Here is a 115,343-nt window from a genome sequence, read left to right as displayed (position 1 = left end):
GGCCTTACCTAAAGAGTAGTGGCCGCGCTCGGAGACCAGAATCGCTAAATCATCGAAGCCATAGTGGCGCAGCGCCTTGATTAAGCCTTCGCGGGTCACGCCTTTAAAGTCGCCATCGGCCTTGAGTAATTGGTTGCGGGCAATCCACAGGGCGGTGATGTTAGCCACAGTGCCACCGGAGCAAAATGCGCCGAGGGAATGGTTGGCGCTGTGCATCCAATTACGATAAAAATCATCATTTTGGGCGTAAATCAAATGGTGCATCATGCCGAGCACTTGGCGCTCAAGCGGGGTAAACGCCTTGGAGGTTTCGATTTTAACCAAGTTTTGATTCAGCCCCACCATCATTTTCGACAGTGGTAACACGAAATAGGGCAGTGCCGAGGTCATATGGCCGATAAAACTGGGCGCCGCCGTATGTACCGAATGCGCCACCAGATTTTGCATGATTTCGTCAGTGTAGTCGGAGACAAAACGCGGCTGGCTTGGAATTTCAAAGGCTTGAAAATCGGTTTCGATTTCGGAGAGCGGCTTTTCCAGCGCGGCAATGCTGTCACCCAAAAAGCCGGCTAAGTCCTCGGAAAGCTTCTGCTCGATAATGCTTAAGGTGGATTCCGCATCTTCGGGCACAGTGAAAATTCGCATCAAACTGTCTTCGGATGCGATGGCTTGGCGAGGGAGTTTTTGGGTCATGGGGCTTGCCGTCTATTAATTCTTATAGTGAAACCGCAAAGGTGATTAAAAGTATAACCAAATACATGGCGCTTAAACCCATTTACGGATTACCAAAAAGGGAGCTCACTTTACTGCAAGGCCTTTTAGGCATCAAGCACTAAAACACCGCTTAAGTCAGTGCTTGGGTTACAGAATAAACAAAGGCGCTATGAATAGCGCCTTGGGTGTCTGTCGTTAGCTATCACAACACTAAGGTAAAGTTAGCGCTTGCCCAGCATCAAGACCGCGCCAATATTACGGGCGGTATTGGTCAGATTCGTTTTGGCGTTAGCCAGCACATCGTCCAGTGGACTTAAGTGTGGAATGATGGGGAAAATCGCCGCCATACCTTGCTCAAGCACGGCATTGGCATTGTCGCCAAGGCAACCCGCAATCCCGATAGTCGGAATATTTTGCAGCTGCGCTTGCTTTAAGACGCCCATCGGGGTTTTGCCAAATATGGTCTGGCCATCGATTCGGCCTTCGCCCGTGATGACAAGATCCGCGCCGCGAATTTTGTCTGCCAGTCCTACCGTTTGCATCACAATTTCGACACCGGGTTTAAGCTCTGCACCTAAAAAGGCCATTACGCCCAGCCCCATACCGCCCGCCGCGCCCGCGCCAGCTTGGTTGCGGTGATCGGTGACACCACTTTGGGCAATCACATCGGCATAGTGACTCAGTGCTGCGTCTAAGGTGCTGACCATCTCTGGCGTTGCGCCTTTTTGCGGGCCAAATATGGCCGAAGCGCCACGCTCGCCGCACAGCGGATTATCGACATCGCAGGCCACTTCAAAGGTACATTCTTTCAGTAGTGGATGAGCGTGGCTCATATCGATACTGTCAAGCTGAGACAGCGCCGCGCCGCCCGCGCTTAAGGTTTTACCTTGTTTATCCAGCAGTAAAATATCCAGCGCTTGGGCCATACCTGCGCCGCCATCATTGGTCGCACTGCCGCCTAAGCCTAAAATAATGTGCTTTATCCCGCGATTGAGCGCATCACAAATCAGCTCGCCCGTACCATAACTGGTGGTGAGCAGCGGGTTACGCTGATCCCTTGGTACATGGTGTAAACCCGAGGCGGAGGCCATTTCAATCACCGCAATCGTGCCTTTGGCTTGCTGGCCTAAAATGCCGTAATGGGCTTTGACTTTATGGCCGAGTGGCCCCATGACCTCTAAATTGACAATGCTGCCGCCAGTGGCATCGACCATAGATTGCACAGTGCCTTCGCCGCCATCGGCGACGGGGATTTTGACAATCTCACAGTCTGGGATCACTTGTGTTAAGCCTTGTTCGATCGCATTAGCCACATCGAGTGCGCTTAAGCTTTCTTTAAAGGAATCGGGGGCGATAACTATCTTCATTCAAAATCCTACAGCTTTTTGGGCGCACGGATGCGCCCAAGGATGAGAAAAGTGTGGCTTAGAGCAGCACTAAGCTTAGTACATACACGGTCAGCATTGCGGTGACGCCTTGGATAAGGGTCGCCATGGTTTGTGCTTTATAGGCTTGTTTAACGCTCATGCGGCTAAATTGAGTCACCACCCAGAAGAAGCTGTCGTTGGCGTGGGAGACTGTCATGGCGCCAGCACCAATGGCCATTACGGTTAACACACGGCCCATATCGCTACCAAGACCAATATCGCCCAGCATTGGCGCGACTAGAGCCGAGGTGGCCACTAGGGCAACGGTAGATGAACCTTGAGCCGATTTCAGCGCGGCGGCGACGATAAAGGGCATAAAGATACCCACCCCTAGCGCCGACAGTGAACTACCGAGGAAGTCACCGATAGGTGTGGCTTTTAACACGGCGCCGAAGGCACCACCGGCACCAGTGATCAAAATAATCGGTGCTGCGGCGACGAGGCCTTGGCTGATGCGTTCGCTAAACTCGGCAATCTTGTTATCGCTTTTCAGTAACAGCAGTGACAGGAACAGACCGATAAGCAGGGCGTTAACGGGTTGGCCAAGGAAGACTAACAGGCTGAATAGGCCTTCTTTGCCCAGTGGTGCAGACGGGAAGTTGGCGATAGAGCCTAAGCAAATTAATAGGATAGGCACAAAAATCGGTGCAAATGCCTTTAATGGGCTAGGGAGTGTGCCATAGCTTTGTTTTAAGGCTTCAAAATCAGCAGCTTGTGCTTTGAGTTCTTCCGCACCTTCGCCATCGGGTTCAACAATGGCAAAACGGTTCGCCCATAACATCCCCGCAAGCGCGGCAACGGCAGCAACAAATAAGCCGACACCAATCACTAGGCCTAAGTTGGACTCTAGCCCTAAGTTACCTGCCGCGGCGATAGGGCCTGGTGTGGGCGGTACAAAGGTGTGAGTGGCATACAGGCCTGTGGCTAACGCCACGCTCATGGAGACGCTCGAAACCTTCATGCGGTTGGCCATGGATTGTTTAAGCGAGTTTAAAATGACGAAGCCAGAGTCACAAAACACCGGAATCGACACTAAATAACCGATGATGGACATAGTGAGTGTTGGGAAGCGTTTGCCCAAGACTTTGATCACCACGTCCGCCATGGTAATGGCGGCGCCGCTCTTTTCGAGGATGATACCGATAATGGTACCTAACACGATCACCAGACCGATATAGCCGAGGATATTACCAAAGCCTGTGGTGATGGTTTTGGCAATATCGCCACTCGGTAAACCGTAGGCGAAGGCGGCGATAAAGGCGGCCAGAATTAAGGTTAAAAACGGATGGAGCTTAAATTTTGAGGTCGCGATAACAATAAATGCAATCACGCCGATGAGGATGAGCACTAAGTTCATATGTTTTCCCGTTCAGTCTTGGCTGAAGTTCTTAAGTGGTTTTGGCTGTTTTTGTAGGGCGCGGTCTTTATTTGATCCCAAGTCCAAATAAAGGCTGCTTTAAGGTCAGCCTATTATTGAACACTGTCAGTTGAATAGCTTTGGGTAAATCGACGGAATTACGGGCGGAACTGGCCCTTATTTTGTGCATGCGCACAAAATAAGGGCCGTGAATTCGAATGTAATGCTAAGAATATTGTTGAACCAACGTGAGCCGCGCTTATTGACGACGGATAAAGGACTCGACATATGCCGCGGTGCGGGCATTGAGGATGGGGTCGTCCGACGCTGCTATGCCTTTGGGCAGGAGCAGAGGATTAAAGATGCTTCTATCACATTGTTGCACTTGAGGATCGCTATCGCGCTTGCCATCAATCACCACTTGGCCGACGAGAATGCGCGAACGGTTTTCTGGCCAAAGCACTGTCGGGTTATTAATCTCATCGCCTTGTTCCGCAAACTGAATGTACAGATCCCACTTGGCAGGTTGAGACTGAATTCGCTTGAGCAACTCAGGCTTGAGAAAGTCATCACCAAGCTGTGCCAACGATTGCTGGGTGAGGGCTTGCGTGCCCGCGACGGGTTCAAAAATCCATTTACCCGCAATGCTGTTATTTTGCTTGTCGGTAAACAGAAAACTGTTCACCCCAAAGTACTGGCTATTGGCAAAACTCGGGCTCGGCGGCAATTGTTTTAAATAGTCGAAAAAGGCCTTGGCATCGGGCTTATTATCGATAAGCCATTGCTTACCTTCGGCGCCTTGCTTGCTCTTGGTTTGGAACAGATAAAAATCCTCTAGGTTACTGGCAAAAAACATCGGCACATTGGTGGTGACAAAGTTGAGGTTTTCCCGCTCGCCATCGATTTTTAATGACATGAAGCGCCCCGGGGTTTTATCGGACAGCTTAGGATTAGTGCCGCCGAGGGAGAAACGGGCGGTCACTTTAATGGGATTTTGATTAAAAAAGGGAATGTTGAGTGAATCGTGCAATTGGGGATTGGGGGCAAAGTAGCCCGAGGTACAAAACCCTTTTGTATGATTGCGCAGTTTAACTTTTTTACCCGCCTCGCGACTCGCCGCATCTGGCGTGCCGTTCACTGCATCCACTAATTCTGGAATGGTACGCTCCGCCGCGCTGGCAAGTGGGGCGACAAACACTGAGCCGACCATTAGGCACGCAGTGGCGAATGAGCTGAGTTTGGCATGATATGGCTGCATGGATTTCCTTCCTTAACAATTTAACCGTATGGGTGTCTTGTGCATTGATAGGAAAGGACGAGGCGAAATTATCTTTCACTTATTTTGTGAATATCTGGCCAGAGGACGGCAAAACTAAGCCAAGACTGCTGGATTATGCCTGAGCTTGTATGAGTGAAATATCTTGGCTAATTTCAATTCATTCATTGAGTTAACGCTTGCTGATGTTGAGTTTTACGCTAGTGGTGATATGGGGCACTACTCGAGTCGGTAATTTGAGGTATCTATCAACTGCCCAAGATAAAGGCTTAACAATCCGTGGAGGGAATGGATGTCACTCTTGGTGAGTTGCTGAATTTTATCTAACCGATACCTTAGGGTATTTCGGTGAATAAACAGCGCATTAGCGCATTGCTGCGCATCACCAAAGTGAGTGATATAGGCGGCTAGGGTTTTGCGTAACTGACCATTTTTATCGGCCTTGGCTAACTGTTGGTAGGGACTGGCCAGCGCCTGACCACGCCAATCATGCTTGAGCCCAGATAACAGCACTTGCAAGGAGTAGTCTTCAAACAGGTATTTAGTGCCCTCGGGGTTAAGCTGCTTGCCTAAGTTCAAGGTTTCCTGCGCGGTTTGGTAGGAGCGCGCAATACCGCCTTTTTCAGGGAAAAAATGCCCTAGGGCGATTTTAAAATTTAAATCCATTTGCGCCGGTAAGCGCTGCAGTAGTTTATCGATACGTTGGTTTTCAAGCTCGGGATCCCATTGTTTACCATCCAGAAAGGCCGGTTTTAAGATCACCAGTTGCGACATCGAGGTCATGGCTATCAAGTTGCCGCGATCGGGATTTTGCAGTAAATGCAGCACTTGCTTGAGGATTTCGCTGACTCTGGGATTACGCTCGTCTGCGTTTTGCTCGCTCTGGATTAATGAAGAAAACGCAGCGGATTTTTGCTGGGGTGGCGCGGATTGTTTTTCACTGACTTCAATTATGGCGGCCACTCGCGGCAAATTGATATCGATGTCGAGTTGCTTGGCCCAGCGATGCAATTGCTCATCGTCATCGGTTTGCGCCTTAATCAACTGCAAAATAAATTCTTCACGCTGACGATTTTCCCACTGCAGCTGATCCTGCTGATTGGCTTGCTCGACAATCATCTCGGCGGTCATTTTTAGCAGCTCACCGTAGTGGGTTAACTCGGCCGGATCGCCAGTAATACCAATCACCCCAATAATTTGCCCTTGATAATGCAAGGGCAAATTGATGCCGGGTTTGACGCCATGTAAGCCTGAGGCTACTTCTTCACTCAGTTCCACATTGCGGTTTTGGGCGATAGCGAGCAGCGCCCCCTCGTGGGTCGAGCCAATACGTTTGGGATCGCCGGAACCTAAGATCACGCCCTGACCATTCATCACATTGATATTGTGCCCAATGATTTTCATGGTGCGACTCACAATTTGTTTAGCGATGTGTTGATCCAAAACGTACATAACTCACCTTAATTTTCAAAGGATTGATACAAAGCTTCGCCTAAACGGCGACGCCATAAGGGTAAAGGCAAACGACAGAAAAGGGCAGGTGTTTTTTTATCTTCTATACTGAGAATTGAACCCAACTCTTGTTAACCTATTTTTAACAATTGAGTTGGGGAAAGGTTATGGCGGTATTTTGTTCCCTTAAGTGTCATTTGTCCCTTTGTGGACAGGGCGAAGGATATCACGATGAAAGTCTATCTCTTACCTTCTGTACTCAGTATGTGCGTTGCGGCAAGCCTTCAGGCGCAGGCCGCTGAGTTCAACGTTAATCACGGGCAATCCCTCTCGGCAGCGGCAGGGTTGAGCCAAAAACACAGCTTTAAAGAGGTCAAAACGGTAACGCTCAATAAAGGTCAAAGCAAAACGAAAGCGTTGCAGTATTTCGATGGTGTGCTGGTGTATGGCCATCATCTGGTTGTGAGCACGGATGATACAGAACAAAGCGCCATGGGGGATGTGGCACAAATTGCGGATGATTTTTCGGTAGCGGCAGGGATTTCTCAAGGGCAGGCGATTGCGGCGTTGAATCGGTTATATCCAGGTTCGGCGGCAACCGGTAAAAAGGATGTGCAACTGGTGATCTTGATGACCGAGGATACCCCGAGGTTAGTGTATCGGGTGTCTTACTTAAGCGATCAAACCGATGCGTTATCTCGACCAACGGGTTTTGTCGATGCGCAAACCGGCGAGGTGCTTGAGCACTGGAATGAGATCATGACCGCCAAGAATAACGTGGGTAAACCCGGTGGTGGAGGAGGCGGCTCAGGCGGCAGCAGTACTCCCTTGGATGCAACGGGTCCTGGTGGCAATGCCAAAATCGGTGGTTACTACTACGGCAGTGATTACGGTTTTCTTAAGGTGAGTGAGTCTAATGGTACATGCACTATGACCAACGCCAATGTGAAAACCGTGAACATGGCGAACTCGACCCGCCGAGGTTCTGTGTTCACCTTTACTTGTCCGGAGAACACTTATCAGACGGTCAATGGCGCTTATTCGCCATTAAATGATGCCCACTATTTCGGTGGCGTTATTTTTAATATGTATAAGGATTGGTACAACACTGCACCGTTAACCTTTCAGTTAGAAATGCGGGTGCATTATGGCCGTAACTATGAAAATGCCTTCTGGGACGGCTCGGCTATGTCCTTCGGTGATGGTGCGAGTTACTTCTATCCCCTCGTGAGTTTGGACGTTTCCGCCCATGAAGTGAGCCACGGCTTTACCGAGCAGAACTCGGGCTTAAATTACAGCGGCCAGTCCGGCGGTATCAATGAAGCGTTTTCGGATATTGCCGGTGAGGCGGCCGAGTTCTACATGCGTGGCAGTAACGACTGGAAAGTGGGCTACGACATAGTTAAAGGCAGTGGTGCATTGCGTTATATGGATAATCCACCTAAGGATGGCCGCTCAATCGACAATGCTGCCAATTACACTAGTTCCATGGATGTGCATTACTCCTCTGGGGTGTTTAACAAAGCTTTTTACACTCTGGCGACCAAGAGTGGTTGGAATACCCGCAAGGCGTTCGATGTGTTTGTGTTAGCGAACAGGCTGTATTGGACACCAACCTCGACCTTTAACCAAGCGGCCTGTGGTGTGCAGCAGGCGGCGAGTGCCAATGGTTCTGATTATCCTGTGGCGGATGTGGCTGCGGCATTTGCCGTGGTGGGCGTGAGTTGCCAATGATATTGAGAGCCGTGCAGCGTTTTGAGGGCAGTTAAGTTGCTCGACTAAACCTTTCTAAGCTCCAGTTTCTAAGATTTAGTTTCCGAGTTCCTGTCTATAAGCCCCTTAATGGGGCTTTTTATTGGGATTTGATTGGGGTTTATTTAGGAACAGAACTTGCCAGCAGGCCTGCGATACGCGCTTGAAGTGTGGGGAGCTGTTCGCGCTCAAACTCGGGATGCTGTTTTAGCCAAAGATTGTTGCGCGGGCTAGGGTGGGGCATGACCATCAGCCTAGGCCAATATAACGACCATTGCTCAATGGCTTGGGTCACTGTGATCTTCTTGTTCGTTTGTGGGGTAGATACCGCTATCGCTTGAGAGCTTAATGCTACGTCTGTCGTATCTATGGTAGGTGTGCGCGGTAGATGGTAATCAATGGCATATTGACCAAGGACCAGCACTAATTCTATCTGTGGCATCAAGGCCAATAACTTCGCATGCCAAGTTGCGGCGCACTCGGGGCGTGGCGGTTTATCACCTTGCTTTTTTCCATTGCGTTCAATGGTTCCCGGAAAACAAAATCCCATCGGTACTATGGCAAACAATGCGGGGTCATAAAATTGTTCCCGACTGACATTAAGCCAAGCGCGCAGCCGCTCGCCACTGGCATCGTCGAAGGGGATGCCCTTATGATGGGTTTTTACGCCGGGGGCTTGGCCGGCGATTAAGATCCGTGCTTGGCTACTGGCTTGCAAGATGGGCTTCGCTGGTAGGGGTAATTCGGCCTGACACAGTTGGCAAGCGCGGATTTGTTTAAGCAGTACATTGAGCTCGGCTGAGCCGTTTGGCTCGATAGCTGGGTGCGACATGTCTGTCATCATCAAGCCCCAAGTTTGCTCAATAGCTGGTAGAGCCAATAGCCAAAGAGCGCATAGGAGGCGACTAATACAAGGTAACTCAATAACTTGGCTCCCAAGGCTTTAGTGGGAGCTTTGGCATGAGAGGCTAATGCAATATGGCCCAAGATAATCGCAAACAGGGCGCAGGGTGGCAGCAGATAACTGATGCCTAAGATGAATAGGGCACCAAGACTCAGCAGCCAGTTCGCGTGTTGGTTGCTGGGCTGGTTAAGTTGGCGTAACTGCAGCGGTAATAAAATCAGCCCAACGCCGACAATGATCATGCCGAGATTGAGTGCAAAGTCACTCCAAGCACGGTGATCATAAAGGGTTAAGGCAAAGGCGAGCAATGGCACTATCAGTGCGGTCAGCACGTGGCGTTTGGCAAAGAGGGGATTACGATACTGACCCGCAAAAAAGAACAGCCCCTGCATCAATGCGTTGATAAGAGTAAATCCACCCAGTCCGACGATGATAAATAAACTCGCCGTGCCACCGCTGGAATCGAATGCCATGGCTGGGGTAGCGAGCAAACTTAAGCCTATCGAGGCGGGCAGAGGCGATAAACGCCACAAACGCCACAAGCAACAAGTGAAGGACGACATCTAAGATCCAATGATAGTTAACTCTCTGAATTAACATCCGCTAAAGTGCCAGTAAACTCAAGGAATACCTCACCTTCGGCGTAAGTTTTGCCTCAGAGTCTGATCTTATTCAAGATTTTGGTCGCTGGAATAGACTGGACCTGTATCTAAAGCGCGGTGAGTGTTCGTTGGCAATAAAAAAGCCCGCAGTGCGGGCTTTTGATTATCAATAAACGCAGATTAGAGCTTGTAACTCATGCTCAGCATCAGCATTTGTGCAGTGTAGTCATGGCTGTTGTTGCCAAAGCCTACGACGTTCCAAATGCCATCAACGGCGATATCGTTAGCGGCGTCATTGTCCTTATAGTTCTCAATTTTGTAATCGAAGCGTAGCGCGAGTTTCTCGGTCGCTTGATATTGAGCGTATAAGTTAATGTTATGGACTTTGGCAAAATAGTCGCCATAGTCGCCGGTGATACCTTGTCTGACTTGAGTGTTACTGTCGGAGTCTGAGTAAGTGTAATCCAGACCTAGGCGTAACTTGTTCTCCAGCAGATTGTTGTAACTGATGCCAGCGCCAACCACATCCACTTTGTCTTCAATAAAGCCAGTCCAAGTTGGGGTGCTGTAATTGCTGCTACCCGCTTGTTCTGATTCTATGGTTTGGTGGTTGTAGAAGGCCGTTGCCAGTAAGTCAGCGGTGATCATATAGCTGATATTGGCATCGTAACTGGTGTCTTTTGACTCAGTTAAGCCAATCACAGTATCGGTATAATCATCCAGCGCATAACGGGCACCGAAGTCTATGGTCAGGCTTTCGAGTGGCGTGTGAGTGATGCGTGCTTCGATTTGGGTTCTGTCACGGTCAGCCAGATTGTACTTACGTAACAGGCTGTTGGTTTCAGAAGACGTCCATTCAGACGCTTGGTATTGTGAGCCGTCACGGTTGCCGTAACTGCCTTTTACCCACATGTCCCACATGTCGAAGCTATTGACGCGCAAACGGGCCCAAACGGTGTTCTCATCCGTGCTATCACGGTCTTGATACTCACGTTCGTCACGCTTGAAGTCATAACCACCATCGAGCTTAATGCCGTGGGTAATACGATAATCCGCCGCCACTTTGAAGCGCTGTGTGCGGTTATCGTAAGGGGTGTTATAGGCCACCTTACCACTGACATTGTTGATGCTGATCTGAGTCCACTCTTCGATTGGGGTATTGTTGTCACGGTCGTAATAATCGTAACTACCCGTTAAGCGAAGGGAGTTGCTGACCTTGCTCACGACTTTGAGGTTCATGCCTAGTAGGTCGACTTTGGCGTCTACCGCATCCGTTGGCAGTTGATAACCGTAGCCAGAGGTCACCAGTGACTGATCTTGGCTCATTTGTCCGGTTAAAATACGGCCAGACAGTGAGTTACTGCCGTCGTTATACTGACCCATCAGCGACACTGTGTGTGACTGGTTATCGGGATCGAGTGCAATGGCACCAGTCGTTTGCGCACCAAAGGTGGGGTTGAAGGCACTGTCAAAGTTCAGCTGGTTGTATTCATTTTTGAAAATTGAACCATTGTAACTGAGCGCTGTGAACCAACGATCGCCTTTGAGTTTCACGCCCGCTTCTATGGTGTCAGTGGTGTAATCCACGGGTTCTGCCAACATCATAGATTGGTTAAAGAAGCTACCAGCGGTTTGTTTTAAACCGGTTTTTTCTTCACGCATGTAGTTCACATAGGTGCTCCACAGCGACTCACCCTGATATTCGAACCCAAGGCCCGCGCGTTCACGTTTCAGTGATAACTCGAGGCTGTTGAGGCTGTCCATCAACAGTGGCATTTGGCTGCTTGAACCTGCGGTGACCCAGTTATCGGGTAAGGTCAGGTTATTGCCGCCGATACCAGAATAGGGCGAGAGGGCACTATTGCTATCGTAGGTGGCAATTTGGCGGTAGTTCAGATTGATATTGTACTGGCCTTGTTTGCCCGCATTTACATCTAAACGTCCGCCGTCCATTCCCAGTTGATAGGCCTCAACACTGGCGCGGTAACCTTTTTCACCACGGTAGGCAAGGTCTGCATCTAACTTGCCCGCAACTTCGTTTTTAGAACCAAAGGCATTGGCAGAGCGAATGTCCTCTTCGCCATTGTAACCTACGCCGACACCGACAGTGCCAGATACACCCGTTTCAACCACGCAGCCTTTACAGCTCCATGCTGAGAGTTTCACTTTGTCGGTATTGGCATTGGCGAGGCCATAACCATCGGCAGCTACGGCTAAGCCTGTGTTGGCTAATAACGCTAGAGTGATCAAATTGAGTTTGAATTTCATCTTCTCGTCTCCTTAGCGCTGTAATAGCTTGCCAGATGGATGGTTAGAACCATGGACCTGACTATGGCAATTTAAGCAGCTTCTTCCACCCGTAAAGGCATTGTCACCGACATTTGAACCTAAACCAGTGTTACCTAAGTAGGCATTGCTGGCGTGGCCATCGCTGGCGTGACATTGCTGACACAGCTGCGGCGCACGGGTTTTCAGCATGGCATCGTTCACGCTGCCATGGGGATTATGACAAGTGACACAGTTTTCAGTGACGGGTGCATGCTCCCAGAGTTTTGGGCCGCGCTTCTCGGCGTGACAGGAATAACAAGTTTCGTTAATGCTTGGCTTGTTTAGGTCAGAATCTGTCATGCTCCCATGGGGATTGTGACAGTCGCTACAGGTCATTTGTGCCCATTTGAGTGGGTGACTTGAGCGTTTGTTCATATCCGCTTTTTGCTTAGTGTGGCAGCTTGTACAGACGTCCATCTCAGTGTTTTTAGATAACACTGGGTCTTTCGCGACGTGAACTTGGTGGCACGAGGCACAAGCAACATCGGCATTGTCATGGTGACCGCCATTCCAAGACATACGCTTATCGTCTTGGTGACAGCTCATACATACGCTGTTTTGCTTGTCGGCACTTAAGGTCGATTGCTTACCAAAAGTGATCATCGGCTCATTGCCGCCCTTGTTGTGTTGACCCATAGGTCCGTGGCAAGCCTCACATTGTAGGCCAGCCATTGGGCTCTTAGTGGAGTCAATGGCGCCGTGGACACCTTTGAAAAGGTCCATCACTTTTTCGGATTTCTTGTGGCACATCAAGCAAGAGTCTGCACCTTTAGGTGAGTAGTTGCCTTCGGCAAACTTCTTATCTAAGGTCGCTTCGACTTGCTCTGGCGTCATTTTTTCATCCCACTTGGAGGCGTGAGCACTCGGTGCGATGACAAATACCATGACCGCAGACATCATCAATGCCGGCAGTAGGTTTTTCATTTTGTGGCTGTTCTTCATAATAGGCTTCCCAATTTGTCCCAACAAAATTCAAGAAAGGGGGAGCGAACTCCCCCTGCTTGGGCAAATTACATTTTCACTTGAGTGTGATCTGCAACTGTTGGGGTATGGCAGTAGAAACAGGTTTCTGACTGTGCCGCTTGGTTGGCTTGAACATAATCACCGTTCACAATCGCACCCATATTTTCTAAGCCGTGGCCAATAGATTCTGGCGCGTGGCATGAAGTACAAGTTGCTGTGATTGGGGTGGTGTATTTACCGGCAGATGTGGCCAGTGCACCCTTCACTTTGAACGCGTCTAAGTTGAAGTCGTTGTGGCACTGAGTACATTCTTTGATAACGCCTTGCTCACCGTGAACTACGTGCAGTTTCATTTCGAAACCACCTTTGTTTGCACCGCTTGCATAGGTACCATCAGGGGTATGACAGGCCACACAGGCATCCACACCGACAATTGGCTTACCGCTTGCGTCTTTGGCATGTGAAACTTGTTCTGTCATCACAAAGCCTGAGTGGTGACCTTTGTGTAGCTCGAAGGTATCACTGTGACAGTTTTGACAAGTGCTGAAGTTCACTGAGTTCACATGGCGCATGCTAGGTGCATTACCTGATTTAGTACCGAAGACTAAGTCGGCTTTCATGCTGGTGGTTGTGCTATCAGCAGTACAAGCCGTCAGCGTGGTGCCAGTGTTACACATTTCCAGACCGATAAAGGTAAAGGCGGTATCAGTATCGCCAGCACCAAATGGCAGTGCAGGGGTGGTGAATACCAGTTTACCGTCAACTAAGGTCACACCATCTTGCAGTGCACCATCTTTAACGAGGTCTTTGGCTATCTTCGCAGCACCGCTACCTGGGCTCTTGTTGTAGCCCATGATTGGGAAGTTAGGACCGACGTTAGTGATCGTTTCTAAACGTTTGATCTTATCTTGTACGCTTGCTGCATCGATGGCATTACCGTCTTTATCTAAGATAGATACGGTTAATACCGCAGTATTGTCTTCTTGACCAGCGAGTGTTGCAGACATACCTAACTGAGCCATGATAGCTTTCTTCTCAGCGGTTTTGCCTGTGTGTAACTCGGCGGTCCAATTGCTGTTGTGACAAGCGATACAGTTAGAGTTATCTAACTGCTGAGAGTGGCCTTTGCCTGCGGCAAAATCAACGGCAGTATGGCAGCTACCACAGGTTGCGGCGGTTGGAATACGTGACCAGTTGCCCCAATCCGGTGCGGCTTCGGTTTCAACGTGACAGCTTTGGCAGCTTTCTAACGAACCTAAGGTGAGGTCTTTATGTTTAGCGTGGACTAACACGTTAAATTCTTTACCTACACCCACTTTGCCTGAAGTGTGGCAAGTCGCGCAGTAGTTCACATCTGAGTAAGCGCCGCCGTGTTTCACATTGGCTAAGTCTTGGTGACAAGCATTACAGCTTTCTGTGGCGACGACTTTGCGGCTGTAACCCGGTGTTGCACCTGTGTCAGCGGTAAAATCAACATAAGCGTTGCTATTAGGGACTTGTGTGCCATCTGGTAATGGCGTGTTGTAAGCGCGGATCAGAACACGTTGCGCTAACTGATCGTTGTAGGTGATCTTAGCGTTGGCGCTGAGGTTCATCTTGAAGGTGTAGCTGTAGTGGCCGTTCTTCATGTCCACGAAGGTACCGGGACAGGTAGATGCCACATCACAGGTCTCATCACCGAAGTATTGCCACTGAGAGGCATTACCGGCACCTGTTGCACCCTGTGGAATCAACTGAGCTGCAGCAAAGCGCATTTTCTGCAGACCAACAACGGGTAAATCGTCTTCGTTAGTGACGGTGAATTCCACACTTGGGACACCGTTAGTCACTACTGATTTGTTGAATGTAAAATTGAGTTTTTGAATGGCTGGAGCTGGCTCGCCACCAGGTTCACCGGGTTTACCATCGTTACCATCACTTCCACCACAGCCAGTTAAGGCCACAGTGACAGCACTTGCTGCGAGCAGCAGTGCGATTTTTGATTTTTGTGCGTTCATCATTTTTTTCCCTGCATAGGTTTGGCATTACTTAAGCGCTTATCTTCTTCGCCCGACAGATTCTTTGTCTGTGCTTTGGTCTCGAAGGCGACTTAAGTGGATGCTGGAAATAGAATTCCCCAAGGAAAGGCTAACCTAACATGCCCCTAAAATCTTCAAGGCCTTTGCTAATGTGTGACTTGGATCTTTCTATTTCTAAAGAGGTAGTTAAACCACAGGGGAAAAACAAATTTAGATCAAAAAAACGACGGATAGTGAGGAGGAAAATAAAAAAAGAGAGAGGGGTTACCTCTCTCTTTTTGTCCAGTCTCTTTAATCGCTAAAGAGGTGGTTTATTTAGTTACCGTGAGCTTTCATTAATTGAGTAGGAGTATGGCAAGTTGCACAGCCTTCAGACGCACGGGTTTGAACATCCGCAGCATCGACTCCATCTAAGATACCGCCGTTAGCTTCAATGTGAGACTTAGCCGCATCAGAGAGATACTTCTGGTGACAGCTTAAACATGCACCCGCATCTGAAGATACCCAAACACCCGCTTTATCATAGGTTGCTGAGTTTGGATAAATCCATGTACGCTTGGGAGCTCGGCCAAGTTCAATGCCTGTGACGACACCGCTTTTTTCGACGTGGCAAGTTGCACAATCGCTCTTAAGAACAGTGCCTGATTGAACGCCAGCATATTTCAGATAGTGACCTTCTGCTTCATGGGCTTTCCAGGCAAAGCTGGTTGCTTGATCGAACTTACCTGAATTTCGAACCGTCTCTTTAAGTGCTTTGTCTGGGGTATGACAAGTCTGGCAGTTCACGCCGTTATCGTAATGCAGAACTTGCTGATTGTGACAGCCTTGACAATTTGAAGTGTCAACAATAGGACGACGGCTAGCTGGAGACGCTGCGCTATCTACACCATTGTCTTTCCAGACAAAGTGGTATGGGGCTTCTTTCACTGGCACTTTACGTACGGTATCGTCTGCACAGTTAGTTAGAACTACCTCGGCAACACCGTAACCACCATTATTGAAACACACTTCTAATGCTGACCAGAGTTCAAAGGTTTTACCGTTAGCGTCCGCTGGCAGGTTGAACTTAGTGCCAGTTAACGTGTAGGTTTTGGTCGCTTCGTTGTAAGTGCCATCGCTCAGTGCGATACGACGGTTGCTGTAAGAGGCATCAGCATAGCTTGGGTAATCTTTATCAGAATCCCATGCCACAACTACGCGTGAGCCTTGGTTTACAAATGTTTTATCGATAGCGTTGCCATCTTTATCAACCACTTGAACATCAAAGGTAATCTTACCTGTGTCATTCACACCCACATTGCTGAACTTGATGCCCATTGCTTGAGTATCAGAATAGGCTTTCAGTACATCACCATGGCGCTTAGCCGCGCTGCCAGTACCGCCGTAAGGCTCGGTGGCATTGTGGCAAGACATACAATTAGTGCTGCTGTGGTGAGAAGATGGTTTTTCGGTATGACAACCAATACAAGCTTGATTGCTTAAATCGGCTTTGAAGAGGTCAGCATTCGCAGGCGCTCCCGCACCTTCAACGTGACATGCTGAACAGTCCGCGGCAGGTTTTAATGGGAAAGTCACTTTACCGTAGTCGTGTAACGAACCACCGTAACCGACAATCTTATAAGGTGCTGGAACTTCTGCGCCTGTCTCATCGAAGGTATGACGCTCACCACCTTTGTGGATAGCGTGGATCATGTAAGTGAATTCAATGCTATTGCCTGATTCTGGGTCGCCAGAAGTTGCAGTGTGGCAAGAGGCACAGTTTTCAAGATCAATACGACGACCACCATGCAGCTCTAAGCTTTCTGGTTGGTGACAGGTGTAACAGGCTTGAATAGAAACCACATTGCGGGTTTGAATGCCTTCAGTTTTGCCTGTAGACGGTTGCCAATCGAAATGGGCGTTGGCCACAACCTGTGGTAAATCCAGCTCCATTGTGGCGCGTTGAGTCGCATCGGCACTGTAAGTGACTGTGAGTGGCTCAGTTACATTGGCAATGTTGGCCTGATAGGTGTAGCTATAGCTACCGTCACCGTGGTCAACTAAGCAAGTGTCGCATTTATTTGCCGCTTCCACGTTGGCTTGGTATTGGGCCGATGGATTTAGGTTATCGACACCTGATGGAACAGTGCCTGGCTCTTTTTTGGCATTGATATAGGCTTGCCATTGATAGCCGCGATCCGCTGGTTTAGCTGGATCGTCCGTTGCTTCAGTCACATGGGTGAGCTGAGCAATACCGAATCGTAAATCGTGATCTTTCGTTAAGCCGAGTACGGCCACACCATTGGCATTTTCCAATGTAAAATCAACGGTGACTTTGCCAGCATCAACAGTGGCATTTGTGAATTTCGCTTTTAACGTTGAGGTTGCGTCGATATTAACACCAACAACGCCTGGTTTACCGTCTTCACCATCTTTACCATCACTGCCACCGCAACCAGTGAGAAGAAGTGAAAGTAAACCGGCACCCAACATCGCTTTTGTTGCGGTATTGAAATTGAACCGTTTCATCATGATATTTCCCTGCAATAGTTTTAATCATCATTAAGCGCTTAGCAAATAAGAATAAATCTCATTAACCGCATTTAATGTGTGGAATTAGATCCCACCTGTAAGGCTAACTAAGTCATTGGTATTTATCAGTCACTTTAAGCGGGTAATGTGATTGAGATCTGACTATTTCTTTAGGGGTAGATGACTGCATAGTATGAGTTCCTTTTATATTTGCAGTAGCAGGCCTTTTCGGCCTGCATCATAGGGTTATTTAATAGGGTGCACTTTTAAAACGTCGGCGACAGCGCCTTGTCCGTGGCAGAAAGCACAGGTTTCTGTGACTGCGGTGGCGTCGGCTTTTGTTCCCGCAAATACCGCGCCTTGCTGCATCATATGGTTGCGGGTGGTATCACTTGAGTGACAGTTACTGCACACCGCAGCTATTGGGCTGGTAAAGGTACCGTTGTTCAGTGCAAGTGGTTGAACTGCCGCGTTTAAGGGGAGGGCAGCCGTTGAAACTCCCGCAGCATCTTTGATATGGCATTGAGCACAATTACCGATTTTGCCTGGGTAGTTGAGGTCTTCAAAACCTGCAAATTGGCTGGTATGGATCCCATGAATTAACTGCTTAAAGTCAAAGGAGGTAATGGAGGGATTTGCCGCTGTCGCATCGGCCTGCATATTCGGGTTGTGGCATAGCTGGCATTGGCCCGCTAAATCGTTGCGTGCCCCATGAATATTCAGTTGTTGATCGCCGTGGCAGCTAGCACAGTTGGCATTGCTAATGACCTCGCGTCTGCCGGTGGCACTTAAGGCTGACATGTCAAAGTAACTATGGCTTGCCTTGATAACCAGAACTTCGGCAAGTTCAGTGCTGCAATCCACTAATACTTTATCTTTGGCGCAAACTCGACCTTGAATCGCTAAGCCGCCGTGGTCCGATTCAGTTCCTGCCGGAATCGTGAGACCCGAAATGGTATAAGTGTAAGTGCCGTTGCTGCCAGAGACTGGTGTGGACTCGGGTAGACGAATTGAACGCGCGGAGCGAGTACTGTAATCGAAACTGGTTCCCCAGTTAGCATAGACCCTTAGGTCGCTGATAAATTTGAGCTTATCTGCGCTATCACTGTATACAGTACCAGTGGATGGATTGCTCAGCGTCACGGCAACTGTCACTGTGCCATTGGCATCCATGCTTGCGCTACTGATGCTCGGACTAAACTGGGCTAACGCGGCTGTTTGATCTTTATTACCGTGTACGCTGGCGGTCCAATCGGCATTATGGCAGGCAACACAATTGCTGTTATCTGCTTGTGCAGGATGACCTTGGCCCGCAGGGAAGTTAATTTGGGTATGGCAGGCACCACAGGCTTCCATGGTGGGGACTCTATGCCAGTTTTGAGCTTCGGCTAAATCAGGATTATCAACGTGGCAAGTCTGGCAATTACTGATGGATTGAGGGAAACCCGCTAAGTGTTTGCTGTGGATCATTTGCGGGAAAATATCTGCAGGATCACTGACTTTTTTACTGTTATGACAAGTTACGCAAGTTTCAACTTGGTTGTAACGTCCACCATGGAAAGCCAAATTACTGTGACAGCTATTACAGGTTTCAATAGTGATTAAGTTACGAGTGTAAGCGAGGGTATTGCCCGAGGTTTGCCAATCGTAGTGTTGATTGGTAATGGGGAGCGCGGTGCCATCGGCTAATGCATCTCCGCCGAGTTTAATGACGATTCGTTGGGTTGCATCGTTAAGGAAGCTCACACCATTCATGCCGTTAAATGTGGCACTAAAACGATAGCTGTAATGGCCGTTTTTATGGTCGACAAACGTGCCAGGGCAAGAAGCTGCGCACGTTTCAGAGGTAAAATGTTGCCACTCACTGCTATTACCCGCACCTGTCGCGCCCTGAGGCAGTAATTGCGCCGCAATGAAGGTTGCCGAGGGAATACCGACTACGGCTTCATCGTCTTGGTTGCTCACCTGATAATCGACTTGAGCGATGCCGTCGGTCACGGCGACTTTATCGACCATGATGTTTAGGCTAGTGATCGTCATCGCGGGTGGTTTACCTGGCTCACCGGGTGAGCCATCGTTACCGTCACTGCCACCACAGGCGGTAAGTAGGGTGGTTAAGGCCAGCAACAGACTGAATTGTGTGCTAAATCTTGCAAACTTGTTCATATTTCTATCCTTGGAATACGCTGTCAGTGCCTAAGTTACATTTGGTAGCTTAAGGTCAAACCTAAGTAATGAGCATTGTAGTCGTGGCTGATATCGCCAAAACTGAGCACATTGGGGACTGTGTCCCAAGTGGTGTTTTGGTTTTGCCAGTTTGCATCTTGATATTTCTCGAACAACCAATCGAAGCGTAGCGACATACTGTCGGCCAGCTTATATTTGGCGTAGGCGTTAATATTGTGCTTGCGACTGTAATAGTCGCCGTAGGGACTGTTGATACCGTAGGTGACTTCGGTGTCGCTTTGTCCATCGGAGTAGCTGTAATCCAAGCCAAGATCTAAACGATTATCCAACAGGTTTTGATAGGCGATACCCGCGCCAATCAGGGTTGATTTCTCTTCAGAGGTGCTGTACCAATCTGGGGTTGAGAAACGATTGCTTCCGGCCTGATCGGAATCGCGCCAGTCTTGGTTGAGATAGGCGTTAACACTTAAATTATCGCTAATCAAATATTGTGTGGATACGTCATAGCCAAGATAAGAGACTTGGGTGAGCCCGACCAAGGTGTGGTCATAGTCATCGTCGATGCTGTGTAAACTCGCGCCTACAGATAAGCCGATATCACTTTGATAATCTGTGTGTAGGGTGATTTTTTGACGTTTCCTGTCCGCGAGGTAGGATTTACGTAGCCAAGGGTTGCTTGGACTTTGGGTGCTGGTCACTGGATTGTATTCACTGCCATTGCGGTCTAATGCTTCTCCTTTTAACCAAGCTGACCAAGCGGGCGAATAACGGTAGCTGAGTTTGGCAAACAGCCCCGATTCGTCAACGGATTGCCTGTCTAGTTCAGAATAGATGACTTCATCACGACTATATCCCGCCTCAGCATAGGCAGACGGGGTTAAGCGGTATTTTCCTTTAAGGTCGAATTGTTTGCTGCGTTTATCGTAGAGGCGATTTTGTTCTGTGCCTTGATGAAAGCTGTCGGTCACAACCTGCGGGAAATCCAGTTGAGCCGTTTTGTTTTCCCTGTCTTGATAGTTATAACTTGCTTGAACACTCAAATCCTGTGTGATGCGTCCTGAATACTTAAGCACCATATCTAGGATGTCCACTTGGGCATCCAGATTATCAGTTGGCAGTACAGGGGAGGGGCCATTAATGGTCGCGGGAAGAAAAGCCTCATCCTGCGACATTTTGCTGATACCCGCGTGCATAAGGATGTTATGGCCATTTTGGCCACCACTGGCCTCGGCTGCGATCCGATAGGCCTTGTTATCTGGGTCGACGGCATTTTGCCCAAAGTAGGCCGCACCAAATGTGGGTGTATAGGCCGATTGCCATAGCAGTCCCTGATGATCATTCTTGTATTGGCTTATCTGGCTGTTTATGCCCGCTTGCCAGCCTGCGCCGCCAAAATAGACTCTGGCATCGATTTCATCTGTGCTGTCATCGATTGGCTGCGCCAACATCACACTGTTAGTGAGAATATTTGCGCTGGTTTTTTTCGCGCCGCTACGGTTTTCATGTTGGTAGTTTACCGAGGCTTTGTAGCGGCTGCTCGATGAAATATGGCCAGCATAGTAACCGCCGAGGTTGAATCTATCCCGCGTAATGCTTAAGTCCTGCTCGATTAAACTCGATTGCAGTAGCGGCATGGATTGGGTTGTTGCTCCCTCTACCCAATTATCAGGCAAGAGCATCTTATCGTTATCGGTGAGATAAGGGCTCTTTAGCTGATTATATTGGTAATTGGCGAGACCTTTATAACCCAATTGGATTTGATAGTGCCCGGGTTGGCCTGTGGTGAGCTTGGCTGAACCTGTGTCAAATCCCAATTTATCGGCCTCTAGCCGAGTTTGGTAACCACTCTCTGCCTGATATTGCATATCGGCGCCCACGGCACCGACCATGCCATCTTTATCCGTGCCAGTGCGATTACCAAAACGGCTGTCTTCACCGTCATTGTAGGCGAGGGTGGCGCTGACGTTACCTTGGCGCCCTGTTTTGGGCTGGCATTGCTTGCAGCTCCATGCCTCACTTTTTACGCCACTGCGATTTGCTTTTTGGATTTCATATCCCTCAGCATGGGCTGTGTTGAGTACGCCACTAATCGCCCAAGCCAGTAATGTGAGTGAGAAACAAGCTTTAGGAGTCGATATGTTCATTATTTGCATGATCATTCCCTTGTTATCTCTGGAGCAACTTGCCGGATGGATGGTTTGAACCATGCACTTGTCCATGGCAATTCATACAGGAATTACCCGAGGTGAAGGCATTGGTTTGATTACCAAAGTAAGCATTACTGCTGTGGCCATCGGAGGCGTGGCACTGTTGGCATAACTGTGGCGGTTTGCTGATAAGCATGGATTCGTTGACGCTGCCGTGGGGGTTATGACAGTTCGCGCAATTATCGGTGACTGGCGCATGTTCCCACAATTTAGGACCGCGTTTTTCGGCGTGGCAGCTGTAACAGTTTTCGTTGACGCTCATTTGCTTCAGACTGGCATCATTTAAACTGCCATGGGGATTGTGGCAATCGCTACAGACCATTTGTTGCCATTGCAATGGATGGGATGAGCGTTTGTGCATATCCGCTTTTTGCTGGGTATGGCATTGGGTACAAATCGCCACTTCGTTGGCTTTGTCGCTGATAGGGTCTTTTGCTACGTGTACTTGGTGGCAGCTACTGCAGGGAATATCAGCATTGTCATGGTGATTGCCTTTCCACGCGATGCGTTGATCATCGTTATGGCAACTCATGCAGACACTGTTTTGTTTTTGCGCGGGAACGGGGGAATTCTGGCCGAAGGTGATCATCGGCTCTTTGCCCCCCTTGTTATGATTACCGAGCGGGCCGTGGCAAGCCTCACACTGTAAGTCGGCCATAGGGGAATCTTTGACATTAGGATTACCATGTACACCATCAAAAATGGCCATCACAGTGGCACTTTTCTTATGGCACATCAGGCAAGTGTCAGCCCCTTTGGCCGAGTACTTACCTTCGGCAAATTTTTTGTCCAAAGTCGCGACGACCTCCTCGGGCGGCTTGTCATCCCAAGGTGTCGCTAACGTTGAAAGGCTGAGTATCGATAACATCACAACAAGCATAACCTGAGTTATGCTTTTGAACTTAAACCCAATATCCATGTTCATCTATTCCCGAGTGCGTTTTATTTGTTATTTTTCAAGCTTTCGACATCACTAATTTAGCTGATTAATACTAGAACAAATTTGCGACAATCGCGTAACATTTTTGTGGTCATTGACAGTAAAGAAGGATGATTTTGTTAGTGATAAATAACAAAGTGTGATCTTGTTCTCACTTTGGTTTGTGAGGCACTCGTTTACAGCTCATTGACTTTTACTCTAACTTGCGAAGAGTGATGTGCCTTTATGGGGATTTTTATTTTTGGTCAGGCGTTTATTCATTGAGATTTTTGTCACATAATACTCAACACAATTGAAAACTATTATCGTTACCAGTCATAAAGCTTGATCTAGGTAAAGTTATTAGAGCCATCGCTCAGTTACAATGGGCGCAGTTTTTCAAGCTGAAGCTGTTACAAGGTGAAATAGGTAATGAAGTTAAGCGAACTCAGTCCCGGTGACCGTGGCATTATTTCTGAAATCGGGCGTTTAGATCTGCCGCAGACAGTGAAGCGTAAATTATTATCCATGGGCATCACCCCAAATACACGATTTTCGTTGATCCGCAGAGCGCCTATGGGCTCTGGTTTAGAGTTGGATATTCGTGGCAGTAAGCTTTGTATGCGCAGAGACCTGGCAGACATCATAGAGGTGGAAAAGGCGAATGACTAAGCAGTTTCATTGCGTCACTGTTGGTAACCCAAACGCGGGAAAATCAACACTCTTTAACGCGCTAACCGGCGCGAATCAGCAAGTGGGCAACTGGTCCGGTGTGACCGTTGAGAAAAAAACCGGTCATTTTACCCTTAATGGTGCCGACGTTTACTTAACCGACTTACCCGGTATTTACGATTTACTCCCCGCGGGTAATAGTTGTGATTGTTCCCTCGATGAGCAGATTGCTCAGCAATACCTCGCCGAACAACGTGTCGATGGCATTATCAACTTAGTTGATGCGACCAATATCGAGCGCCACCTTTATTTGACGGCACAACTACGTGAGCTGTCGATCCCTATGGTGGTGGTATTGAATAAAATCGATGCGGCTATTAAGCGTGGGATCCGTGTCGATTTAAAGAAAATGAGCCAAGAGTTAGGTTGCCCTGTTATTGGGGTGTGCTCTCGCGATCCTGCCGATGTGGCTAAAGTGCAAGCGCAGGTTTTGGATTTACTCCAAGGCCGCGTATCCGAAGCGCCTCTGCTACTCGATTACGACGAGCAAATTGAAGCGGGCGTGCAACTCCTTTGCAGTAAAGACCCCAACTTAAGCCGTGGCCGCGCTTTAGCGATGCTGGGTAACGGTTCTGGTTGTGGCAGCTGCAAAAATGCCGAGCTACAGGATGAAGTCAGCACTTGCACCGAGCAAATTGCGCAGCAAGGGCATGACATCGAAGTGATGGTCGCTACGACGCGTTTTAACTTTGTTGAACGTGTGTTCCAAGGTTCCGTTAAGACCGATGGTTTCCTCACGCTGAGCGATAAACTCGATAAATTAGTATTGCATCCCGTGCTTGGCATTCCGGTGTTCTTATTTGTCATGTATCTGATGTTTATGTTCAGCATTAACATCGGTAGTGCGTTTATCGATTTCTTCGATGTGTTTGTCGGGGCATTACTGGTCGATCATTTTGGTGCATTCCTTGGCAATATGGGCGCGCCAGCATGGTTGGTGACGATTCTCGCGGGTGGTGTCGGTCAAGGTATTCAAACCGTTTCTACTTTTATTCCGGTTATCGCAGCGCTATTTCTCGGTTTATCTATCCTTGAAAGCTCAGGCTATATGGCCCGTGCGGCCTTCGTGGTGGATGGCTTAATGCGCCGTATTGGTCTACCGGGTAAAGCGTTCGTGCCTATGATTGTTGGCTTTGGTTGTTCGGTGCCAGCGATTATGGCGACACGTACCTTAGGTAGTGAGCGTGAGCGTATCGTGACAGGTATGATGGCGCCCTTTATGTCCTGTGGTGCACGTTTACCTGTGTATGCGTTATTTGCGGCGGCGTTCTTCCCTGACTCTGGTCAAAACTTGGTGTTTTTACTGTATGTGATTGGGATTTTTGCGGCGATTGGTACAGGATTATTATTGCGTAGCACCTTATTACCTGGCACAAGCAGTGCGGTGGTGATGGAGCTGCCAAGTTATGAAATGCCAAAATTGAAGGCTGTGATGGTCCGTACTGGTAAGCGAACTAAGAGCTTTATCTTAGGAGCGGGTAAAACCATCGTGCTTGTGGTAACCCTGCTTAACTTTATCAATGCGATTGGGGTCGACGGTACATTTGGCCATGAAGATAGCCAAGCGTCACTCTTAAGTGTGGCGAGTCAAAAGGTGACACCTATCTTTGCACCTATGGGGATTGAGCAAGATAACTGGCCTGCGACTGTGGGTATTATCACGGGTATTTTCGCTAAAGAAGCGGTAGTGGGTACACTGAATAGCTTGTATGCCAATGTTGCCCATGAAGATGCAGAATTAACGCCATTAGCGGATAGTTTCAGCGAAGCGCTGGCGACGATTCCAGCTAACCTGTTTGGCTTGGATTTAGAAGACCCGCTTAAGTTATCAGTGGGTGATATTTCTAATACTAACGTGGCAGCAGAGTCGCAAGGTGTGGAAACCTCTACCTTTAGCGCCTTACAGTCAGGCTTTACCACTAAAGTGGCCGCATTCTCTTACTTGCTGTTTATCTTACTCTATACTCCCTGTGTCGCCGCGATGGGCGCCTTAGTGAATGAGTTTGGTACTCGCTGGGCAACCTTTGCTGCCACTTGGACATTCTCACTGGCCTACGGCAGTGCAACCATTGCTTACCAAGCGGCAACCTTTGGTGCACATCCACTGCAATCGAGTTTGTGGATTGGTTTCTTCCTCGGAGCGCTCGTGGTGTTCTACCTGTGGCTCAAACGTAAGGGCCGCAGAACCCAACAGATCATTCCTGGCGTTAGGATCATTACCGAGTAACCGCTGAGTAATAAATGTCAGCTTATTAATGACAAAGATAAAAGCAGCTTTCATGGCTGCTTTTATTGTTTTACTATCCATGCCATAAACCATAGTTTTTTATACTGGGCATTGTAACTGGCCGAGATCTGTAGGATCATGCGGGTTTTGTTAAAATTGCCATTGTTCGCAAAGAGGAATTCCATGAGTCATGTGGACACTGAAGTACGTCCGAGTAACTTTATCCGTAATATCATTGATGAGGATCTGAAAAGCGGTAAGCACACCAGTGTGCAGACGCGTTTTCCTCCCGAGCCAAATGGTTATTTGCATATAGGTCATGCTAAGTCTATCTGTTTGAACTTCGGCATCGCGCGCGATTACCAAGGCCTTTGTAATTTACGTTTTGATGATACAAATCCTGAAAAAGAAGACATCGATTATGTGAATTCTATTCAGGCGGATGTGCGTTGGTTGGGATTCCAGTGGGATGGTGAAGTTCGTTATTCCTCTAACTATTTCGACCAATTACACCAATATGCCGTTGAGTTGATCAACAAAGGCTTGGCCTATGTGTGTTTCCTCAATGCCGATGAAACCCGTGAATACCGTGGCACCTTAAAAGAGCCGGGTAAAAACAGCCCGTACCGTGACACTTCCGTTGAAGAAAACCTGCAATTATTCGAAAAAATGCGTAAGGGTGAATTCAAAGAAGGTGAGTGTGCACTGCGTGCTAAAATCGACATGGCATCACCTTTTATGTGTATGCGCGATCCGGTTATTTACCGTATTCGTTTCGCTCACCATCATCAAACGGGTGACAAGTGGTGCATTTACCCAATGTACGACTTCACTCACTGTATTTCGGATGCGCTGGAGCACATTACTCACTCGTTATGTACGCTTGAGTTCCAAGACAACCGTCGTCTTTACGATTGGGTTCTCGACAATTTAGATGATTTCCAAGCGCCGAACCGTACTCGTCAGTACGAGTTTTCTCGCTTAAATCTTGAATATACGCTGATGTCTAAGCGTAAATTAAATGACTTAGTGACACGTAAGTTAGTTTCTGGATGGGATGACCCACGTATGCCAACGATTGCTGGCCTGCGTCGTCGTGGTTATACCCCAGCAACTATCCGCGAGTTTTGCCAACGTATTGGTATCACTAAGCAAGAAAATATGATTGAAGCCGCGATGCTCGATGCCTGCATCCGTGAAGAACTCAACGAACATGCGCCACGTGCGATGGCCGTACTGCGCCCATTAAAAGTCGTGATTGAGAACTACCCAGAAGGTCAAATCGAGACGATTCAAGCGGCTTCTCACCCAAGCGATGAAAGCATGGGCACACGTGAACTTGCCTTTGGCCGTGAACTGTATATCGATGTGGCGGACTTCAGAGAAGAAGCCAATAAGCAATACAAGCGTCTGGTGATGGGTAAAGAAGTGCGTCTGCGTAACGCGTATGTGATTAAGGCTGAGCGTTGTGACAAAGACAGCGACGGCAATATCACCACGGTTTACTGTAGCTACGATGCAGATACCTTGGGTAAAAACCCCGCCGATGGTCGCAAGGTGAAAGGCGTAATCCATTGGGTGGAAGCGACTACGGCTAAACCTGCTGAATTCCGTTTATATCAACGTTTGTTCACTGATCCAAATCCAGCTGCAGCAGAGACAGTGGATGAAGTGCTTAATCCTAACTCACTTGAAGTGGTTAATGGTTTAGTTGAAGCCAGTCTTGTGAATGCGCCAGCGGAAAAAGCATATCAGTTTGAGCGTGAAGGTTATTTCTGTGCTGACAATAAAGACTCATCAGCCGAACATTTAGTCTTTAACCTAACGGTTGCACTGCGTGACTCGTTTGAATAGCAGGTCGCTAGCCGCGATAATCTCTGTCGCGACTAACAGTCAACTGCAGTAAAGCATAAAAAGGCCCTTAGTGTTTTCAAGCTAAGGGCCTTTTCTGTTTTACAACTTTTCGTTTTCAACACGTCAATTTGCCACTATCAATTTGTCACTATCTGTATTTCAAGTCGTTTGCGCCTGAGTGCGGATTAATACCTTATTGGTACATTGGACCAAAGCCAATGCTCCAGAGAATAACGCTGGTGGCCATTAAACCGACCAAGAGTACTAAACCGGCAGTGACCATAGAGCTGGCGTAAATAAAGCCTTTCTCTTCAGGGATATTCATAATAATGGGCACGCCTGCGTATAGCAGATAAACCGAGTAGGCCAATCCTACCAACCCAACAATCATAATAAACCAGAGCACAGGGTAGAGCGCCGCCAGACCAACCATAAACAGAGGCGTTGCGGTGTAGGACGCGAGTTCTAACGCTTGGGTGAAAGTAGGCTGGGCATCGAAGGTTTTTGCCATCCAGTAGGCTAAATAGGCGAGGGCGAACACACCTGCAATCAGACCGAAGTACATGCCGACGGACATAAACATGGCGCTTTGTGGTGTAAGATAAATTGGATCACCCGAACCCGGATTCCAACCAATATATGCGGTGGCGATAAAGCTACAGACAGCCGGAATGAGTGCGATGAGAATAACGTGACTTAAACTACTTTTGAGTGCCTCGTGATTCTTCTCAATCGCGTGCCACTCTTGTTTGGGATGAGTGTATAACCCCATTAAGTGATTCAGTATCATTATAATTATCCTTGTTTAGCATTGATGATGGCTCGCCAAACGTCAGACGAGCTGACAACAGCTCTACAATCAGGGTTAAACGCTCTCCTATCCCTTAACGCCCGACTGCGTACACTCCGAATTGAGACGCGGTGTGATCAGGATCTCAGTTCTTAAGGTGTAGATTATTTATTGAACAAAAAGTTCATCTCGTCAAGTTTACTGCGGTGTAAAGCTATAGCTTGTCGATAATTACGCGTAAAATATGGCGATATTTTTTTAATGATTTTGAGTGATCCCATGCAGCAATTATTGGCACCTGTTCATGCGTTTCTTCGTTGTGAGACGCCGCAAACTTGGATTGATATGGCAAGAGCCTCTGCCTCTTTAGATGAACTCTTAATCGACCATTGTAATTGTGAGCTAAAAGCGGCGCAGACTGCGATGTTCTTATTGAGGCGATACGCATTAGATAAAGACAGCGGGCAATCGCTATTGGCGTGGGCAAAACCCTATGAGGAATTTGTTTATCACAAGGATCGCGATATCGAGCAGTTTTTGGCTCGCGACGTTAAAAAGAACGAGCTGGTTGCCAATCTACAGCCGAATCAGCATTTTGCCTTTGCTCAGGATCTTATTCCGCCACTCATTCGTTTGATAAAAGAAGAATTCCATCATTTTGAGCAAGTGCTGGAGTTGATGCACGCACGGCACATTCCGTATCGCAATATTCGTGCCGGGCGTTACGCAAAGGGCATGATGAGCCACGTGACCACCCATGAGAAGGATATTCTGCGGGATAAGTTGATTGTGGGTGCGTACATTGAGGCGCGCTCCTGTGAACGCTTTGCTAAATTAGCGCCTTACTTGGATGCGGAGTTAAGTAAGTTTTATGTGTCCTTACTGCGCTCTGAGGCGCGTCATTTTGAGGATTATCTTAAGCTGGCGCAGCTCGTTTCAACGGAAGATATTACTGAGCGGGTGGCTTATTTGGGCGAGAGGGAAGCTGAATTAATTATCGCGCCCGATGACGAGTTTCATTTCCACAGTGGTCAACCCTTAGTTGCCTAGTGGCAATAACCCTCAGTTGCCTAGTGGCAATACAAGTAGCGGCCTCAACCATATTCAGGTATGAGGCCTAAGCGGTTCGATGTATTAATGGTGAGGGCGCTATAGGTGCTTAGCTGGCGTCGAAGGGCAGGCTTTTTAAATCTACGCCGTCGGCGCTGACCACCAACACACTGCCTTGCTCGTACCAATCACCGACCACAATACGTTTGCAGCCATTATTTAACTCGTGAATGGCGGGTCTGTGGGTATGACCGTGGATCATCTGTTTGCAGTGAGTCTCGGCAAATAACGCATCCACCGCACTGGGTTCCACATCCATGATGACGTAGCTTTTTTGTTGATTGCTGCTCTGACTATTGCTGCGGATCTTATTGGCAATCGCCTGACGTTTTCTCTTCGGCAAACAGCTATAAAGCCAACGGGCGAAGGCAAAACTGCGTAGTTTGCGAAAGCGTTGGTAGGCTTTATCTAAGGTACACAGGCTATCGCCGTGTAAGATAACCGTGTTAACACCATAGAGATCTAAGCAAGTGACTTCGGGCAACATTTGCATACCCGCAGCATCGGCAAATTGCTTGCCTAACATAAAGTCACGATTACCATGAATAAAGTAGATGGGCAATTTTTGGGAGATTTGCTTGAGCTTGCGCGCTAATTCGAGGGCAAAAGGCGCGGCTAAATCGTCGCCGACCCATACTTCAAATAAATCCCCCAGAATATAGAGGGCATCGGCATCATCAAGTTCAGTATCGAGGAAACGATTAAAGGCTTGGGTGATATCGAGGCGATCGGCACTTAAGTGCAGATCGCCAATAAATAAGGTCCGCATCCTAGGGAATTAGGCCGCACTTACTTTTTCAATCACAACCGCTTCTAATGGCACATCTTGGTGCATGCCACGGTTACCAGTGCTGACAGCTTTGATTTTTTCAACGATGTCCATGCCTTCAACCACTTTACCAAATACGCAGTAACCCCAGCCTTGCATGCTTTCAGATTTGAAATCGAGGAAGGTGTTATCGTTTACGTTGATGAAGAACTGAGCCGTCGCTGAGTGTGGATCAGAAGTACGCGCCATCGCGATAGTACCGGTACGGTTTGATAAACCGTTGTTGGCTTCGTTTTTCACTGGCTCATGGCAACGTTTTTGGCTCATTTCAGTGGTGAAGCCACCACCTTGGATCATAAAGCCGTCAATTACACGGTGGAAAATGGTGCCGTCGAAGAAACCTTCGTCAACATATTTCATAAAGTTTGCCACGGTCAGCGGTGCTTTTTCGGCGTTCAGTTGCAGTTTAATGTCGCCAAAATTAGTGTGTAATGTGATCATGTTTTCATACTCTCAGTAAATAGTGGCGCGATTCTAACTTATCTCGGATTGCACGCAAAGTGCAGTATTCAAAACCCTCGTCAGCGTGGTAGACTGACCCCTTGATTTTACACTCGAATCTATCATTGAAGAGAATGCCGATGTTGAAGATTTACAACAGTATTACCCGCCAAAAACAGGAATTTAAGCCAATTACTCCCGGAAAAGTTGGGATGTATGTATGCGGAGTGACCGTATACGATCTGTGTCATATTGGCCATGGGCGTACTTTTGTTTCCTTCGATATGATCGTTCGCTACCTGCGTTACGCGGGTTATGAAGTGAATTTTCAACGTAACATCACCGATATTGATGACAAAATCATCAAACGCGCCAACGAAAATCAAGAAGATTGCAATACATTAACCGATCGCTTGATTGGTGAAATGCACAAGGATTTCGATGCGCTGAATATGATCCGTCCCGATTTCGAGCCTCGTGCAACTCTGCACATTGCCGAAATCATCGATATGGTTGAGCGCTTACTGGCCCGTGGTCATGCCTATGTGGCAGCCGATGGCGATGTGCTGTTCAGTGTGGCCTCATTCCCTGAGTACGGCCGTCTGTCCGGTCAGAACCTAGAGCAATTACAGGCGGGCGCACGGGTTGAGGTTGACGATAACAAGCAAAATCCAATGGATTTCGTGTTGTGGAAAATGTCTAAACCGGGCGAGCCAACATGGGAGTCGCCATGGGGACCGGGTCGTCCAGGCTGGCATATCGAATGTTCGGCAATGAACAGCAAGCACTTAGGTTTGCATTTCGATATTCACGGTGGCGGTTCAGATTTACAATTCCCTCACCATGAGAACGAAATTGCTCAGTCTTGCTGCGCCCATGATACGCCGTACGTGAATTACTGGATGCATACAGGCATGGTGATGGTTGACCGCGAGAAGATGTCAAAGTCTTTAGGTAACTTCTTCACTATTCGTGATGTATTAGGCCATTACGATCCTGAAACCGTGCGTTACTTCCTGCTTTCGGGTCACTATCGTAGCCAGATTAACTACTCAGAAGAAAACCTCAAGCAGGCACGTGCCGCCTTAGAGCGTTTATACACTGCGATTAAAGATGTTGACCTGACGGTAGCACCAGCACCAGCTGAAGAGTTTGTTGCTAAGTTTAAAGCGGCAATGGATGATGACTTTAATACGCCAGAAGCTTACTCAGTGCTGTTTGATATGGTACGTGAGATCAACCGCTTGAAAGCCACTGATATGGCGCAGGCTTCAGCTATGGCCGTTGCCATGAAGCAACTTGCCGATGTATTGGGATTATTGCATCAAGCGCCCGATGCCTTCTTTAAAGGCGAGGGGAGCGATGATGAAGTGGCAGAGATTGAAGCGCTGATCGTTGAGCGGAATCGTGCCCGCGCCGAAAAAGATTGGCCTGCGGCTGATGTTGCGCGTAATCGTTTAAATGAGCTTGGTGTAGTCTTAGAAGATGGTCCAAGCGGTACTACTTGGCGTAAGAAATAGGTTGGCGTAATAAATAATCCCATCGCTTAAGTTTGATTCGTATCGATAATAAAAAACCTGCCAATGGCAGGTTTTTTATGGTCTCACGTATTTGATTAAGCTCATGTTATTGCGTTACCGGCTACTGAGCTTAGATGGCTAAATCGCAGGTTTAAATGTTGCGATTTGCGCCATAACTTACGCCATGGCGAAGCATATTAGTCGTGATATTGCTCTGCCGCATACAGGGTATTTTCAAGTAAGCTGGCAATCGTCATAGGGCCGACACCACCAGGGACTGGGGTGATAAAGCTGGCGTTTTGCGCAGCGACATCATATTGCACGTCGCCCACTAAGGTGCCGTTTTCTAAGCGGTTAATACCCACATCGATAACAATGGCGCCCGGTTTAATCCATTCACCTGGGATAAAGCCAGGTTTACCCACGGCTACCACGACTAAATCGGCCTGACGGATTTTTTGTTCGAGATTTTTCGTAAAGCGATGACATGTGGTTGTGGTGCAGCCCGCAAGCAATAGCTCAAGTGTCATTGGGCGGCCGACAATGTTTGATGCGCCTACCACAACGGCATCTAATCCATAGGTATCGACACCCGTTGATTTGATTAAGGTCATGATCCCCATGGGGGTGCATGAACGTAATACGGGAATGCGCTGGGCTAAACGGCCAACGTTATAGGGGTGGAAACCGTCGACATCTTTATCGGGGCGAATACGCTCAATGACTTTAGAGTCTTCGATATGCGCAGGTAGAGGGAGCTGCACTAAGATACCGTCGATCGTCGGATCATCATTGAGTTCGTCGATAAGGGCTAATAATGCTTCTTCGGTATAACTGGTATCGAGATCGTAAGAGCGAGAAATAAATCCCACTTCTTCACAGGCTTTACGTTTACTACCAACATAAACCTGAGAAGCGGGGTCGGCTCCCACGAGAATGACGGCTAAACCTGGTACGCGTTGTCCTGCCTCTTTGCGGGCGGTTACTTTTTCGCGAAGTTGTGTGCGGATGGATTGAGCAATCGCCTTGCCGTCGATTATTTGGGCTGTCATGGGTGTAGGATATCCTTTATATGGGCGATGGTGAAAACTGTCGTTAACACAGAGAGTGGCAATCGCGGCTATTTTAACAGGGCGTTGCGGGTGTGTCATGGTGAAAGCCGCGGCAAAATGGATAAAAACAGGCGTATTCGCCTGATAATTCAGCATCTAGTTTGAATGCTTAAAAAAATCGTTGACGGGTGCAAAGTGAGGGGCTAAGATGCGCTCCGTTCTCAAGCAGATGTGCTCATTTGCTCTGAAAACAATGATTCTCGGTGATTAGCGCAGTCCGGTAGCGCATCTGGTTTGGGACCAGAGGGTCAGAGGTTCGAATCCTCTATCACCGACCACTTTAATATTATTGGCTCATGATTATTCAGTTAATTTGAGCGGGTAATAGCGGATAACCTAAGTCAGTTATCCCACGTAGGTTAGGATACAGCAGAGTCTGTAAACCATGCGCCCGTAGCTCAGTTGGATAGAGCATCCGCCTTCTAAGCGGATGGTCGCAGGTTCGAATCCTGCCGGGCGTGCCAGTTTCAGTGGTGATTGTAGCTCAGTTGGTAGAGTCCCGGATTGTGATTCCGGTTGTCGTGGGTTCGAGCCCCATCAGTCACCCCATTTTTAAGTACTTTGAGTACAAAATAAAAAAAGCGACCTCTGGTCGCTTTTTTTATACCCTAGATTCGGCCGTAGAGGCTCGACTCTGCACAAAACGGTGGCTATAATGTCGCGTCTTGATAGATATCAACTAACAGCGACCTGTGCCGAAAGCCAATAGTGGTGGGCATTGTAGTCAAATTTAATGATCAAGAAACGAATACCTGAATAGTTGATGACTCGACTATTACAAAGGACGTTAGACAAATTTCGAGGTAAAACAATGCAAGTTTCTGTTGAAGCAACCCAAGGCCTAGAGCGTCGCCTGACCATTTCTGTTCCTGCTGAACAAATTGAAAAACTGGTTAAAGACAGTTTACAACGTGAAGCTAAGCGTGCTCGTATCCCAGGTTTCCGTCCTGGCAAAGTGCCTGTTACTGTAATCAACAAACGTTATGGCGCCGCTATTCGTCAAGACATCACTGGTGAAGTGATGCAACGTAACTTTATCGAAGCGATCATCGCTGAGAAATTAAACCCAGCTGGCGCACCCACTTTCGTACCTGGTGCGACTGACGGTGAAAAATTCGAATTCGTAGCGACTTTCGAAATCTACCCAGAAGTTGAGCTGAAAGGTTTAGATGCAATCGAAGTAGAACAACCAAAAGCGTCTGTAACCGATGCTGACGTAGACAGCATGATCGAAACCTTACGTAAGCAACACGCGACTTTCGCCGCTGTTGAGCGTGAAGCGGCTGACGGCGACAAAGTGAAAATGAACTTTGTTGGTTCAGTTGACGGTGTTGAATTCGAAGGCGGTAAAGCTGATGATTTCGAACTGCAATTAGGCAGCGGCCGTATGATCCCAGGTTTCGAAGCGGGTATCTTAGGTCACAAAGCGGGTGAAGAATTCGTTATCGACGTGACTTTCCCAGAAGAATATCACGCTGAAAACTTAAAAGGTAAAGCAGCTAAGTTTGCTATCACTTTAACTGAAGTGTTAGCTGCTAACTTACCAGAAGTAAACGATGAGTTTGCAGCATTATTCGGAATCAGCGAAGGCGGCTTAGAAGCTCTGAAAACTGAAATCCGTAAAAACATGAACCGTGAACTTGAGCAAGCGTTAAAAGCAAACGTGAAAGAGCAAGTGATCACTGGTTTATTAGCCAACAACGACATCGAACTGCCAAAAGCACTGATCGATGGCGAAGTTAACGTACTGCGTCAACAAGCGATGCAACGTTTCGGCGGTCAAACGGCTAACATGCCAGAACTGCCAGCTGAATTATTCACAGAGCAAGCGGCTCGTCGCGTGAAAATCGGTCTGTTATTAGGCGAAGTTATCAAGACTAACGAGCTGAAAGCGGAAGATGAGCGTGTACAAGCGTTAATCGCTTCTATGGCTTCTGCTTACGAAGATCCAAGTGAAGTTGTTGCGTACTACAACAGCAACAAAGAGCTGATGCAAAACATGCGCAACGTTGCGCTTGAAGAGCAAGCTGTTGAAGCACTGCTGAAATCTGCCAAAGTGACCGAAAAAGAAGTCGCTTTTGAAGAATTTATGAACAAGGCTACAGGTCGCGCATAAGCTAAGCTTGACTTGATTGGCAGTTCGCCATTTATAATGGCTCGTATGAGGCTCCTCATGCGAGCCATTTTTATTTAGGGAAACGAATAATGCATAATGCGTCAGACATACAAAGTGCTTTAGTGCCTATGGTGATCGAACAGACGGCTAAGGGTGAACGCTCATTCGATATTTATTCTCGTCTGTTAAAAGAGCGGATTATCTTTTTAGTGGGTCAAGTTGAAGAGCATATGGCGAATCTGATTGTGGCGCAGTTGCTATTCCTCGAGTCAGAAAGCCCAGATAAAGATATCTTCTTATATATCAACTCACCCGGTGGCTCAGTCACTGCGGGTATGGCGATTTACGATACCATGCAGTTTATTAAGCCGAACGTCAGCACTGTGTGTATTGGTCAAGCGGCCAGCATGGGCGCGTTTTTATTAGCCGGTGGTGAAAAGGGCAAGCGTTTCTGCTTACCTAACTCTCGCGTGATGATCCACCAACCACTGGGGGGATTCCAAGGTCAGGCTTCTGATATCGCTATTCATGCCCAAGAGATCTTAGGCATCAAGCATAAACTGAACTTGATGTTGTCAGAGCACACTGGCCAGCCACTCGAAGTGATTGAACGTGATACCGATCGCGACAACTTCATGAGTGCGACTCAAGCTGTTGAATATGGTTTAGTTGACGCAGTGATGACTAAACGCGGCTGATTTTTACTTTTGACTGGGCTATGCTCTATTAAGCAAAGCCCAGTAAAGGGTTAGCAAGTTTAAGACAAGCAGTAGAGCAGACTGCAAATGAGGTAATTAATGGGCGACAACAAAAATAATGGTGACAGCGGTAAATTGCTGTACTGCTCTTTTTGCGGTAAGAGCCAGCATGAAGTCAGAAAACTGATTGCAGGCCCATCAGTATACGTATGCGACGAATGTGTTGAATTATGCAACGACATCATTCGTGAAGAGATTAAAGAAATCTCCCCTAAGCGTGATAATGATAAATTGCCAACGCCACATGAGTTGCGTGCGCATTTAGACGATTATGTGATTGGTCAGGACAGAGCCAAGAAAGTGCTGTCTGTTGCTGTATACAATCACTATAAGCGCCTGAGAAATTCTTCTCCTAAAGATGGCGTGGAATTAGGCAAGAGTAACATTCTGCTGATTGGTCCAACGGGCAGTGGTAAGACACTGCTGGCTGAAACGCTGGCGCGCTCATTGAATGTCCCATTTACTATGGCTGACGCCACCACCTTAACCGAAGCGGGTTATGTGGGTGAAGACGTTGAAAACATCATTCAAAAGCTGCTGCAAAAGTGCGATTACGATGTTGAAAAAGCACAGCGCGGTATCGTCTATATCGACGAAATCGACAAGATCAGCCGTAAATCGGATAACCCATCAATTACCCGTGACGTATCGGGTGAAGGCGTGCAGCAAGCGCTGTTGAAACTTATCGAAGGTACGGTTGCCGCGGTTCCGCCTCAAGGTGGCCGTAAGCATCCACAGCAAGAGTTCTTACAGGTAGATACCTCTAAGATCCTGTTTATCTGTGGTGGTGCTTTTGCTGGCCTTGAAAAAGTGATTGAACAGCGTGCTCATGTCGGTTCAGGTATCGGTTTCGGTGCGCAGGTCAAGGGTGAGAAAGATAAGGCAACAATTTCGCAAACCTTATCTCAAGTCGAACCCGAGGACTTAGTCAAATATGGCTTGATCCCTGAGTTTATCGGCCGTCTACCCGTTGTTGCGACGCTGACGGAGCTGGACGAAGAGGCACTAGTGCAAATTCTTTCTGAGCCTAAAAACGCGCTGACAAAACAATACAACGCGCTGTTTGAGATGGAAGGGGTTGAGCTAGAGTTCCGCGAAGATGCGCTCAAAGCGATTGCACATAAAGCCATGTCACGCAAAACCGGTGCCCGTGGTCTACGTTCAATCGTTGAAGGTATCTTACTCGATACTATGTACGATATTCCTTCGATTGAGGGCGTGGTGAAGGCGGTTGTCGATGAATCTGTGGTGAATGGTGAATCTGCACCAATCCTGATTTACGAGCGCAACGAAGCGCAAGCTGCCTCTGGCGAGCAATAATTGTACTGATTGCTAATAATCTGAAAATCAAGGAGTCCATCGGGCTCCTTTTTTTATTTTGCCCATTGAAACCCACTAAAGCGCCCCAATATACTCCTTAACTAATCCCTTTCATCTAAACGGAATCGAACTATGACCTTAGAGCGTGAAGCGCATATCGAACTCCCCGTGCTACCACTGAGAGATGTGGTGGTCTATCCCCATATGGTAATTCCGTTGTTCGTTGGCCGAGAAAAATCGATTCGTTGTCTCGAAACGGCAATGGCCCAAGATAAGCAAATTATTTTAGTCGCTCAGCGTGACGCTGAGTTAGACGAGCCGACCAAAGAGGATATCTTTGAAGTCGGTACAGTGGCGTCTATTCTGCAACTGCTTAAACTGCCTGACGGTACGGTAAAAGTACTGGTCGAAGGTGGTCGCCGCGCCCGTATTACCCGTTATACCCAAGAAGCGGATTTCTTTGTGGCTAAGGCGGAATATCTTGAGTCTGAGCCTTTAGAAGATAAAGAAGAGGAAGTCTTGGTTCGCAGCGCGATTGGCCAGTTTGAAGGCTATATCAAGCTCAACAAGAAGATCCCGCCTGAAGTCTTAACCTCGCTCTCGGGCATCGATGAAGCGGCGCGCCTTGCCGATACTATGGCGGCCCACATGCCACTCAAGCTTGAGGACAAACAGTCCGTGCTGGAGATGACTAACGTCGGTGAGCGTCTGGAATATTTAATGGCGATGATGGAGTCGGAAATTGACCTGCTACAGGTCGAGAAACGTATCCGTACCCGCGTTAAAAAACAGATGGAAAAGAGCCAGCGTGAGTATTATCTGAACGAGCAGATGAAAGCCATCCAAAAAGAATTGGGTGACTTAGACGAAGGCCACGACGAGTTTGAAGTCTTAAATCGTAAGATTGAAGAAGCCAACATGCCAAGTGATGCCAAAGAGAAGGCCGTCGCTGAGCTCAATAAATTACGCATGATGTCACCTATGTCTGCCGAAGCGACAGTGGTTCGCAGCTACGTGGATTGGATGACCTCAGTGCCTTGGAGCCAACGTTCTAAAATCAAACGCGATTTAGCCAAAGCTCAAGAAGTACTGGATACCGACCACTATGGTCTGGAAAAGGTCAAAGACCGTATTCTGGAATACTTGGCAGTGCAGAGCCGTGTGCGTCAACTTAAAGGGCCTATCCTGTGCTTGGTAGGCCCACCAGGGGTAGGTAAAACCTCATTAGGTCAATCGATTGCGAAAGCAACCGGTCGTAAGTATGTGCGTGTTGCCTTAGGCGGCGTGCGTGATGAAGCGGAAATCCGTGGTCATCGCCGTACTTACATTGGCTCAATGCCGGGTAAAGTTATTCAGAAGATGGCGAAAGTGGGCGTGAAAAACCCCTTATTCCTGCTCGATGAAATCGACAAAATGAGCTCGGATATGCGTGGCGACCCAGCGTCAGCACTGTTAGAGGTGCTTGATCCTGAACAAAACGCGACCTTTAACGACCATTACCTTGAAGTCGACTACGACTTATCCGATGTGATGTTCGTGGCGACTTCGAACTCGATGAATATTCCAGGCCCGCTTCTGGACCGTATGGAAGTCATTCGCCTGTCGGGTTACACCGAAGATGAGAAGCTCAATATTGCTAAGCAGCATTTATTGACTAAGCAAATCGAGCGTAACGGTCTTAAAGCGAACGAAATTCATATCGAAGACAGTGCAATAGTCGGCATCATCCGCTACTACACCCGTGAAGCTGGTGTGCGTGCACTAGAGCGTGAATTGTCGAAGATCTGCCGCAAGGTCGTGAAAATGATCCTGCTGGATAAATCCATCAAGTCAGTCACTGTGACCGCGGACAATCTCAAGTCTTTCCTCGGTGTGCAACGTTTTGACTATGGTAAGGCGGAGTCGAACAACCAAATCGGTCAAGTCACAGGTTTGGCGTGGACCGAAGTGGGTGGCGATCTGCTCACCATTGAAGCGACCTCAGTGCCAGGCAAAGGCAAGTTGACCTATACAGGCTCACTTGGCGATGTGATGCAAGAGTCGATTCAAGCGGCAATGACGGTCGTACGTGCCCGTGCGGAACAATTAGGTATCAACGGCGACTTTTATGAGAAGCGTGATATCCATGTTCACGTGCCAGAAGGGGCGACGCCAAAAGATGGTCCATCTGCGGGCGCGGCAATGTGTACTGCATTAGTGTCTAGCTTAACGGGTAACCCTGTGCGCGCCGATGTGGCTATGACGGGTGAAATTACCTTACGCGGAGAAGTGTTACCTATTGGTGGTTTAAAAGAAAAACTGCTTGCGGCACACCGTGGTGGCATTAAATTGGTACTTATTCCAAAAGAAAACGAGCGTGATCTGGAAGAAATTCCTGCCAATGTGATTGCCGATTTGGAAATTCGTCCCGTGCGTTGGGTCGACGAAGTGTTAAAACTGGCGCTGGAAAGACCGGTTGAAGGCTTCGAAGTGGTTAAAAACTTGGCATAACGCAAGAAAATGCGCTATCACGCTAAAAAAAATGAAAAAAGGGGCTTAACAAAGCGCAGACCTGTGGTAGCCTAGGTCTGTGGAGAGTCGGTTGCTCCAAGCCCTTGGCGCAACTGGCTTTGAGCTGTATCCAGTTTTATTTCTTTGGTTTTCGAACTCAGCTTGAACTTTGAATTCAAGCTTGTTATAAAAGCCTCCGCAGACCGCTCTAGAGACGGATTTGGTTGCGGCGCAAAAAAATTACATTCAAGGGGATGACATGAACAAATCTGAACTAATCGAGAAAATCGCTTCTGGTGCTGACATTTCTAAAGCCGCTGCTGGCCGTGCACTGGATTCTTTTATCGCTGCTGTGACCGAAGGTCTGAAAGAAGGCGATAAAATTTCTCTTGTTGGTTTTGGTACTTTTGAAGTGCGTGAACGTGCTGAGCGTACTGGTCGCAACCCACAAACGGGTCAAGAAATCAAAATCGCAGCAGCAAAAATTCCAGCATTCAAAGCTGGTAAAGCTCTGAAAGACGCTGTCAATTAATTTTTGATATCGTAGCCTTTGTAAGGCGTTCGTAATGATAAGCACTGTTTAAACAGTGCTTTTTACGAATTGAAAGTAATGGATTTTGAAGCACAATTTCTACCATTACTCGGGGTTTTAGCACTTACCAGTGGTAGCGTCTGAATAATCCCCATAAATTACAGAAAGGCGCATCTCAAATTGATGCGCCTTTTTATTTTGTTAATCGCAACGAGCGAGAAATCTGATGTTAGAAAAGATCCGCGACGGTTCGCAAGGCGTGATTGCTAAAGGCATTCTCGTACTTGTGATTTTATCTTTTGCATTTGCAGGCGTGAGTAGCTATTTAGGCTCACAATCGGACGTCCCTGCCGCAGAAGTCAACGGTGACAAAATCACTAAAGCCGAGTTAGAGCAGGCCTATCAGAGCGAACGCGCTCGTATGGAGCAACAACTGGGCGAAATGTTTGCTGCGTTATCTGCCGACGAAAGATACCTAGAAAGCATCAAGCAGAGCGTACTCGAACGTTTAGTGGCCGATAAATTGATTGACCAAGCTGCCGCCGCTATGGGGCTACGTGTGTCTGACGAACAAATTATCACGGCGATTAAATCAGAACCCGCTTTCCAAACCGATGGCAAATTCGATAACGACCGTTATCAGGCGATTTTGCGTCAGTTAGGCTATCAGCCACAAACCTTCAGAAGCATGATGCGTGTCGATATGACTCGTCGTCAGTTAACTGCAGCGTTAGTGGGCACTGAATTCGTATTACCAGGTGAAGCTAAGCAATTAGCTGAGCTGCAAGGTCAAACTCGCGACATTCGCTACTTAGTCGTGGATTCTGCGCCATTCCTTGCTAATGCCTCTGTGACAGACGAGCAAGTTAAAAACTACTACGACACCAACCAAGGCCAGTTTATGAGCCCTGAGAAGGTGAGCTTAGAGTATGTTGAGTTAAACGCGGCTGATTTTGCTAAAGACAGCAAAGTGACCGATGAAGAAGCTCAGGCTTACTACGATGAACACAAGACGCAATATGTGTCTAACGAGAAACGTTTAGCGGCGCACATTCTGATTGGCCCAGGCAGCGATGAAGCGGCGGCGAAAGCCAAGGCTGAAGATTTAGCTAAGCAGTTAGATAACGGTGCTGATTTTGCCGAGTTAGCCAAAGCCAATTCTGAAGATACCTTAAGTGCGGAGCAGGGCGGTAAATTAGACTGGTTTGAACCCGGAGTAATGGACCCAAGCTTTGATACCGCACTGTTTGCACTGCAAAAAGGTCAGCATTCAGCAGTCGTGAAAACGGATTTTGGTTTCCACATCATCAAATTGTTAGACGTTCAGCCTGGTACAACTGTGCCATTTGCCGATGTCAAAACGAAGATTGTGGCTCAGTTGCAAGAGAAAAAAGCGGTCGATCAATTCTATAGCTTGCAAAGTAAACTGGCTGATACCAGCTACGAAGTGCCTGATACCTTAGCCGAAACCGCGAAAGTGGTGGGCGTTGAGATTAAGACTACGCCAATGTTCTCACGTGATGATGTGCCAGCGGCATTGAACAAGCCTGACGTAGTTAAAGCGGCATTCTCTGACACGGTTTTACGCCAAGGCTTAAACAGTGAAGTCATTGAACTTGAGCCAAATCATGTTGTGGTTATCCGTATGAAGGAACATCACGATGCGGGCACTATGCCATTAGCCGAAGTGAAGGCCGATATCGCTGAGCGTTTGAAGCAAGATCAAGCGAACGAAGCGGCACGTGCTAAAGCGCAAGAGCTGATGACCCAAGTTAAAGCGGGTGCGACTGATGTGACTTTAACTGCTAAGACTAAACTGGGCCGTGGCGCACAAGACGTTGACGCAGCCATTGTCGGCAAAGCCTTTCAAATGCCAACGCCGAGTGCTGCACCAGTAGTTGACACTGTTGGTTTGGCCAATGGCTACGCTGTGATTGCACTGGATAAAGTGAATGCGGCAGAGTCAGTTAGCGATGAGTTAGTCAATGCGCTGAAACAACGCTTAAATGCACAATACAGCGAAGCGGATTACCGTGGTCTGATTGAGTCACTGAAAGCGAATGCGAAAGTTCATTATCCTGTAGAAGGTTAATGGCAATAAGGGATAACTGAGCTTATCCCTTATTTTTGCGAAGCAATAACTGCTTTCGCGATGCAAATAGAAAAGGCCAAGTGTTTACTTGGCCTTTTTGTTTGTCTTGATACCGCGTTATCAAATGATAAGTGTGCTATTTCAGCCGCTTAATCATCCACGCCAATCATCACGCTGCTGGCTTTAATGAGTGCGTAAGCCGAATCACCCACCTTCAAGTTTAAACGCTCACAGGATGCTTTAGTGACGACAGAGGTTAACACTACGCCCGGTGCCAGTTCGATAGTGACTTCGTTGTTTACAGAGCCAATTTCGATAGCGGTAATAGTGCCACTCAGGGTATTACGTGCACTGATTTTCATTCTTTGTCCTTAGTTTGTGTCGAATGGTCATGCTAGTTTAGCCTATCGTACGGCATTTGCGGCAAATAAAAACGCCACCCGAGGGTGGCGTTTTATCGTGATTATTCAATCTATTCGATTACAGCTCGATCACATCGAACTCAACGTATGGATTCACATCTGCATCGTAGTCGATACCTTCGATGCCAAAGCCGAACAGTTTGATAAACTCGGCTTTATATTCTTGATAATCGGTCAGCTCTGACAGATTTTCAGTGGTCACTTGTGGCCACAGATCACGGCAATGCTGCTGGATATCTTCGCGCAGTTCCCAATCGTCTAAACGCAGACGGTTGTCGCTGTCGGTTTCTGGTTTTGCACCATCGGCACGGAACAGACGCTCGCTGAACATGCGATAGATTTGCTCCATACAGCCTTCGTGCAGGCCTTCTTGGCGCATCTTCTTAAATACCATCGCAATATACAGTGGCATCACAGGGATGGCAGAGCTGGCTTGAGTCACAACGCTCTTTAGCACGGCAACGTTAGCGCTACCGCCTTTGGCCGCGAGTTTATCATTTAGGGCTTTAGCCGCGCGGTCTAAGTCCATCTTGGCTTGACCTAATGCGCCGTGCCAGTAGATTGGCCAGGTTAACTCAGTACCGATATAGCTGTAGGCTACGGTTTTGCAGTTATCGCTTAATACACCAGCCTCGGCAAGTGCGTTAATCCACAGTTCCCAATCTTGACCGCCCATCACAGTGACAGTATCGGCAATTTCTTGCTCAGTCGCAGGCTCAACGGTGGCTTCGATAATGCAGTCTTTGTTGGTATCAACGGCGGTCGCTGTATACACTTCACCGATTGGCTTGAGCGCAGAACGCACTAGCTCACCTGAGTCTGGCAGTTTGCGTACGGGTGATGCTAATGAATAGACCACCATGTCGACTTGACCTAAATCTTGCTTGATAAGCTCGATAACTTTTTGCTTAGCTTCATGGCTGAAGGCATCGCAGTTGATGCTCTTAGAGTACAAACCTTCAGCTTTGGCAAACTTGTCGAAAGCGGCAGAGTTGTACCAGCCCGCGGTACCAGGTTTGGCTTCAGTACCCGGCTTTTCGAAGAACACGCCAATAGTTGCAGCATCGCTACCGAAGGCGGCGGCAATGCGTGAAGACAAGCCATAGCCACTTGATGAACCAACAACAAGTACCTTCTTTGGACCGTTGGCGATTTTGCCTTTGGCTTTGGTTAAAGCAATTTGTTCTTGAACGTTAGCTTCACAACCAACGGGATGAGTTGTGGTACAAATGAATCCACGAATTTTGGGTTTGATAATCATGTTTAAGCTTCTTCTATCAAAATGACCAATAGGATAAATACTTCGGCGGCTAAATGGCATCTATTTTTAGCCAATTCGCCTGAATATTTAAGTGGTTGGAGCAGTTTAACGCTTATGAACAAACAGGCTCTGCTCCTGAATCAGCCTTTGGGTATATTCGTGCTGAGGCGAATTAAATATCTGTTCTGTTGGGGCTTTCTCAACCATCACGCCTTTGTGCAACACCATAATTTTATCGCTGACATGGCGAATAATATTCAGGTTATGGGACACGAAGATATAGGACAAGCCTAAGTCCTTCTGCAGTTTAAGCAGCAGATTAAGGATCTGTGAGCGTACCGAGAGATCCAAGGCAGTTAAGGCCTCGTCGGCGATGATGATTTTTGGATTGAGCATCAGTGCCCGAGCCACCGCAACCCGTTGTTTTTGACCCTCGGAAATCATATGGGGATAAAAATCCGCATGCTCGGGTAATAAACCGACCTTCCTTAAGGTATCAATCACTTGGCCATTACGCTCCTTGGCGGATAGCTCAGTGTTAAAGCGCAGCGGTTCATCCAGTAATTGGCCAATGGTGAGCCTTGGGTTGAGTGAGGTATTGGGATCTTGGAAAATCATCCGAATAAGGCGACAGCGCTGCTTAATATTGCGGCTGTCGAGGGCCTCGCCCTCAAAGTAAATTTCACCGCCACTGCGGGGTTCTGCGCCTACCAAAATACGCGCTAAAGTACTCTTACCTGAACCCGCTTCACCCACGATAGCTAAGGTTTCGCCGCGGTTTAATTCAAATGAAACCGGTGCTAAGGCATCGTTATATTGGCGAGTAAAGCCTTTATAGCCGGTATCGTACCTCTTAAAGAGATCGTTAACTTTAAGCAGTGGGGTCGTCATTTGTCGTTTCACCGTGGTAAGGGAAATGGCAGGCAAAGTAGCGGTCGCGTAAATGACTCAAACTTGGCTGATTAACGCATTTCTTTTGTGCCTCAGGGCATCTTGGCCCTAGGCGACAACCAATGGGCAGATGCTGCAGGGCGGGGGCCGAGCCTGGTAGGGTCGGCATAATGGCCTTGTGCGCCTCTATCCCCGAGTAATCCGGCATATTATCCAAGAGTGCCTTAGTGTAAGGATGATAGGGCTGATTGATCAGTTCTTCCGTTGGGCCTGATTCCATCACTTGACCGCAATAGAGCACGGATAGGTGATCGCACCATTGTGCTAGCGTTTCAAGCTCGTGGCTGATGATTAAAATCGACACGTTTTGTAGCTGGTTAAGCTGTGAGAGTAGGCGGAAAATCTGTGCCTGAGTGCTCAGCTCCATCGAGTTTGTCGGTTCGTCGGCGATCAATAATCGCGGTTGGTTGGCAATTGCCATCGCGATCATCACTTTTTGGCATTCGCCTTCCGAAAGCTCCCAAGCATAGCTGGACATGACTTTTTGTGGATTCTTAATCCCGACCTTATGCAGCCATTTTTGCGCTGTCTGTTTGGCATGTTTGTGCTTTTGCCAAAAGTAAGCCTTAGGATTCTTAGGCATAGCCTGCATCAGTTGACTACCCACGGTTTGCGAAGGGTCAAGGCTGCCAGACGGGTCTTGGAAGATCATCGCCATATCTGAACCCATCAGATTACGGCGCTCCTTCGAGGTCATGGCCATCAGATTATTACCATCCCACATCATGCGGTCGGCGGTAATGGTCCAATTGGGGCCTGGGATCCCAAGAATGGCTCTGGCGAGCAGACTACGGCCCGAGCCTGATTCTCCTACGAGACCGTGGATTTCCCCCGCGTTCAGGGTCAAACTCACTTTCTCAAGGGCGCGGACTCTGCCGTGGGGCGTGTCGAGCTCAATGGTCAGGTTTCTAACGTCGAGTAATGGCATAGGTTAGTTTCTGATGGGCGCAAGCGCCGATCTCAAGCCATCGCCCACCAAGTTAATGGCGAGCACACTAAAAAGAATCGCCAGCCCTGGAATGGTTACAGTCCAAGGTGCGGTCAACAAATTATCCATACCTTGGGCGACCATTGCACCCCATTCAGGACTAGGAGCTTGGGCGCCAAGGCTTAAAAAGCCAAGGGCGGCAATATCTAAAATCGCGGCAGAAATGGCTAACGTGGTTTGAATAATCACTACTTCCCAGACGTTTGGCATGATCACATACCAAAAAATCTGCAGCGAATTAGCACCGTCTAAACGGGCGGCAGTCACATATTCTTTTTGTAGCTCTTCATGTACCGATTGATGAATGGAGCGAACGAACTGTGGCGTTAAGGCAATGCCCACAGCCCAGAAGACGTTTTCAAGCCCTGGCCCCATCACGGCAACCACTAAAATCGCCATTAATAGTGAAGGGATAGACAGCAATGCATCGAGCAAGTGCCCCAAAATACTGGACTTTAAGCCGCGCATCATGCCGGAGAGCGAGCCTATGATGAACCCCATAAACAATGCGGTGCCGACAATCATCAGCGCCATGCCGAAGGTTAAATGTGCTCCATGCAGCAAACGGCTAAAGATATCACGACCCAGATCGTCTGTGCCCAAAAAGTGCGCCACAGTGCCGGAAGGGTCCCAAGAGGGCGGTAACAGTAATGCCCGTGGATCCTGCGCCTCGGGGGAGAAGGGGGCAATCATAGGTCCGAACAGGGTGAGCAGCAGCAGAAAAGCAATGGTCCACAGACCCGCTAAGGCAAAGGGGTTTGCCGAAAAGTTCTGCCAGACCCGCATCATGGGCGAGGCAATTTGATCTTCCTGATAAATTTTAATTGGAGGCATAAAGATCTTTTCTGCTCAAGGGATTGAAGACGGTATGCAGCACTTCAATCAAAATACTTAAAAAGATGATCAACAAGGCCACGGCTAAAATCCCGCCTTGGATAACCGTATAATCCCGCTGATAAATACCCGACACCAACCAAGAACCCACACCCGGCCAAGAGAAAATCATTTCAACAACAATCGCATAGCTCGCAAATGCTCCGAGCATTAACCCCAAATGCTTTAATACTGGGATCAGCGCATTGGGTAAGGCGTGGCGCAAAATAATGGTATTGGTGTGCATGCCTCTGGCTTCGGCGGCGCGGATAAAGGTTTGGTTCATCACATTCATCATTGCCGAGCGAGTGCTGCGTACGACCACGGTAAAAGGTAGCACTGCGAGTGTGGTGGCGGGCAGTACGATATGCAATAAGGCATCTTTAAAGGCAGATATGCGATATTCAGAATCAGACAGCAAAATGTCGACCAACATAAATCCTGTAACGGGTTTTATCTCATATAAAAGATTGAGTTGCCCTGAAATGGGCAGCCAGCCTAAGTCGACACCAAACCAGAGTGACAAATACAAACCTAACCAGAATACAGGAACAGAATAGCCCGTCAGGGTAATCGCCATAATGGTATTTTGGGTGAGTTTATGCTGACTCTGGGAGGCCAACACGCCAAGCGGCACACCTAAACCAATGGCTATCACGGCCGCCATGACGGCGAGTTCGAAGGAGGCGGGTAGTACAGAGCTTAATTCTTCGGCCACGCTCTGGTGCGAGGTGACGGAAACGCCCAAATTGCCGCTCAGCCTTTGCTGTAAATAAGCAATAAACTGCATGGCTTTGTTGCTATCTAACTTATAGTCTTGCTCAATTTGCACCAGTTGGCTCTCTGATGGCGCATGGATCCCTGTTAGGGCGAAGGTGCGTTCAACCGGAAACAACCCAGTTGCATAAAACAACACGCCGACCATCACTAGCGAAGTGGCAAGAAACAGATTGAGGCGCCGTAACAGGTATCTGAACATCAGTGTGTCTCCTGCTCAGCTTGGCTGGTTCGGGCAAATGAGATGCCGCCAAAAGGGGTTAACTGCATATCATGGATATTGCTGCGAGTGAGTGCGACTCGCTTGGCGTGGGCCAGACTCAACATTGGCACTTGCTCGGCTAAGAAGGCCTCGGCCTCTTGGTAAATTTCCTTGCGCTCGGCCTGAGTCGAGACTTCCCTCGCTCTGTCTAGAATGGCATCAAACTCTTTATTGCACCAGCGAGAGCGGTTGTTGTTAGATTGCATCGCCGAGCAACTCAGCAACGGCGTAAAGAAGTTATCGGGGTCACTGTTATCGGCGTTCCAGCCGATGAGGACTGAGTCATATTCATCCCGGCTCAATCTTTGGCTAAAGACGCTCCAGTCGTAACTGATGATATTGACCTTTACACCGATATTGGCCAAGTCAGATTGAATTAACTCGGCGGTTTTCAACGCATTAGGGTTGTAAGCGCGGGCAACGGGCATGGCCCAAATATCGATGCTGAGATGTTTTATTCCCGCTTCTTTCAACAAATCGCGCGCTTTTTGTGGATTGTAATCTAACAGTTTTTTATTGCTGTCGTAGGCCCAAGACGCTGGCGGTAACACACCTATGGCTTCTATTGCGGTGTTTTGATACACGGCCCGTAAGATATTTTGCTTATCTACGGCATAGGCGAGGGCGCGGCGCACGCGTACATCATCTAAAGGAGGCTTTTGCGTGTTAAAGGCCCAAAAAGCTACGTTAAGACCGGGTTGAGACTCAATGCTCAGCTGTTCATGTTGTTTGATAACGGGCAACTCACCCGCTTTGGGCAGGGCCGATACGCTGCAATCACCGGCGATAAGTTTGGCCAGTCTGACAGTGCTTTTTGGGGTGATATCGTACACCAGCATATCGACTTTGGCGGGCTCGCCCCAAAAGTCGGGATTGCGTCGATAGCGAATATATTCGTTTTTGGCGTAATGCACTAAGGTAAAAGGCCCTGTGCCGATGGCAAAATGATCGAGATTTTCAGGATGCCCCAGTGCCAGTTGCTGATCGGCATATTCGCTCGAGAGGATAACGGCAAAGTCGGTGGCGAGATTCGATAAAAACGACGCATCTTTGCGCGCTAGCCGAAAGATAACCTCGTGGTCATTGATTTTTTCGACACTTTTAACTTGTTCTGAAAAGCCAATACTTTGGAAAAAGGGGTAACCGGTACGTGATACGCCATGGTAAGGGTGATGTTTGTCGATAATCCGATTGAAGGAAAACAGCACATCGTCGGCGTTAAAATCGCGACTAGGGGTAAAACGGGATGAATGTTGAAACTTAACATTTTCCCTGAGGGTAAAACGGTAACTTAAGCCATCGTCACTCTCGGCCCAACTGGTGGCCAGCGCGGGTACGAGCTGGCCTGAGAGCGCGTCATAGTCCACTAAGCGGCTATAAATTTGATGTGAGGTCGCGTCGATAGTGGTGCCTGATGTCACCAACTGCGGATTAAAAGACTCGGGATTCCCTTCGGAACAATAGACCAAACCAGAAGGGAGTCGTTGGGGGCCACATGCAACCAACAACCCACTCATGCAGAAAACTGCAGTTGATAGGCACAGGCGTCTTATTAGCACACTCATTTATAAATCATTATTTTATCGACTATGAACGGCTATTTTAGCAGTGCATCTTGCCCGTGGGCAATCTGCTTATGCTTTATCGAGCAAATTGTACTTTTTCAGAATGCCGCGCAGCTGGTGATAGCTTAAACCAAGGATTTCAGCCGTCTTCTTTTGATTGTACTGACTGGCCGATAAGGCTTGTTGGATGAGTTCCATCTCATAACGCTCGGTTTGCTCTTTAAAGTCCAAGGGAAAACTAAATGGGTTGCTGATGGACTCTGCAATGACGGCCGTGTCGGTATCGGTTTTGGCCGATGTGACCACTGGCGCGCTCTGCGGCGCTTCAGGTGCCGTGATTTGACGCTCGCGGGTACGCACTCGCGTGGTTGGGCGATAGGGGGATGCAAAAGGGTCGAGAATAATCTGTTCAATAGGGCGGTTTTCGCCGCTGCTGCGATACACACTGCGCTCGACCACGTTTTTAAGTTCACGGATATTCCCCGGCCAGTCATGACTCATCAGCTGTTCGACCGCGCTGGCACTGAAGCCACTGAAGAGTTCCAGCTTAAGTTGCCGCGCCATGCCCACGGCAAAGTATTCGGCTAAGGTCATGATATCTTCGGGGCGACAACGCAGCGGCGGCAAAGTGATCACATCGAACGCCAGACGGTCGAGCAAGTCGGCCCTAAATTCGCCGGCGTCGGCCAGTGAGGGTAAATCTTCGTTCGCGGCGCAAATCAGGCGCACATCCGCTTGAATAGTTTTACTGCCGCCGACCCGTTCAAACTCACCATATTCGATGACCCGCAGCAGTTTTTCTTGGATTAATCCCGAGGTGTTGGCTAGCTCATCGAGGAATAGGGTGCCGCCGTCGGCGCGCTCAAAACGGCCTTCGTGTTTACCTTTGGCGCCAGTAAAGGCACCTGACTCATGGCCGAATAATTCACTTTCGAGCAAATTTTCACTCAAAGATGAACAATTTAGTTTAATAAAACTTTGATCCCAGCGTTTAGACAGATAATGTAAGCGTTCAGCAATCAGCTCTTTCCCCGTACCCCGTTCACCAATGATGAGCACAGGTTTAGAGAGTGGCGCAATCTGTGACACATGCTCTAACACTTCGAGTAGGGCGTTCGATTGGCCGATGAGGTTGTCTTGCTGAAATTTATTATCCACGATATTTTTTAGTCTTTCGCGCTAAATTTTGGTGAAAATGATAATAAGTGGCTTGAGCCATAAAATAAAGAAAAAGTTAAAAATATGTTTATCTTTATGAATTTAAACATAAAATAAAAGTTGGCACACTTAGTGTATTACCCTAGGCGAGACCAACATCAATTTGAGGATAGCATTATGGGAATTTTCTCTCGTTTCGCCGATATCATTAACTCCAATATCAGCGCATTACTCGATAAAGCAGAAGACCCTGAAAAAATGGTTCGTCTGATTATCCAAGAGATGGAAGATACACTGGTAGAAGTTCGTTCAACATCAGCAAAAGTGTTAGCTGAAAAGAAAGAATTAATCCGCCGTATCAGCCGTGTTGAAGAACAAGTTCAAGATTGGCAAGACAAAGCAGAGCTGGCACTGTCGAAGGATCGCGAAGATTTAGCCAAGGCCGCTTTAGTTGAAAAACAAAAAGCCGCGGGTTTAGTGGATACCTTAAACCAAGAGTTGGCAGTGATCGATGAGCACATTGTGCGCTTAAAGGATGAAGTTAGCCTGCTGCAAGAAAAGTTGCTGGATGCTAAGGCGCGCCAAAAGACCATTATTTTGCGTAAACAAACCGCCTCATCACGTTTAGAAGTGAAGAAGCAGTTAGACTCAAGCAAAATCGACAACGCTATGCTGAAATTTGAGCAATATGAGCGTCGTGTAGAAGGGTTAGAAGCGCAGGTTGAATCCTACGATCTGGGAAATAAAAAGACATTAGCCGATGAGTTTGCCGCACTGGAAGCTGAAGATTCAGTGAATGCCGAGCTGGAAGCATTAAAGGCCAAAGTAAAAGGCAAAGCTGCGACTAAGTCAAAAGAATAACAATTCAGAGGTGAGTTATGGATATGGACATACTAATGGCACCAATTATCATCTTTATGGTAGTGGTGGCGCCAATATGGTTAGTTCTTCATTATCGCAGCAAGCGACAAGTGAGCCAGGGACTCACTGAGGAAGAGTTTTCACAGCTCAATGAGCTGATCGCCAAAGCTGATAAAATGGCTGCACGTATTGAAACCTTAGAGGCGATTCTCGATTCAGAGTCGCCTGAATGGAGGGGCAAACATGAGAGGAACTAGTGGCCGTACTTTGTATCGCATTCCCCAGTCAGGTAAAGTCGCAGGTGTGTGTGCGGGGATAGCCGAATACTTTGCAATTGAAACATGGTTAGTGCGGGTACTTGCGGTTTCTATCTTCCTATTAGGCGGTTCGGGCGTCGTGTTTATCATCTATGTTGCGTTATGGGTGATTCTCGACATCAAACCCCAAAATAGCACAGTTAGGGATGACATCGAGGTGAAGAAGAAACCTTGGCAATCGGGAGAGCCTGCTAAACAAGCGCTGAGCGATGTGAGCAGGCAATTTAGAAGCCTAGAGGTGAGACTGCAAAACCTTGAACGCCATGTAACATCTGATAACTTTGATTTAAAAAGACAAATCAATAGCTTGTAATCCCTCTAAAGGGCGGCCATGTCCGCCCTTGTTGCTTAATCTCCCGTCAAATCCAGTGTATAGTTAACCTCATTCAACATTTAGGGACATCCTTATGGGAATGCTTGACGTTTCGCTCCATAAATTAACTCAGAAGAGCCAATCCCTGCTCCATAGAACGGCTGACAGGCATTTACGACTCGCGGTAACAGGGTTATCGGGGGCGGGCAAAACCGCATTTATTACCGGATTAGTCAATCAACTACTCAATAGTGGCGCGGCTTCTCAGGTCTCCCATTCCCGCCATGGGAATGCCTTGCCATTGTGGCAAGTGAGCCGTGAGCAACGTTTGCTCGGGGTGAAGCGGGCGATGCAGCCGGATCTTGAAATTGCCAGCTTCGATTATCAGGGCGCAATGTTAGCGCTTACTTCGACGCCTCCAACTTGGCCTGCATCAACCCGCACGATTTCGGAGCTGCGCTTAGCCATCAAATATCAGCCGCAGAAGGGGCTGCTAGCCAAGTTTGCCGATACCGCTACGCTGTATTTAGATATTGTCGATTATCCTGGCGAGTGGCTATTAGATTTGCCTATGTTGCGCCAAAGCTTTATTGAGTGGTGCAGCGCGCAGCAACAGCGTGTCGCGGTGTTAAAAAGCTCGCCGCTATATGTAAAGTTTCAAGCCTCGTTAAGTGCGCTTAATTTAACCGAGGCCGCCGATGAGCAGCAACTCAAACGCATTGCGGATGAGTATCAGCAGTTATTGCACGATTTAGTGCATGTGCAGGGCTATTATCAGGCGCAACCCGGACGGATGTTATTACCAGGGGAGTGGGAAGGCGCGCCGCTGCTGGCGTTTTTTCCGCTGTTATCGGTGACAGAAAATCAGTGGAGCGAGCTTAAAGAAAGCGATAAACACAGCGCCTTTCATGTCCTAGAAAAACGCTACCAAGAGTACGTGGCCAAGGTGGTAAAACCTTTCTATAAACAGCATTTTGCGGGGTTTGATCGCCAGTTAGTGTTGGTAGATTGCTTTAGCGCCTTAAACCGTGGCAAAACTCAGTTTGAGGATATGGGCGCCGCGTTAAATGCCATTATGGAGAGTTTCCAATACGGCCAGTCCAGTTACTTACGCCGATTGTTTGCGCCGCGGATAGACAGATTATTATTTGCCGCCAGTAAGGTTGACCATGTGACGCGGGACCAACAAAGTCATGTGTTATCCCTGCTCACTGATATGCTCAAACACAGCCAACACTTTGCCAGTTTCGATGGTTGTAAAGTCGAGACTATGGCCATTAGTGCCATTAAGGCGACGCGTCATGGCATGGTGACCACCCAAGAAGGGGATGTGGAAGTCGTGCAGGGGATTGGATTGAACGGCCAAGCCCTGACGCTTTTTCCCGGCGAAGTGCCCACTCGCTTACCCGAGCCCAACTTTTGGCGCGATCAGGGGTTTCATTTTATGGGATTTGCTCCGCCTAATAACAGTAATGTGGATCCATCTGCGGTGCATTTTGACCATATCCGTCTCGATCACCTTCTGCAGTACCTCGTGGGGGATAAACTGGAATGAGTTTAGATTCGTTATCAGCTTCAAGTGAGTCAGAGACAAACGGGCTCGATAAGCCAATGTCTGAAAATACACTTGGAAGCCAACCGCTCAAAAAACAACAAGTATTTGATTCTGACAAGGTCAAACTTCAGTCAGTATCCGATGAGCTTAAGATTGCCCAAACCTTTGCACCACAGACACCATTAAAAGTGGTGGATGAGGTTGTCGATGATGCCTTGGCGGCCCATCCGCAAGCATTGGATGTGTCATCCATTCGGCCAACACTGCATCAATCTCGCCGTTGGTCTTGGCTGGCGCGCTTTTCCGTCTTTGGATTATTACTACTGGTTTTAGTGCAAACGGGATTAGGTTTGCGGGATGCTTGGTTAGCAAGCCCTTGGTTATTTAGCTTTTATGGCTCCGTACTCGGTTTAGTCGGCAGCTGGGCTATGGTAGGAGCCTTGGGCGAATACCGTAAATTAAAACGCCTCAAGCAGGTTGCCGATACGCAAGAGTCGGGCGCAAGGCTTGCCCTCAGTATGCAAATGGGGGAAGCCGATGGCTTTATCAATAACATAGTACGCCATTACCCCGATAGTCAGGGGTTACAGCGGCTACGGAAGTCGCTCAAAGATGAACACAACGATGCCGAAAAAGTGTTGCTATTTGAGGACTTAGTGCTGACGGAGCGGGATGAACTGGCGAAAAAAATCGTCCGTCGATACGCGGCCGAGTCAGCCGTGTTGCTTACCGCGAGTCCACTGGCGGCATTGGATATGGCCATTATTCTTTGGCGTAACCAACGCATGCTGCGGGATGTCGCTGCCTGTTATGGGATAGAGTTAGGCTATTGGAGTCGGATTAAACTCATTCGCAGCATCATCATTAACATCATCTATGCCGGTACCAGCGAGTTAGTGACCGATTTGGGGACCCAACTGCTGTCGGTTGAGATGACGGGAAAGTTATCCGCACGGCTTGCCCAAGGCTTAGGTGGCGGACTGCTTACGGCACGCTTAGGCTATCAAGCCATGGCGCTATGTCGACCTATTCAGTTTAGGGAGGAACAGCGTCCCAAATTGTCCAAAGTTCATCAAGAGTTGTTGGTTGAGCTTAAACAGTTTGCCGGCAAGTTATTGACTAAAGACGGACGTGATGCGCTTAAGAGCCAATTAGAGGCTGCTGAGCTTAAAACAGGCTCCACACCCAAAGAGAAATAACCTAGCCGAATGCACAACATCGCGAGTGCACTTCAGACTTACCGCTTGATTTAAATGCGCTAATGACCCTGTCATTGGCGCATTTTTTATTGCTGTTTGCCTGCCAAAAATCCTTGAATGTAACAACTTAGTTACAGCACCCCTGATGCTATTTTCACCGTGGTACTGGTTTCACTCGCTCGGAGGGGTATGTTAGTGCTTATTCGATAGGGCTAATGTTTCATTAACTTATCAATAGGACTTATCAAGACGCTGAGTATGGCCTCATTCAAACAAACAATGAAACAACAAGCGAATGAGGCACTGCGACAACAAGGAGTGAGCAATGCAAGATGAATCAAGCAAGCAGTGGAAAGCCGCGACCCAAGCTATTCATGCCGGACATGAGCGAGAAGCCTTTGGTACTTTGGTAACGCCACTTTATCAAACTGCGACCTTTGTCTTTGAGTCGGCGCAGCAAGGTGGCGAGCGATTTGCCGGCAACGAATCCGGTTACATTTATACTCGCCTAGGTAACCCAACCGTTGCCGAGTTGGAACGTAAAATGGCGATTTTAGAAGGCGCTGAAGCGGCGGCTGCAACGGCTTCTGGTATGGGGGCTGTGTCGGCGGCGTTGCTGGCCAACTTGCAGATGGGCGATCATTTAGTGGCTTCCAATGCGGTATATGGTTGCACCTTTGCACTTATGACCAGCCAATTTGCCCGTTTTGGCATCGATGTCTCCTTAGTCGATTTTACCGAATTAGCGGCAATTGAGCGGGCAATCAAACCAAATACTCGAGTGATTTTTTGCGAAACTCCGGTTAATCCTCATCTACAGGTATTTGATCTAAAAGGAATCGCTGATATTGCGAAACGGCATCAACTTGTCAGCATTGTCGATAATACTTTTATGACGCCGCTACTGCAGCAACCCTTAGCATTTGGCATCGATTTAGTGGTACACAGTGCGACTAAGTATTTGAATGGGCACGGCGATGTAATTGCTGGCGTCGTGTGTGGCAGTGAAGAGCAGCTGCACAGAGTGAAATATGAAATCCTAAAAGATATCGGCGCCGTGATGTCTCCCCACGATGCTTGGCTGATTTTGCGAGGGCTGAAAACCTTAGATGTGCGTTTGCAGCGCCATTGTGACAGTGCCCAGCGTGTCGCCGAGTTTTTGGAGCAACATCCCGCAGTGACTCGGGTCTATTATCCCGGGCTTAAATCCCATTCAGGGCATCGATTTATCGGTGGACAGATGGCACGGGCTGGCGGTGTAATAGCCTTTGAATTAGCAGCAGATCTTGAGCAAGCAATGGCTTTTGTGGGTAACCTTAAGCTGTTTTCAATCGCCGTGAGTCTGGGTGATGCGGAATCCCTTATCCAGCATCCGGCTTCCATGACCCATTCGCCCTACACGCCAGAGGCGCGCCAAGCTGCGGGAATAAGCGATAATTTACTGCGGATCTCAATTGGTTTAGAGGACTGTGACGATATCATCGAGGATTTAAACCAAGCCTTGGCGATGCTGGCTTAATGGTTTTGCGGTACTCGCGAAAGGATGCCTTAACGGCGTCCTTTTGCTTTCTTTGCAAGGATAATCCATTAAGCAAATGGGCTATTTTAGTCATAGATAATATTTCTACTTAAAGAGTTTGGAAATTCATAAAAGCTTCGTCTATGTTTGATTGAGGCCACGGAAGTAGGACGAAAGGCCGAATTTCAAGCAAAGAGGAAGCATTATGAAAGTAACACATCGTTTACCTGCGATGGTGAGTGCCATTGCATTATCAGCCCTGTTAGCTTTACCTGCGGTGGCAGCCGATCCTGTTAAAGAAGCCAGCAAAGTACAAACCCAAACTAAAGCCGATGCTAAAAATATGGCAGCGGATGCCAAGCAACATTTACCTAATTCAGCACAAGTGAACATCAATACCGCTTCATCTGAGCAGTTACAACTGCTTAAGGGGATTGGTGCAGCTAAGGCGCAGGCCATCATAGACTATCGAACGCAAAATGGTAAATTTAAGGCCATTGATGAGTTGGCCAATGTCTCTGGCATTGGCGCTAAGCTGATTGAGCAAAATCGTCACATGATAGAGCTCTAGGGGGAAGGGGCGCTTAGTTTGTTGCTGGTTAAGTCTTTATATGAAAAGCCTGCATTAGCAGGCTTTTATCATTTTATAGGGCTAGTTTGCCTATAGATTGTCCAGTTAAACTGGATATTTACCAAACGGACGGATTAGCACTTGATCCAATAGGAGCCATAGGGGATAATCCGCGTCGTTCAGTGCTCATCCCTTTGGTGATACACTCGAAGTTATGGTGACCCTAGGGTCCCCCCGCAATGATAACTTGTGAACTCGGCCAGGCCCGGAAGGGAGCAACCGCAGCAAGCGACTCGTGTGCCGGGGTGTCGGCTCTAGGGGAACCTCCAAATCTCCCCATCCTATTCCAATATTCTTTATCTTTAACTCAGCAACTAGCCAACTTAGCATTTAGCAACACTACTGAATTTACTCGTAAAAGCTTGTTGCAAATCGATGTAGCTATGCCAATTTCGTATGACTTAGCTGTCGGCTTCTTCCTGCTGCATTCTTTTTTGTAGATTCTGTTTAAGAAAAGCGCGTGATTTCTCTAATGCGGCTTGGATTTCTCGTTTAAGCTCTTGCAACTCGTTGTAATCTTCGAAGAAATAGGTGTCAACTAGGTGACGAATATAGCGCACGGGCAGTTGATTGAGTGTCACACAGCAAAGATCGGCTAAATAATCCTCCGGTAATTCATCCATCAGGCCTTCATCGGATAACATTTCCATTAAGAGAACTTCGTAATAGTTACGGATTTCGAGTTGCATCGCTGTGCTCCATGATGATTTTTATTGAGTTTGCTACCACAAATGGTTGGCTGCAATAAAAAGTTGGCTATGTCTTTGGCTTAATTGTAGTTCGTCTCGGCTGTAGCAGCCGCCAATTACCGCCGCAACAGGAATATTTGATGCTTTTGCCATAGATAACACGGTTAAATCACGTTGATACAATCCCTGCTTGCTGATTTTTAGGTGCCCTAAGTCATCATCTTGATGAATATCGACGCCAGCGTCATACAGGATTAAATCCGGTTGATGGAGTCGAATCAGCAACTCAAGAGTCTGTTCGACGGTTTCCTGATAAGCGCTGTCATCTGAACCTTTCGTCAGTTCAATATCATAGTGTGACTGCTGTTTACGACTGGGAAAATTCTCTTTGCAGTGGATGGAGCAACTGATAATGCCCTGATGCCTGTGGCTGAGGGTGGCTGTGCCATCACCTTGATGCACGTCACAGTCAAAAATTAGCACCTTATGTAACTGCTGCTCGGTCATTAGTTTACGGGCGGCGATAATCAAGTCGTTGAAAATACAGTAGCCGCTGCCAAAGTCATAGTGTGCATGGTGATAACCGCCCGTTAAGTGAAGGGCAATACCCGTTTGCAAGGCTAAATGTGCGGTCAAACTCGTCCCCGATACCGAGTGCAAAGTGCGCTCGACTAAGGCTTCACTCCATGGAAAGCCGATGCGTCTTAAGGCCGTACTGGCTAAGCTGCCTTGGATAAATTGTTCGACATAATCTTGCTGATGCACCTGCATTACATCTTCTGCCGTCATCGGCGAGGGAGTATGGAATTGAGCCGGAACAGCCAGTTGATTATCGAGCAGATACTGATAAAGACGTGCGTATTTGGTCGTGGGAAAGCGGTGGTGAAAGGGTAACGCCAGCTTGGAGTAGCTGGCGTGATAAACCAATGGGATCATCTTGATTAGAGTTGAGAAATCGCCCAGCTCATAAACTCTTTACGTGTTTTCTCATCGGCTTGTAACCACCAGTATTGCAACATCTGTTGTGGATTCGCGCCCGCTGCTTTAGAAGTATCAACCGGAGCGGTTAATGAGGTGGCGTTCACCGCTGCCTGCGCCGAAGTAGGTGCCGGCGTGGCAACCACCGCCGCAGAGCCTGCTGCGCCCGTTGCAGCGGCGGCAGTACCTGACACATCTACCGCTTGGTTACCGCTAAAGAGACGGGAGACAAAGCTCTCTTCTTCAATGTCGGTGTTTGTCACTTGGTAATTCACCTGACCTTTGTCAGAGCGGGTTAATACGACCTGAGGATTTTGAGCGAAGGTTTTAGGCTTTTTAACGACCTTGCCCTCAGCGGCTTGCAAATAATATTGATGATCGCCGTCCACTTCTAAGGTCACGATAAAAGGGGAAGACTTAACGAAGGTCTGGCTGTCACTGAAATCGTCTTCAACCATCTCATGGTAACGGATGGCGATTTTGTGAGTGCCGGGCGCCAACTCTAAGCTGCTTTTATGGTTGAATACGCTGGACTCGACTTTTTTGCCATCGAGGGCAAGGTATTCGAAGGACATAGGGATATTCAGATCTGCGGCAAAGGCTGAGGCAGAGCCGAGTAGCACTAGCAGGCTGCTGATTGGCAAAAGTGATTTCATTGTTGCTCCTTAACGATTATGACTCTGATGCGGACGTTCGAATGCTTGAATGCGATCTTCGATATAACTGATGGCTTGCCTGCATTTACCCAAACGACGATGCATCAAAAGGATGTCATTTTGCAAACGGATTTTGTCAGCACTATGACAGTTTTCAAGTTTTGATTCCATTTCTGCAATTTTTTGTTCAAATTTCTTAGCCCAATTCAGATGCTTATTCAGTTCGGCATAGATTTCGTGGCTATTTTGTAACACATTGCTGGCAATCCAAGCAAACCCACTGGCTTGGTGCGATTGGGTCTGTTGTTGGGCAAAACGCGCACGTTTACTGGCACGTTGTTGATTTTTAGACTTTATATCGATTGAGGTCGTCAGTAGCGCCCGTTTAACCGCGGTAAAACGGTCTTGAATACGTTCACAGCTTAAGGCGATGGTTTGCGGCGCGAGTTTTAGAGCGATTTGCTTTTCTAACTGACCGATACTATTACGAATTTGTTCAATGCAAGGCATCAGCTGGGCGCCATTTTGAATAAACAGCGACTGATTAAAGCGCTCAATATCCTGCAGAAGTTTACGCTGGCTCGGCGCAAGATGACTGTCGTGTTGCAGTACTTCTTGCTCAAGCGTTGTGAGCTGATTTTTCAACGTGCTGATTAGCTGCGAAGTGTTCAAAACCATGCGCTCCACGCCAGATTAGCGGCAATTGATAGGACAATTAATATAAACAAAGGTCGAATAAAAGGCATACCAAATTTTATCGCACAGCGGGCGCCGATAAAGGAGCCGAGCATCATAGATAACCCCATCCACAGGCCGATTTGCCAATGGACTTGCCCTAGAAAGCCAAAGATTGCCAGCGCCGTTAAGTTACTGGTAAAAGTCATGGCTCTGGCAAGCGCGCAGCTATGCAACAGCGGTAATTTGTACAAAGCGCCTGAACTTACAGTCCAAAAAGCGCCAATGCCAGGGCCGGCAAAACCATCATAACCACCCAGCAGGAGCCCTTGCAGACTTTGTTTGAGTTTAGATTGAGCTTTTGTTGGTGCCTGACAATCGGTATCCGAGATGGCATTTGGGCTCAGCAGGCTGTAAATCGCGATGCCAATAATGAGCAGTGGTAAGGCTTTTTCAAGCCACTGTGCATTTAACAAGTACACCAACACACTGCCGAGTACTGCACCAATAAAGGTGGCGATAAACGCCATATACCAAAAACTGGGTTTGAGCAGATGTTGGCGATAATAGGTCCAAGCCGCCATGGAGGAGCCAAAACTGGCGGCAAATTTATTGGTACCTAAGGCGGTGTGGGGCGGGATCCCGAGGGTGAGCAGGGCAGGAATTGAGAGCAGGCCTCCACCACCGACTACGGCATCGATAAAACCTGCAATTAAGCCAATGACAGCCAACAGGGCCCAGTTACTGGGCTCGAGTAACAACTCCAAATCTTAATCCTACTCAATGACTCGTCTAAAGGGGGGCAGTGCGTCTAGCAAGGATTTGCCGTAACGTTTGGTCACTAATCGTCTATCAAGGATAGTGACTCGGCCATAATCCTGCTCTTTACGCAGTAATCTACCACAACTTTGGATAAGCTTTCGCGATGCATCTGGAATGGTGAGTTGCAGAAACGGATTTCCGCCCTTTATTTTCACATACTCGGCATGGGCTTGCTCGACGGGTGACGTCGGCACCGCAAAGGGCAGCTTAGTGACGATGAGGTTGGTGAGGTAATCTCCGGGTAAGTCGAGACCTTCAGAAAAACTGCCTGTGCCGAACAAAATACTCGGCTCACCTTTGTCACACTTGGCTTTGTGGGTCTCAAGCAATTGCTGGCGCGGTGCATTTCCTTGAATAAGGATTTCCTGCGTGAGTTTGCCCTCGAGCAATTCGGCCACTTTCTCCATTTGCCAGTAAGATGCAAACAGCACTAAGGTGGCCATTTCACCTTCAATCAACTCTAGAATCTGTTCGGCAAGCTCTGCGGTATAGGCATCGTCCGTCGGATCGGTTTTCATCTTAGGTAAGTAGAGCGTGGCGTTATTCGGATAATCGAAAGGGGATTGCAGGGCGAGATAACGACTGCCGTCCTTTACCGATAATCCCACTTGATGGGCGAAATGGTCGAAGTTATTCAGCGCCCGCAGCGTTGCGCTGCACAGTACGACGCCAGCCGCCTTTTGCCACAGCATAGATTCGAGCATAAAACCGACTTCAATCGGCGAGGCGCTAAACAGATAATCGACCTGTTTGCCCGTGAGTAATTCAATCCAGCGGGCGAGGGGCGCACCTTTAGTGGAATCTTCCTTTGCCATCATTTTCCAGAGCTTTTGCAGGTTTTCGAGTCGCTGCAACATAAAGCCCATTTCGGCCTGTAACGCTTCCGCTTGGTGCTTAGGAATGTCGCCATCTTTTATCGCCTCGGCCAGCAATAATTGCATCTTGTTAAATTGCTTGAGGGCAAGATTAGAGGTGGCCGCGAGATTTTCGGCGGGGATTTTCAGTGCATCGGGCAATTTACCGTGTTCGAACCGATAGCGGCTCTCGGGATTGGCAAACTGTTTGGTTTGAGTATCGCAGAAGTGGGCGACTTGATTGAGCTGAGCGATTAAGTCACCGATATGATCCTGCATCGCCTGTGCTGGGGCGATGATATTGTTGCTCTTTATCTGATTTTGTAACTTGGCGCTGGTCTTACCGACTTTTTCTAGCCAGTCGGCGGCGCCTCTAAGCGTTGCCTGTGCGCTAGAAAAGTCCCGGGCGACGATAGGTAAGTGGTGAGCTTCGTCAATGACGTAAAATACGTCTTCGGGATCGGGCAAAATCACCCCGCCGCCCAGCTCTAAGTCGGCAAACAGCAAACTGTGGTTGGCGATCAGTACATCCCAGGTATCCACATCCTCGCGGGCCTTGTGAAACGGGCAATTACGATGACTGGCGAGTTGCCGATGACAACTGTGTTTATCGCAGGCGATTTGTTGCCAGAGATGGTCCGGTATCGGTGTCGATAACGTATCGATTTCACCGTTCCAGCGGCCTTCATTAAAGTCGCTTAGCAGCTCCTGCAACATGGCTATTTGGCTGTTATCCGGCTTTGTTTGCCACATGGCCATTTGGGTACTGTTATCATCGCCGATCAGCATGGCAAGCTTGGACAAACAGACATAACGCTGGCGCCCTTTAACCAGACCAAAGCGAAAGTTTAGCCCTGATTGTTCGAGAAAAAACGGTAAGTCTTTGTGCAGCAACTGCTCCTGCAGCGCAACGGTTGCCGTAGCGATACAGACCTTTTTCTTACTCGCGAGTGCAAGCGGAATCGTGCCCAAAATATAAGACAATGATTTACCAATCCCCGTACCCGCTTCGACCACTATGATGCGTCTATCTTTGTCATAGTCGCCAGCAAGAGTCTTAGAGATTTCTGCCACCATAAAATTTTGCTCGCGGCGTGGCCTAAAATTAGGCAAAGCGGCGGCAATATCTTTATAGATAGCGCGGATCTGGTTTTTTACGTTGTCAGGTAACATGCGGCACTACTTTATCGAATTAATGCTGTACATAATAACAGTGATTGCATAGCCTAAGAAACTTTTCTGCCATTTTATGGCAATTTTATTCTGTGTCCCGAGAATCAATAAGCAGCGAGAACCCTAGAGTGAAACCGCAGTTGAATTCCCCCGAGAGTCTGCCGCCTGAAACGGCTGCGCCAGTGAGTGTACAGGGACGCGTCCTCACGCGCCATGCTATTACGCGCGGTGCAACGCTTGTGCTGCAGTATTATCTCGCCACCGTTTCAGGCCCTGTGCTGGTGGAGTTACCTGGCTCTGAGTACATTTGTTTTTGTCATCAAAGCGATATGGCGGCATTGCAGTTACAAACGCCGGGGCAGGCACTGCGCTTTGTACCGCTTGCACTTAAAAGCTTTAAAAGACAATCCGTGGCGGCGATTTATGCCCAGTCGAGCAGTGTGTATCGTCACTTACAGCGGATAGCGACGGATGCTGGCATTCCCTTATTTGAGGCGGATATCCGTCCCGAGCAGCGTTTTTTAATCGAGCGTTTTGTGGCGCTCGATGTGGCATTTTTAGGGCATTTTGTCAGCAATGTTGGCATAGATGAACAATTGCCCATTTTTAGCGCTGTACGAGCAAAAGCCGTTGCACCTCAACCGGAAATAAAATTGCGTTCAATTTCCCTCGATTTTGAATGCAGTTTTGACGGATTACTCTATTCCGTGGCCCTTTATGGACGCGATGCGCAATCTCAGCCCTATGAAAAAGTCATTATGGTGGGCGAGCCGCAGCCTGATGCTGCAATCTACATCGAATGGGTGAACGATGAAGCGGCGCTTATCCATCGTCTCATCGCTTGGTTTACTGAGTTTGATCCCGATGTGATCATTGGTTGGTCGGTGGTGACCTTTGATTTGGCCTTGTTATATCGGCGTGCGTTGCTGCACCGGATCCCGCTGCGTATCGGCCGCGGTGGCGCGTTTCTCGAATGGAAGGTCGAGAATAAATTTCGGCCTGAAACCTTAAGTTTGCCTGGGCGAGTGGTGCTCGATGGTATCGATTGGTTAAAGGCGGCCTTTTATCAATTCGAGCGCTTCTCCTTGGAGTTTGTCGCCCAAGCGTTGCTGGGCGAAGGCAAAGCGATTCATGATGTAGAAAATCGAGCGCAAGAGATTGATGCGCTATTTGCCGAAAATAAACAAGGGCTTGCACATTATAATCTGACCGATAGTCGCTTAGTGTGGGATATCTTTGAACATACTCAATTGTGGGATTTTGCCCTCGCTCGCGCCGAGTTAACAGGGTTAGAACTGGGGCGCGTAGGTGCCTCGGTCGCCGCATTTAACCATTTGTATCTACCGCATTTACATAGGGCAGGCTTCGTCGCGCCCGCAGAGCCTGCTAGCCAAGGGATAGAAAGTCCTGGTGGTTATGTAATGGATTCTGTCCCGGGTTTTTATCAACATATTTTAGTGTTTGACTTTAAAAGCCTTTACCCATCGATTATCCGGACTTTTTTAATTGATCCTAAGGGCTTGATTGAAGGTTTGGATGACGAGGAGGGATCGGCATTAGCTGAGCCTGAAACCGTTGCCGGTTTTTTGGGCGCGCGGTTTAACCGACATCAACCGATCCTGCCAAAACTTATCCAAAATCTCTCCGAACAACGCGAAAAAGCCAAGCGGGAGGCGAATGCGCCTTTATCGCAAGCGATTAAAATCATTATGAATTCGCTTTATGGGGTTTTGGGTTCCCAAGGCTGCGTGTTCCATGATGCGAAACTGGCAAGCTCCATCACCATGCGCGGTCATCAAATCATGAAGCAAACTCGCGCGTGGATTGAGGACATGGGCTACCAAGTCATTTATGGAGATACTGACTCCACCTTCGTTTATTTAGGCCCTGAGCCAGATCTCAGTGATATTAATGCCTTAGGTAAGCAGATTGCTGCGCGAATGAATCAGCAATGGCAAAGTAAAATTGCGCAGGAGTTTCAGCTAGAAAGTTTTCTCGAACTACAGTTTGAACGCCACTACGAGCAGTTTTTTATGCCGACCCTGCGGGGCTCGGAGGAGGGGAGTAAGAAGCGTTATGTCGGTGCTTGGCGCAATCGAAATGGAGTGCTGGAAATCACTTTTAAGGGGATGGAGCAGGTTCGCAGTGATTGGAGCCCTTTGGCGCGTAAGGTGCAGGCTGAACTCTATGAGCGCATGTTTAACCAAAGGGATATTAGTGGTTATTTAACGGATGTGATTGCTGAGCTGCTGGCTGGTAAACGCGATGATGAGCTGGTATTTAGCAAACGCATGCGCCGTAATTTAGATGAATACACGGCCAAGTCTTCTCCCCATGTGAAAGTCGCGCGCCAACTTTGTGAATTAACAGGAAAGACATCCTTTGGCAAGCGAGGGGCACAGATTGATTATGTGATTACTGTAAACGGTCCTGAACCGGTTTCGCATAGATCGTCTACAATTGATTATCAATACTACATAGATAAGCAAATTGGCCCTATTGCAGAGCCTGTCTTTTCAATAATGAAATTAAATTACACGAACATTGCCTCTAAACAGTTGCTGTTAATTTAGTGTTGCCGTTGTGTGTTTTGTGTTTTACTTGCGGGTCTTTGTAGTGTTTTAACCTGTTTTATAGAGGTTAAACACGCTGTTTTTGTGATGTTTCTCTACATAATCTTTAGGTTTCGCTTGGAGAGTGGAATGAAAATTTGCTACTCTCACCGGGAAATTGTAAGGAAATATAACAACGGAATGACGTTGATAAAACATAAACGAAAAGGTTAAGCACCAAATGAACAAAACGTTAGTAGCAACTGCGCTAACAGCACTCTTTCTCGCCCCAACTGTATCTGCAATCGAAATCTACAAAGATGATAAAAATGCGGTAGAAATCGGTGGCTTTATCGATGCGCGCGTAATCAACACTCAAGGTGAAACTGAGGTTGTTAATGGTGCTTCTCGAATTAATTTTGGTTTCAGCCGTGAGTTAACCCACGGTTGGAACGCCTTTGCTAAATTGGAATGGGGTGTGAACCCTGTTGGCAGCAGCGATATTGTCTATAACAACCGCTTCGAATCTGTACAAGATGAGTTTTTCTACAACCGCTTAGGTTACGCGGGCATTAGCCACGATGAGTACGGCACTATCACTATTGGTAAGCAATGGGGTGCTTGGTATGACGTGGTTTACAACACCAACTACGGTTTTGTATGGGATGGTAACGCGGCAGGTGTTTACACTTTTAACAAAGACGACGGTGCAGTAAACGGCGTTGGTCGCGGTGACAAAGTTGTTCAATACCGTAACAGCATTGGTGATGTAAGTTTTGCGGTTCAGGCGCAATTGAAAAACAGCAGCTTCTACACCTGTGATATCGAAAACATCACAGAGAGTGCCTGTGAAGCGGAATGGAACGCTGGTAAGAAAGAAGCGCAGCAAGTTACCTATGATTACACCTATGGTGCATCTTTGACTTACAAAGCCACCGATAAACTCAGCTTAATGGCAGGTATGAACCGTGGTGAGTTTGATGTGGCCTATGGCACAGGTGAACAAAAAACCGCTGTTGATTTAATCTACGGTGTGGGCGCGACCTGGGGCGACTTCGACAAGAATGGCTTATATGCTGCCGCCAACGTTCACAAAGAAGAGAACCATGATACCGACAACATTGGTCGCTTGATCAAAGATGCCTATGGTGTTGAAACTTTAGTTTCTTACAAGTTTGATAACGGTTTACGTCCATTTGTGTCTTACAACATTCTGGATGCAGGTAAAGACTATGTTATTCAACCTAACTTTAACGCCGATCCTAACGATGTGTTCAAGCGTCAGTTTGTAGTTGTAGGTTTACACTTTGTTTGGGATCCAAACACGGTTCTGTATGTTGAAGCACGTAAAGACTACAGCGACTTTACCAGCTCAGATCAAGCGCAAGAAGCCAGAATGTCATTGTCAGAAGACGACGGCATCGCCATCGGTATCCGCTATACGCTTTAAGCCTCAGTTGTTTATCTAGAAACTATATAACGAAAAGTTAACAAAAAACGCCAGTCAGCAATGACTGGCGTTTTTGTTTATGCCGCCGTTATTCAGGCCTCCCGCTGTGGCATGTCTTCATTTTTTTTTATTTGTTTATTTTATGTTGATTAAAGGTTTTATATGTGATTTTATTGTTCCCGCTGAGTGCTCCGTAGTTTTTCGAGGTACTCCTGTTTAAAACTGCTTATTTAATAAGCGGATTATAATAAGACATAATATGTCCAAGGAGATAGACAATGCATAAGAATAACTTACTAGCTAAATCTGTGCGCCTAGCATTGATTGGCGGTGTTACCGCTGCAACTTTTATGAGCGTTTCAGCTGTTGCTGCTGACGACACCGCTGCTAAAAAAGAAGAAGTTGAGCGTATTGAAGTCACTGGTTCGCGTATTAAACAAGTCGATATGGAAACTGTTTCGCCTGTGACAGTGATTAATGCCGCAGATATTGCTATGACGGGTGAGAAAACTGTAGCCGATGTGTTAAATAATTCGGCGATTAATAGTTTTGGCTCGTGGCGTGGTATTTCGGGATATGGTTCAGGGGCGAGTTCTACAAGCAACGTTAACCTTCGTGGTTTAGGCTCCTCGGCAACACTCGTGTTGCTTGATGGCCGTCGTATGCCGGGTACTAGTTCCAGCTCTGGCTCTGTAGCTGATACATCTTCTATCCCAATGGCAATCGTTGAGCGTATCGAAATTCTGCGTGATGGCGCTTCTGCTGTCTATGGTTCTGATGCAGTTGCGGGTGTAATTAATATTATTACGAAGAAAGAGTTTGATGGTCTGCAACTCGATTACAGCACAGAACAACCGAGTGTTGATGGTGGTGATGCAAATCGTTTATCGATTGCAACGGGTTATAACACAGATAAGGGGAATATCACGTTAACCTATGAATATTATGATACCAAAGCGGTAATGGATCGTGATATTTGGAATATGGATGATCCGAGTTATTCGGCCTACAGTGGTTTTAGCTCAGTGCCTAATGGTAGTTCGGCATCCGGTTGGTATAGTAATTCAGAAATCTGTGAGCAAACCGAAAATACGGTAGACAGCACAGATGGTAATAATAATGGTCGTTGTTTATATAACCATGGCAATGTGACTAAGTTATTTGGCGATCAAACCCGTAATTCCTTTTTATCCAATTTTACCTATGAAATTACCGACGGTATTCAATTTCGCGGTCGTGCATCTGCCTCGTTAGCTGAAACTGAAACGCGTTACGCAGGGACACCTGTGTCAACAAATTATCCAGTAATGAGTGCTGATAATAAATTCAACCCCGTTGGGGAAGATATGACACTTTATATGCGCTCTGCCCAAATTGGCGAGCGTGATACCTTAACTGAGACCAATAATGTCGATATTCTCGGTGGTTTTATTGGTACGCTGGATTTAGGCAATGGCATTGATTGGGAATTAAATGCACAGCATTCCCGCTCAACCACGAATTCATTTAATTACAATTTAATTAATGATGAGATAGTTCAGCAAGGAATAGATTCTGAACAGTACGATATTTTTAATACCACGGGCATGAGTTATGAGCAGTGGAACCAACAGATGACGGATCTGTATCGTAAAGCTGCCCACACTGGGGTGTATCAAGGTAAATTTGAAAGCACTCAAATTGATGGATTAGCTTCTACACTGCTTGTTGATCATGGCGATGTCTCTGTTGCTATGGTCAGTGGTCTTGAATATGAGATGATCAAATTCAAGCAAACTAGCGATCCAGAATCAGCGGCGGGGATTATTTCCGGTGGTTCTGGTGGTGATGATGTCGATGCCACGCGTGACCGTAGTGCCGCGTATCTCGAGTTTCAAGTGGGGTTACCTGCCAATGTTGAGTTTTCAGCCGCGGTTCGTTACGAGCGTTATGAGCAGGAAGGTTCTCTGACAGGGCCCCAAGGCGAAGTGGTTAATTCATCGACCTTCGATGCCGTGGTGCCTAAGTTCGGCTTAAGCTGGCGCCCAGTGGATAGTTTGTTACTGCGTGCCAGTTACGGTGATTCGTTCCGCGCGCCGAATATGAGTGAAATGTTCTCGTCTCAGTCCTTGAGTTTTGAGAAGGCGGTGGATTCCCTGTGGTGTAATGAACCCGGTAATGTGGATGCCATATATTGCGCTACCAATAACCAACATAAAACCTGGTACGGTGGCAACCCGAACTTAGAGGCTGAAGAGGGCAACTCGTTAACCTTAGGCGGTGTGTGGAACGTTACTGACGCTTGGAACCTAGAGTTATCATACTATTCAATCACCTACGACAATAAAATTGAGTCGATTGATGTCGATGATATCCTGCGCGATGAAATCAAGAATGGGTCATCTCCCTATGTGACCCGCGGATCGGATGGCAAAATTGAGTATATCGAGGCGGGAGTTCGCAACTTAGCGACCGTAGAAACCTCGGGTATCGATTTTGTGACTGCCTATAACTTAGAGACGGGCCTTGGCGACTTCAATTTTAAATTGGACTTGACCCATGTGCTCGACTTTAAGAAGCAAGATAATGCCGAAGCAGAGATGATCGACTATGCAGGGCTGACGGATTCACCGGATTGGCGCGGTAATTTCGCGACCAGTTGGAAATATGATGACTTCTCAGCGGCATGGACAGTTGTCTATATCGGTAGTCAATCAGCGGGCTATTACAATGAGTTAGAAGAAACCGATCGTTATGTTGATTATGATAATTACTTTAAACATAACATTCAGTTTGCCTATAACCATGCCTACAACGGCACTATCACGGTCGGGGTGAATAATGTGTTTGATGCTGAAGCGCCCAATTATTATACCTATGCGGATTATCGTGATGTAAACGTGGGTTTATATGATGTGTTAGGTCGTACTTACTACCTGAGAATAAACCAGAAGTTTTAAGTTATCCTTCTCCCTGGATAACTCAAACCTCCGCTTGCGGAGGTTTTTTTGCTTGTGGAATTTTGCTTGTGGAATATAGAGACGCTGCTTAATGACTCAGGCGCAGCTCATGGCGATGCTCATGCTGATAATGCTCGGCGCAGCTGCTGCAACGTTGCTCAGTGGGATCTTGAGTTAAGCGCTCGGCTTCGATTTCGGTGAAGCAGGTTCATTAGCTCAAAATTTACAAATCAGCCATATGCTTGATTATTCCATTGATGGGGGACGTGATGAGGTTAAGGATCCAGGAACACCTCAGCAACGTATGAGTCTATCAAACGTCTATAAATTTAGTGATTTTGATTTTGCTTGGAATATCAATTTGATTGGTGACCAATATTCGAAAGTCACTAATGGTGTTCAAACTGGACATATTGGTACTTGGGTAACCCATGATATTCAAGTTACTTACACTAGCCCGTGGAATACTAAACTGAGTGTTGGCGCAGAAAACGCGTTCGAGAAAGAGCCTCAGTTAATTGGTTACGGTGGTCGTGAGTACAACTACAACCTCTACAATGGTTGGGGACGTGTGATGTACTTCCGTATCAGTCAATCATTCTAGTTGACTTAGTGTAAGCAGGTGTTCAAAGGCAGGGGCAACCCTGCCTTTCTATTTTATGCGGTAATTTATGAAACAATGGACTAACTACTGGCAACATTCCAAAGCGTTAAATAGTTTTTCAGAAGGACAAAGTGCTCTCGGATATCACGGTGAAATGCTGTATTTTTGGCAAAATCAATTATCTGCGTTATCTAATGGGGCTAAGGTTTTGGATATAGGTACTGGTAATGGTGCTTTAGCCATACTCTGTTATCAATACGCGCAAACATTAGGATTTGTATGGGAACTTCTAGGTATCGATGCCGCAGATATTAATCCAAAGGTAAACATTTATTCTGATGAGAGCATCAATAAGGCATTGCAAAATATTTCATTTAGGGGAAATACCTTTATTGAGCGAAGTGAATTAGAGTCTGGGGACTTCGATTTTATATGTAGCCAATACGCAATTGAATATTCGGATCTGACTCAATCTTTACCTGAGATATGTAGGTTGTTGGCACCCAATGGGAGATTTTGTGCGTTGATGCACGCAACTGAGTCTGAAATCGTGGCCGATTCTAGACTCGGATTGTCCTTTCTAAATATCTTATTAGATAAGAGTCCATTTCTAAAAGAGGTTGGGGCGGTATTGGTTTATGCAGAAAAATTCATCAAAGAAGGTAAGAGCTTAGCTGATGATGTTGAGTTCAAGCGATTAAATGAGGTTTTACTGTTTCAAGTGAAGTGGTTGAAGTCAAAGGCCCTGGATATGGGATGTGACAGTTGGTTTAATTCAATTTTATCTAAAATTGCCCCACTTTTATATCAGCTAAAGACTGAGAATGTTGCAATCTTCGATGAATATTGCAAACAGTTATTTTTCTATCGAATGCGTATTCGTGATCAATTGGATTCAGTCATCGATGAAAAAAGAAAGCAATTACTCTTAGAAAGCTTGGAAAGGCTACACGTTCAATACTGCTTTTCGGAACTATTCGTTGAAGGGAAACACGTTGGCATAACTTTAGTAATCCACAAATGATGGTTAACGCTGCTCGGTATTTCAGTGAAATTCACTTAGATGTTGCTTTTGAATTTTATACTAGGGTTTCTGACGGTTCTAGTATTCTAAATCCCTTATTAAGGGAGCGCCAGATAGTGTTTTGTTTAAAAAAACACCTTTCGTAAAAAAATTCATAACTAAGACTTCTTTACACTAGTTTTTACGTGTCCCGAATGTTGACACAGGTCAACATTTTGTGAAATGATGCCAGCGGGTCTATGCCTGTAAAGGCATAGGAAAGGGAAGAAAAAACTAAGAATCACAAGAGAAAGATAGACTTACGGTAAGCATTTACTAAAGTAGATCTTACTTAAAGTGATGTTGCTGTTAAGTTAACTTTTTTATTCACTTCAAATTGGTTGGGAACTATGTCCAAGGTAAGCAATAGAACAAAAATCGCTACTGCACTTGTTGGCGTGCTGGCATTAGCGAGCAGCAACTTAGTAGTTGCAGATCCTCTTACCGACGTGCAAAAAGCGGATAGTATGATCCATGCTGATGCTGCTGCGTCGCAAAAGAATGTTGATAAGTATTTCGATCAAGCACAAGACATGCTTTTTGAGTATGGTTCTGTTGCTGATGAGCGTGAGTCACTGAAGTCCTATAACGATTACGTTGCCAGCTTAGTTGCTGACCAACAAAAAACGATGGACGCGATTCAAACTGACATTAACGGCGTAGACAAACTGCGTCAGGGCGTTGTGCCTTTAATGTTTAAAATGGTTGAGTCTTTAGAACAGTTCGTTCAATTAGATCTACCATTTAACTCTGAAGTTCGCGCTAACCGCGTTAAAGAGTTAAAAACACTGTTAAACACTGCTGAAGTGACTTTAGCAGAAAAATACCGTTTGATTCTGGATGCGTACAGCATCGAGCGTGAATACGGTAGTGCTGTTGCAGTTAACCAAGGTAAATTGACCTTAGACGGTAAAGAAGTATTAGTAGACTTCTTTAACTTAGGTCGCGTAGCTCTTTATGCTCAGAGCTTAGATCAAAAGACTGGCTGGATGTACAACCCAGAATCTAAGGGTTGGGATAAGTTAGATGACAGCTATTTGCGTGAACTGACAAAAGGTATCCGCATTGCCCGTAAACAAGGCGCTCTAGATCTATTCGCGTTACCAATTCCTGCTGCGGAGACTGCACAATAATGAAGAAGTTAATTACTACAGCTGTATTAGCTGCAAGTTTTTCTTTAACTGCTGGTATGGTTAGCGCTGCTGATGCGCCTAAGACCATCGATCAATTATTGCAGCAAGTTAAAGTTGATCGCGCTGCTGAAGGCAAAGTTAACAGCAAACGTGAACAAGAGTTCCAAGCTGAGCGTGGCGATAAAGCGGCTCTGTTAAAGCGTGAAAAAGATGCTTTAGCGGCTGAGAAGCAACGCGGTAAAGACTTAAACCAAGCTTTCTTAGACAACGAGCGTAAAATTGCTCAGTTAGAAGAAGACCTGAAAACTGCTCAAGGTGACTTGGGTGAGATGTTCGGTGTGGTTAAAGGTGAAGCGGGTGATTTCGCTGGTAAATTAGCGAGCTCAAACGTAAGTGCTCAATACCCAAATCGTGATAAATTCATCGCTGATTTAGGTGCACGTAAGCAATTACCAAAAATCGAAGAGTTAGAGCAATTCTGGCAAGAACAATTATTCGAAATGGCACAATCTGGTAAGGTTGTTAAATTCGAAGGTTCTGTAACGGGTATCGACGGTAGTGTTAAAAACACCACTATTCACCGCATTGGTACTTACAACTTAACTGCTGATGGCAAGTATGTTGTTTACAACCCTGAATTAGGTTTAATTCAAGAGTTATCACAACAACCAGAAGGCTACCAAGTTAGTGCAGTAGGTAAGTGGGAACAAACTACTTCTGGTACTGCGCCATTCTACATCGACCCAGCTCGTGGCGTTCTGTTAAACATCTTCACTAACAAAGCAAGCTTTGAAGATCGTTTAGAAGCGGGTGGTACAATCGGTTACATCATTATCGCTCTGTTAGCATTAGGTCTGTTGATCTCTATCGAACGTTTAGTGACTATGACTATCATCGGCGCTCGTGTGAACAGCCAACGTAAGAACATTGATAAGCCAGGTAACAACGCCTTAGGTCGTATCCTGAAAGTGTATCAAGAGAACAAAGACGTTGACGTTGAAACATTAGAGCTGAAACTTGACGAAGCGATTCTGAAAGAAACGCCTGCGTTAGAGTCTCGCATTTCAATCATCAAAGTTCTGGCTGCTATCGCCCCTATGATGGGTCTGTTAGGTACAGTAACCGGTATGATTGCAACCTTCCAAAGTATCCAATTGTTCGGTACTGGCGATCCAAAACTGATGGCTGGCGGTATTTCTATGGCGCTGATCACTACAGTTCAAGGTCTGGTTGCGGCTCTGCCTCTGATGTTAATGCACGCAGTTGTTGTTGCTCGTAGCAAGTCAATCGTGCAAGTTCTGGAAGAGCAAAGTGCTGGTATCATCGCAGCGCACGCTGAGAAGAGGGCTGACTAATGATGATTCACCTGATGGACATATGGGATTCCGTCAGGGGCTTCATGGCCTCCGGAGGCGACGTCCTCTGGTTAGTAGCGTTTGTGCTGTTCTTAATGTGGGTATTGATGCTTGAGCGTTACTGGTATCTTAATTGGATATCACCAAAGCAACATAAAGCAATCATAGCTGCATGGGATGCTAGAGAGGAAACCACCTCTTGGTATGCACACCGTATCCGTGAAGCTTGGCTGTCCCAAGCGAAGCAAGATTTGAATGCACGTATGCTGGTCATTAAAACCTTAGTAGCGATTTGTCCTATGATAGGTTTGTTAGGTACTGTTACCGGTATGATTTCAGTGTTCGATGTGATGGCAGTTCAGGGGACGAGTAATGCTCGTTTAATGGCGGCTGGTATTTCAATGGCAACAATGCCCACTATGGCGGGGATGGTTGCAGCATTATCGGGAGTATTCTTCAGTACTCGCCTTGATGCCAAAATGAAAATCAGCTTAGAAAAGCTAAAAGACAGCATGCCGCACCACTAGAGAGAGATTGAACATGGCACGTAAAAAGCATTCCAGTGTAGACGAGGAAGCGCAAATTGATATGACACCGATGCTCGACATCGTGTTCATCATGCTGATCTTCTTCATTGTAACAACGTCATTCGTGAAACCATCTGGTTTGGACTATAACAAACCAAAAGCTTCACAAGCGACTTCTAAGCCTTCGGCTAACATCTTTATCGGCGTCAGCAAAACTGGCGTGATCATGATGGAAAACCGTCAGGTTGATATCGAGCGTGTAACTGCAAACGTTGAGCGTATGCTAGCTGAAGCGCCTGAAGCAGCTGTGCTGATCCAGGCCGACAAAGATACGCAACACGGCTTAGTTGTTAAAGTTCTAGACCAAGTCAAAGCGGCTGGTATAGATAAGATTTCGGTATCTGCGGGGAACGATTAATATGCTAAGAGCACTAGTATCAATCATTATTGGTGCTGCTGTGACTTTTGGTCTGTTCGCTTTTATGGCGTTCTTGGTCGGTGGTGGGGCGCAACGCGCTGAAACATCGGCCGAGACCCCTGTAATTGAAATCACCATGGATAGACAGGATGCAAAAGCACAGAATAAGCCAAGGGTAGTGCCTAAGCCGCCACCACCACCAGAGCAACCACAGAAGCCTGATACTACGCCACCAGACACTTCATCAAATATTGATACGTCTATGTCGTTCAATATGGGTGGGGTTGAAGCCGGTGGTCACAGTGCCGGTGGTTTCAAATTGGGTAACATGATGACACGTGACGGTGATGCAACACCTATCGTCCGTATCGAACCACAATATCCAATTGCTGCGGCGCGTGACGGTAAAGAAGGTTGGGTGCAATTACGCTTTACGATTAACGAATTAGGCGGTGTAGATGACGTTGAAGTAATCCAAGCTGAACCTAAACGTTTATTCGACAAAGAAGCAATTCGTGCACTGAAGAAGTGGAAGTACAAGCCAAAGATTGTTGACGGCAAGCCACTAAAACAACCAGGCATGACAGTACAACTCGACTTCACTTTAGATAAAGGAGGCAAATAACAATGCGTAATGCTAATAAAATCGCTGTTGCGTTATTACTGTCTCTTTGTGGTGGTGCCTTATCTGTTTCTTCAGCTGTTGCGGCTGAAAAATGTGAAATCGATAAGCGCCAATCTAAAGCGGTAGGTGAAAGTGCTGCGAAGAAGGTTCAGAAATCCTTTGAAGCTTACACCAATGGCCAGCTTGATGAAGCGATTGCCGTATTGTTGGAAGCCAACCCAAAGAACGATTTCGATAAAGCGTATGTTGCGCGTATGCTCGGTAACTTCTATGCCGAAAAAGGCAAGATGGATACTGCGATCAAGTACCTGAAACAAGCCGTTGAGGCGGACATTTTAGGTGGAACAGATCACGCAGCGACACTGCGCCTCTATGCCGACTTGTTGTTACAAGAGAAGAAGTTTAAGGAAGCGATTCCTTACTATTACAAGTGGATGGACTTCACTTGTAAGGCTGACTCTCAAATGTATCGTCGTATCGGTATTGCATACACAGAGCTGAAACAGTGGGACAAAGTGATTGAAGTGGCTGATAAAGGTCTTTCACTCGCCGAAGCTCCTGATAAAGGTCTGTATCAGATGAAACTGACGTCTTACTTCAACCAGAAGAAGTATAAAAAAGCCGTTGGTGTGTTAGAAGTCATGGTGCCGTTATTCCCGGATGATGGCAGATTATGGGTTCAGTTAGCACAGTTTTATCTGATGGTAGAAGACTATGATAAGTCGCTAGCGACTTATGATTTGGCTTACCGTAATGGTTTCTTGGATACTGGAGCTAACATCACTCGTTTAGCTCAGCTGATGGCACAGAAAGGTGCGCCATATCAAGCTGCTAAAGTATTCCAAAAGAACATGAAGTCGGGCCTCATCACTGAAGATGCTAAATCTTACGAGATTTTGGCTGGTTTCTACCAAAACGCGAAAGAGTTCAAAGAAGCTGCTGAGTTTTATGGAAAAGCGGCTGCTATCAATAACGATGGCAAGCTGTACCTGAAACAAGGCCGTTTACTGAGCTTGAATGAGAAATACTCTGAAGCGATTCCAGTGCTTGAGAAAGCCATCTCTTTAGGTATCGAACATCCAGGTGAAGCAAACTTCGAATTGGCATTAGCCCATTTAAGTTTGAAACAGTACAAGTCAGCTTATAACCGCGCTGTATTAGCCGCGAAGGATAAGAAGACTGAGAAGAGTGCAAACAGCTATATCGCTTATATCAAAGAAAAAGCGCGTATGCACAACGTCGAACTGTAATTCACTGTATTCGCAATGCAGATCTAAAAAGCCCCGTAAGGGGCTTTTTCTTTATTGAAGCTTTACTAACACCTGCGATTGTTGCTGATTCCGTTCAAGCTCTAGTGATAGCTTTGAGACATTATTAAATAAGGATTCGATACGCTTTTCTTGGGTAGGTAAGCACAGGCAAGCGGCAAGTTTATAATCGATTTTCAGTTTGTGATTTTTACCGAATTCTTGATTAAACTCTTGAATATGTTGTTCGATACGCTTTAACACCACCTCAGTACCTTCCTGATCAATATTGAATAGTCCTAACGCAAAATGGTTGTGATCTAACCTTGCAATCAAATCTGTCGCCCGTAGCAGTGCTTCTTGTACCTGTTTAGTAAAGAATTCGAGTAAATGGGGTTGTTTGACGGTTTCATGAATGTGAGGGCACAGATACAATAACGCCAAGCTTTGCTGCTCACGTATGTGCCTGTGCCACTCTCGGTTGAATACTTCCATGAAATAGGTTTGGTTATAGACCCCTGTTTCAGGATCCCTAAAACCTGAGTTACGAAATGAGTAGATCATAGATGAATCCCGTAAGCAGACTTTGAACTAAGTATAGGAAGAGTTTGGCTATCACGGACCCAAAAGGAGAAATATAAAAGATGAAATTAAGTTTATTGGCGGGAACGATAGCGTTAGTGTTTGCTTTACAAGGCTGCTCAAAGCCGGAAACAACGACAGCAGTACAGGAAGGTACGATCCAAGCCGCTCCGGCGCAAAGTGAAGCTCAAACCGCTGAGTCTAAATACGCTGCCTTAGTCGATGCCTATTTTAAAGATTACTTAAAGTTAGAACCGATTTACGCCACTTTTGTCGGTGTTAATGATTACAACGCGCAGTTTGGTGGAGACTTAACCGAGGAATATCTTAAGGCGCGTCATGATCTTAATACCCGTTATTTAGCGCAAGTGAGGGCGATTGACCTTGAGCAATTGCCAGCCGATTTACAACTCAGCTATGCGCTGTTTGTGTATGACCGCGAAATGGCCCTAGTGGACGAAACCTTCCCATCACGCTTTATGCCTATCAGCCAGTTCTACAGTACTGTGATCACTATGGTGCAATTGGGTAGCGGTGAGAGTGCACAGCCTTTTAATACAGTGCAGGATTATCGCAACTGGGAGCAGCGTGTTAACGGCTTTATTGATTGGATCCAATTGGCCGAGAATCGTATGAATGAAGGTATTGCCAGTAAGGTGGTGTTACCGCGCGTGTTAGTTGAGCGGATTATTCCACAGCTTGATGCCATGCTTACTACGGATGCCAGCCAAAGCATTTTCTATTCACCGATTAATCACTTCCCTGAAGGGTTTTCGGATCAAGATAAAGCGGAGCTAACAGCAAGTTATCAGGCGATGATTAATGAGCGTTTAGTGCCTGCATTAACGGGGCTGCGCGATTACTTCAAGCAGACTTACTTACCTAAGTCTCGCGCAACGGATGGTTGGTCTGGCCTACCAAATGGTAAAGCTTGGTATCAACATTTAGCTAATTCTCATACCACCACAACCATGTCAGTGGATGAAATTCACCAAATTGGTCTGAATGAGGTCGCACGCATTCTTTCTGAGATGGACAAAGTACGTGAGCAAGTAGGTTTTAAAGGTGACTTAAAAGCCTTTTTTGCCTCTTTATCGTCTGAGCCACAATACTTCTATGGCGATCGCCAAGGCTTAATCGATGGTTATATGGTGCTGAAAGATAAGATTAACCAAGTATTGCCACAGTATTTTAATGTAATGCCAAAGGCCGACTATGTGGTTAAACCGGTTGAAAGCTTTAGAGAGCAATCTGCTGCGGGCGCGTCCTATGAATCACCAGCTGTGGATGGGAGCCGTCCTGGGGTGTTTTATATCAACACCTATAACCTAAAAGCTCAGCCGAAATGGGGTATGACGACGTTGTCATTACATGAGGCCGCGCCTGGTCACCATTTCCAAATCGCCATTAAACAAGAGCTCACTGGCGTTCCTGAGTTCCAACGTTTCAGTGGATATACTGCCTTCGAAGAAGGCTGGGCGCTCTATGCTGAATACTTAGGCATCGAAATGGGGCTCTTTAGCGACCCTTATCAGTACTTTGGTAAGCTGTCAGACGAAATGCTGCGTGCGATGCGTTTGGTGGTGGATACGGGATTACATGCCAAAGGCTGGAGCCGCGAGCAAGCGATTCAATATATGAAGGATAATTCGCCCATGGCCGAGTCGGATATTGTCGCCGAGGTCGAGCGTTATATGGCGATTCCGGGTCAAGCGCTCTCCTACAAAGTCGGTCAGCTAAAAATCCTCGCCCTACGTGAGCGTGCTGAAAAAGCCCTAGGTGATAAGTTTGACTTAAAAGCCTTCCATGATCAGATCCTAACCTCTGGCTCACTACCTATGGCGGTGATGGAGCAGAAGATCGATCGCTGGATTGCGGCGACTAAGGCTTAAGACCGAGTTGATTATGCTGCGCCGTTATCGATAACAAAATTAATGACGGCGCAGTTTAAGACTTTTTAATTAAACAGAATGTTTTTATACTCAATATTCACATCCCGTTTAGATGTCATAAAAACGGGAACCATATGATATTTGGGGCAAATGTCTCAGGATTATTCAGGGAGTTTTACCATGGTTCAGGCTACAGCAAGACATTTGTTAGTGAGCAGCGAAGAGCAGTGCCAAGCACTTAAACAACAGATCCTCGATGGTGCCGATTTTGCGCAAATCGCCCGCGCACATTCCTCATGCCCATCGGGTGCTCAAGGTGGCGAATTAGGTTCATTCGGCCCTGGCATGATGGTGCGTGAGTTTGATGAAGTAGTGTTTAGTGCGCCATTAAACGTGGTTCAAGGTCCAGTTAAAACCCAGTTTGGTTACCACTTACTCGAAGTGACCAGCCGCGGTTAATCGTCTCCTTGCCGAGAAAATGGCAGCGTTTGGCTGCCATTTTTTTTAGTTCATCCATCCATTGGGAGCCGCTATGCTTGAACTCTATACCGACAGATTAAGACTTCGCAGTTTACAAGAGCAGGATTGGCCACACTTCTTGGCATTACATCAAGATCCTGACATCAATCGCTATGTGCGTATTCCTGAAGCTCCCGAAGTGATCCGGCAAAAGTTTGAGCAGCGCTCAGCCACCTGGGACTATGCCTCTGGCGATTGGCTTACTCTGGTGATTGAAACCCTTGATAGCGGTGAGTTTATTGGTTTAACCGGTCTTCATTGTCAAAGTGTGGAGGAGCAACGTGCCGAGGTCGGTTATTTGCTGGCGCACGCGGGGCACGGTAAAGGCTATGCTACTGAGAGTTTACAGGCGGTTGTCGATTGGGCCTGTTTGAGTTTGTCTGTCCATAAATTAGTTGGGCACTGCGCCAAAGACAATATCGGTTCGGCCCGGGTGATGGAGAAATGTGGCTTTCAACTCGAAGGTGTGTTTCGGCAGCATTTTAAGATAGGTGATGAGTGGCAGGATGAATGCGCCTATGGGCTGCTCGCTGATGAAAGGCAAAGATAAGTTAAATTATCTGCATCCCATGGGACATGCTGCTATAATGCCGCAGGTTTATTTTTTGAGGCGTGTTTAAGTGGCGCAAATTAATCAGTTAGCTTTGTATCCTGGCGAAGATTTTATTGAATTGTACAAAGTATTAAAGGTACAAGGCATGTCGAATGCTGGTGGCGAAGCCAAGCATGTTATTGATGAAGGTTTGGTTACCGTCAATGGCGAAGTGGAAACGCGCAAACGTAAAAAAGTCGTTGCGGGTGACATCGTCAGCTTTAATGGTGAATCGGTTCAAATCATTGCGGCTGAATAAGCCAGATACTGTGGAGTAGGATATGCAATTTCCAGATGACGATAATGGCAAAATGCTGGCTGCGATGGCCGAAGCCGGAATTGACCTCACTAAAGCCCTCGATGTTGATTTCTTTTTAGTTTTCGATGATCAGCGTGATGCTGAATCTGCACTCGAAGAGTTAGCCAACTCCGATTTAGAAGGCGAAGTCGAGCTGAACCTTAACGATGAACTCGGCAAGTGGGAAATCATCGTATGCATCAACATGGTGCCAGACTACGATGACTTGGTTGAGCAAGAAACCATTCTCAATGATTTTGCGGCCGAGTTCGGCGGCATGACCGATGGATGGGGCGTAATGCAACATCAAGAAGGTGATGATGAGTTTATGGATGACGACCATGTTCACGATGAACATTGCCATCACTAAGCCTATCGCCAGAGAAGCCGTTAAAAACCACCGCTCAGGTGGTTTTTTGCTATCTAGGCTTTGTCGTTATCTGACGATTGCCGATATGGTGCAAATAACTCGAGCATCCAATCGATAAAGGCCTGTACTTTTAGCGGCAGGCTAGGGGATTTGGGCGTGAGCAAGTAATAGGCGTATGGGCTGGTAAAAGGTGCTTGAAACGGGATCACCAAGCTGCCATTGGCCAATTGTTCTTCGATAAAAAAACGTGGGATCAGCGCTGCGCCCATGCCACTGGCCGCGGCTTGACTCAACATATAAAAATGCTCGACGCCAAAGGTTTGCGCCTGCGTGAGTACTAGCCCCACTTTATCCGCCCAATACTCCCACAGCTCTGGCCGAGTGGTGTGTTTAAGCAGGGTTACATTATTGATGTCTTCGATGCTTTTGAGTTTAGGCGCGAGCGACGGCGCGCACACTAAGCACAAGTCTTCATCCATCAGCTTGATGTAATTAACCCCTCTGGGGAGTTGAGTGCTGCTGCGAATGGCAATGTCATAACGGCCCTGGCTGAAGTCGACGGCAAAGTCACCGATCGAGAGATCCACATACAAATGCGGATGTCGAGATTTAAATTGCTCCATCCGAGGGATTAACCAGTTGATAGTTAAACTAGGTAACACATTGATGGCTAAGGTTTGTGGCCTCGAGCCTTGGTTGCGTAAATCGGCGGTGGCGCTTGATAAGGTTTGCAGAGCCGCTTGCACATGGGGCAAGTAGCGCTTGGCTTCGTCCGTGAGTGCGACTTTTTTATGTAGGCGCACGAAGAGGGCAAAACCTAAGAATTCTTCTAATACACGGATTTGTTTACTGATAGCGCCGTGGGTGACATGCAGCTCTTTGCTAGCAAGTGTCATGCTTTGTAAGCGGGCGGCAGACTCGAATGCCCGTAATGCATTGAGGGGCGGCAAGGAAGTAAACATAGGTGTATCCGAATCGAGTAAATGATAAGGGTATTTAGTGTGAGCTTTACTCACGCTAGCGCGACAATAACTCCTTTGCGTTTATAAGGCAAACGCAGTCTAATGCGAAGCCTTAGCTCCTATTACTCAATAATAACAATCATGGAATTTGAACTGACTCTACAAATTGCGGCATTACTCTTTGGTGTGGCTATGGTGGCGGGGTTTATAGACTCTATCGCCGGCGGCGGGGGATTGCTGACTATCCCAGCGTTAATGTGGGCGGGTTTACCGCCAGCGGTGGCACTTGGGACTAACAAATTACAGGCCTGCGGTGGCAGCTTTTTTGCGAGCTTGTACTTTGTGCGTAAGGGATTGGTCGATTTGAAGGCCGTTAAACTGTCTCTTATCTGTGCCTTTGCGGGCGCCGCCTTAGGCACGATTCTGGTGCAGTTGGTCGATGCAAAAGTGCTGGAGTTAGTCTTACCTTTTTTAATTCTCGCCATTGGTTGTTATTTCTTGTTTTCGAAAAAGATTTCGGAAGATGATCGTCATCAAGTGTTAACGCCTACCGCCTTTGCCTTTACCGCCGCGCTCGGTGTGGGTTTGTACGATGGTTTTTTTGGCCCTGGCACAGGGAGTTTCTTCGCGCTGGCCTTTGTGACCTTGGCCGGTTTTGGTCTGGCAAAAGCGACGGCACATGCCAAGGTGCTAAATTTCTCGACCAATATCGCTTCGCTTATCTTCTTTACCTTAGGCGGCAAAGTGATTTGGGTGCTCGGCTTAGTGATGCTTGCCGGGCAGGCCATCGGCGCCACCTTAGGTTCGCGCTTAGTCGTGACCAAGGGCACTAAGATCATTAAGCCTTTAGTGGTGACTATGTCCTTAGCCATGAGTGTGAAACTGTTAGCGAGCCAATATCAACTGTTTTGATAAAGCCGCTATCGTATTTGCCTCTCCCTTGATAAGGCCGAATATATGCTTGTCTGCATAAGTGCAGCGAGCACAGTTTTCGGCCTTATTGCTGTAAATCTCCTCAGTCCCTTGGTATTCGCTATACTCCGCAGTAATGTTTAGGATAACCTAGCATTTTTAAAGCGTTTTTACGGTCAATAGACTGTGTTATTGCCCAGCGTTTGCACCGGAAACTTCGCAAGTTAAACGGTAAACACCCACGCGATAGAATCGGCTTAGTATTCATGTAAGGTTTCGCAACGATGAGATTTATCCATACCTCGGACTGGCATATTGGTCGCCAGTTACACAATCAATCACTCTTAGAAGACCAAGCCTATGTGCTTGATCAAATTGTGACATTGGCACAAGAGCATGCTGTCGATGCGGTGATTATTGCTGGGGATATTTACGATAGGTCGATTCCTCCAGCCAGCGCCGTGGCTCTGCTCGATGAGGTGCTTAATCGCCTTATCACCGAGTTAGGATTACAAGTGCTGATGATTGCCGGTAACCACGACGGGCACGAACGCTTAGGCTTTGCGGCTAAACAAATGGCGGCAAGTGGTTTGCACATTATTGGGCCGCTGCAGGCTGATTTAACGCCGATCCGCTTAACCAGCTCAAGTGGCGATGCTTACTTTTATCCGCTGCCTTACGCCGAACCTGCAACCGTGCGCCAAGTATTTGAGGCGGATGCCAAGGGGCTTAGTGTATCCAGCCATGAAGAGGCTATGGCGCTACTGTTAGAACAAGTACGCTCCCACGACAGCCAAGGGTTACCTAAAGTCGTTGTTAGTCATTGCTTTTTAGATGGCGGTAGTGAGTCAGAGTCCGAGCGGCCATTGAGTATTGGCGGCGCCGATAAAATTTCCCCACGGCTTTTTAGTGAGTTTGATTATGTTGCCCTTGGCCACTTGCACGGACCGCAATATAAAGGTTGTGAGCATGTGCGTTATTCCGGCTCGATTTTGAAATATTCCTTTAGCGAACAGCATCAACACAAGTCAGTCACTTTAGTGGACGTTGCCGCGCACACTCCGGCGCAAATCCAACTCTTGCCCTTAACGGCGCTGCGTGATGTGCGGATTATCGAAGGGGAATTGGCACATTTATTAGATCTTGGAAAAACCGATGCCAAGCGTGAGGATTATCTGATGGTGAGACTCCTCGATAAACACGCCATTTTAGATGCCATGGGCAAACTGCGCAGTGTCTATCCCAATGTGTTGCATTTAGAACGTACTGGATTAATGGCGGGTGAGCAGGCTGTGGCACTCAACCGTGACCATATCAAAAAAGGCGAAATGGCCATGTTCCGTGATTTTTTCAGCCAAGTCTCTGGCGAGGCGTTGAGTGATGCGCAGCAAGCGGTTATGGATGAGATTTTAACTAAGCTTCACAGGGATGAACGCGATAGCGTTGGATCTACTCGCGTTGTAGCAAAAGGGGAGCAATCCGCATGAAGCCACTCACGCTGTCAATGTCGGCCTTTGGCCCCTTCGCCTCGACTCAAACCATTGATTTTACCGAACTGGGGGATAACCCCTTATTCCTGATCAACGGGCCAACTGGCGCGGGCAAAACTACGCTGCTCGACGGAATTTGTTTTGCACTTTACGGCAAAACCACAGGCAACGAGCGCGAAGGCAGCCAGATGCGCTGCGATATGGCCGATGATAACTTGCTTACCGAGGTGACTTTTAGTTTTCAATTAGGCAGTACGGGTTATCGTATTCGCCGCGTCCCCGAGCAGGAAAGACTAAAGAAAAGCGGTGATGGCTCAACGGTACAAAAGAGTGAGGCACAGCTGTATAAGATTGCCCCAGATGGCAGTGAAACCCTTATCGTCGCCAGTAAAGTGTCAGACGCCACGGCCGAAATCGAGGCATTAACCGGCCTAGATGTGGAGCAGTTCCGCCAAGTGATGGTGCTCCCGCAGGGGAAGTTTCGCGAATTGCTGATGGCCGACTCTAAGGCGCGTGAGCAAATTTTTAGCCAGCTATTTCAAACTCATATTTATAAACGCATCGAAGATACCCTAAAAGCCAAGGCGGCGGATATTCGCAACCTTGTCAAAGAGCAGCGCGCCCGCCGCGACGGTATTTTGCAAACCGCGGCACTGACATCTGATGACGAACTTGCCGCAGAGTTTAGCCGCATTGAACCCGAATTCGCGGCGGCAACGGCGGCAAAGGAGCAGAGCGTTGCGGCGCATTTAGTAGCATTAAAACAGCGTGATAGCGCGCAGCAACTCTTTGCTGAATTTACTCGCTTACAGGAATTACAGGCTGAGGCATCTCGCCTTAATGAGCAGCAAGCGCAGATTGCAACCCAAACGGCACGGCTTGAGGTGGCCAAGCAAGCACTGCGTATAAAACCCTTATTAGATAACGCCTTATCGCGGGAGCAAGAAGCGAGTCTCGCCGCCACTCAGCGCGATAGCGCGCAGTCGACACTCGATGCCGCTAAGCTCGCACTCGCTCATGCTGAAACCGCGGCGCAGGAAATCATTCCCCTCGAACATAAGCTGCGTGAGGTTGAGCAGCAACATAGTCATCTCAGTGCGTTAGTGCCGCAGCTGGCTGAGTTTGCCAGCCTTGAACAAGCTTTAGCGCAAGCAAAAGAGATACTACAAAACACCAAATTGCAGGGGCAGGAGAGTAAAAATACGCTTGCAACGCTAGTGGAGCAGCGCAGCCATTGTGAGGCTCAACTGCCAGCCTTGCAGCAGCAAAGCGAGCAGCAACTTGCCACCGCACAGGCACTGCAGCAGCACCGTCATATGCTCGAGCAGTTCAAGCAGTGGCAACAGATATGTGCCAAAGTCGCACACACTCAAGGATTGCTTGAGCAGGTTGGCTCACAAGGAAAAGCGCTTAATACCCAATATCAAGAAGCCTCAACGGCTTATAAGTCTTTGCAACTGAAGTGGTTCCAAGGTCAGGCAGCCATTTTAGCAAGAGAGCTAAAACCCCATGAGCCATGCCCAGTTTGTGGCAGTTCGGCCCATCCTCAACCCGCGATGAGCCATGAGGAGTTGCCAACGGAACTGCAATTGCAGGCGGCGCAGGATGCCGAGGCCTTGGCGCTCGATAATCTCAATAAAGCACGGGCAGAATATCGCGGGCTGCAAAAGCAATTAGAAGCACAGCAACAGCAGGCGAATGAGCTGGCAACAGCCCTTGGCGATAAGGTTGAGTTGTCGCTCGAATCCCATCGCCAAACGCTAGACGAACTGACACTACAATCGAAACAGGCCGACGCTGCGGCGCAAGCGCTACAGCAGTTACAGCAACAGATCAAAACCTTGCAGCAGCAAGAGTCTACATTGACGCAGCAACTAGAACTTGAGCGTGAGCGTTACCGTGAACAAGAAGGCAAAGTCGAGCGCTTATTGGGTCAATTTGCGGAAAAAGCGCTGCGGATCCCAGAAGAATACCGAACACTGGAGGTATTGAATCAAGCTATTGCAGATAACCAACAGCAACTCGAGCAGATAAAACGTCAGATTGATGCGCTCAGAGCCGCGCAGCAGCAGGCGCAGCAGCAGAGTGTGGCGGCGCAAACGGCATTATCGGCGGCGATAGAGCGTTGTAATGGCGCGGCAGAGCTGCAGGCGCAAGCACTGCAGGCGCTACTGACGGCGCTGGATAACGCAGCCTTTACCGATAGAGATGCATTGCGCGAGGCCTTGTTAACGGATGAGCAAATGCAGGTGCTGGCTGAGGGCATAGAGACCTATCATAGGCAGTGCGCCTTAAATCAGTCGCAACTGACTCAGCTTAAAACCAAGTTGAGCGAGTCGACATCACCCGATCTTGATGCCTTAGAGGCCTTGCTCACTGAGCGACTCGCGCAGCTTAAAACGGCGGAAGAGGTATGGAGTCAACTCAACACTCGGTTCACCCTGCTTAACAATACCCAAACTCAGCTGGCGATTGTCGATCAAAAGGCCAAATCCCTCGAGGATGAATACGCAGTGATTGGCACTTTGGCCGATGTTGCCAACGGTAATACCGGCAACAAAATTTCACTGCAACGCTTTGTGCTTAGCGTATTGCTCGACGATGTGTTGCTTGCGGCAACGCAGAGGCTGCATTTAATGAGTAAAGGTCGCTACCGATTATTGCGCAAAGAAGACAGAGCTAAGGGCAATAAGGCCTCAGGGCTAGAGCTTGAAGTCGAGGATGCCTACACCTCTAAAGTGCGTCCCGTGGCGACCTTAAGTGGTGGTGAGAGTTTTATGGCGGCCTTGTCGATGGCCTTGGGTTTATCGGATGTGGTTCAAGCCTACGCAGGGGGGATAAAACTCGACACCTTATTTATCGACGAAGGCTTTGGCAGCTTAGATCAGGACTCACTCGAACTTGCCATTCGAACCCTGATGGATTTGCAGTCGGCAGGCAGGATGATTGGGGTGATTTCCCATGTGTCTGAAATGAAAGAGCAGATAGGCACCCGAATTGATATCTTGAAAACCTCCCATGGGAGTGAAATCAAGGTGATTTTGCCTTAGTGTGACTTAAGTGGAGAAGTATTAGCTTAACACATTGTTTTTATTGAAATGATAAACGAGATTTTGCGCTATTTAACATCTATATACAGAACACACAATCGGTTTAAAGTGCTAACTGACGCATGTTTTTAGTAAATAGTGCTATAAAAGTGCAAAATAGCGTTTGTCATAATCGGTTTTTTGGGATAAGTTGACAAAATTCGGGCTTCCCCCTGTGGGACTGGTTCAAAAATATAACGCAATAACGATAACAAAAGGTGAAAGCGTTGCAGACAGGTAAACCCAATTTGGCTAATTTTCCGCAAATTCGTTTGCAGAATTTATCTTCAGCCCATAAAAATATTCTCTTAGTTGGTGGTTTATTAATCGGTGCGGCAATGTTAATGCCGAATGCCAACCATGTGGTTCCTACTGCTCAACGTATTCCCGTCGCGCTCGATCTTGAGACGATTTTGCCACAGGTTTCTGAGCCTGTTGAAACGGCTCCAATTGTCGATAATACCCCCCATTTTGAACGTGTCATTGCCTCAGGCGATACCTTAAGTGCTTTATTTTCTAAAGCCGGTGTTGACCAACAAACCATGTATAAAGTATTAGAGGCCGACTTAAACATTCTGGCGCTCGATACCTTATTACCCGGTAACCGTATTCAATTTTGGCTGGATAATGAAGGCCAACTGCAAAAGTTAGAACTGTATTTCAACGCTGCCCGCCAAGTAGTATTTACCCGTTACGAAGATGGCAGCTTTAACGTAGAAGAAATTAACGTTGAAGGTGTGTGGCAAAACCGTATCGTCACTGGCGATATTAAAGGTTCATTCTATGTTTCGGCACAAAAAATGGGTTTAGCGGCGGCCGATATTCAGCGGATTGAAGATTTACTCAAAGAGAAAGTGAATTTTGCTCGGGATTTACGTGCGGGTGATAAATTTTCTGTTTTGGTAAATGATCAATATGTTGAGGGCGAAGCAACCGGAAGCAGCCAAATATTAGGCGTGAGCATTAAAACGGGCCGCTCTGAAATTAGTGCATTCCAACATACCGATGGCAGTTATTACGATGCGAAAGGCCAAAGCTTAGTGCGTGCCTTCCAACGTATTCCATTGGCTAAACAACCACGCATGAGTTCTCGTTTTAACCCTACGCGTAAACATCCAATTACTGGCCGTATTTCACCCCATAACGGTACCGACTTTTCAGTGCCTATTGGTACTAAAGTTATTGCCCCTGGCGATGGTGTCGTAAGCTTAGTCACCGATCACCAATTCGCGGGTAAATATATTGTGATTGAACACGGTGGTAAGTACCGTACACGTTATTTACACCTTTCTAAGGCATTAGTGCGCAAAGGTCAACGTGTCACTCGTGGCCAAGTGATTGCTTTATCAGGTAATACTGGACGTTCTACCGGTCCACATTTACATTATGAATTCCACGTTAATGGTAAGCCAGTGGATCCAATGAGAGCCGATATCCCGATGGCAAGCCAATTAGCGAACCAAGAATTACGTACCTTCACCAATATCGTGAAGAGCCGCCAAGCGTTAATGAATTTAGGTTAAGCCATTCATTAATCCGAGCGAACCGAATATAAAAACGCCGATGAATCTGATGTCATCGGCGTTTTTATTTGGGCTGCGTTTAGCTATAACGGCTGGAAAACACTTATCCATTAAACCACTGGTTTAGTAGTAAGGATGTTTAACCAAATTAGGGGCAAGCTTTACTGCTTTAATATAAGCGGTGGATAGAGTTAAGTTGGCCGAGTTAATACGCATCTAAGCAAGAACAGGGAAAATGCTGATATCGCTTTATAGATGCGCCGAGTGCCTATATAAGCGAGTTACTTCGCGTTACGCTGCTTTGTCTTTATCTAATTTGATAGGGTTACGGCGGTCAACTCAAATGAATTAACTGGCTTGACGTTTCTGCATTGCCTTTAACGCACATTTACACAGACGACCTTTTAAAGCTGGGCAGCCTCCGCAGGGGGATTTTTTAAAGGGACGAAGTGCAAAACTGCGTTCAGTGGGTAATGGACGGATACGCTTAATAACGGCGGATGATAAAAATTTAGCATCATTCGCGGCACTAAAATAGGCTTTAGCTAATTTAAGTTGTTTCTTGCGGGCGGTCTTATCGAGGGTTTGGATATGCTGTTTTGCCAGATATTCGGACAATAATAGGCTTAAGTGTTTACGCTGCTGTTTTTTATTTTGTGCATGAGTCGTATGTATTACTGGCGTATTTGCCGAATAAAGGTTTTGCAATTCAACAGGGCGATCGGATTTTGCCTGCTGTTTTTGCAGTTTCTTGGCCTGTTTGTTACACCACTTTTCTAGCTTTTTACCAATCTTTTGCTTTTTCATACGACTTTTTTACACGACTGAAGTGCGGTAACGGATAAGACAGATTCATTCTAAATGAAAATTATTATCAGTCAACTGTGCGTGATAAATCGATGAGTAAAATGCGAGCCTAGTCGAATAAGTTTGTTTAGTTTGAGTAGGGCGATTGATTAGCGTCGATACAGGTTAGCAGTAAACGCAGATCGAATTCGAATTGATGGTAATCGGGCTCCATATAAGTACACAACTTATAGAAAGCTTTATTATGATCCTTCTCTTTTAGGTGGGCGAGTTCGTGTACAACCACCATTCTGAGCAAGGGTTCGGGGACGCGCTTTAAACGTGAAGAGATACGGATCTCGTTCTTAGCCTTGATTTTATTCCCTTGTACTCTGGAGACGTAAGAATGTAAGCCAAGTGCATGATGACTCATGCTAATTTTGTCATCGAAGATCACTTTTGACAGGGGAGAGGACTGGCGTAAAAACTGATTTTTTATCCCTTGGGCATAGTCATAGAGAGCTTTGTCGCTACGGATCTCGTGGACCGTGGGATGACGACGCAGCAAAACATCCGCAAGCTTCCCACCTTCGAGTAGGTGTTGAACTTGGCGTTGGATATCCGGACTATAACCGCTTAAATATTTTAAGGTTTGCATTGTTTCTAGCTGTGGGAAAACGAGCTTAGCGCTACAGCCGCGCTAAGCTCACAGGCTTTAAGCTTTACCGAAGATACGGCGATTTTGCTGAGCGTAGGCGGCCTCAAAGGCGGGTTGTTGGACGCGCTTGAGATCTAAGCTGTCAAAATCAACTTGAGGCGGATTACGCTTGTTTTGTTCCTTGATCGCAACAGGCGATAACAAGGTCACCGGCAGATCGCCGAGTTGAATTGCGGCTTCGAGTTTAAAGCTGGTGGCGGAGCCTGCCAGTTTGCCTTTTTGCTCGCGCTCGATAACGACGATTTCATCGACCTTATAATCTTCCATTAACTTATGGAAAGCGAAGTGAAATTCACGGATAGTTTCCGCTGAGGCTGATTGAGCGACGCTAAAAGACACTTTACGGCAGCTTGGTACGTTGAAGGTTTCACCTTCGTAGCTCAGCAGACTGATAATGGCTTCGCCGCCTTTTAATTCAACACCACAAATTCGCATGTTACACCTTTAAATATCAACATTTCTTACATATGGCAGGAGCATATTCCCACCCGTAATGTCGAGAGTCTGCACTATGGACTCTCGCGAGTAAATCATTAACGCTCGTCGTCATGATCCTGCAGCAAAGGCGCCGCAGGTTTTTTACGCATAGGCGCATCACCCACGTCAACCCCAGTGATAAAGCGTTTGTCACGTGAGGCGGCCGTTTTAACCGTTTTTGACTTGGTTTTCGCTTTGGCCTTGGTACCTGCCTTAGCGACCGCTTTAGTTGCGGTGGTCTTTGGCTTGTCTTTTAAACCACTAAATTTAGCTTCGAGGCCCTGAATGGCACTGATCTCAAAGGTCTTTCTAAGGAAGAGTTGTACTTTCTTAAAGTTATCCCAATCTTTAGGACCAACGAGGGAAATTGCATCACCCTTAGCGCCCGCGCGGCCGGTACGACCAATGCGGTGGACATATTCTTCGGCAAATTTGGGCATGTCGAAGTTAATGACGAGGGAGACATTGAGTAAGTCTAAGCCACGGGATGCCACATCTGTGGTCACCAGAATCTGCTGCTGACCGCGGGCAAATTGATCCATGATTTGATTACGGGCCGCCTGCTTCAGCTCGCCGCTTAACGCCGCGGTGGCAAAACCTTGCGCCGAGAGTTTGCTGGCTAAGCGCTCGGTATCGGCGCGGGTGGCGGTAAAAATAATCACTTGCTTGTGGGTTTCGTCACTGAGCAAACGCGTGAGCAGGGCTTCTTTGTGATCTAAATGATCACACAGATAAATCCGTTGGGTAATGTCCTGATGCTCAGTGTGGGCTGCACCAATCGCCACATGTGATGGATTTTTGAGTAATGCCGCGGCAATCTCATTGATTTCACTGTGATCTAAAGTGGCCGAAAACATTAAGGTTTGACGGCGCTTATGATCTGCAGCTGCGTTAATGGCTTTTAATTGTGGCGCAAAACCCAGATCCAGCATACGGTCGGCTTCATCGAGGACAAGCAGTTCTAATCCATTGAGGAAGAGGTTTTTTTGTTCTAAATGATCGGCGATGCGTCCCGGCGTTGCCACGATAAAATGTGGCTCTTTTGCCAGAGCTTTAGCTTGATCGTTAAAGTTTTCACCGCCCAACACGCTAATGGCTTTGTATTGAGTGTTGGCAACCAGCAAACGTAGCTGGCTATACACTTGGTGGGCCAATTCGCGGGTTGGTAATAAAATCAGTACTCTAGGATCGCGCTTGGTTAAGGCGCGGGTGGAGATAACCCTTTGCATCGCTGGCAACAAAAAAGCTAAGGTCTTACCTGAGCCTGTCTTTGATGACGCCATTAAATCTTTACCTGCCAATGCGATAGGCAGTGCTTGTTCCTGGATGGCGGTTGGGGTCGCAATCCCCATATGCTTTAAGCTTTGTAACAGACGCTGGTCCAGAGAAAAATCAGTAAACTGCAAAGGTATATCCCCTAAATCTGAGTGAGGGCAGATTATAGCCTTAAATCACTATGCTCAGCTATCTTGATTGGTCATTATCTTACTGGATCCGTTAAATCGCCGCAGATATGGCTAGTCACCATTGGTTATTCTCACTTGGCTTGTACAACCGTTTCTTAGGCGCGTTAGGTTGGCTGGTTGTTCAAAGGCTCTTAATGCCACCCATTACTTGAGTTAACGAATAATCAGGCATTAATCATTGACAGTGTTCAGAGCGGAACTTAGCTTATTCAAATCATTGAGTTGTTAAGGGAAACATATTATGGGCAAGGGGACAAAACCCACTATTGGCATCGCTCTTGGAAGCGGAGCCGCCAAGGGGTGGGCTCACATCGGTGTACTTAATGGCCTTGCCGCCATGGGGGTCAAACCCGATAAAGTGGCCGGATGTTCAATCGGCGCGCTCGTCGGGGCGGCCTATGCCCATAATCATTTAACCGAGCTTGAGGAGTGGGTGCGCAGTTTTTCGAGCTGGGATGTCCTCGGGTTAATGGATATTCGTTGGCGCAAGGGCGGTTTGATCGGCGGTGAGAAAGTCTTCGATGTGCTGCAATCGCGCATCGGTGATATCAATATTGAAGACTTAGAGCGACCTTTTGCGGCGATTGCCACGGACTTGTATTCGGGACAAGAAATCTGGTTTCGCCATGGCGATTTACGCCAAGCTGTGCGCGCCTCTTGCTCAATGCCGGGGATATTAGCCCCCGTGCGTCAAGGAGATCGTTGGTTAGTCGATGGTGCTGTAGTAAACCCTGTGCCCGTGTCGGTGAGCCGCGCCATGGGCGTCGATATTGTGATTGCCGTGGATTTGCATGGGTTTCATTCTGGGCGGCTGCAGGTATTGCCCGTCAATATGACCAGCCATAAGGCGCCGAAGGAAGAAACCGAAATGCCCGCGCGCCAAGAAACCGGCTTTATGGATTTATTTGCTAGAGGGAGGGAGTATGTCGGCAGCCTAACCGACAAGTTTTCCCTCGGCACTAAATCTAACCCCGGCATGATTGCGGTAATGTCTCAGTCGATGGGGATTTTAGAGCAGCGCCATAAGCGGGCACGTTTGATGGGAGATCCGCCCGATGTCCTCGTAGTGCCTGAAGTGGCCAATATTGGCACCATGGAATTTCACCGTGCCGACGAGGCTATTGCGGCGGGGGAGGCGGCTGTCGCTAAAGTGGCGCACTTGATTGAAGCCGCGATTTGGAAAGGCTAAGTTGTGAGGATATTTAGGGCGTGTTGACGTTTCGAGATTAAATTTTGTTCGTTCTGGCAAGCTCGTGTCCGCGAAACGAATAATACTTTAGGCAAGTGACTGTTTGATTGGCTTATTTTTTGCTTTATCCCCATCACACAGTGTTAGATGCCGAATTATTGACGATGAATCCTCTTTTAAATGCCTTAAATCTGAACCGTAGCAGTGTTGCCGATGCCTATGGCCTGAACAGCAAGAAGACGGACACGAGTAAGACAGACACAAGTAAGACTGACGCCAGAACGGATGCCAACTCATCCACCAAGGATACGCCTAAAACTGAAGCGAAACCGAGTGATGAGATTGCCTTGTCACCCCGTGCGCTTAGGGCACAAAAAATCCAAGCCATGTCGAAGGACTTTTTTGCCGATGGCCAGTTTAGTGTGTCAGATATTCCGGCCCTAGTGTCTCGGCTGCAAAAGGACGGCATTTTGTCCGATGCACAGGTTGAACGACTGTCACAAAACGGCATTAATTTGCCGAGCCAAAAGCCGAGCAAGCAATCTCTGCAGGACTTTATCGACGACGAGTTAAAGTCCTTAGCGGAAAAGTCACCCAACAGTCCGATGATCAACACCTTAGTCGATGCTAAGAATGTATTGTCGAATATGGATGATGCGCAATCCCCTGTGCTGGCACAAAAAGCCATCAAGGTATTTGGCCAGTTAACCGATTATCTAAATAGCAATCCAACAATGAGCGATAACCAAAAGCAGTTATGGCAGGGGCTTAAATCGACCATGCAAGTGGCTTCCTCTATGGGGATGCAGCAATCGGCATCGGGGCAACTGAGTAGTTATCTTGCTTTAGCCAAGCGTTAACCCTGTCTGAGTGCAAACCTAAGCTAAGGGCAAACGCCGAGCTACGGACTTCTTTTATTCCAAGGACTTTGGCTTTCGGGTCAAGGTCCTTTGTCGTGATTAGCGTGCATTTTTAGCGTCCGCTATCCTGCTTTATGGCCAAGGTCAAGGCTTAATACTGAGATCATTGGGCTTGGCTACAGTTCTTCTTTGTTCTTTTTATCCATCCGATAAATCATGATCTGGATCATGGAATTTTAGGTGTTAATGCCGCTTAATTGCCTAGATATTGTGTTTATTGATTATCTGAACACTATATGTAGTGTTAATTTTAATCGGAATGGAGAGGAACTGAACAATGCCAGTCGTGATCAAGCGGGATGGTTGCCGCACACCTTTTGATGAAACAAGGATAAGAGATGCAGTGATAGCGGCTGCAAACTCGGTTGGGATAGAGGATGCTGACTATGCCGCGGCGGTTGCCGCCTGTGTGAGGGAGCGAGTGGCGAATCTGGCAGAAGTCGAGATCCACCATTTACAGGATGCGGTTGAAAATCTCTTGATGGAAGGCCCTTACAAATCCTTGGCCCGGGTCTATATCGAGTACCGCCATGACAGAGATATTTGCCGCGATGCCACCAGTAAACTCAATCTCGAAATCCGTGGTTTAGTCGAGCAGAGCAATGCCGCGCTGTTAAATGAAAACGCTAATAAAGACTCTAAAGTGATCCCAACCCAGCGGGATTTACTCGCGGGTATCGTCGCGAAACATTACGCCAAGAGCCATATTCTGCCTAAGGATGTGGTGGCCGCCCATGAACTTGGTGAAATCCATTACCACGATCTCGATTATTCGCCGTTTTTCCCGATGTTTAACTGCATGTTGATTGATTTGGCGGGCATGTTGACCCACGGTTTTAAGATGGGCAACGCCGAAATTGAGACCCCAAAATCCATCTCCACCGCTACGGCGGTAACGGCGCAGATTATTGCCCAAGTGGCGAGCCATATTTATGGCGGCACCACGATTAACCGTATCGATGAAGTGCTCGCGCCTTTTGTGGCGAAGAGCTATGACAAACACTATCAAGTGGCGCTCAACTGGCAGATTAAAGATGCCAAGGCCTATGCGACGGCACTTACCGAAAAAGAATGTCATGATGCTTTCCAATCCCTTGAATATGAAGTGAATACCTTACATACCGCCAATGGACAAACGCCCTTTGTGACCTTTGGTTTTGGTCTTGGTACTTCGTGGGAATCGCGTTTAATTCAGCAATCCATGCTGAAAGTACGAATGACGGGCCTAGGTAAAAATCGTAAGACTGCTGTGTTCCCTAAACTGGTGTTTGCGATTCGTGATGGCATTAACCACAAGGCCGGTGATTGCAACTACGATGTCAAACAAATGGCCCTAAAATGCGCCAGCATGCGCATGTATCCGGATATTTTGAACTACGAGCAAGTGGAAAAGGTCACGGGATCATTTAAAACCCCAATGGGCTGTCGCAGCTTTTTAGGCTCCTATAAAGAAAATGGCGAACTGGTCCATGAAGGGCGCAATAACCTTGGGGTGGTGAGCTTAAACTTGCCCCGTGTAGCCCTAGAGGCCAATGGCGATGAAGCTGAATTCTATCGCATTTTAGATGAGCGTTTACAACTTGCCCGCCGCGCATTAGATACCCGCATCGAACGCTTAAATGGCGTTAAAGCCAGAGTTGCGCCGATTCTGTATATGGAAGGCGCCTGCGGTGTGCGCCTGCGCGCCGATGATGATATCGCCCAAATCTTTAAAAATGGTCGGGCATCGATTTCATTAGGCTATATAGGTTTGCATGAAACCATCAATGCGCTCTATGGCACTGAAACCCATGTGTTTGATGATGCCAAGCTGCGTGAAAAAGCGGTGGCGATTGTCGCGCACCTTAAAGCGGCTACCGATGCATGGAAGGCCGAAACCGGTTATGGGTTTAGCCTTTATAGCACCCCGAGTGAGAGCCTCTGCAGCCGTTTCTGCAAGCTCGATGCGCGCCAATTCGGCGTGGTTGCGGGCGTAACCGATAAAGGCTATTACACCAATAGCTTCCACTTGGATGTGGAAAAGCGGGTGAATCCTTACGATAAAATTGATTTCGAGCAACCATACCCTGCGATCGCCAATGGCGGATTTATTTGCTACGGCGAATACCCGAATATGCAGCACAACATCGAAGCGCTCGAAAATGTGTGGGATTACAGCTATAGCCGCGTGCCTTACTACGGTACCAACACGCCGATTGATGAATGCTACGACTGCGGTTTTACCGGCGAGTTTAGCTGTACTAGCAAAGGCTTTACTTGCCCTAAATGCGGTAACCATGAGCCAAGCCGGGTGTCCGTTACCCGCCGAGTGTGTGGTTACTTAGGTAGTCCAGATGCCAGACCATTCAACCATGGCAAGCAAGAAGAAGTGAAACGCAGGATCAAACACTTGTAACACTTTTGCCTTGTTTGTTTTGTTACACTGGCACAGTCGCACTGGTGGCGACTGTGCTTTGATGTTTAGCCCGTAATCATATTGGGCTTTAGCGCGGACGCAGTAATGAACTATCACCAATATTATCCCGTTGACGTGGTGAACGGTCCAGGCACCCGGGTAACCCTATTTGTGTCAGGTTGTGAGCACCAATGCCGAGGTTGCTATAATCAAAGTACTTGGGATGTGCGCTCAGGCCATTTGTTTGATAAGGCGATGGAAGATACGCTTATCGCCGATCTACAGGATGAGCGCATTGTGCGCCGCGGCTTGTCACTCTCTGGCGGCGATCCACTCTTGCCCGCCAACCTTGAGGGTGTCCTCGCGTTAGTGAAGCGGGTGAAAACCGAATGTCCGGGTAAAGATATTTGGCTGTGGACGGGTTATACCTGGGATGCGCTAACGGATAAGCAGCGTGCGGTACTGGAATATGTGGACGTGCTAGTGGATGGTAAATTCGAGCAGAGCCTTGCCGATCCGAGTTTGCCATATCGTGGCAGCAGCAATCAGGTGATCCGTTTCTTATAAAAGCGGTAACGAGGATCGCTAACTTGCTGTTATAATCCCACACCTTGACACAGTGACCCGGACATTCAGGCCCTAAATGGTGCACATATCGACTGGGATTCACTTAAGTAATTTAAGGTAAAATGATGAATTTAAAGCAAGAACTGCAGCAGCTTAACGATAAGTTAGATAAGTTTCGTCGTAAACTGGCGGCAGCAGAGCAACGTGGCGATGCCGTTATTGTGGCGCAATTTAAACGCGATATAGCAGCGGTCACTAAGCAAATCAATAGTGTAAAAACGCAGCAGTCGCGTCTTTTACAAAAGCAAGGCACAGATATTCAACACTTGCCATTCCACCGCGCCCTCACCAAAGCTGAGCAAGCCGACATGGGTCAACTGAAAAAGTCAGTCAAAGGCCTAGTGGTTGTGCATCCTATGACAGCATTAGGACGCGAAATGGGCTTAACCGAAGTAACAGGTTTTGCGCCAGCAAAGTTTTAAGTTTTATTGGCAAGTTATTCATTGAGTTGCAAAATAAGGTGCATGCCTATTTTGCAGCGCCTTGAATGGTTGTTCGACAGATTGAGCTATACCCGTGATAGCGCCGCAGGCTTAGATTTATAGTTGATTAAATTACTAAAGTATTTCGTGATCACGGAAAACGCTTTAGAATAGGCGCTCAGTAGGCGAAGAGCCCAATCATCGTTTTGTTTATGGATGTTCCTTCCGTCTCATGGAATGAGAGTAGTCGTTAAGGTTAAGTCATGTCGATAAAATATGTCGCGACGTCAAAATTACCCACTCCCTGGGGCGTTTTTGCCATGCACGGTTTTGAAGATACCGAAACCGGTAAAGAGCATGTTGCCCTCACATTTGGCACCCTAAGTAGCGATGCCCCCGTATTAGGCCGTATTCACTCTGAGTGTCTTACGGGCGATGCCTTGTTTAGCTTACGCTGTGACTGTGGCTTCCAGCTGCAAACTGCGATGCAAAACATTGCCGAAACCGGCAGTGGATTTATCTTATATTTGCGCCAAGAAGGCCGCGGTATTGGTCTGCTGAATAAGATCCGTGCCTATGAATTGCAGGATAAAGGCGCCAATACGGTTGAGGCGAATGAGCAATTAGGTTTCCCGGCGGATATGCGTAAATACGATATGATCCAACCTATGCTTGAACAAATTGGCGTGAAGCATGTACGCTTAATGACCAATAACCCTCGCAAAGTCAAAGCGATGAAAGAAATCGGCATCGAAGTGGTTGAACGTGTTCCCCTGCAAGTCGGTAAAAACCGCTACAATGAAGCTTACTTAAAGACTAAATCCACCGAACTTGGGCATATGATGTCTGAGTATCATTTTACGGATGAAGAGTAATCTTTAACCAAAGCGATAACCGATTAGGCTTAGCAAATCAGGATCTGTTTGCATAAATTGAAGACCATTTTTAGCCGGTTACTCGTTAAATGCTTTTCCTGTTCGGCGCTATCAATGGGGTGCGTCTTCCCACTGTTGGCGTCGACCGCTCCCATTGCAAGCTATGCACCACCGCAGGCTGCGCAGCTATCTCAGTCGTTTGCTCAAACGAGCCCTGAGTCACCGATTGATGGTCAAAATAATCCTAACTCTGTTTATGCCTTTGGCAGTTATCTTGGTACAGGGGTATATCGTGCCGCCGATCAAAATGCCACAGTGGTGAGTATTCCCTTAAGCTTTGATTTCTTAAAGGATGAGAGCAGCCAAACCTGGCTGCGTTTACCCTTATCCTTCGGTTTTTTTGACTACTTAGCCAAAGATATTACCGATGGTGAATTGCCTTCCTCGGTCGGCACTATGACGATGACGCCAGGCATAGAGCATCATTGGCAGGCAACGGTAAACACGCGGATGGAAGCCTATCTGGATGTGGGCTTTGGGACAAATTTCGATACCGATGCCAACGTGGCAATTTTAGCCTCTGGCGTGAGTAGCTTGTATGATTTCAGCCTTGCGGGCGAAGACAGCGTTTGGGTGTCGAGACTCAGGTTTGCAGGTTACAGTGAGCGGGTAGGGAAATTAACCGACCAATTTGCAGTGTTGCAAACAGGGGTGGATATTGGTCTTTCGCCGCGCTGGCAATGGTTGAATATTCAGATGCAGCCAAGAGTCTTTGCGGTCGGTTATTGGTATTTCAACGAGCTGGATTTTAGCCAAGATGCTGAAAATGAAACCATAGTCTCCGGCAGCTATGAGATTGGTGCCACGCTAGCATTTTCTAGGCCCTTGGGCGGTGAGCTCCTCGGCATAGATAGAATCGGGATCAGTTATCGCACCGGCGATGGATTAAATATCTGGCGACTATTATTTAGTTTTCCGATTTAATCTGTTTCAACCCATGCACATGAAGTGTTGATATACAAACACTAACGCAGATTGGCGCTAAGTCTTAGCCTGCAGATTTTTGTGCATCCCGCATTTTCTTATCCATTAACACGGCAATTTGATTACCGAGTTGCATAATTTGCTCCTGCAATAGCTTACGTTGCTGAGCTGCGGCTTCAGAATCATCTCCTTCGAGTTTCGTGAGCATTTCCTGCAAGGCTTTGATTTGTTCCTTTATGCGTTTAATTTGCTCATCAATAATCGATGTCGGCTCTTCGGTATCAGTCGTTTCCGTCTGCTGCAGTTTTTCTGCTGCTTGTCCCCTTAAAGCTGAACCTACTTCAGTGGCGAGGGCTTGTCTTCCCGCATTGGAGATATTGACCGTTTCTTGAGGTGACGAGTCTATGGTCTCTGTTGAGCCGTTGGATGAAGGCGTGGTGGTGATATAGGCACTGGACACTGACTTAAAGGCGCCGCTGCTTGCCGTAGTATTTAATCCATTAATGTTCACGATAGATTCCTTTAATACTTCAATGTGGTCGCTCAGCTATGTTCAATAGAGTAACAAATGTGAGCCCCGAGTGTGCCTTATCGAGTTATCGGCAGATGGATAAAAAACTCAAGCAGATTTTCCTCCTTATTTTGCAAAGGGCGCGATATGTGGGATTAAGAACAGGGCAAACAGACAGTGAGTTATCGCTTAAGCGGGCGCATAGTCGGATTGACCTGCTAAATCAGAGGATTTGGTAATACGGTATATCTAAGGTAACGTAGGCCAATTAATTGTACGACAATAATTTTACCCTACTAGGATGCGAGTCAATGGATCATAAAAAACGCGCCGCACTATTCAATACCGCCACTTTTAAGGCGGTTTCTCTCTTATCCCTCAGTGTCTTGAGTGGCATTTCAGCTCCGGCGATGGCCAAGAATATCTTAGATAAACTGACGGTTGCCGAAGGTTTTAACGTAAGTTTATTCGCTGATGACGTTGAAAATGCGCGCGAGATTGCCGTATCCGATAAAGGCATTGTCTATGCGGGCTCGATGAAGGCTGGGAATGTTTATGCCCTAATCGACCGTAACCAAGACGGCGTTGCCGATGAGAAAATTCTGGTAGCCTCAGGACTTAAGCTACCTTCGGGCGTGGTCATCAAAGATGGCGATTTATATGTCTCTGAGGTCGAGCGCATCATTCGATTCAAGGATATAGACAACAACTTAAACTCACCCAAATTTGAGGTGGTCTTCGATGGATTTCCAAGTGAAACCCACCATGGCTGGAAAGTGTTAGGGGTTTCACCGACAGGTGAGTTAATCATTCCAGTGGGCGTACCCTGTAATGTGTGCGCGGAGAATGACCGTTATGGGCGCATTTTCTCGCTGAATCTTGAGACCAAAAAATTAACCACTATTGCCCAAGGCGTTCGTAATTCCGTCGGATTTGATTTTCAGCCTGGCACTCAAACTCTTTGGTTTAGCGATAATGGCCGCGACATGATGGGCGATGATATTCCTCCCTGCGAAATCAATAAGGTCAGTTACTTGGGTGAACATTTTGGCTTCCCTTATGTACATGCAGGTACGATTCCTGACCCTGAGTTTGGCAATGGTAAAGATCCTGCCAAATACACTGCTCCGGCGCTTTCCTTAGGCGCGCATGTGGCGCCGCTGGGTATTCATTTTTATCTTGGTAAACTGTTCCCTAGCGATTATCAACAGCAGTTGTTTGTGGCCGAGCATGGTTCGTGGAATCGCACTAAGAAAGCGGGTTATAAAGTGGCCGTGGCGACAATAGAACAAGGTAAGGTAGTCAAATACACTCCATTTTTAACTGGCTTTATGCAGGATGAACAAACCTTTGGTCGCCCTGTGGCCTTTGCTGAATTGGCCGATGGTAGTTTACTGGTGTCGGATGATTATGCCGGGGCAATTTACCGTGTGACTTATCCGCAGACAAAGTAGCCTAAAGGTAAAGTCTAAACGCTAAACCAGCTGATAAACCCCTTAAAAAATAATGCGCGGGATAATCGAGTGAATTATCCCGCGCATTTTTGTCTGTTCTTTTTTGTCTGTTCTTATTAGTACGCTTTGAATGTGCTCGCGAAATTAGTCGCGCTTGCCCCAGATATGGCTATTGATCTGGCCATCCGTTGTCGATGCCGCAGCATTCGCCTTAGCAGGTTTCTGCGCTGGTTTGGTAGGCTTTTTGGCCGCTGTTTTCGCCGGTGCGTTGGATGATTTTGCGGCTGGCAGCGGCAGTTTATTAGTTTTTAAATACAAATATTCCACCTTTTCACGCGCCCAGTCGGTTTTTCGTAAAAAGCGCAGGCTCGATTTGATGCTCGGATCTTCGGTAAAACAACGGATTTTGATACGAGCGCCGAGTTCTTCCCAGCCATAGTGTTCCACCAGTTGGGTGACTATGGCTTCGAGTGTGATGCCGTGTAATGGGTTATTTGTTTGAGTCATCTTGAATAAACAGCCGTGAACAATGGCAGGATTATACCAGTAATATGCGCCTAGGCTTAAGTTGATGGATAAAAAAACGGGCACTATTGAGTGCCCGTTCAATTTGAGTCGCGATATTTCTAGTGATTTTGCTAGAAATTAGGCTTCATCGGGTAATTCGCTGTCGCTATCGACTTCGCCTTTACCTTTGGTTTTCACAATCAGTAAGCCTGTGATCACTAAGGTTGAAATGGTACCTGCAATGGTCGACAGGGTCATAGGTAAGCCCGCGCCTAAGGTTGCCGAGTTGAGCAGGAAGGTAATAACCACAGTAGTCATAAACATCGCTGGAATAGTGGTGATCCAGTGCAGTTTATTGTGACGCAGTAGGTAAGCAGAGGCTGTCCAGAGCATCAATACTGCGGTTGCTTGGTTAGCCACACCGAAATAGCGCCAGATCACGCCGAAGTCGACTTGAGTCAGTAAACCACCAATCACGAATAATGGGATAGCTAGGGCTAAACGTTTTGGTAACGCAACCTGTGGCATTTTAAAGAACTCAGCCAAGATCAAACGGGCAGAGCGGAAAGCGGTGTCGCCTGAAGTAATTGGCAGAATAATTACCCCAAGGATTGCCATAAAGCCACCGACAGCACCTAATAGACCAGTAGAGGCTTCGTATACTACGTTTGCAGGGTTGCCCGCCATGCTAGTGCTTAAACCTTCAACACCGTGGAAGTAAGACAGTGCAATCGCACACCAGAGTAGGGCGATGATACCTTCACCGATCATGGCGCCAAAGAACACGAAACGGCCGTTCTTTTCGTTTTCAACACAACGTGCCATCAGCGGCGATTGTGTAGCGTGGAAGCCTGAAATCGCACCACAAGCAATGGTGATAAACAGTGCAGGCCACAGTGGCATGTCTTTAGGGTTTAAGTTTTGGAAGAAGTCACCCGCTTGCACATTGGGCAGCAGTGTATGTTCGCTCGATAATATGATCGCAAAGGCTAAACCAAAGGACATGAAGAACAGCAGTGCGCCAAAGAAGGGATACAGGCGGCCGATAATTTTATCGACAGGTACCACAGTAGCAATCAGGTAGTAAACGAAGATAATCGCAACGAAAATGCTGACATCCCAACCAGTCAACTTGCCTAATAGGCCCGCTGGTGCAGAGATAAACACCACGCCCACAAGTAACAGCAGTATGATGGCAAACACGTTCATAAAGTGTTTGGCGCTCTTACCTAAGTATTTACCCGCAAGGTTTGGCACAGATTGGCCACCGTTACGGACCGACAGCATACCCGAAAAGTAATCGTGCACTGCACCGGCAAAAATACAACCGATCACAATCCACAGCATGGCCGCTGGCCCGTAAAGCGCACCTAGGATTGGGCCGAAGATTGGACCCACACCCGCGATATTCAATAGTTGGATTAAGTACACTTTACCTTTCGACATAGGCACATAGTCTACGCCGTCAGTTTGGCTAAAAGCCGGTGTTTGACGTTTTTCGTTGATACCAAATACCTTTTCAACAAAGGTACCGTAGATAAAGTAACCGCCGATCAATAGACCGACACAGAGTAGGAACCACATCATTTTAGTTATCTCCCCATTTTGAGTTGTGCAGAGTGTAAACAAGTTGTTTACACAAAACAGGGCTAACTGGGTGAGAGGTCGATAATGCTGACTGAGCGGTAATAGAATGGGGCGAGCGGTTGCATACGTATGTCATTCATAAGTATTAAACACCCCGAGCGGTTAGGAGATGAGCATAAGCGGTTAATTATCGGACTATTGGAAGCCAAACAATTGCTTAAGGCTTTTGAGATAGCGGCGGGATACGGGCACTTTGTCGCCAAGTAGGGTGGTGACTTCGGCGCCAGTATCGAGCAGTTCTATCTCGGCAATGGCTTTGGGCGAAATCAGATATTGGCGATGACAACGCACCAGCGGCGTTTTTTCCTCTAACACCTTCAGGGTGAGCTGGGTGTGGACCTTGCCTTTGGTACAGGCGACATGAATACCGCTTAAATCGCTAAACACATATTCAACATCTTGAATGGGGATGACTTTTAACTTACTGCCGCTGTAACAGGGCAAATGCTCCAGCGTGGATGGCGCGATCATATTCACGGCTTGTGGCGTCAGATCCTTACGCACTCGTTTCAAGGTTTGGCTCAGGCGCTCGGCATCTATGGGTTTGAGTAGATAATCAAAGGCATGATTATCAAAGGCTTTGATTGCAAACTCATCGAACGCGGTCACGAACACGATTTTCGGCAAAGTGTCGGGGTCGAGCATGGCAATGAGCTCCATGCCGGAAATCCGCGGCATTTGGATGTCGAGAAAAATCAATTGAGGTTTTTCTTTGGCAATGGTTTGCAGCGCTTCAATCGCATTGGAGCATTGGCCAATAATTTCAATATCGGCTTCCTGACCGAGCAGATCGGCCAGTTCCTCGCGGGCAAACAATTCATCGTCGACAATTAAACAAGTGATCACGTGCTGGTTTCCGTCAGTTCTATGGGTAAGCGGATGGTGACTTTGGTGTACTCATCCGGCTCGCATTCCACCTGAATGCCGTACTGCTCGCCAAACAGGTTTTGGATCCGTTTATGGACTAAGTTCATGCCTAGCCCTTCAGAACCAATAATCGGTTGGTAAAGCCCCGCATTATCAGTGACTTCTAAGACCAATACCTGTTCATCCATCCGGCCTGTCACCTTGATTTGCCCTTGTTCAATCATATGGGAGGTGCCGTGTTTGACGGCATTTTCAATAATCGGCTGCAGGGTAAATGCAGGCACTTTGCAGTGATAGAGTGACTCAGGGATAGCGATATTGACCTGTAATTTATCAATAAATCTCGCTTTCTCAATGGTAAGATAGGAGGCGATGTGATCGAGCTCATCCCCGAGCGTTACTAAACCAGTGGTACGCTTTAAATTAATCCGCAAAAACTGCGATAACTGCTGTAGCAGTTGCTTGGACATATCGGGATCGCGCTTAATAATCGCACTGATGGTATTGAGTGCATTGAATAAAAAATGGGGATTTACTTGGGCTTGCAGCAATTTGAGCTCGGCTTGGGTCAGGAGATTTTGCTGCTGTTCAAAGCGTCCATAGAGGATCTGGTTCGACAATAGCCGCGCTATCCCTTCGCCTAAGGTGCGGTTTATGTTCAAGAACAGTTTATTTTTGGGCTCATATAACTTGATGGTGCCAATGACTTCGGTGTCGCTGCGAAGTGGGATCACCAGGCTCGAACCGAGTTTACACTGACTTGAAATCGAGCAGGAATAGGGCATCTCCACTCCATCGGCGAACATCACCTTATTTTGGTTAATGGCCTCAAGGGTTATTTTTGAGGAAATCGGTGTGCCGGGAATATGATGGTCGGCGCCTATGCCGATAAAAGCCAAGAGTTTTTCGCGGTCGGTAATGGCCACAGCACCGACGTTGGTCTCTTGGATCACAATTTGCGCGACCTTACCGCTGCTCTCTTCGTTAAAGCCCTTGGAGAGTAAGCCCACGCTACGCTCGGCGATCTTGAGCGCCTTGGTCGAGAAGCTGGAGGAAAGCTTATCGAACATGGTTTTTTGGTCACGGATCATGCTCATAAACAGCGCCGCACCGATGGAATTAACTAAGAGCATCGGCGGTGCAATCTGTCGAACTAATTCCCAGGCATCATCAAATGGGCGGGCGATAAGTAGAATAATGCTCATCTGCATCATTTCGGCGTAAAAGGTCACTAGGCAAACTAACAGTGGATTGTAGATAAGCTCGCTCTTGCCCGCGCGGCGCAGGTAAAAACTGATCATGCCCGCTGACAGGCCTTCGAGGGTAGTGGAAATGGCGCAGGCTAAATCGGTAAAACCACCCATACTGTAGCGGTGCAAACCTCCCGTGATACCGACTAAAAATCCCGTGACAGGACCGCCGAGTAAGCCACCTAATACGGCGCCCATCGCGCGAGTATTGGCAATGGCGCCCGAGGTTTGCTCGCCAAAATAAGTCGCCATGATGCAAAAGCTTGAAAAGATGAGGTAAATAAAAATTTTGTGCGGTAGGCGGGGCGAGGTTTCGGCGAACAGTTTAAAGAGTGGCGTTTTACTGACCAAATACACTATCACTAAGTAGAGTGACATCTGTTGAGTCAGGAGCAAGATCAAGGACATAGTGGCTCACTTTATCGTGATTGCAGTCGGCACAGGCATTGAAATCGGCAGTATGTGCGCAAGATCAGGGTTAAAATTCAACAGTTCGGATATAAAGCTTAATCTTTTTTACATCTTTTGGAGAGAATATGTCCGATTCTGTTCACGGTCATGACGTTATGGCGCTGATGGTAGCGCAAGAAAATCCGCTTTTAAAGCCTGAGTTTATCGCCTTAATGGCACAAACCTTTGGTGACAATGCGCGTTATCATACCTGCAGCGCCGATAATCTAAAGGCAGAAGAGCTAATCAGTTTATTGATCCGCAAGGGGAAAATGCTGGAGTCTGCGCAAGGGCTCACACTGGTCGCAGGTCGGCAGTGTAATCATTCACACCACTAAGATGATTGAAAGTACTCTTGTTAATCTAAGCCCTGCTAATCGAAGCCTAGCCTAATTGCAGTCAGGCTTCATATGAGCCTCGGCTAACTGACCTTAGTCGATAAAACATCAGTCCAGTTTAGCAACATTGGCTGCATTTGGTTGCGGCCAATGAAATCTCCCGAAAGCGCAACTTTATAGAAGGTGAAGGTTGCGTCGTGGCAGTTGTTATTGCGGAAAATTTAATCGGTTATCGATAACCGATTAATATCAATGAATAAAAGAGTAGGGTTAGCCTTCATCTTTCTTACTTTTATTGACTACTTTAAGCTGTTCATCGGCGGTTTTTCGGCTGAATTCATCAATCAAAATACGCAGCAGACGCGATTTGGCGATCTTGGTTTCTTTTGCCAGGCCATCGAGCTGGGAAATACTGGTTTCGGTTAGGGTAAAAGTCGCGTGACGGTAGATCTTGGCGGACTTTTTATCTAATCCCTTTGGCTCGGGAGTGGGGATGCTAAGAATACTCGCCTTACCAAGAGCATAGTTATTGGCATCTTCAATAAAATCATCAACAGAAACCGACTTGATGACTTGTTTGGGTTTCTTACGTTTAAGATCAGTTAAGCTCATAACTATTTTCTGGAGGTAAGGTGAACAGCTCATCCACAATTGCGCGGATTTCGTCGGCCGCTTTTCCATCGGGCTCAATTTCCATCACGGACGATCCTTTTTCCTCACTGTCATCGTAAATATTGCGGCAGAACGTGACCGAGTTGAGCACGCGTAGGCCAAAGGATTGGACCACTTCTTTCGCCTCAAGGATCCGTTTGACCTGTGTGGGCAGTGCGGGACATTGGGTGAGAACTATGGTGGCCACCATTTTGGGGTTAACCATCTTACAGGTGCTGAGCATGTCTTCCATATGGGGCAAGGTTTTTAGATCGCGACGCTTAGGTCTTAGGGGGATCACCACGTAAGTGGCTACCGACATCGCGGCACGCATAGCAAGGTTATCTTGGCCACCACAGTCGACAATCACATAGTCGAAACGCTCATTGAGACTGAGCAAATCGTTACGAATTTTACCGTAGAGTTGAATACAGTTAATGGCAGGGAGGCTAGGGTCGTTGTTTCGGGCTTGGATCCAATCGGATGTGGTACGTTGTGGGTCACAGTCGACCATCAGCACATTGGCGTCAAATTTCTGTTTTATGTAAACCGCCAGATTTTGCGCGAGGCAACTCTTGCCACTGCCACCTTTTTCACCACCCACCAGCAATATCATAGCTATGTCCCCTGTACGAATAGTTCAACTAATTCAGTGTAGAACAGCTCAATCGACCCTGCGTAGCTGGATTGAAATTAAAGCAATTGCATGGCGACATGATAACTTTGATCATGACGTTTAGAGCAGCGGCAGACTTGGCCTTTAACACTATTCTCATGATCTGTGTCTGGATTAAAGGTCACGCTAACTAAATCACCCAATGTGAAGGGTTTTTTGTAATCAAACAGAATGCCTCGGCGGGCTAAATCGATGCACACACCTTGGTCGGTATGCTCTATACCGTGATTGTCAGTCCAATGTAAAACTACACGCTCGGCTTCCATATCGACGCGAAGCGACCCACGTTTTTCTTCAAATCCTGTTGGATGGTCACCCATAACTCAATTGCCCCGTAAATAATTGATCTCAGTAAAACTAGCATAATTGCTTTTTGGCAGAATACCAATGTGAAAGCGAGGTCTTTGACGGGGATTTTACTGGCAGGAACAACGCGCCATTGCGTTTGGTTGGCAATGGCGCGTGGGGAGAGTTAATTATCGTATTCTTGATTTTTAGGGTAAGGCATTTTTAATTGGCCCCAACGGATAACGATAACCGTAGCCGCTAAGATCAACGTAGAGAGTGAAATGGCAGCAATTCGCCAGTCATCCATGCTCTTCATATCTAAGATTAAATACCGCGCTAGGGCGACAATCGCAATGTACAGCGGCATACGCACGGGTAATTTGCCCGATTCGGCGTAGTTGGCCACCATGGCGAGCACTTCTAGGTAAATAAACAATAACAGCAGATCGGCAAGCGCTACGGCGCCGACATTAAAGACATGGACAATTTCTTGGCCGATGGCGACAACGGTCGCAATCGCAATGATGATTAATACTAGATGCTCAACGGCTTTTAAGCCCTTAGCACCGTATTGACGATAAAATGGCATAGGTACTCCCTACTGAATATTTTTATAAATAGTAACAGTAAAAATACCTTAGGTAGGGAAAAGAGGCGTGATTCTCTGTGACTCAATTCACAAGATAACAAATGCTCGTTGAGCCACAGAATCAAGCGCCACGATTTTAGACGCCGCGTTAGCCTGGGCGTCCATCGGCCCTTACGCGACAAAGCATTGGCCCATAGCAGTAGCAGAAACAACCAAAGGCTATGATCCACAGTGCAATGGCGGCGAGCATGAGTTCGATAAACCAGGCACTTAACAAGCCCGCGAGGACGCGCAGCACTGTGGCGCAGAGGATCAAGGCAAAAGCCAGTGCCATGGGGCGCGGTGGTGTTAGCGTGCGGCCAGTATGTCCGAGTGAGACCCGTGACATCATGGCGAGGATCATTCCGCCTAATCCCCCAACAGTAATTGCATGCATGCCAACGGAAAGTGGTAATCCGGCTGCAATCAGCCCTAAGCCGATGGGGATGCATAAGTAACTTAAATGCAGCGACCATAATAGTGGAACGGGCCAACTCGCGCGCCATCCCCAACGTGACCAGCGAAATAACAGGACTACGCCTGCGACGCCCGCCAGAAGGCGAGTTAATAGGGTTTCAGTGAAAAATAGGCTTAGCACGAGGGCAAAGAGGCTCGCAAAACTGACAAACTCAATGGCTAGGATCGGGGCTTGCTTTTGCCATTGGGTTGCGCGCTCAGTGAAAAATGGGATCACCCGTCCACCGAGCAGCGCCACTATCACGGCGACTAATATCACAGCGCCATAGAGTCCGTTATTCATCCAATTCAATTGATTCGTCATTAAGCCGTAATAACTCACGCCGTTGAAGAGGGTGAGTAAACTCAGAATGGGAATAAACACAAAGTTGCGCCACTGGCGAACCTCTATCACCGAAATGGCTAACAAGACCGCAGTTAAGGGTAAAAACAGCAGATCGATGGCCATAATGACAACAAACGGAATGTTGAAGGGCAATATGAACAGCAACCGAGGCAGTAGCCAGACTAAAAATAGCCCTGCTAAAGGCAAGCCTTTAACGCCGGGACGCCCCGTCCAGTTTTGAACTGCCGTCAGTAAAAAGCCTGCAACCACTGCGCAGACAAAGCCGAAAATCATCTCATGGCCATGCCACCAGAGTGGATTGAGTGTACTTGGCAGTAACGACTTGCCTGAGAGCAAACCGCCCCATATGCCTAAACTTAAGAGACTAAACAGGCTTGCAAACAGGAAAAAGGGTCTAAAACCTAAGCGGAACAAAGCCACTTTAGGTTGTAAGTGTGCGGGTTCATCAATATTCAGCATACAGAGCAGTGGTGAAGGTGAACATGGGAATATTTTAAGCTGCAAATAAAATGAATGTATATATCTCCTTTTGAGTAACAGTCATTTTACTGCGGTGAAAGCTGTTTATTTTGCTGTTAGCTGCAACGGATTGGCTCTTAGATGCGAGACGAGATAACAGGCTGCTTTAAGATTCGAGTTTAGTAAGTTGCAAGTGTGACATGGTCTGGGTGGGGAATGCACGGAGGGGTTAACTTATTCAATAGCTAGAGACTGGTGAACCAGAGAAACTCGATACTAGAGATTAAGCTAATGGTATCTAATCCAATCAATAACAAGGCATCTAAGCGCTAGTCAAAGTGCTTAGATGCTATTGGATGCGCTTAGATACAAGCCGGGTGAGTATGGGATGGTGCGGCCAAGATTCGACAAATTATTTTGTTTTACGCTTTTGCCATTTAAACATGATGGAATATTTCCACAGATTACTGATCGTCAGGTATCCCACGGCGGAAAATATTACCCCTAACACTAAGCAACCGAGCAAAAATGCGGGACCAATGGTGGCTAGTGAGGATTCAATCCATTGCCAGCTGGCTTCAAAGGCAAACTCCTGCGGCGCATGGCCCAGAATTTTTGCGCCCAATAAATAAGCGCCATAAAACATGACCGGCATGGTGAGCGGATTGGTGATCCACACTAATGCGACAGAGACAGGAATATTGACATTAAACAGGATGGCGAAAGCGGCGGCGACGACCATTTGAAAGGGCATTGGGATCCAAGCGACAAACAAACCTATGGCAAAGGCCCCCGGGGCAGAGCGGCGATTAAGCGCCCACAGATTGGGGTTATGTAATAAGCGACCGAAAATGCGTAGGTGTTTGTGCTCACGCAGGGTTTCAGGCTTAGGCATATATTTTTTGATTAATTTTTTTGGCATAGGCTGAAATTGCTGTCTTAACTTAATTCACTATGAATGGATTCATTTTTGGCTTTAGTGCCACCTTATTATCAGCGATGTTGTGGCCCTCGCTGCTGCCAATCAATTGTTTACCCTACCTTTGCCTTGGGGCGCTCATCTTATTCAAAAAAGCGCCTAGTTTGTCTGGCATGCTTTTCGCAATGTGTTGGCTTACGGGGTTTTGCTTAGTCTTATCTCGGCAGGATCTTCCTTTATCGCAACAGCCAATTCAAGTGAGGGCCGAAATCATATCACTAGTTAGTCAAAACAGCGACTGGGTTAGCTTCGATATTATTGTCGATAAACCAAATTTAATCTTTTGGCCAAGGGCTAAGTTGCGACTCACTTGGCAATCTCCCGAAGCGGTGCAAGTGGGGCAAGTTTGGTCATTTACGCTGATGCCTAAAAGTATCTCAAGCGTGTTAAATCAAGGCGGTTACAACGAACAAAAGCAATTGATTAGTCAGCATATTGTTGGCAAGGGACGAGTCATTCATGCTCAACTGCTCACGACTCATTTTTCATTAAGGAATCACCTGATTAGCCAATTATCCCCTAAGTTGTCGACATTCACGCAGGGAGATATTTTGCTGGCGCTGATTTTGGGCGATAAGCAACTCATACCCGCCAGTAAGTGGCAGGCATTAAGGCAAACGGGAACCGGGCATTTAGTGGCGATATCTGGGCTGCATTTATCTGTGGTCACCGCTTGGGTGTATGTGTGCACGCTGTTTCTATTGAGCCGCTTCGCGGCGCATCCCAGTCGGCGCAATCTAGTGATTGCACTATTGCTCGCTGGAGGCTGTGCCTTATTTTATAGCTATTTAGCGGGATTTGCCGTTTCGACCCAACGCGCGTTAGTGATGATCCTATTGATCATGCTGCTGAGTTTATTAAGACGCTACTCGAGTGCGTGGGATCGTTTACTGTTTGCACTTTTTATTGTGCTTTTGCTCGATCCGCTTGCCTGTTTGAGTGCCGGTTTTTGGCTATCGTTTTGCGCCTTGGCGATTATTTTGTATACCTTGGAAAGCGTGCCGCGTATTCAGCCCGTTGAAGGTAACGCGAGCTTTAGAGCAAAAGCGAGAGGGAGACTTGCGCAGTTTTGGTCAATTCAATGGCGTTTAAGTCTGGTGTTAGGGCTGGTGCAGGCGGTGTTTTTCGGCGGCCTTAGTGTACACAGTCTGTGGATGAATATGCTGGTGGTGCCGTGGTTTAGTTTAATCGTTATCCCCTTGTCTATGCTGGCGTTTATCCTCTGGTGGTTGGGCACACTTTTTGGTCAAGCATGGTTTGGCTTGTTCCATCTGGCTGATTTAACACTGTTACCCTATGGCTGGTTGCTCGAAGTCAGCGGTGATTTACCCGCCCATTGGCATTCGGTTTCTGAGACCTTGCTCGGGGCCAGTCTGTGCGTACTGCTGGCCTTAATACTGTGGCGTTACCTTCCGCATCATCGTCGATATGGACTCTGGCATTTACCCATAGTCTTGCTGTTTATTCCGTTCATATTAGTAATTTTCCCACGGATGACCGAGTCATCTTCACCTCAGTGGACGCTGCATCTTCTCGATGTCGGGCAGGGTTTAGCCGTGGTGATTGAGCAGGATAACCGGGCACTTATCTATGATACGGGCGCCGCCTTTGGTGAGGATTTTAGCTATAGCGAACGGGTGATTATCCCGTTTCTTAACAGCAAAGGCTTAACTCAGGTGGATTACATTGTTGTGAGTCATGGCGATAACGATCATGCTGGTGGTGCCGAGGTGTTGGCCAAAGCCTATCCAAGGGCAAACTGGATAACCGATGTGGCTCATTTAGAGGGTATGCCTTGTTTGCCGCAGCAAATTCAGTGGCAGCAATTAACGTTAAACTTTATTTCGCCCCAGACGGCCAAGGGGGGGAACAACGCCTCCTGCGTGCTGCGTATCGATGATGGCGTGCATAGTTTGTTACTCAGTGGTGATATTGAAAAGGAAACCGAAGCGGTGTTGATTGAACAAGCACTTGCAGGCGCCGAGCTTAAAAGCCAAGTGCTCATTGCACCGCACCATGGCAGCCGCACCTCATCAACCCCTGCCTTTATAGATGCTGTCGCTCCTGAGTTAGTGTTATTTCCGGCAGGTCTTAATAATCGTTATGGCTTCCCCAAGCCCGATGTGGTTGCGCGTTATCAGGCGCGGGATATTGATTATTTTACAACGGGGCGAGAAGGGCAGATCAGTGTTTCTTTTGATGCTGGACGGCTTGAGGTGAAGACCTATCGGCGTGATTTGGCGCCATTTTGGTATAACCGCTTGTTTAGATTTGGTGACTTGATTAATCCAGAGTAGAATGGCCACTTTGCCATAATTTAGTGTTTTCAATGACAGCATCTCCTAAAGACGAAATGTGGACAGTTTTCAAACGACTACTGGGCTACCTCAAACCGATGAAGGGCATGTTTTTGCTTTCAGTTGTCGGCCTGATTGTATATGGGCTTGTCGACGCGGCCTTTATTTCTTTTATCGGTCCTTTTATCGATAAAGGCTTTTCCAGTGCACCGGCGATCAGTAACGGTATCGCACTTCCCACCACGCAAGGCTTTCATGCCGATAACCAAGTGTTATTAATGGCGCCGATAGTGGTTATTTTGATGTTTTCCCTGCGTGGTTTTGCGAACTTTGTCTCCACCTACGGCATTTCTTACATGAGTGCGCGTTTGATCATGGATATGCGTCAGCAGGTGTTTGAGCATTATCTGAGCTTGCCCGTGAGCTACATGGATAAAGAAAACACCGGGAACTTGATTTCAAAAGTCACCTTCGATACCGAGCAAATTGCCCGCGCATCAGGCAGCGCCTTGATCTCCATTGTGCGCGATGGGGTGACGGTTATCGGTATGCTTGCGCTGATGTTTTATAACTCATGGAAGCTTTCCCTCTGCATTTTAGTGATTGGCCCTATTATGGGGTTGGTGATCACTATTGTCAGTCGCCGTTTCCGTAAGGTATCGAAACAAATCCAAACGGCGATGGGCGATGTCAGTGCTGCCACCGAACAGATGATCAAAGGTCATAAAAACGTCTTGGCCTTCGGCGGACAAGAAACCGAAACGGCGCGTTTCGCCAGAGTGAATGACAGAAACCGTCATCAAAATATGAAACTCGCGGTCGCGCAGGCCATTAGCCAGCCGCTGATCATGGTAATTGGTTCCTTTGCCTTGGCCTTTGTGCTCTATGCGGCGAGCCTCGATAGCATGAAAGCCGATTTGACCGCAGGTACCTTCGCGACCATTCTCGGCGCTATGATGGCCATGCTGCAACCCATCAAAAACCTCACGCGTGTGAACGCCGAATTTCAGCGCGGTATTGCGGCCTGTACCACGGTCTTTGAACTGTTAGATACTTTGCCAGAGTCGGATACGGGTACTTATACCGTCAAGCGTGCTAAGGGCAACTTACGTTTCGATAATGTGTCCTTCAGCTACGATGGGCAGGAGCGCCGCGCCTTAGATAATATCGACTTCGAGGTGACTCAAGGGCAAACCTTGGCCTTAGTCGGTCGTTCTGGTTCGGGTAAATCCACTATCGCCAGTCTGGTGACGCGTTTCTACACTGGCTTGGAGTCTGGCGATATTTTGCTCGATGATGTCAGCATCTATGATTACTCATTGAAATCGTTACGTAATCAAGTGGCACTTGTGTCGCAGCAAGTGACGCTGTTTAACGATACTATTGCCAACAATATCGCCTATGCCTATCCCGGCGAAGCGACCCGCGAGCAGATTATCCAAGCGGCGACCTTAGCTCACGCGATGGAGTTTATCGAG

The 115,343-nt window shown here is 47.4% G+C and carries 99 protein-coding genes, 3 tRNA genes, 1 other RNA gene and 1 pseudogene (2 of these 104 cut by a window edge); 54 read left to right on the top strand and 50 right to left on the bottom strand.

All coding sequences use genetic code 11. The features are described 5' to 3' along the window. The 5 genes from panP to N7386_RS14070 form a co-directional block, all read right to left on the bottom strand. Positions 1-693, bottom strand: the start of a protein-coding gene (gene panP, locus N7386_RS14090; protein ID WP_279769197.1) for a pyridoxal-dependent aspartate 1-decarboxylase PanP. 957 nt of this gene lie to the left of the window's left edge; only the first 693 of its 1,650 coding nucleotides appear in the window; its start codon is at positions 691-693; its stop codon lies off the left edge, out of view. A 242-nt stretch (positions 694-935) separates the two neighbouring features. Further along, positions 936-2,081, bottom strand: a complete 1,146-nt coding sequence (locus N7386_RS14085; protein ID WP_279769195.1) for a glycerate kinase — start codon at positions 2,079-2,081, stop codon at positions 936-938. Between the two features lie 58 nt (positions 2,082-2,139). Continuing rightward, positions 2,140-3,498 (bottom strand): GntP family permease, encoded by a 1,359-nt coding sequence (locus N7386_RS14080; protein ID WP_279769193.1) that lies wholly within the window; start codon positions 3,496-3,498, stop codon positions 2,140-2,142. 259 nt (positions 3,499-3,757) lie between these two features. Beyond that, the gene (locus N7386_RS14075; RefSeq protein WP_279769191.1) at positions 3,758-4,756 is read right to left on the bottom strand and encodes a catalase family peroxidase; all 999 of its coding nucleotides are present in this window, start codon (positions 4,754-4,756) and stop codon (positions 3,758-3,760) included. 237 nt (positions 4,757-4,993) lie between these two features. Then, a complete protein-coding gene (locus tag N7386_RS14070) occupies positions 4,994-6,226 on the bottom strand; it encodes a sugar diacid recognition domain-containing protein (RefSeq protein ID WP_279769180.1) in 1,233 nt (410 codons plus the stop codon). Between the two features lie 231 nt (positions 6,227-6,457). Between N7386_RS14070 and N7386_RS14065 the strand changes: the two genes are divergently transcribed. Then, on the top strand, positions 6,458-7,960 hold the full coding sequence (locus N7386_RS14065; protein WP_279769178.1) for a M4 family metallopeptidase: 1,503 nt from the start codon (positions 6,458-6,460) through the stop codon (positions 7,958-7,960). Positions 7,961-8,099: 139 nt separating this feature from the next. Here the strand turns inward: N7386_RS14065 and N7386_RS14060 are convergent, their stop codons facing one another. The 9 genes from N7386_RS14060 to N7386_RS14020 all read right to left on the bottom strand — a co-directional run bounded on the left by N7386_RS14060 (position 8,100) and on the right by N7386_RS14020 (position 22,623). Beyond that, positions 8,100-8,822 (bottom strand): uracil-DNA glycosylase family protein, encoded by a 723-nt coding sequence (locus tag N7386_RS14060; protein ID WP_279769143.1) that lies wholly within the window; start codon positions 8,820-8,822, stop codon positions 8,100-8,102. Further along, positions 8,822-9,445, bottom strand: coding sequence for a hypothetical protein (locus N7386_RS14055; protein ID WP_279769141.1), 624 nt, complete (start codon positions 9,443-9,445; stop codon positions 8,822-8,824). The genes N7386_RS14060 and N7386_RS14055 overlap by 1 nt, the downstream gene beginning before the upstream one ends. A 219-nt stretch (positions 9,446-9,664) precedes the next feature. Continuing rightward, positions 9,665-11,752, bottom strand: coding sequence for an MtrB/PioB family decaheme-associated outer membrane protein (locus N7386_RS14050; protein ID WP_279769139.1), 2,088 nt, complete (start codon positions 11,750-11,752; stop codon positions 9,665-9,667). A 12-nt stretch (positions 11,753-11,764) separates the two neighbouring features. Then, complete coding sequence (gene mtrA, locus N7386_RS14045; protein ID WP_086902549.1) at positions 11,765-12,754, bottom strand: decaheme c-type cytochrome MtrA; 990 nt, start codon at positions 12,752-12,754, stop codon at positions 11,765-11,767. A 68-nt stretch (positions 12,755-12,822) separates the two neighbouring features. Then, the gene (locus N7386_RS14040) at positions 12,823-14,775 is read right to left on the bottom strand and encodes an OmcA/MtrC family decaheme c-type cytochrome (protein WP_086902550.1); all 1,953 of its coding nucleotides are present in this window, start codon (positions 14,773-14,775) and stop codon (positions 12,823-12,825) included. Between the two features lie 333 nt (positions 14,776-15,108). Continuing rightward, entirely contained in the window at positions 15,109-17,304 is a 2,196-nt protein-coding gene (locus N7386_RS14035; RefSeq protein WP_086902552.1) for an OmcA/MtrC family decaheme c-type cytochrome, read from the bottom strand. Positions 17,305-17,550: 246 nt separating this feature from the next. After that, positions 17,551-19,470, bottom strand: coding sequence for an OmcA/MtrC family decaheme c-type cytochrome (locus tag N7386_RS14030; protein ID WP_279769136.1), 1,920 nt, complete (start codon positions 19,468-19,470; stop codon positions 17,551-17,553). Between the two features lie 35 nt (positions 19,471-19,505). Continuing rightward, positions 19,506-21,644, bottom strand: a complete 2,139-nt coding sequence (locus N7386_RS14025; protein WP_086902554.1) for an MtrB/PioB family decaheme-associated outer membrane protein — start codon at positions 21,642-21,644, stop codon at positions 19,506-19,508. A 13-nt stretch (positions 21,645-21,657) separates the two neighbouring features. Further along, positions 21,658-22,623, bottom strand: coding sequence for a DmsE family decaheme c-type cytochrome (locus N7386_RS14020; RefSeq protein ID WP_086902555.1), 966 nt, complete (start codon positions 22,621-22,623; stop codon positions 21,658-21,660). 426 nt (positions 22,624-23,049) lie between these two features. Between N7386_RS14020 and N7386_RS14015 the strand changes: the two genes are divergently transcribed. The 3 genes from N7386_RS14015 (at position 23,050) to glnS (ending at position 27,430) form a co-directional block, all read left to right on the top strand. Continuing rightward, entirely contained in the window at positions 23,050-23,289 is a 240-nt protein-coding gene (locus N7386_RS14015) for a FeoA family protein (protein ID WP_011623257.1), read from the top strand. Continuing rightward, a complete protein-coding gene (gene feoB / locus N7386_RS14010) occupies positions 23,282-25,576 on the top strand; it encodes a Fe(2+) transporter permease subunit FeoB (RefSeq protein WP_086902556.1) in 2,295 nt (764 codons plus the stop codon). The genes N7386_RS14015 and feoB overlap by 8 nt, the downstream gene beginning before the upstream one ends. A 183-nt stretch (positions 25,577-25,759) precedes the next feature. Then, complete coding sequence (glnS, locus tag N7386_RS14005; RefSeq protein ID WP_086902557.1) at positions 25,760-27,430, top strand: glutamine--tRNA ligase; 1,671 nt, start codon at positions 25,760-25,762, stop codon at positions 27,428-27,430. Positions 27,431-27,623: 193 nt separating this feature from the next. Here the strand turns inward: glnS and N7386_RS14000 are convergent, their stop codons facing one another. Next, complete coding sequence (locus N7386_RS14000) at positions 27,624-28,220, bottom strand: Yip1 family protein (protein WP_011626606.1); 597 nt, start codon at positions 28,218-28,220, stop codon at positions 27,624-27,626. 279 nt (positions 28,221-28,499) lie between these two features. Here N7386_RS14000 and N7386_RS13995 point away from each other — a divergent pair, with 279 nt between their 5' ends. Further along, positions 28,500-29,270, top strand: a complete 771-nt coding sequence (locus N7386_RS13995) for a tRNA isopentenyl-2-thiomethyl-A-37 hydroxylase MiaE (protein WP_086902628.1) — start codon at positions 28,500-28,502, stop codon at positions 29,268-29,270. Positions 29,271-29,379: 109 nt separating this feature from the next. Here the strand turns inward: N7386_RS13995 and N7386_RS13990 are convergent, their stop codons facing one another. Then, the gene (locus N7386_RS13990; protein ID WP_086902558.1) at positions 29,380-30,099 is read right to left on the bottom strand and encodes a UDP-2,3-diacylglucosamine diphosphatase; all 720 of its coding nucleotides are present in this window, start codon (positions 30,097-30,099) and stop codon (positions 29,380-29,382) included. Between the two features lie 9 nt (positions 30,100-30,108). Beyond that, complete coding sequence (locus N7386_RS13985; protein ID WP_086902559.1) at positions 30,109-30,600, bottom strand: peptidylprolyl isomerase; 492 nt, start codon at positions 30,598-30,600, stop codon at positions 30,109-30,111. Between the two features lie 140 nt (positions 30,601-30,740). Between N7386_RS13985 and cysS the strand changes: the two genes are divergently transcribed. Beyond that, positions 30,741-32,120, top strand: coding sequence for a cysteine--tRNA ligase (gene cysS / locus N7386_RS13980; protein WP_279769129.1), 1,380 nt, complete (start codon positions 30,741-30,743; stop codon positions 32,118-32,120). A gap of 197 nt (positions 32,121-32,317) precedes the next feature. On the opposite strand, the gene folD is transcribed toward cysS, so the two are convergent. After that, positions 32,318-33,172 (bottom strand): bifunctional methylenetetrahydrofolate dehydrogenase/methenyltetrahydrofolate cyclohydrolase FolD, encoded by an 855-nt coding sequence (folD, locus tag N7386_RS13975; protein WP_011623249.1) that lies wholly within the window; start codon positions 33,170-33,172, stop codon positions 32,318-32,320. Positions 33,173-33,433: 261 nt separating this feature from the next. Between folD and N7386_RS13970 the strand changes: the two genes are divergently transcribed. The 9 genes from N7386_RS13970 to ppiD all read left to right on the top strand — a co-directional run bounded on the left by N7386_RS13970 (position 33,434) and on the right by ppiD (position 42,540). Then, a tRNA-Pro gene (locus N7386_RS13970) sits at positions 33,434-33,510 on the top strand. Positions 33,511-33,619: 109 nt separating this feature from the next. Then, positions 33,620-33,696 (top strand) — tRNA-Arg (locus tag N7386_RS13965). Between the two features lie 9 nt (positions 33,697-33,705). Then, positions 33,706-33,781, top strand: a tRNA-His gene (locus tag N7386_RS13960). Between the two features lie 262 nt (positions 33,782-34,043). After that, on the top strand, positions 34,044-35,348 hold the full coding sequence (tig, locus tag N7386_RS13955) for a trigger factor (RefSeq protein ID WP_086902561.1): 1,305 nt from the start codon (positions 34,044-34,046) through the stop codon (positions 35,346-35,348). An 89-nt stretch (positions 35,349-35,437) separates the two neighbouring features. Next, positions 35,438-36,046 (top strand): ATP-dependent Clp endopeptidase proteolytic subunit ClpP, encoded by a 609-nt coding sequence (gene clpP / locus N7386_RS13950; protein ID WP_011717550.1) that lies wholly within the window; start codon positions 35,438-35,440, stop codon positions 36,044-36,046. 99 nt (positions 36,047-36,145) lie between these two features. Further along, complete coding sequence (clpX, locus tag N7386_RS13945; RefSeq protein WP_011717549.1) at positions 36,146-37,426, top strand: ATP-dependent protease ATP-binding subunit ClpX; 1,281 nt, start codon at positions 36,146-36,148, stop codon at positions 37,424-37,426. Positions 37,427-37,558: 132 nt separating this feature from the next. After that, complete coding sequence (gene lon / locus N7386_RS13940; protein WP_279769126.1) at positions 37,559-39,916, top strand: endopeptidase La; 2,358 nt, start codon at positions 37,559-37,561, stop codon at positions 39,914-39,916. A 259-nt stretch (positions 39,917-40,175) separates the two neighbouring features. Further along, positions 40,176-40,448: a nucleoid-associated protein HU-beta gene (hupB, locus tag N7386_RS13935; RefSeq protein ID WP_011717547.1), complete on the top strand. Its 273-nt coding sequence runs from the start codon at positions 40,176-40,178 to the stop codon at positions 40,446-40,448. A 226-nt stretch (positions 40,449-40,674) separates the two neighbouring features. Then, positions 40,675-42,540 carry a peptidylprolyl isomerase gene (gene ppiD / locus N7386_RS13930; protein WP_279769124.1) on the top strand — a complete coding sequence of 622 codons (1,866 nt, stop codon included), beginning with the start codon at positions 40,675-40,677 and terminating at the stop codon, positions 42,538-42,540. 149 nt (positions 42,541-42,689) lie between these two features. On the opposite strand, the gene N7386_RS13925 is transcribed toward ppiD, so the two are convergent. The 8 genes from N7386_RS13925 to pspF form a co-directional block, all read right to left on the bottom strand. Continuing rightward, positions 42,690-42,902, bottom strand: a complete 213-nt coding sequence (locus N7386_RS13925; RefSeq protein WP_037417205.1) for a molybdopterin-binding protein — start codon at positions 42,900-42,902, stop codon at positions 42,690-42,692. 118 nt (positions 42,903-43,020) lie between these two features. Then, complete coding sequence (gene fabV / locus N7386_RS13920; protein WP_011717544.1) at positions 43,021-44,223, bottom strand: enoyl-ACP reductase FabV; 1,203 nt, start codon at positions 44,221-44,223, stop codon at positions 43,021-43,023. A 105-nt stretch (positions 44,224-44,328) separates the two neighbouring features. Continuing rightward, positions 44,329-45,114, bottom strand: a complete 786-nt coding sequence (locus N7386_RS13915) for an ATP-binding cassette domain-containing protein (RefSeq protein ID WP_011623242.1) — start codon at positions 45,112-45,114, stop codon at positions 44,329-44,331. Further along, positions 45,095-46,102 carry an oligopeptide/dipeptide ABC transporter ATP-binding protein gene (locus N7386_RS13910; RefSeq protein ID WP_011623241.1) on the bottom strand — a complete coding sequence of 336 codons (1,008 nt, stop codon included), beginning with the start codon at positions 46,100-46,102 and terminating at the stop codon, positions 45,095-45,097. The genes N7386_RS13915 and N7386_RS13910 overlap by 20 nt, the downstream gene beginning before the upstream one ends. 3 nt (positions 46,103-46,105) lie before the next feature. Next, positions 46,106-46,996 carry an ABC transporter permease subunit gene (locus N7386_RS13905; RefSeq protein ID WP_011623240.1) on the bottom strand — a complete coding sequence of 297 codons (891 nt, stop codon included), beginning with the start codon at positions 46,994-46,996 and terminating at the stop codon, positions 46,106-46,108. Then, on the bottom strand, positions 46,983-48,014 hold the full coding sequence (locus N7386_RS13900) for an ABC transporter permease (RefSeq protein WP_011623239.1): 1,032 nt from the start codon (positions 48,012-48,014) through the stop codon (positions 46,983-46,985). Before N7386_RS13900 ends, N7386_RS13905 begins: the two co-directional genes overlap by 14 nt. Then, positions 48,014-49,639 (bottom strand): ABC transporter substrate-binding protein SapA, encoded by a 1,626-nt coding sequence (gene sapA / locus N7386_RS13895; RefSeq protein ID WP_089067501.1) that lies wholly within the window; start codon positions 49,637-49,639, stop codon positions 48,014-48,016. Before sapA ends, N7386_RS13900 begins: the two co-directional genes overlap by 1 nt. Before the next feature lie 69 nt (positions 49,640-49,708). Next, the gene (gene pspF, locus N7386_RS13890) at positions 49,709-50,797 is read right to left on the bottom strand and encodes a phage shock protein operon transcriptional activator (protein ID WP_279769120.1); all 1,089 of its coding nucleotides are present in this window, start codon (positions 50,795-50,797) and stop codon (positions 49,709-49,711) included. A gap of 177 nt (positions 50,798-50,974) precedes the next feature. Between pspF and pspA the strand changes: the two genes are divergently transcribed. The 8 genes from pspA to ffs all read left to right on the top strand — a co-directional run bounded on the left by pspA (position 50,975) and on the right by ffs (position 57,453). Beyond that, entirely contained in the window at positions 50,975-51,658 is a 684-nt protein-coding gene (gene pspA, locus N7386_RS13885; protein WP_011717539.1) for a phage shock protein PspA, read from the top strand. 17 nt (positions 51,659-51,675) lie between these two features. Beyond that, positions 51,676-51,915: an envelope stress response membrane protein PspB gene (pspB, locus tag N7386_RS13880; RefSeq protein ID WP_023267533.1), complete on the top strand. Its 240-nt coding sequence runs from the start codon at positions 51,676-51,678 to the stop codon at positions 51,913-51,915. Continuing rightward, a complete protein-coding gene (pspC, locus tag N7386_RS13875) occupies positions 51,902-52,288 on the top strand; it encodes an envelope stress response membrane protein PspC (protein WP_011623234.1) in 387 nt (128 codons plus the stop codon). Before pspB ends, pspC begins: the two co-directional genes overlap by 14 nt. Before the next feature lie 94 nt (positions 52,289-52,382). Then, the gene (locus N7386_RS13870) at positions 52,383-53,843 is read left to right on the top strand and encodes a YcjX family protein (RefSeq protein ID WP_279769115.1); all 1,461 of its coding nucleotides are present in this window, start codon (positions 52,383-52,385) and stop codon (positions 53,841-53,843) included. Next, entirely contained in the window at positions 53,840-55,042 is a 1,203-nt protein-coding gene (locus N7386_RS13865; protein ID WP_279769113.1) for a TIGR01620 family protein, read from the top strand. Before N7386_RS13870 ends, N7386_RS13865 begins: the two co-directional genes overlap by 4 nt. Before the next feature lie 325 nt (positions 55,043-55,367). After that, positions 55,368-56,561, top strand: a complete 1,194-nt coding sequence (megL, locus tag N7386_RS13860; protein WP_279769111.1) for a methionine gamma-lyase — start codon at positions 55,368-55,370, stop codon at positions 56,559-56,561. Between the two features lie 205 nt (positions 56,562-56,766). After that, entirely contained in the window at positions 56,767-57,132 is a 366-nt protein-coding gene (locus N7386_RS13855) for a ComEA family DNA-binding protein (protein ID WP_086902572.1), read from the top strand. 223 nt (positions 57,133-57,355) lie between these two features. Beyond that, an RNA gene (gene ffs / locus N7386_RS13850) (signal recognition particle sRNA small type) lies at positions 57,356-57,453 on the top strand. A gap of 140 nt (positions 57,454-57,593) precedes the next feature. On the opposite strand, the gene N7386_RS13845 is transcribed toward ffs, so the two are convergent. From N7386_RS13845 to dinG, 6 genes are read right to left on the bottom strand one after another with little or no spacing between them, the layout of a single operon-like run. Then, complete coding sequence (locus tag N7386_RS13845) at positions 57,594-57,881, bottom strand: late competence development ComFB family protein (RefSeq protein WP_011623229.1); 288 nt, start codon at positions 57,879-57,881, stop codon at positions 57,594-57,596. A 33-nt stretch (positions 57,882-57,914) separates the two neighbouring features. Beyond that, entirely contained in the window at positions 57,915-58,817 is a 903-nt protein-coding gene (locus tag N7386_RS13840; RefSeq protein WP_279769107.1) for a histone deacetylase, read from the bottom strand. A gap of 5 nt (positions 58,818-58,822) precedes the next feature. Further along, a complete protein-coding gene (locus N7386_RS13835) occupies positions 58,823-59,515 on the bottom strand; it encodes a DUF2057 domain-containing protein (protein ID WP_279769105.1) in 693 nt (230 codons plus the stop codon). Between the two features lie 9 nt (positions 59,516-59,524). Beyond that, positions 59,525-60,193 (bottom strand): primosomal replication protein, encoded by a 669-nt coding sequence (locus tag N7386_RS13830; RefSeq protein ID WP_176370290.1) that lies wholly within the window; start codon positions 60,191-60,193, stop codon positions 59,525-59,527. Beyond that, positions 60,184-60,957, bottom strand: coding sequence for a TSUP family transporter (locus N7386_RS13825; RefSeq protein ID WP_011623225.1), 774 nt, complete (start codon positions 60,955-60,957; stop codon positions 60,184-60,186). The genes N7386_RS13830 and N7386_RS13825 overlap by 10 nt, the downstream gene beginning before the upstream one ends. Positions 60,958-60,966: 9 nt before the next feature. Next, the gene (gene dinG / locus N7386_RS13820) at positions 60,967-63,039 is read right to left on the bottom strand and encodes an ATP-dependent DNA helicase DinG (RefSeq protein WP_279769102.1); all 2,073 of its coding nucleotides are present in this window, start codon (positions 63,037-63,039) and stop codon (positions 60,967-60,969) included. A 140-nt stretch (positions 63,040-63,179) separates the two neighbouring features. Between dinG and N7386_RS13815 the strand changes: the two genes are divergently transcribed. From N7386_RS13815 to N7386_RS13805, 3 genes are all read left to right on the top strand, one after another. Then, a complete protein-coding gene (locus N7386_RS13815) occupies positions 63,180-65,612 on the top strand; it encodes a DNA polymerase II (protein WP_279771030.1) in 2,433 nt (810 codons plus the stop codon). A gap of 220 nt (positions 65,613-65,832) precedes the next feature. Continuing rightward, a complete protein-coding gene (locus N7386_RS13810; RefSeq protein WP_278893120.1) occupies positions 65,833-67,041 on the top strand; it encodes a porin in 1,209 nt (402 codons plus the stop codon). Positions 67,042-67,319: 278 nt separating this feature from the next. Further along, a complete protein-coding gene (locus N7386_RS13805) occupies positions 67,320-69,980 on the top strand; it encodes a TonB-dependent receptor (protein ID WP_279769100.1) in 2,661 nt (886 codons plus the stop codon). An 88-nt stretch (positions 69,981-70,068) separates the two neighbouring features. On the opposite strand, the pseudogene N7386_RS13800 reads toward N7386_RS13805, so the two are convergent. Then, a pseudogene (locus N7386_RS13800) lies at positions 70,069-70,176 on the bottom strand (TraR/DksA family transcriptional regulator); the annotation flags it as partial. 108 nt (positions 70,177-70,284) lie between these two features. Here N7386_RS13800 and N7386_RS13795 point away from each other — a divergent pair. From N7386_RS13795 to N7386_RS13760, 8 genes are all read left to right on the top strand, one after another. Beyond that, positions 70,285-70,584, top strand: coding sequence for a hypothetical protein (locus tag N7386_RS13795; protein ID WP_347815253.1), 300 nt, complete (start codon positions 70,285-70,287; stop codon positions 70,582-70,584). A gap of 67 nt (positions 70,585-70,651) precedes the next feature. Next, on the top strand, positions 70,652-71,608 hold the full coding sequence (locus N7386_RS13790) for a class I SAM-dependent methyltransferase (protein ID WP_279769094.1): 957 nt from the start codon (positions 70,652-70,654) through the stop codon (positions 71,606-71,608). Positions 71,609-71,997: 389 nt separating this feature from the next. Beyond that, on the top strand, positions 71,998-72,780 hold the full coding sequence (locus N7386_RS13785; RefSeq protein ID WP_011717519.1) for a DUF3450 domain-containing protein: 783 nt from the start codon (positions 71,998-72,000) through the stop codon (positions 72,778-72,780). After that, positions 72,780-74,135, top strand: a complete 1,356-nt coding sequence (locus tag N7386_RS13780) for a MotA/TolQ/ExbB proton channel family protein (protein WP_109285632.1) — start codon at positions 72,780-72,782, stop codon at positions 74,133-74,135. Before N7386_RS13785 ends, N7386_RS13780 begins: the two co-directional genes overlap by 1 nt. Then, entirely contained in the window at positions 74,135-74,662 is a 528-nt protein-coding gene (locus N7386_RS13775) for a MotA/TolQ/ExbB proton channel family protein (protein ID WP_011626575.1), read from the top strand. Before N7386_RS13780 ends, N7386_RS13775 begins: the two co-directional genes overlap by 1 nt. Positions 74,663-74,675: 13 nt before the next feature. Further along, a complete protein-coding gene (locus tag N7386_RS13770; RefSeq protein WP_011623215.1) occupies positions 74,676-75,080 on the top strand; it encodes a biopolymer transporter ExbD in 405 nt (134 codons plus the stop codon). A 1-nt stretch (position 75,081) separates the two neighbouring features. Continuing rightward, positions 75,082-75,705 (top strand): TonB family protein, encoded by a 624-nt coding sequence (locus N7386_RS13765; protein ID WP_011717517.1) that lies wholly within the window; start codon positions 75,082-75,084, stop codon positions 75,703-75,705. A gap of 2 nt (positions 75,706-75,707) precedes the next feature. Next, on the top strand, positions 75,708-76,955 hold the full coding sequence (locus N7386_RS13760) for a tetratricopeptide repeat protein (RefSeq protein WP_086902580.1): 1,248 nt from the start codon (positions 75,708-75,710) through the stop codon (positions 76,953-76,955). A gap of 51 nt (positions 76,956-77,006) precedes the next feature. On the opposite strand, the gene N7386_RS13755 is transcribed toward N7386_RS13760, so the two are convergent. Then, positions 77,007-77,516: a diguanylate cyclase gene (locus tag N7386_RS13755; protein WP_279769084.1), complete on the bottom strand. Its 510-nt coding sequence runs from the start codon at positions 77,514-77,516 to the stop codon at positions 77,007-77,009. Positions 77,517-77,596: 80 nt separating this feature from the next. Between N7386_RS13755 and N7386_RS13750 the strand changes: the two genes are divergently transcribed. From N7386_RS13750 to N7386_RS13730, 5 genes are all read left to right on the top strand, one after another. Beyond that, entirely contained in the window at positions 77,597-79,426 is a 1,830-nt protein-coding gene (locus N7386_RS13750) for a DUF885 domain-containing protein (RefSeq protein WP_279769082.1), read from the top strand. A gap of 180 nt (positions 79,427-79,606) precedes the next feature. Next, on the top strand, positions 79,607-79,885 hold the full coding sequence (locus tag N7386_RS13745) for a peptidylprolyl isomerase (RefSeq protein WP_011623210.1): 279 nt from the start codon (positions 79,607-79,609) through the stop codon (positions 79,883-79,885). Positions 79,886-79,958: 73 nt separating this feature from the next. Further along, positions 79,959-80,495 carry a GNAT family N-acetyltransferase gene (locus N7386_RS13740; protein ID WP_011717513.1) on the top strand — a complete coding sequence of 179 codons (537 nt, stop codon included), beginning with the start codon at positions 79,959-79,961 and terminating at the stop codon, positions 80,493-80,495. 70 nt (positions 80,496-80,565) lie between these two features. Beyond that, the gene (locus N7386_RS13735; RefSeq protein WP_011623208.1) at positions 80,566-80,796 is read left to right on the top strand and encodes an RNA-binding S4 domain-containing protein; all 231 of its coding nucleotides are present in this window, start codon (positions 80,566-80,568) and stop codon (positions 80,794-80,796) included. Positions 80,797-80,818: 22 nt separating this feature from the next. Continuing rightward, positions 80,819-81,205: a ribonuclease E inhibitor RraB gene (locus N7386_RS13730; RefSeq protein ID WP_011717512.1), complete on the top strand. Its 387-nt coding sequence runs from the start codon at positions 80,819-80,821 to the stop codon at positions 81,203-81,205. A gap of 53 nt (positions 81,206-81,258) precedes the next feature. Here N7386_RS13730 and N7386_RS13725 read toward each other — a convergent pair whose 3' ends face one another. Then, entirely contained in the window at positions 81,259-82,167 is a 909-nt protein-coding gene (locus tag N7386_RS13725) for a LysR family transcriptional regulator (protein ID WP_279769078.1), read from the bottom strand. A 141-nt stretch (positions 82,168-82,308) separates the two neighbouring features. Here N7386_RS13725 and N7386_RS13720 point away from each other — a divergent pair, with 141 nt between their 5' ends. From N7386_RS13720 to N7386_RS13705, 4 genes are all read left to right on the top strand, one after another. Beyond that, positions 82,309-83,079, top strand: coding sequence for a TSUP family transporter (locus tag N7386_RS13720; protein ID WP_220053375.1), 771 nt, complete (start codon positions 82,309-82,311; stop codon positions 83,077-83,079). A 284-nt stretch (positions 83,080-83,363) separates the two neighbouring features. Then, positions 83,364-84,566, top strand: a complete 1,203-nt coding sequence (locus N7386_RS13715; RefSeq protein WP_279769074.1) for an exonuclease SbcCD subunit D — start codon at positions 83,364-83,366, stop codon at positions 84,564-84,566. After that, entirely contained in the window at positions 84,563-87,619 is a 3,057-nt protein-coding gene (locus tag N7386_RS13710; RefSeq protein ID WP_279769072.1) for an SMC family ATPase, read from the top strand. The genes N7386_RS13715 and N7386_RS13710 overlap by 4 nt, the downstream gene beginning before the upstream one ends. 266 nt (positions 87,620-87,885) lie before the next feature. Then, positions 87,886-89,181, top strand: a complete 1,296-nt coding sequence (locus tag N7386_RS13705; RefSeq protein WP_088213063.1) for a peptidoglycan DD-metalloendopeptidase family protein — start codon at positions 87,886-87,888, stop codon at positions 89,179-89,181. 348 nt (positions 89,182-89,529) lie between these two features. Here the strand turns inward: N7386_RS13705 and N7386_RS13700 are convergent, their stop codons facing one another. The 4 genes from N7386_RS13700 to N7386_RS13685 form a co-directional block, all read right to left on the bottom strand. Further along, the gene (locus N7386_RS13700; protein ID WP_086902588.1) at positions 89,530-89,988 is read right to left on the bottom strand and encodes a hypothetical protein; all 459 of its coding nucleotides are present in this window, start codon (positions 89,986-89,988) and stop codon (positions 89,530-89,532) included. A gap of 127 nt (positions 89,989-90,115) precedes the next feature. Beyond that, positions 90,116-90,625, bottom strand: a complete 510-nt coding sequence (locus N7386_RS13695) for a YgjP-like metallopeptidase domain-containing protein (RefSeq protein ID WP_086902589.1) — start codon at positions 90,623-90,625, stop codon at positions 90,116-90,118. A 57-nt stretch (positions 90,626-90,682) separates the two neighbouring features. Then, complete coding sequence (locus N7386_RS13690; RefSeq protein ID WP_011623199.1) at positions 90,683-91,120, bottom strand: DUF3010 family protein; 438 nt, start codon at positions 91,118-91,120, stop codon at positions 90,683-90,685. Positions 91,121-91,218: 98 nt separating this feature from the next. After that, positions 91,219-92,568: a DEAD/DEAH box helicase gene (locus tag N7386_RS13685; RefSeq protein WP_086902590.1), complete on the bottom strand. Its 1,350-nt coding sequence runs from the start codon at positions 92,566-92,568 to the stop codon at positions 91,219-91,221. Positions 92,569-92,869: 301 nt separating this feature from the next. On the opposite strand from N7386_RS13685, the gene rssA reads away from it, so the two are divergent. From rssA to N7386_RS13650, 7 genes are all read left to right on the top strand, one after another. After that, positions 92,870-93,817 carry a patatin-like phospholipase RssA gene (gene rssA, locus N7386_RS13680; RefSeq protein WP_279769067.1) on the top strand — a complete coding sequence of 316 codons (948 nt, stop codon included), beginning with the start codon at positions 92,870-92,872 and terminating at the stop codon, positions 93,815-93,817. Positions 93,818-93,981: 164 nt separating this feature from the next. Then, on the top strand, positions 93,982-94,677 hold the full coding sequence (locus N7386_RS13675) for a hypothetical protein (protein WP_249555773.1): 696 nt from the start codon (positions 93,982-93,984) through the stop codon (positions 94,675-94,677). Between the two features lie 337 nt (positions 94,678-95,014). Beyond that, positions 95,015-97,132: an anaerobic ribonucleoside-triphosphate reductase gene (nrdD, locus tag N7386_RS13670; protein WP_279769064.1), complete on the top strand. Its 2,118-nt coding sequence runs from the start codon at positions 95,015-95,017 to the stop codon at positions 97,130-97,132. 105 nt (positions 97,133-97,237) lie between these two features. Further along, positions 97,238-97,699 (top strand): anaerobic ribonucleoside-triphosphate reductase-activating protein, encoded by a 462-nt coding sequence (nrdG, locus tag N7386_RS13665; protein WP_279769062.1) that lies wholly within the window; start codon positions 97,238-97,240, stop codon positions 97,697-97,699. A 125-nt stretch (positions 97,700-97,824) separates the two neighbouring features. Beyond that, positions 97,825-98,181 (top strand): YibL family ribosome-associated protein, encoded by a 357-nt coding sequence (locus tag N7386_RS13660; protein ID WP_011623193.1) that lies wholly within the window; start codon positions 97,825-97,827, stop codon positions 98,179-98,181. Positions 98,182-98,444: 263 nt separating this feature from the next. Continuing rightward, positions 98,445-99,056 carry a GTP cyclohydrolase II gene (ribA, locus tag N7386_RS13655; RefSeq protein WP_023267813.1) on the top strand — a complete coding sequence of 204 codons (612 nt, stop codon included), beginning with the start codon at positions 98,445-98,447 and terminating at the stop codon, positions 99,054-99,056. A gap of 114 nt (positions 99,057-99,170) precedes the next feature. Continuing rightward, entirely contained in the window at positions 99,171-100,040 is an 870-nt protein-coding gene (locus N7386_RS13650) for a hypothetical protein (protein ID WP_279769056.1), read from the top strand. Between the two features lie 64 nt (positions 100,041-100,104). Here N7386_RS13650 and N7386_RS13645 read toward each other — a convergent pair whose 3' ends face one another. Continuing rightward, entirely contained in the window at positions 100,105-100,551 is a 447-nt protein-coding gene (locus tag N7386_RS13645) for a FlxA-like family protein (protein WP_279769054.1), read from the bottom strand. A gap of 410 nt (positions 100,552-100,961) precedes the next feature. On the opposite strand from N7386_RS13645, the gene N7386_RS13640 reads away from it, so the two are divergent. Beyond that, entirely contained in the window at positions 100,962-102,005 is a 1,044-nt protein-coding gene (locus N7386_RS13640; protein WP_279771029.1) for a PQQ-dependent sugar dehydrogenase, read from the top strand. A 144-nt stretch (positions 102,006-102,149) separates the two neighbouring features. Here the strand turns inward: N7386_RS13640 and N7386_RS13635 are convergent, their stop codons facing one another. The 4 genes from N7386_RS13635 to N7386_RS13620 all read right to left on the bottom strand — a co-directional run bounded on the left by N7386_RS13635 (position 102,150) and on the right by N7386_RS13620 (position 106,684). Then, positions 102,150-102,512, bottom strand: a complete 363-nt coding sequence (locus tag N7386_RS13635; RefSeq protein WP_279769052.1) for a VF530 family protein — start codon at positions 102,510-102,512, stop codon at positions 102,150-102,152. Between the two features lie 138 nt (positions 102,513-102,650). Then, positions 102,651-104,099 (bottom strand): carbon starvation protein A, encoded by a 1,449-nt coding sequence (locus tag N7386_RS13630; RefSeq protein WP_279769049.1) that lies wholly within the window; start codon positions 104,097-104,099, stop codon positions 102,651-102,653. Positions 104,100-104,294: 195 nt separating this feature from the next. Further along, entirely contained in the window at positions 104,295-105,005 is a 711-nt protein-coding gene (btsR, locus tag N7386_RS13625) for a two-component system response regulator BtsR (protein ID WP_279769047.1), read from the bottom strand. Then, positions 105,002-106,684, bottom strand: a complete 1,683-nt coding sequence (locus tag N7386_RS13620; RefSeq protein WP_279769045.1) for a sensor histidine kinase — start codon at positions 106,682-106,684, stop codon at positions 105,002-105,004. The genes btsR and N7386_RS13620 overlap by 4 nt, the downstream gene beginning before the upstream one ends. A gap of 128 nt (positions 106,685-106,812) precedes the next feature. Here N7386_RS13620 and N7386_RS13615 point away from each other — a divergent pair, with 128 nt between their 5' ends. Next, entirely contained in the window at positions 106,813-107,064 is a 252-nt protein-coding gene (locus tag N7386_RS13615; protein ID WP_126511555.1) for a YecH family metal-binding protein, read from the top strand. Positions 107,065-107,334: 270 nt separating this feature from the next. On the opposite strand, the gene N7386_RS13610 is transcribed toward N7386_RS13615, so the two are convergent. The 6 genes from N7386_RS13610 to N7386_RS13585 all read right to left on the bottom strand — a co-directional run bounded on the left by N7386_RS13610 (position 107,335) and on the right by N7386_RS13585 (position 111,511). Beyond that, positions 107,335-107,676: a replication protein RepA gene (locus tag N7386_RS13610; protein ID WP_089067527.1), complete on the bottom strand. Its 342-nt coding sequence runs from the start codon at positions 107,674-107,676 to the stop codon at positions 107,335-107,337. Next, entirely contained in the window at positions 107,663-108,331 is a 669-nt protein-coding gene (locus N7386_RS13605; RefSeq protein ID WP_086902600.1) for an AAA family ATPase, read from the bottom strand. The genes N7386_RS13610 and N7386_RS13605 overlap by 14 nt, the downstream gene beginning before the upstream one ends. A 77-nt stretch (positions 108,332-108,408) precedes the next feature. After that, a complete protein-coding gene (locus tag N7386_RS13600; protein WP_279769039.1) occupies positions 108,409-108,711 on the bottom strand; it encodes a PilZ domain-containing protein in 303 nt (100 codons plus the stop codon). Between the two features lie 152 nt (positions 108,712-108,863). Beyond that, the gene (locus N7386_RS13595) at positions 108,864-109,268 is read right to left on the bottom strand and encodes a phosphate-starvation-inducible PsiE family protein (RefSeq protein WP_011623180.1); all 405 of its coding nucleotides are present in this window, start codon (positions 109,266-109,268) and stop codon (positions 108,864-108,866) included. A 148-nt stretch (positions 109,269-109,416) separates the two neighbouring features. Further along, positions 109,417-110,589, bottom strand: coding sequence for an NnrS family protein (locus N7386_RS13590; protein ID WP_279769037.1), 1,173 nt, complete (start codon positions 110,587-110,589; stop codon positions 109,417-109,419). Positions 110,590-111,001: 412 nt separating this feature from the next. Beyond that, complete coding sequence (locus N7386_RS13585) at positions 111,002-111,511, bottom strand: DUF2062 domain-containing protein (RefSeq protein ID WP_089067530.1); 510 nt, start codon at positions 111,509-111,511, stop codon at positions 111,002-111,004. A gap of 32 nt (positions 111,512-111,543) precedes the next feature. On the opposite strand from N7386_RS13585, the gene N7386_RS13580 reads away from it, so the two are divergent. Next, positions 111,544-113,865 carry a DNA internalization-related competence protein ComEC/Rec2 gene (locus tag N7386_RS13580; protein ID WP_279769034.1) on the top strand — a complete coding sequence of 774 codons (2,322 nt, stop codon included), beginning with the start codon at positions 111,544-111,546 and terminating at the stop codon, positions 113,863-113,865. Positions 113,866-113,897: 32 nt separating this feature from the next. Further along, on the top strand, positions 113,898-115,343 hold the 5' portion of the coding sequence (gene msbA, locus N7386_RS13575; RefSeq protein ID WP_279769032.1) for a lipid A export permease/ATP-binding protein MsbA. 357 nt of this gene lie beyond the right edge of the window; 1,446 of the gene's 1,803 nt are visible here — the first part of the coding sequence; it begins with the start codon at positions 113,898-113,900; the stop codon falls past the right edge of the window.

Origin of the sequence: Shewanella sp. GD04112 (assembly GCF_029835735.1) — a bacterium.
Lineage (GTDB): Bacteria > Pseudomonadota > Gammaproteobacteria > Enterobacterales > Shewanellaceae > Shewanella.
This window is presented reverse-complemented; position numbering and strand designations above follow the sequence as displayed.

Excerpts from the sequence above, each read along its gene's own strand:
- N7386_RS14085 (WP_279769195.1), bottom strand. The coding sequence starts at position 2,081 with ATGAAGATAGTTATCGCCCCCGATTCCTTTAAAGAAAGCTTAAGCGCA.
- N7386_RS14080 (WP_279769193.1), bottom strand. The coding sequence starts at position 3,498 with ATGAACTTAGTGCTCATCCTCATCGGCGTGATTGCATTTATTGTTATC.
- N7386_RS14075 (WP_279769191.1), bottom strand. The coding sequence starts at position 4,756 with ATGCAGCCATATCATGCCAAACTCAGCTCATTCGCCACTGCGTGCCTA.
- N7386_RS14070 (WP_279769180.1), bottom strand. The coding sequence starts at position 6,226 with ATGTACGTTTTGGATCAACACATCGCTAAACAAATTGTGAGTCGCACC.
- N7386_RS14065 (WP_279769178.1), top strand. The coding sequence starts at position 6,458 with ATGAAAGTCTATCTCTTACCTTCTGTACTCAGTATGTGCGTTGCGGCA.
- N7386_RS14060 (WP_279769143.1), bottom strand. The coding sequence starts at position 8,822 with ATGATGACAGACATGTCGCACCCAGCTATCGAGCCAAACGGCTCAGCC.
- N7386_RS14055 (WP_279769141.1), bottom strand. The coding sequence starts at position 9,445 with ATGTCGTCCTTCACTTGTTGCTTGTGGCGTTTGTGGCGTTTATCGCCT.
- N7386_RS14050 (WP_279769139.1), bottom strand. The coding sequence starts at position 11,752 with ATGAAATTCAAACTCAATTTGATCACTCTAGCGTTATTAGCCAACACA.
- mtrA (WP_086902549.1), bottom strand. The coding sequence starts at position 12,754 with ATGAAGAACAGCCACAAAATGAAAAACCTACTGCCGGCATTGATGATG.
- N7386_RS14040 (WP_086902550.1), bottom strand. The coding sequence starts at position 14,775 with ATGATGAACGCACAAAAATCAAAAATCGCACTGCTGCTCGCAGCAAGT.
- N7386_RS14035 (WP_086902552.1), bottom strand. The coding sequence starts at position 17,304 with ATGATGAAACGGTTCAATTTCAATACCGCAACAAAAGCGATGTTGGGT.
- N7386_RS14030 (WP_279769136.1), bottom strand. The coding sequence starts at position 19,470 with ATGAACAAGTTTGCAAGATTTAGCACACAATTCAGTCTGTTGCTGGCC.
- N7386_RS14025 (WP_086902554.1), bottom strand. The coding sequence starts at position 21,644 with ATGCAAATAATGAACATATCGACTCCTAAAGCTTGTTTCTCACTCACA.
- N7386_RS14020 (WP_086902555.1), bottom strand. The coding sequence starts at position 22,623 with ATGAACATGGATATTGGGTTTAAGTTCAAAAGCATAACTCAGGTTATG.
- N7386_RS14015 (WP_011623257.1), top strand. The coding sequence starts at position 23,050 with ATGAAGTTAAGCGAACTCAGTCCCGGTGACCGTGGCATTATTTCTGAA.
- feoB (WP_086902556.1), top strand. The coding sequence starts at position 23,282 with ATGACTAAGCAGTTTCATTGCGTCACTGTTGGTAACCCAAACGCGGGA.
- glnS (WP_086902557.1), top strand. The coding sequence starts at position 25,760 with ATGAGTCATGTGGACACTGAAGTACGTCCGAGTAACTTTATCCGTAAT.
- N7386_RS14000 (WP_011626606.1), bottom strand. The coding sequence starts at position 28,220 with ATGATACTGAATCACTTAATGGGGTTATACACTCATCCCAAACAAGAG.
- N7386_RS13995 (WP_086902628.1), top strand. The coding sequence starts at position 28,500 with ATGCAGCAATTATTGGCACCTGTTCATGCGTTTCTTCGTTGTGAGACG.
- N7386_RS13990 (WP_086902558.1), bottom strand. The coding sequence starts at position 30,099 with ATGCGGACCTTATTTATTGGCGATCTGCACTTAAGTGCCGATCGCCTC.
- N7386_RS13985 (WP_086902559.1), bottom strand. The coding sequence starts at position 30,600 with ATGATCACATTACACACTAATTTTGGCGACATTAAACTGCAACTGAAC.
- cysS (WP_279769129.1), top strand. The coding sequence starts at position 30,741 with ATGTTGAAGATTTACAACAGTATTACCCGCCAAAAACAGGAATTTAAG.
- folD (WP_011623249.1), bottom strand. The coding sequence starts at position 33,172 with ATGACAGCCCAAATAATCGACGGCAAGGCGATTGCTCAATCCATCCGC.
- tig (WP_086902561.1), top strand. The coding sequence starts at position 34,044 with ATGCAAGTTTCTGTTGAAGCAACCCAAGGCCTAGAGCGTCGCCTGACC.
- clpP (WP_011717550.1), top strand. The coding sequence starts at position 35,438 with ATGCATAATGCGTCAGACATACAAAGTGCTTTAGTGCCTATGGTGATC.
- clpX (WP_011717549.1), top strand. The coding sequence starts at position 36,146 with ATGGGCGACAACAAAAATAATGGTGACAGCGGTAAATTGCTGTACTGC.
- lon (WP_279769126.1), top strand. The coding sequence starts at position 37,559 with ATGACCTTAGAGCGTGAAGCGCATATCGAACTCCCCGTGCTACCACTG.
- hupB (WP_011717547.1), top strand. The coding sequence starts at position 40,176 with ATGAACAAATCTGAACTAATCGAGAAAATCGCTTCTGGTGCTGACATT.
- ppiD (WP_279769124.1), top strand. The coding sequence starts at position 40,675 with ATGTTAGAAAAGATCCGCGACGGTTCGCAAGGCGTGATTGCTAAAGGC.
- N7386_RS13925 (WP_037417205.1), bottom strand. The coding sequence starts at position 42,902 with ATGAAAATCAGTGCACGTAATACCCTGAGTGGCACTATTACCGCTATC.
- fabV (WP_011717544.1), bottom strand. The coding sequence starts at position 44,223 with ATGATTATCAAACCCAAAATTCGTGGATTCATTTGTACCACAACTCAT.
- N7386_RS13915 (WP_011623242.1), bottom strand. The coding sequence starts at position 45,114 with ATGACGACCCCACTGCTTAAAGTTAACGATCTCTTTAAGAGGTACGAT.
- N7386_RS13910 (WP_011623241.1), bottom strand. The coding sequence starts at position 46,102 with ATGCCATTACTCGACGTTAGAAACCTGACCATTGAGCTCGACACGCCC.
- N7386_RS13905 (WP_011623240.1), bottom strand. The coding sequence starts at position 46,996 with ATGCCTCCAATTAAAATTTATCAGGAAGATCAAATTGCCTCGCCCATG.
- N7386_RS13900 (WP_011623239.1), bottom strand. The coding sequence starts at position 48,014 with ATGTTCAGATACCTGTTACGGCGCCTCAATCTGTTTCTTGCCACTTCG.
- sapA (WP_089067501.1), bottom strand. The coding sequence starts at position 49,639 with ATGAGTGTGCTAATAAGACGCCTGTGCCTATCAACTGCAGTTTTCTGC.
- pspA (WP_011717539.1), top strand. The coding sequence starts at position 50,975 with ATGGGAATTTTCTCTCGTTTCGCCGATATCATTAACTCCAATATCAGC.
- pspB (WP_023267533.1), top strand. The coding sequence starts at position 51,676 with ATGGATATGGACATACTAATGGCACCAATTATCATCTTTATGGTAGTG.
- pspC (WP_011623234.1), top strand. The coding sequence starts at position 51,902 with ATGAGAGGAACTAGTGGCCGTACTTTGTATCGCATTCCCCAGTCAGGT.
- N7386_RS13870 (WP_279769115.1), top strand. The coding sequence starts at position 52,383 with ATGGGAATGCTTGACGTTTCGCTCCATAAATTAACTCAGAAGAGCCAA.
- N7386_RS13865 (WP_279769113.1), top strand. The coding sequence starts at position 53,840 with ATGAGTTTAGATTCGTTATCAGCTTCAAGTGAGTCAGAGACAAACGGG.
- megL (WP_279769111.1), top strand. The coding sequence starts at position 55,368 with ATGCAAGATGAATCAAGCAAGCAGTGGAAAGCCGCGACCCAAGCTATT.
- N7386_RS13855 (WP_086902572.1), top strand. The coding sequence starts at position 56,767 with ATGAAAGTAACACATCGTTTACCTGCGATGGTGAGTGCCATTGCATTA.
- N7386_RS13845 (WP_011623229.1), bottom strand. The coding sequence starts at position 57,881 with ATGCAACTCGAAATCCGTAACTATTACGAAGTTCTCTTAATGGAAATG.
- N7386_RS13840 (WP_279769107.1), bottom strand. The coding sequence starts at position 58,817 with ATGATCCCATTGGTTTATCACGCCAGCTACTCCAAGCTGGCGTTACCC.
- N7386_RS13835 (WP_279769105.1), bottom strand. The coding sequence starts at position 59,515 with ATGAAATCACTTTTGCCAATCAGCAGCCTGCTAGTGCTACTCGGCTCT.
- N7386_RS13830 (WP_176370290.1), bottom strand. The coding sequence starts at position 60,193 with ATGGTTTTGAACACTTCGCAGCTAATCAGCACGTTGAAAAATCAGCTC.
- dinG (WP_279769102.1), bottom strand. The coding sequence starts at position 63,039 with ATGTTACCTGACAACGTAAAAAACCAGATCCGCGCTATCTATAAAGAT.
- N7386_RS13810 (WP_278893120.1), top strand. The coding sequence starts at position 65,833 with ATGAACAAAACGTTAGTAGCAACTGCGCTAACAGCACTCTTTCTCGCC.
- N7386_RS13805 (WP_279769100.1), top strand. The coding sequence starts at position 67,320 with ATGCATAAGAATAACTTACTAGCTAAATCTGTGCGCCTAGCATTGATT.
- N7386_RS13795 (WP_347815253.1), top strand. The coding sequence starts at position 70,285 with ATGAGTCTATCAAACGTCTATAAATTTAGTGATTTTGATTTTGCTTGG.
- N7386_RS13790 (WP_279769094.1), top strand. The coding sequence starts at position 70,652 with ATGAAACAATGGACTAACTACTGGCAACATTCCAAAGCGTTAAATAGT.
- N7386_RS13785 (WP_011717519.1), top strand. The coding sequence starts at position 71,998 with ATGTCCAAGGTAAGCAATAGAACAAAAATCGCTACTGCACTTGTTGGC.
- N7386_RS13780 (WP_109285632.1), top strand. The coding sequence starts at position 72,780 with ATGAAGAAGTTAATTACTACAGCTGTATTAGCTGCAAGTTTTTCTTTA.
- N7386_RS13775 (WP_011626575.1), top strand. The coding sequence starts at position 74,135 with ATGATGATTCACCTGATGGACATATGGGATTCCGTCAGGGGCTTCATG.
- N7386_RS13770 (WP_011623215.1), top strand. The coding sequence starts at position 74,676 with ATGGCACGTAAAAAGCATTCCAGTGTAGACGAGGAAGCGCAAATTGAT.
- N7386_RS13765 (WP_011717517.1), top strand. The coding sequence starts at position 75,082 with ATGCTAAGAGCACTAGTATCAATCATTATTGGTGCTGCTGTGACTTTT.
- N7386_RS13760 (WP_086902580.1), top strand. The coding sequence starts at position 75,708 with ATGCGTAATGCTAATAAAATCGCTGTTGCGTTATTACTGTCTCTTTGT.
- N7386_RS13755 (WP_279769084.1), bottom strand. The coding sequence starts at position 77,516 with ATGATCTACTCATTTCGTAACTCAGGTTTTAGGGATCCTGAAACAGGG.
- N7386_RS13750 (WP_279769082.1), top strand. The coding sequence starts at position 77,597 with ATGAAATTAAGTTTATTGGCGGGAACGATAGCGTTAGTGTTTGCTTTA.
- N7386_RS13745 (WP_011623210.1), top strand. The coding sequence starts at position 79,607 with ATGGTTCAGGCTACAGCAAGACATTTGTTAGTGAGCAGCGAAGAGCAG.
- N7386_RS13740 (WP_011717513.1), top strand. The coding sequence starts at position 79,959 with ATGCTTGAACTCTATACCGACAGATTAAGACTTCGCAGTTTACAAGAG.
- N7386_RS13730 (WP_011717512.1), top strand. The coding sequence starts at position 80,819 with ATGCAATTTCCAGATGACGATAATGGCAAAATGCTGGCTGCGATGGCC.
- N7386_RS13725 (WP_279769078.1), bottom strand. The coding sequence starts at position 82,167 with ATGTTTACTTCCTTGCCGCCCCTCAATGCATTACGGGCATTCGAGTCT.
- N7386_RS13720 (WP_220053375.1), top strand. The coding sequence starts at position 82,309 with ATGGAATTTGAACTGACTCTACAAATTGCGGCATTACTCTTTGGTGTG.
- N7386_RS13715 (WP_279769074.1), top strand. The coding sequence starts at position 83,364 with ATGAGATTTATCCATACCTCGGACTGGCATATTGGTCGCCAGTTACAC.
- N7386_RS13710 (WP_279769072.1), top strand. The coding sequence starts at position 84,563 with ATGAAGCCACTCACGCTGTCAATGTCGGCCTTTGGCCCCTTCGCCTCG.
- N7386_RS13700 (WP_086902588.1), bottom strand. The coding sequence starts at position 89,988 with ATGAAAAAGCAAAAGATTGGTAAAAAGCTAGAAAAGTGGTGTAACAAA.
- N7386_RS13695 (WP_086902589.1), bottom strand. The coding sequence starts at position 90,625 with ATGCAAACCTTAAAATATTTAAGCGGTTATAGTCCGGATATCCAACGC.
- N7386_RS13690 (WP_011623199.1), bottom strand. The coding sequence starts at position 91,120 with ATGCGAATTTGTGGTGTTGAATTAAAAGGCGGCGAAGCCATTATCAGT.
- rssA (WP_279769067.1), top strand. The coding sequence starts at position 92,870 with ATGGGCAAGGGGACAAAACCCACTATTGGCATCGCTCTTGGAAGCGGA.
- N7386_RS13675 (WP_249555773.1), top strand. The coding sequence starts at position 93,982 with ATGAATCCTCTTTTAAATGCCTTAAATCTGAACCGTAGCAGTGTTGCC.
- nrdD (WP_279769064.1), top strand. The coding sequence starts at position 95,015 with ATGCCAGTCGTGATCAAGCGGGATGGTTGCCGCACACCTTTTGATGAA.
- nrdG (WP_279769062.1), top strand. The coding sequence starts at position 97,238 with ATGAACTATCACCAATATTATCCCGTTGACGTGGTGAACGGTCCAGGC.
- N7386_RS13660 (WP_011623193.1), top strand. The coding sequence starts at position 97,825 with ATGAATTTAAAGCAAGAACTGCAGCAGCTTAACGATAAGTTAGATAAG.
- ribA (WP_023267813.1), top strand. The coding sequence starts at position 98,445 with ATGTCGATAAAATATGTCGCGACGTCAAAATTACCCACTCCCTGGGGC.
- N7386_RS13650 (WP_279769056.1), top strand. The coding sequence starts at position 99,171 with ATGGGGTGCGTCTTCCCACTGTTGGCGTCGACCGCTCCCATTGCAAGC.
- N7386_RS13640 (WP_279771029.1), top strand. The coding sequence starts at position 100,962 with ATGGCCAAGAATATCTTAGATAAACTGACGGTTGCCGAAGGTTTTAAC.
- N7386_RS13635 (WP_279769052.1), bottom strand. The coding sequence starts at position 102,512 with ATGACTCAAACAAATAACCCATTACACGGCATCACACTCGAAGCCATA.
- N7386_RS13630 (WP_279769049.1), bottom strand. The coding sequence starts at position 104,099 with ATGATGTGGTTCCTACTCTGTGTCGGTCTATTGATCGGCGGTTACTTT.
- N7386_RS13620 (WP_279769045.1), bottom strand. The coding sequence starts at position 106,684 with ATGTCCTTGATCTTGCTCCTGACTCAACAGATGTCACTCTACTTAGTG.
- N7386_RS13615 (WP_126511555.1), top strand. The coding sequence starts at position 106,813 with ATGTCCGATTCTGTTCACGGTCATGACGTTATGGCGCTGATGGTAGCG.
- N7386_RS13610 (WP_089067527.1), bottom strand. The coding sequence starts at position 107,676 with ATGAGCTTAACTGATCTTAAACGTAAGAAACCCAAACAAGTCATCAAG.
- N7386_RS13605 (WP_086902600.1), bottom strand. The coding sequence starts at position 108,331 with ATGATATTGCTGGTGGGTGGTGAAAAAGGTGGCAGTGGCAAGAGTTGC.
- N7386_RS13600 (WP_279769039.1), bottom strand. The coding sequence starts at position 108,711 with ATGGGTGACCATCCAACAGGATTTGAAGAAAAACGTGGGTCGCTTCGC.
- N7386_RS13595 (WP_011623180.1), bottom strand. The coding sequence starts at position 109,268 with ATGCCATTTTATCGTCAATACGGTGCTAAGGGCTTAAAAGCCGTTGAG.
- N7386_RS13590 (WP_279769037.1), bottom strand. The coding sequence starts at position 110,589 with ATGCTGAATATTGATGAACCCGCACACTTACAACCTAAAGTGGCTTTG.
- N7386_RS13585 (WP_089067530.1), bottom strand. The coding sequence starts at position 111,511 with ATGCCAAAAAAATTAATCAAAAAATATATGCCTAAGCCTGAAACCCTG.
- N7386_RS13580 (WP_279769034.1), top strand. The coding sequence starts at position 111,544 with ATGAATGGATTCATTTTTGGCTTTAGTGCCACCTTATTATCAGCGATG.